The 113,652-nt window shown below is 62.7% G+C and carries 105 protein-coding genes and 2 tRNA genes (2 of these 107 cut by a window edge); 52 read left to right on the plus strand and 55 right to left on the minus strand.

The annotated features are described in order from the left end of the window. Positions 1-1,578 carry the 5' portion of a cobaltochelatase subunit CobT gene (gene cobT, locus HMPREF9696_RS13820; protein WP_002713649.1) on the minus strand. The gene continues 318 nt to the left of window position 1, outside the view, so 1,578 of the gene's 1,896 nt are visible here — the first part of the coding sequence; the start codon lies at positions 1,576-1,578; its stop codon lies beyond the left edge, outside the window. Between the two features lie 173 nt (positions 1,579-1,751). Further along, the gene (cobS, locus tag HMPREF9696_RS13825) at positions 1,752-2,747 is read right to left on the minus strand and encodes a cobaltochelatase subunit CobS (protein WP_002713650.1); all 996 of its coding nucleotides are present in this window, start codon (positions 2,745-2,747) and stop codon (positions 1,752-1,754) included. A 275-nt stretch (positions 2,748-3,022) separates the two neighbouring features. On the opposite strand from cobS, the gene HMPREF9696_RS13830 reads away from it, so the two are divergent. Together HMPREF9696_RS13830 and HMPREF9696_RS13835 are read left to right on the plus strand one after the other, a co-directional pair. Next, complete coding sequence (locus HMPREF9696_RS13830; RefSeq protein WP_002713651.1) at positions 3,023-3,661, plus strand: DedA family protein; 639 nt, start codon at positions 3,023-3,025, stop codon at positions 3,659-3,661. Positions 3,662-3,674: 13 nt separating this feature from the next. Beyond that, a complete protein-coding gene (locus HMPREF9696_RS13835) occupies positions 3,675-4,202 on the plus strand; it encodes a DUF1801 domain-containing protein (RefSeq protein ID WP_002713652.1) in 528 nt (175 codons plus the stop codon). Here HMPREF9696_RS13835 and HMPREF9696_RS13840 read toward each other — a convergent pair. Next, the gene (locus tag HMPREF9696_RS13840; protein ID WP_002713653.1) at positions 4,177-4,827 is read right to left on the minus strand and encodes a J domain-containing protein; all 651 of its coding nucleotides are present in this window, start codon (positions 4,825-4,827) and stop codon (positions 4,177-4,179) included. The two genes, HMPREF9696_RS13835 and HMPREF9696_RS13840, sit on opposite strands and share 26 nt — an antisense overlap. Positions 4,828-4,969: 142 nt before the next feature. Here HMPREF9696_RS13840 and HMPREF9696_RS13845 point away from each other — a divergent pair, with 142 nt between their 5' ends. After that, a complete protein-coding gene (locus tag HMPREF9696_RS13845) occupies positions 4,970-5,275 on the plus strand; it encodes a BolA family protein (RefSeq protein ID WP_002713654.1) in 306 nt (101 codons plus the stop codon). A gap of 3 nt (positions 5,276-5,278) precedes the next feature. Here HMPREF9696_RS13845 and HMPREF9696_RS13850 read toward each other — a convergent pair whose 3' ends face one another. From HMPREF9696_RS13850 to HMPREF9696_RS13860, 3 genes are read right to left on the minus strand one after another with little or no spacing between them, the layout of a single operon-like run. Further along, entirely contained in the window at positions 5,279-6,628 is a 1,350-nt protein-coding gene (locus tag HMPREF9696_RS13850) for a hemolysin family protein (protein WP_002713655.1), read from the minus strand. Positions 6,629-6,670: 42 nt separating this feature from the next. Then, a complete protein-coding gene (gene aroB / locus HMPREF9696_RS13855) occupies positions 6,671-7,828 on the minus strand; it encodes a 3-dehydroquinate synthase (protein ID WP_002713656.1) in 1,158 nt (385 codons plus the stop codon). Beyond that, complete coding sequence (locus HMPREF9696_RS13860; RefSeq protein WP_002713657.1) at positions 7,828-8,442, minus strand: shikimate kinase; 615 nt, start codon at positions 8,440-8,442, stop codon at positions 7,828-7,830. Before HMPREF9696_RS13860 ends, aroB begins: the two co-directional genes overlap by 1 nt. A gap of 186 nt (positions 8,443-8,628) precedes the next feature. Here HMPREF9696_RS13860 and HMPREF9696_RS13865 point away from each other — a divergent pair, with 186 nt between their 5' ends. The 4 genes from HMPREF9696_RS13865 (at position 8,629) to HMPREF9696_RS13880 (ending at position 12,727) form a co-directional block, all read left to right on the plus strand. Beyond that, positions 8,629-8,775: a hypothetical protein gene (locus HMPREF9696_RS13865; RefSeq protein ID WP_002713658.1), complete on the plus strand. Its 147-nt coding sequence runs from the start codon at positions 8,629-8,631 to the stop codon at positions 8,773-8,775. 13 nt (positions 8,776-8,788) lie between these two features. Beyond that, positions 8,789-9,748 (plus strand): site-specific tyrosine recombinase XerD, encoded by a 960-nt coding sequence (gene xerD, locus HMPREF9696_RS13870; RefSeq protein WP_002713659.1) that lies wholly within the window; start codon positions 8,789-8,791, stop codon positions 9,746-9,748. A 136-nt stretch (positions 9,749-9,884) separates the two neighbouring features. Continuing rightward, entirely contained in the window at positions 9,885-10,847 is a 963-nt protein-coding gene (locus HMPREF9696_RS13875) for an acetyl-CoA carboxylase carboxyltransferase subunit alpha (protein ID WP_040301462.1), read from the plus strand. Positions 10,848-11,233: 386 nt separating this feature from the next. Next, entirely contained in the window at positions 11,234-12,727 is a 1,494-nt protein-coding gene (locus HMPREF9696_RS13880) for a L,D-transpeptidase family protein (RefSeq protein ID WP_002713661.1), read from the plus strand. 73 nt (positions 12,728-12,800) lie between these two features. Here the strand turns inward: HMPREF9696_RS13880 and secA are convergent, their stop codons facing one another. Continuing rightward, on the minus strand, positions 12,801-15,629 hold the full coding sequence (gene secA / locus HMPREF9696_RS13885) for a preprotein translocase subunit SecA (protein WP_002713662.1): 2,829 nt from the start codon (positions 15,627-15,629) through the stop codon (positions 12,801-12,803). A 476-nt stretch (positions 15,630-16,105) separates the two neighbouring features. Between secA and HMPREF9696_RS13890 the strand changes: the two genes are divergently transcribed. The 3 genes from HMPREF9696_RS13890 to mutT all read left to right on the plus strand — a co-directional run bounded on the left by HMPREF9696_RS13890 (position 16,106) and on the right by mutT (position 18,814). Continuing rightward, positions 16,106-17,011: a peptidylprolyl isomerase gene (locus HMPREF9696_RS13890; protein WP_009734496.1), complete on the plus strand. Its 906-nt coding sequence runs from the start codon at positions 16,106-16,108 to the stop codon at positions 17,009-17,011. Positions 17,012-17,171: 160 nt separating this feature from the next. After that, positions 17,172-18,413, plus strand: coding sequence for a bifunctional glutamate N-acetyltransferase/amino-acid acetyltransferase ArgJ (argJ, locus tag HMPREF9696_RS13895; RefSeq protein ID WP_002713664.1), 1,242 nt, complete (start codon positions 17,172-17,174; stop codon positions 18,411-18,413). After that, complete coding sequence (mutT, locus tag HMPREF9696_RS13900; protein WP_002713665.1) at positions 18,410-18,814, plus strand: 8-oxo-dGTP diphosphatase MutT; 405 nt, start codon at positions 18,410-18,412, stop codon at positions 18,812-18,814. Before argJ ends, mutT begins: the two co-directional genes overlap by 4 nt. On the opposite strand, the gene HMPREF9696_RS13905 is transcribed toward mutT, so the two are convergent. After that, on the minus strand, positions 18,815-19,675 hold the full coding sequence (locus tag HMPREF9696_RS13905) for a methyltransferase domain-containing protein (protein ID WP_002713666.1): 861 nt from the start codon (positions 19,673-19,675) through the stop codon (positions 18,815-18,817). A 101-nt stretch (positions 19,676-19,776) separates the two neighbouring features. Here HMPREF9696_RS13905 and HMPREF9696_RS13910 point away from each other — a divergent pair, with 101 nt between their 5' ends. The 5 genes from HMPREF9696_RS13910 to HMPREF9696_RS13930 are packed head-to-tail and all read left to right on the plus strand — an operon-like array spanning position 19,777 to position 22,753. After that, entirely contained in the window at positions 19,777-20,598 is an 822-nt protein-coding gene (locus tag HMPREF9696_RS13910) for a ComF family protein (RefSeq protein ID WP_002713667.1), read from the plus strand. A gap of 33 nt (positions 20,599-20,631) precedes the next feature. Beyond that, positions 20,632-20,907: a glutaredoxin 3 gene (gene grxC / locus HMPREF9696_RS13915; protein WP_002713668.1), complete on the plus strand. Its 276-nt coding sequence runs from the start codon at positions 20,632-20,634 to the stop codon at positions 20,905-20,907. After that, complete coding sequence (locus tag HMPREF9696_RS13920; RefSeq protein ID WP_002713669.1) at positions 20,904-21,797, plus strand: carbon-nitrogen hydrolase family protein; 894 nt, start codon at positions 20,904-20,906, stop codon at positions 21,795-21,797. Before grxC ends, HMPREF9696_RS13920 begins: the two co-directional genes overlap by 4 nt. Continuing rightward, complete coding sequence (locus HMPREF9696_RS13925; RefSeq protein ID WP_002713670.1) at positions 21,794-22,261, plus strand: DUF1178 family protein; 468 nt, start codon at positions 21,794-21,796, stop codon at positions 22,259-22,261. The genes HMPREF9696_RS13920 and HMPREF9696_RS13925 overlap by 4 nt, the downstream gene beginning before the upstream one ends. A 30-nt stretch (positions 22,262-22,291) precedes the next feature. Further along, on the plus strand, positions 22,292-22,753 hold the full coding sequence (locus tag HMPREF9696_RS13930; protein ID WP_081602407.1) for an EamA family transporter: 462 nt from the start codon (positions 22,292-22,294) through the stop codon (positions 22,751-22,753). A 1-nt stretch (position 22,754) separates the two neighbouring features. Here HMPREF9696_RS13930 and HMPREF9696_RS13935 read toward each other — a convergent pair whose 3' ends face one another. From HMPREF9696_RS13935 to HMPREF9696_RS13945, 3 genes are all read right to left on the minus strand, one after another. Next, a complete protein-coding gene (locus tag HMPREF9696_RS13935) occupies positions 22,755-23,654 on the minus strand; it encodes a DMT family transporter (RefSeq protein WP_002713672.1) in 900 nt (299 codons plus the stop codon). A gap of 97 nt (positions 23,655-23,751) precedes the next feature. Beyond that, complete coding sequence (gene ubiG / locus HMPREF9696_RS13940) at positions 23,752-24,501, minus strand: bifunctional 2-polyprenyl-6-hydroxyphenol methylase/3-demethylubiquinol 3-O-methyltransferase UbiG (protein ID WP_002713673.1); 750 nt, start codon at positions 24,499-24,501, stop codon at positions 23,752-23,754. Between the two features lie 107 nt (positions 24,502-24,608). Beyond that, on the minus strand, positions 24,609-25,064 hold the full coding sequence (locus HMPREF9696_RS13945; RefSeq protein WP_002713674.1) for a PH domain-containing protein: 456 nt from the start codon (positions 25,062-25,064) through the stop codon (positions 24,609-24,611). Between the two features lie 138 nt (positions 25,065-25,202). On the opposite strand from HMPREF9696_RS13945, the gene HMPREF9696_RS13950 reads away from it, so the two are divergent. The 5 genes from HMPREF9696_RS13950 (at position 25,203) to HMPREF9696_RS13970 (ending at position 32,231) form a co-directional block, all read left to right on the plus strand. After that, positions 25,203-26,456: an aspartate kinase gene (locus tag HMPREF9696_RS13950; protein ID WP_002713675.1), complete on the plus strand. Its 1,254-nt coding sequence runs from the start codon at positions 25,203-25,205 to the stop codon at positions 26,454-26,456. A gap of 296 nt (positions 26,457-26,752) precedes the next feature. Then, positions 26,753-29,020, plus strand: coding sequence for a phosphoenolpyruvate--protein phosphotransferase (ptsP, locus tag HMPREF9696_RS13955; RefSeq protein WP_002713676.1), 2,268 nt, complete (start codon positions 26,753-26,755; stop codon positions 29,018-29,020). 70 nt (positions 29,021-29,090) lie between these two features. Continuing rightward, complete coding sequence (gene prfA, locus HMPREF9696_RS13960) at positions 29,091-30,176, plus strand: peptide chain release factor 1 (RefSeq protein ID WP_002713677.1); 1,086 nt, start codon at positions 29,091-29,093, stop codon at positions 30,174-30,176. Then, entirely contained in the window at positions 30,173-31,063 is an 891-nt protein-coding gene (gene prmC, locus HMPREF9696_RS13965) for a peptide chain release factor N(5)-glutamine methyltransferase (RefSeq protein ID WP_002713678.1), read from the plus strand. The genes prfA and prmC overlap by 4 nt, the downstream gene beginning before the upstream one ends. A gap of 448 nt (positions 31,064-31,511) precedes the next feature. After that, entirely contained in the window at positions 31,512-32,231 is a 720-nt protein-coding gene (locus tag HMPREF9696_RS13970) for a DUF4167 domain-containing protein (RefSeq protein ID WP_002713679.1), read from the plus strand. 72 nt (positions 32,232-32,303) lie between these two features. On the opposite strand, the gene HMPREF9696_RS13975 is transcribed toward HMPREF9696_RS13970, so the two are convergent. Continuing rightward, positions 32,304-33,059 carry a methyltransferase domain-containing protein gene (locus tag HMPREF9696_RS13975; RefSeq protein ID WP_002713680.1) on the minus strand — a complete coding sequence of 252 codons (756 nt, stop codon included), beginning with the start codon at positions 33,057-33,059 and terminating at the stop codon, positions 32,304-32,306. A 128-nt stretch (positions 33,060-33,187) separates the two neighbouring features. Here HMPREF9696_RS13975 and gloB point away from each other — a divergent pair, with 128 nt between their 5' ends. Both gloB and HMPREF9696_RS13985 read left to right on the plus strand, forming a co-directional pair. Beyond that, the gene (gloB, locus tag HMPREF9696_RS13980; protein ID WP_002713681.1) at positions 33,188-33,955 is read left to right on the plus strand and encodes a hydroxyacylglutathione hydrolase; all 768 of its coding nucleotides are present in this window, start codon (positions 33,188-33,190) and stop codon (positions 33,953-33,955) included. Then, complete coding sequence (locus HMPREF9696_RS13985; protein WP_002713682.1) at positions 33,955-34,410, plus strand: cupin domain-containing protein; 456 nt, start codon at positions 33,955-33,957, stop codon at positions 34,408-34,410. Before gloB ends, HMPREF9696_RS13985 begins: the two co-directional genes overlap by 1 nt. Here the strand turns inward: HMPREF9696_RS13985 and yddG are convergent, their stop codons facing one another. From yddG to HMPREF9696_RS14000, 3 genes are all read right to left on the minus strand, one after another. Continuing rightward, complete coding sequence (gene yddG / locus HMPREF9696_RS13990) at positions 34,411-35,286, minus strand: aromatic amino acid exporter YddG (protein ID WP_002713683.1); 876 nt, start codon at positions 35,284-35,286, stop codon at positions 34,411-34,413. A 73-nt stretch (positions 35,287-35,359) separates the two neighbouring features. Then, positions 35,360-36,085: an acetoacetyl-CoA reductase gene (gene phbB, locus HMPREF9696_RS13995; RefSeq protein ID WP_002713684.1), complete on the minus strand. Its 726-nt coding sequence runs from the start codon at positions 36,083-36,085 to the stop codon at positions 35,360-35,362. Between the two features lie 138 nt (positions 36,086-36,223). Further along, positions 36,224-37,399, minus strand: coding sequence for an acetyl-CoA C-acetyltransferase (locus HMPREF9696_RS14000; protein WP_002713685.1), 1,176 nt, complete (start codon positions 37,397-37,399; stop codon positions 36,224-36,226). Positions 37,400-37,690: 291 nt separating this feature from the next. Here HMPREF9696_RS14000 and phaR point away from each other — a divergent pair, with 291 nt between their 5' ends. Next, positions 37,691-38,290, plus strand: coding sequence for a polyhydroxyalkanoate synthesis repressor PhaR (gene phaR, locus HMPREF9696_RS14005; protein WP_002713686.1), 600 nt, complete (start codon positions 37,691-37,693; stop codon positions 38,288-38,290). 110 nt (positions 38,291-38,400) lie between these two features. Here the strand turns inward: phaR and HMPREF9696_RS14010 are convergent, their stop codons facing one another. Continuing rightward, positions 38,401-40,110 carry a bifunctional diguanylate cyclase/phosphodiesterase gene (locus tag HMPREF9696_RS14010; RefSeq protein ID WP_051053252.1) on the minus strand — a complete coding sequence of 570 codons (1,710 nt, stop codon included), beginning with the start codon at positions 40,108-40,110 and terminating at the stop codon, positions 38,401-38,403. A 293-nt stretch (positions 40,111-40,403) separates the two neighbouring features. Between HMPREF9696_RS14010 and HMPREF9696_RS14015 the strand changes: the two genes are divergently transcribed. Further along, positions 40,404-40,718, plus strand: a complete 315-nt coding sequence (locus HMPREF9696_RS14015) for a hypothetical protein (protein ID WP_002713688.1) — start codon at positions 40,404-40,406, stop codon at positions 40,716-40,718. A gap of 5 nt (positions 40,719-40,723) precedes the next feature. Here the strand turns inward: HMPREF9696_RS14015 and HMPREF9696_RS14020 are convergent, their stop codons facing one another. The 4 genes from HMPREF9696_RS14020 to HMPREF9696_RS14035 all read right to left on the minus strand — a co-directional run bounded on the left by HMPREF9696_RS14020 (position 40,724) and on the right by HMPREF9696_RS14035 (position 42,868). Next, positions 40,724-41,431, minus strand: coding sequence for a hypothetical protein (locus HMPREF9696_RS14020; protein WP_002713689.1), 708 nt, complete (start codon positions 41,429-41,431; stop codon positions 40,724-40,726). 148 nt (positions 41,432-41,579) lie between these two features. Further along, on the minus strand, positions 41,580-41,762 hold the full coding sequence (gene rpmF, locus HMPREF9696_RS14025) for a 50S ribosomal protein L32 (RefSeq protein WP_002713690.1): 183 nt from the start codon (positions 41,760-41,762) through the stop codon (positions 41,580-41,582). A 138-nt stretch (positions 41,763-41,900) separates the two neighbouring features. Next, positions 41,901-42,575, minus strand: coding sequence for a monofunctional biosynthetic peptidoglycan transglycosylase (mtgA, locus tag HMPREF9696_RS14030; RefSeq protein ID WP_002713691.1), 675 nt, complete (start codon positions 42,573-42,575; stop codon positions 41,901-41,903). 5 nt (positions 42,576-42,580) lie between these two features. After that, positions 42,581-42,868, minus strand: a complete 288-nt coding sequence (locus tag HMPREF9696_RS14035) for a DUF1330 domain-containing protein (RefSeq protein WP_002713692.1) — start codon at positions 42,866-42,868, stop codon at positions 42,581-42,583. A gap of 166 nt (positions 42,869-43,034) precedes the next feature. Between HMPREF9696_RS14035 and HMPREF9696_RS14040 the strand changes: the two genes are divergently transcribed. The 3 genes from HMPREF9696_RS14040 to HMPREF9696_RS14050 are packed head-to-tail and all read left to right on the plus strand — an operon-like array spanning position 43,035 to position 46,266. Then, positions 43,035-43,961 carry a polyprenyl synthetase family protein gene (locus HMPREF9696_RS14040; RefSeq protein WP_002713693.1) on the plus strand — a complete coding sequence of 309 codons (927 nt, stop codon included), beginning with the start codon at positions 43,035-43,037 and terminating at the stop codon, positions 43,959-43,961. Between the two features lie 12 nt (positions 43,962-43,973). Next, positions 43,974-44,651 (plus strand): DUF1345 domain-containing protein, encoded by a 678-nt coding sequence (locus HMPREF9696_RS14045; protein WP_002713694.1) that lies wholly within the window; start codon positions 43,974-43,976, stop codon positions 44,649-44,651. Between the two features lie 7 nt (positions 44,652-44,658). After that, positions 44,659-46,266, plus strand: coding sequence for a Na+/H+ antiporter (locus HMPREF9696_RS14050; protein WP_002713695.1), 1,608 nt, complete (start codon positions 44,659-44,661; stop codon positions 46,264-46,266). A 35-nt stretch (positions 46,267-46,301) separates the two neighbouring features. Here HMPREF9696_RS14050 and ispG read toward each other — a convergent pair whose 3' ends face one another. The 3 genes from ispG to HMPREF9696_RS14065 form a co-directional block, all read right to left on the minus strand. Continuing rightward, complete coding sequence (gene ispG, locus HMPREF9696_RS14055; protein WP_002713696.1) at positions 46,302-47,591, minus strand: flavodoxin-dependent (E)-4-hydroxy-3-methylbut-2-enyl-diphosphate synthase; 1,290 nt, start codon at positions 47,589-47,591, stop codon at positions 46,302-46,304. Positions 47,592-47,608: 17 nt separating this feature from the next. Then, a complete protein-coding gene (locus tag HMPREF9696_RS14060) occupies positions 47,609-48,562 on the minus strand; it encodes a DMT family transporter (protein ID WP_002713697.1) in 954 nt (317 codons plus the stop codon). A 64-nt stretch (positions 48,563-48,626) separates the two neighbouring features. Next, complete coding sequence (locus tag HMPREF9696_RS14065; RefSeq protein WP_002713698.1) at positions 48,627-49,118, minus strand: Fur family transcriptional regulator; 492 nt, start codon at positions 49,116-49,118, stop codon at positions 48,627-48,629. A 183-nt stretch (positions 49,119-49,301) separates the two neighbouring features. Between HMPREF9696_RS14065 and HMPREF9696_RS14070 the strand changes: the two genes are divergently transcribed. From HMPREF9696_RS14070 to HMPREF9696_RS14085, 4 genes are all read left to right on the plus strand, one after another. Then, the gene (locus tag HMPREF9696_RS14070; protein ID WP_002713699.1) at positions 49,302-50,408 is read left to right on the plus strand and encodes a patatin-like phospholipase family protein; all 1,107 of its coding nucleotides are present in this window, start codon (positions 49,302-49,304) and stop codon (positions 50,406-50,408) included. A 124-nt stretch (positions 50,409-50,532) separates the two neighbouring features. Then, positions 50,533-51,006, plus strand: coding sequence for a MarR family winged helix-turn-helix transcriptional regulator (locus HMPREF9696_RS14075; protein ID WP_002713700.1), 474 nt, complete (start codon positions 50,533-50,535; stop codon positions 51,004-51,006). Continuing rightward, entirely contained in the window at positions 50,999-52,162 is a 1,164-nt protein-coding gene (locus HMPREF9696_RS14080; RefSeq protein ID WP_002713701.1) for an HlyD family secretion protein, read from the plus strand. The genes HMPREF9696_RS14075 and HMPREF9696_RS14080 overlap by 8 nt, the downstream gene beginning before the upstream one ends. 47 nt (positions 52,163-52,209) lie before the next feature. Next, on the plus strand, positions 52,210-53,721 hold the full coding sequence (locus HMPREF9696_RS14085; protein WP_051053320.1) for an MDR family MFS transporter: 1,512 nt from the start codon (positions 52,210-52,212) through the stop codon (positions 53,719-53,721). A 68-nt stretch (positions 53,722-53,789) separates the two neighbouring features. Here the strand turns inward: HMPREF9696_RS14085 and pcaF are convergent, their stop codons facing one another. Next, the gene (pcaF, locus tag HMPREF9696_RS14090; RefSeq protein ID WP_002713703.1) at positions 53,790-54,998 is read right to left on the minus strand and encodes a 3-oxoadipyl-CoA thiolase; all 1,209 of its coding nucleotides are present in this window, start codon (positions 54,996-54,998) and stop codon (positions 53,790-53,792) included. Between the two features lie 207 nt (positions 54,999-55,205). Here pcaF and mutS point away from each other — a divergent pair, with 207 nt between their 5' ends. After that, positions 55,206-57,941 carry a DNA mismatch repair protein MutS gene (gene mutS / locus HMPREF9696_RS14095; RefSeq protein ID WP_040302059.1) on the plus strand — a complete coding sequence of 912 codons (2,736 nt, stop codon included), beginning with the start codon at positions 55,206-55,208 and terminating at the stop codon, positions 57,939-57,941. Here mutS and HMPREF9696_RS14100 read toward each other — a convergent pair whose 3' ends face one another. Continuing rightward, entirely contained in the window at positions 57,942-58,454 is a 513-nt protein-coding gene (locus HMPREF9696_RS14100) for an OsmC family protein (protein WP_002713705.1), read from the minus strand. Positions 58,455-58,750: 296 nt separating this feature from the next. On the opposite strand from HMPREF9696_RS14100, the gene HMPREF9696_RS14110 reads away from it, so the two are divergent. From HMPREF9696_RS14110 to HMPREF9696_RS14130, 6 genes are all read left to right on the plus strand, one after another. Next, positions 58,751-61,546 carry a [protein-PII] uridylyltransferase gene (locus tag HMPREF9696_RS14110; protein ID WP_040301472.1) on the plus strand — a complete coding sequence of 932 codons (2,796 nt, stop codon included), beginning with the start codon at positions 58,751-58,753 and terminating at the stop codon, positions 61,544-61,546. Between the two features lie 158 nt (positions 61,547-61,704). Further along, entirely contained in the window at positions 61,705-63,120 is a 1,416-nt protein-coding gene (locus HMPREF9696_RS14115; protein ID WP_002713707.1) for a cytochrome ubiquinol oxidase subunit I, read from the plus strand. A 5-nt stretch (positions 63,121-63,125) separates the two neighbouring features. Next, a complete protein-coding gene (gene cydB / locus HMPREF9696_RS14120) occupies positions 63,126-64,139 on the plus strand; it encodes a cytochrome d ubiquinol oxidase subunit II (RefSeq protein WP_002713708.1) in 1,014 nt (337 codons plus the stop codon). After that, the gene (locus tag HMPREF9696_RS21505; RefSeq protein WP_002713709.1) at positions 64,139-64,270 is read left to right on the plus strand and encodes a hypothetical protein; all 132 of its coding nucleotides are present in this window, start codon (positions 64,139-64,141) and stop codon (positions 64,268-64,270) included. The genes cydB and HMPREF9696_RS21505 overlap by 1 nt, the downstream gene beginning before the upstream one ends. 139 nt (positions 64,271-64,409) lie before the next feature. After that, a complete protein-coding gene (locus tag HMPREF9696_RS14125) occupies positions 64,410-65,009 on the plus strand; it encodes a L,D-transpeptidase (RefSeq protein WP_002713710.1) in 600 nt (199 codons plus the stop codon). Positions 65,010-65,063: 54 nt separating this feature from the next. Next, positions 65,064-66,113, plus strand: coding sequence for an amino acid ABC transporter substrate-binding protein (locus HMPREF9696_RS14130; protein ID WP_002713711.1), 1,050 nt, complete (start codon positions 65,064-65,066; stop codon positions 66,111-66,113). 63 nt (positions 66,114-66,176) lie between these two features. Here HMPREF9696_RS14130 and HMPREF9696_RS14135 read toward each other — a convergent pair whose 3' ends face one another. Both HMPREF9696_RS14135 and HMPREF9696_RS14140 read right to left on the minus strand, forming a co-directional pair. Further along, positions 66,177-67,316 (minus strand): acyl-CoA dehydrogenase family protein, encoded by a 1,140-nt coding sequence (locus HMPREF9696_RS14135; RefSeq protein ID WP_002713712.1) that lies wholly within the window; start codon positions 67,314-67,316, stop codon positions 66,177-66,179. Positions 67,317-67,444: 128 nt separating this feature from the next. Further along, positions 67,445-68,629, minus strand: coding sequence for an acyl-CoA dehydrogenase family protein (locus HMPREF9696_RS14140; RefSeq protein WP_002713713.1), 1,185 nt, complete (start codon positions 68,627-68,629; stop codon positions 67,445-67,447). Between the two features lie 192 nt (positions 68,630-68,821). Between HMPREF9696_RS14140 and HMPREF9696_RS14145 the strand changes: the two genes are divergently transcribed. Beyond that, positions 68,822-69,370, plus strand: a complete 549-nt coding sequence (locus tag HMPREF9696_RS14145) for a carboxymuconolactone decarboxylase family protein (RefSeq protein ID WP_002713714.1) — start codon at positions 68,822-68,824, stop codon at positions 69,368-69,370. Between the two features lie 50 nt (positions 69,371-69,420). Next, the gene (locus tag HMPREF9696_RS14150; RefSeq protein ID WP_002713715.1) at positions 69,421-69,933 is read left to right on the plus strand and encodes a VOC family protein; all 513 of its coding nucleotides are present in this window, start codon (positions 69,421-69,423) and stop codon (positions 69,931-69,933) included. Here the strand turns inward: HMPREF9696_RS14150 and HMPREF9696_RS14155 are convergent, their stop codons facing one another. From HMPREF9696_RS14155 to HMPREF9696_RS14170, 4 genes are all read right to left on the minus strand, one after another. Next, positions 69,934-71,190: an MFS transporter gene (locus HMPREF9696_RS14155; protein ID WP_002713716.1), complete on the minus strand. Its 1,257-nt coding sequence runs from the start codon at positions 71,188-71,190 to the stop codon at positions 69,934-69,936. A gap of 143 nt (positions 71,191-71,333) precedes the next feature. Continuing rightward, the gene (locus HMPREF9696_RS14160; protein WP_002713717.1) at positions 71,334-71,690 is read right to left on the minus strand and encodes a nuclear transport factor 2 family protein; all 357 of its coding nucleotides are present in this window, start codon (positions 71,688-71,690) and stop codon (positions 71,334-71,336) included. Positions 71,691-71,796: 106 nt separating this feature from the next. Next, entirely contained in the window at positions 71,797-72,936 is a 1,140-nt protein-coding gene (locus tag HMPREF9696_RS14165; RefSeq protein ID WP_002713718.1) for a hypothetical protein, read from the minus strand. Between the two features lie 285 nt (positions 72,937-73,221). Beyond that, entirely contained in the window at positions 73,222-73,875 is a 654-nt protein-coding gene (locus tag HMPREF9696_RS14170; protein WP_002713719.1) for a glutathione S-transferase family protein, read from the minus strand. Between the two features lie 182 nt (positions 73,876-74,057). On the opposite strand from HMPREF9696_RS14170, the gene HMPREF9696_RS14175 reads away from it, so the two are divergent. Further along, positions 74,058-75,281 carry a polyhydroxyalkanoate depolymerase gene (locus HMPREF9696_RS14175; RefSeq protein ID WP_040302061.1) on the plus strand — a complete coding sequence of 408 codons (1,224 nt, stop codon included), beginning with the start codon at positions 74,058-74,060 and terminating at the stop codon, positions 75,279-75,281. 174 nt (positions 75,282-75,455) lie between these two features. On the opposite strand, the gene HMPREF9696_RS14180 is transcribed toward HMPREF9696_RS14175, so the two are convergent. After that, positions 75,456-76,625, minus strand: a complete 1,170-nt coding sequence (locus HMPREF9696_RS14180; protein WP_002713721.1) for a mandelate racemase/muconate lactonizing enzyme family protein — start codon at positions 76,623-76,625, stop codon at positions 75,456-75,458. A gap of 165 nt (positions 76,626-76,790) precedes the next feature. Here HMPREF9696_RS14180 and HMPREF9696_RS14185 point away from each other — a divergent pair, with 165 nt between their 5' ends. Then, complete coding sequence (locus HMPREF9696_RS14185) at positions 76,791-78,218, plus strand: caspase family protein (RefSeq protein ID WP_002713722.1); 1,428 nt, start codon at positions 76,791-76,793, stop codon at positions 78,216-78,218. 46 nt (positions 78,219-78,264) lie between these two features. On the opposite strand, the gene HMPREF9696_RS14190 is transcribed toward HMPREF9696_RS14185, so the two are convergent. From HMPREF9696_RS14190 to HMPREF9696_RS14200, 3 genes are all read right to left on the minus strand, one after another. Further along, positions 78,265-78,651: a DUF1496 domain-containing protein gene (locus HMPREF9696_RS14190; protein ID WP_002713723.1), complete on the minus strand. Its 387-nt coding sequence runs from the start codon at positions 78,649-78,651 to the stop codon at positions 78,265-78,267. 143 nt (positions 78,652-78,794) lie between these two features. Further along, positions 78,795-79,991: an ABC transporter substrate-binding protein gene (locus HMPREF9696_RS14195; protein WP_002713724.1), complete on the minus strand. Its 1,197-nt coding sequence runs from the start codon at positions 79,989-79,991 to the stop codon at positions 78,795-78,797. Between the two features lie 142 nt (positions 79,992-80,133). Further along, positions 80,134-80,406 (minus strand): DUF7662 domain-containing protein, encoded by a 273-nt coding sequence (locus HMPREF9696_RS14200; RefSeq protein ID WP_002713725.1) that lies wholly within the window; start codon positions 80,404-80,406, stop codon positions 80,134-80,136. Positions 80,407-80,481: 75 nt separating this feature from the next. Between HMPREF9696_RS14200 and HMPREF9696_RS14205 the strand changes: the two genes are divergently transcribed. Next, positions 80,482-81,357, plus strand: coding sequence for an SDR family oxidoreductase (locus HMPREF9696_RS14205; RefSeq protein ID WP_002713726.1), 876 nt, complete (start codon positions 80,482-80,484; stop codon positions 81,355-81,357). 6 nt (positions 81,358-81,363) lie between these two features. Here the strand turns inward: HMPREF9696_RS14205 and HMPREF9696_RS14210 are convergent, their stop codons facing one another. Continuing rightward, a complete protein-coding gene (locus HMPREF9696_RS14210; RefSeq protein ID WP_002713727.1) occupies positions 81,364-83,694 on the minus strand; it encodes a xanthine dehydrogenase family protein molybdopterin-binding subunit in 2,331 nt (776 codons plus the stop codon). Positions 83,695-83,895: 201 nt separating this feature from the next. On the opposite strand from HMPREF9696_RS14210, the gene HMPREF9696_RS14215 reads away from it, so the two are divergent. Beyond that, complete coding sequence (locus tag HMPREF9696_RS14215) at positions 83,896-86,016, plus strand: molybdopterin-containing oxidoreductase family protein (RefSeq protein ID WP_002713728.1); 2,121 nt, start codon at positions 83,896-83,898, stop codon at positions 86,014-86,016. Here HMPREF9696_RS14215 and HMPREF9696_RS14220 read toward each other — a convergent pair whose 3' ends face one another. Genes HMPREF9696_RS14220 through HMPREF9696_RS14230 form a run of 3 tightly spaced genes read right to left on the minus strand, consistent with a single transcriptional unit; the run spans position 86,017 to position 87,724 of the window. Beyond that, positions 86,017-86,790: a sulfite exporter TauE/SafE family protein gene (locus HMPREF9696_RS14220; RefSeq protein WP_002713729.1), complete on the minus strand. Its 774-nt coding sequence runs from the start codon at positions 86,788-86,790 to the stop codon at positions 86,017-86,019. It abuts the gene before it with no gap. Positions 86,791-86,829: 39 nt separating this feature from the next. Next, positions 86,830-87,366: a rhodanese-like domain-containing protein gene (locus tag HMPREF9696_RS14225; RefSeq protein ID WP_002713730.1), complete on the minus strand. Its 537-nt coding sequence runs from the start codon at positions 87,364-87,366 to the stop codon at positions 86,830-86,832. A gap of 22 nt (positions 87,367-87,388) precedes the next feature. Then, positions 87,389-87,724 carry an ArsR/SmtB family transcription factor gene (locus tag HMPREF9696_RS14230; RefSeq protein ID WP_002713731.1) on the minus strand — a complete coding sequence of 112 codons (336 nt, stop codon included), beginning with the start codon at positions 87,722-87,724 and terminating at the stop codon, positions 87,389-87,391. Positions 87,725-87,813: 89 nt separating this feature from the next. Here HMPREF9696_RS14230 and HMPREF9696_RS14235 point away from each other — a divergent pair, with 89 nt between their 5' ends. Next, positions 87,814-88,695, plus strand: coding sequence for an MBL fold metallo-hydrolase (locus HMPREF9696_RS14235; RefSeq protein ID WP_002713732.1), 882 nt, complete (start codon positions 87,814-87,816; stop codon positions 88,693-88,695). A gap of 7 nt (positions 88,696-88,702) precedes the next feature. On the opposite strand, the gene HMPREF9696_RS14240 is transcribed toward HMPREF9696_RS14235, so the two are convergent. From HMPREF9696_RS14240 to HMPREF9696_RS14250, 3 genes are all read right to left on the minus strand, one after another. Continuing rightward, positions 88,703-90,223 (minus strand): acyl-CoA synthetase, encoded by a 1,521-nt coding sequence (locus HMPREF9696_RS14240; protein WP_002713733.1) that lies wholly within the window; start codon positions 90,221-90,223, stop codon positions 88,703-88,705. A 75-nt stretch (positions 90,224-90,298) separates the two neighbouring features. Then, positions 90,299-91,492 (minus strand): ABC transporter substrate-binding protein, encoded by a 1,194-nt coding sequence (locus HMPREF9696_RS14245; protein ID WP_002713734.1) that lies wholly within the window; start codon positions 91,490-91,492, stop codon positions 90,299-90,301. A 63-nt stretch (positions 91,493-91,555) separates the two neighbouring features. Then, on the minus strand, positions 91,556-92,530 hold the full coding sequence (locus HMPREF9696_RS14250; protein WP_002713735.1) for an NAD(P)H-dependent flavin oxidoreductase: 975 nt from the start codon (positions 92,528-92,530) through the stop codon (positions 91,556-91,558). 97 nt (positions 92,531-92,627) lie between these two features. On the opposite strand from HMPREF9696_RS14250, the gene HMPREF9696_RS14255 reads away from it, so the two are divergent. Both HMPREF9696_RS14255 and HMPREF9696_RS14260 read left to right on the plus strand, forming a co-directional pair. Next, on the plus strand, positions 92,628-93,527 hold the full coding sequence (locus HMPREF9696_RS14255; RefSeq protein ID WP_002713736.1) for a LysR family transcriptional regulator: 900 nt from the start codon (positions 92,628-92,630) through the stop codon (positions 93,525-93,527). Positions 93,528-93,692: 165 nt separating this feature from the next. Further along, positions 93,693-94,823, plus strand: coding sequence for a zinc-binding dehydrogenase (locus HMPREF9696_RS14260; RefSeq protein WP_002713737.1), 1,131 nt, complete (start codon positions 93,693-93,695; stop codon positions 94,821-94,823). Positions 94,824-94,916: 93 nt separating this feature from the next. On the opposite strand, the gene HMPREF9696_RS14265 is transcribed toward HMPREF9696_RS14260, so the two are convergent. The 8 genes from HMPREF9696_RS14265 to HMPREF9696_RS14300 form a co-directional block, all read right to left on the minus strand. Continuing rightward, positions 94,917-95,636: an outer membrane protein gene (locus tag HMPREF9696_RS14265; RefSeq protein WP_002713738.1), complete on the minus strand. Its 720-nt coding sequence runs from the start codon at positions 95,634-95,636 to the stop codon at positions 94,917-94,919. 258 nt (positions 95,637-95,894) lie between these two features. Beyond that, positions 95,895-95,984 (minus strand) — tRNA-Ser (locus HMPREF9696_RS14270). A gap of 90 nt (positions 95,985-96,074) precedes the next feature. Then, positions 96,075-97,571, minus strand: a complete 1,497-nt coding sequence (locus HMPREF9696_RS14275) for an alpha,alpha-trehalose-phosphate synthase (UDP-forming) (protein WP_002713739.1) — start codon at positions 97,569-97,571, stop codon at positions 96,075-96,077. 251 nt (positions 97,572-97,822) lie between these two features. Next, positions 97,823-99,661 (minus strand): glycoside hydrolase family 15 protein, encoded by a 1,839-nt coding sequence (locus tag HMPREF9696_RS14280; protein ID WP_002713740.1) that lies wholly within the window; start codon positions 99,659-99,661, stop codon positions 97,823-97,825. Continuing rightward, on the minus strand, positions 99,658-100,470 hold the full coding sequence (otsB, locus tag HMPREF9696_RS14285; protein WP_002713741.1) for a trehalose-phosphatase: 813 nt from the start codon (positions 100,468-100,470) through the stop codon (positions 99,658-99,660). The genes HMPREF9696_RS14280 and otsB overlap by 4 nt, the downstream gene beginning before the upstream one ends. 3 nt (positions 100,471-100,473) lie before the next feature. Beyond that, entirely contained in the window at positions 100,474-101,973 is a 1,500-nt protein-coding gene (locus HMPREF9696_RS14290) for an MFS transporter (RefSeq protein ID WP_002713742.1), read from the minus strand. A gap of 293 nt (positions 101,974-102,266) precedes the next feature. Continuing rightward, entirely contained in the window at positions 102,267-102,950 is a 684-nt protein-coding gene (locus HMPREF9696_RS14295; RefSeq protein WP_002713743.1) for a 3-oxoacid CoA-transferase subunit B, read from the minus strand. Positions 102,951-102,953: 3 nt separating this feature from the next. Next, a complete protein-coding gene (locus tag HMPREF9696_RS14300) occupies positions 102,954-103,631 on the minus strand; it encodes a 3-oxoacid CoA-transferase subunit A (RefSeq protein WP_210161315.1) in 678 nt (225 codons plus the stop codon). Positions 103,632-103,953: 322 nt separating this feature from the next. On the opposite strand from HMPREF9696_RS14300, the gene HMPREF9696_RS14305 reads away from it, so the two are divergent. The 4 genes from HMPREF9696_RS14305 to HMPREF9696_RS14320 all read left to right on the plus strand — a co-directional run bounded on the left by HMPREF9696_RS14305 (position 103,954) and on the right by HMPREF9696_RS14320 (position 109,930). After that, on the plus strand, positions 103,954-104,439 hold the full coding sequence (locus tag HMPREF9696_RS14305) for a (2Fe-2S)-binding protein (protein ID WP_002713745.1): 486 nt from the start codon (positions 103,954-103,956) through the stop codon (positions 104,437-104,439). A gap of 85 nt (positions 104,440-104,524) precedes the next feature. Continuing rightward, complete coding sequence (locus tag HMPREF9696_RS14310; RefSeq protein ID WP_002713746.1) at positions 104,525-106,879, plus strand: xanthine dehydrogenase family protein molybdopterin-binding subunit; 2,355 nt, start codon at positions 104,525-104,527, stop codon at positions 106,877-106,879. A 12-nt stretch (positions 106,880-106,891) separates the two neighbouring features. After that, positions 106,892-107,692, plus strand: coding sequence for an FAD binding domain-containing protein (locus tag HMPREF9696_RS14315; RefSeq protein WP_002713747.1), 801 nt, complete (start codon positions 106,892-106,894; stop codon positions 107,690-107,692). Between the two features lie 291 nt (positions 107,693-107,983). Continuing rightward, positions 107,984-109,930: a DEAD/DEAH box helicase gene (locus tag HMPREF9696_RS14320; protein ID WP_002713748.1), complete on the plus strand. Its 1,947-nt coding sequence runs from the start codon at positions 107,984-107,986 to the stop codon at positions 109,928-109,930. A gap of 72 nt (positions 109,931-110,002) precedes the next feature. On the opposite strand, the gene HMPREF9696_RS14325 is transcribed toward HMPREF9696_RS14320, so the two are convergent. From HMPREF9696_RS14325 to HMPREF9696_RS14345, 5 genes are all read right to left on the minus strand, one after another. Next, positions 110,003-110,092, minus strand: a tRNA-Ser gene (locus tag HMPREF9696_RS14325). Between the two features lie 183 nt (positions 110,093-110,275). Further along, the gene (locus HMPREF9696_RS14330) at positions 110,276-110,965 is read right to left on the minus strand and encodes a glycosyltransferase family 2 protein (protein WP_002713749.1); all 690 of its coding nucleotides are present in this window, start codon (positions 110,963-110,965) and stop codon (positions 110,276-110,278) included. Next, positions 110,962-111,648 carry a glycosyltransferase family 2 protein gene (locus HMPREF9696_RS14335; protein ID WP_002713750.1) on the minus strand — a complete coding sequence of 229 codons (687 nt, stop codon included), beginning with the start codon at positions 111,646-111,648 and terminating at the stop codon, positions 110,962-110,964. Before HMPREF9696_RS14335 ends, HMPREF9696_RS14330 begins: the two co-directional genes overlap by 4 nt. Positions 111,649-111,654: 6 nt before the next feature. Continuing rightward, positions 111,655-112,467, minus strand: coding sequence for a hypothetical protein (locus HMPREF9696_RS14340; RefSeq protein WP_157170032.1), 813 nt, complete (start codon positions 112,465-112,467; stop codon positions 111,655-111,657). A gap of 178 nt (positions 112,468-112,645) precedes the next feature. Next, positions 112,646-113,068, minus strand: a complete 423-nt coding sequence (locus HMPREF9696_RS14345; RefSeq protein WP_002713752.1) for a PqqD family protein — start codon at positions 113,066-113,068, stop codon at positions 112,646-112,648. A gap of 471 nt (positions 113,069-113,539) precedes the next feature. On the opposite strand from HMPREF9696_RS14345, the gene HMPREF9696_RS14350 reads away from it, so the two are divergent. Beyond that, positions 113,540-113,652, plus strand: the 5' portion of a protein-coding gene (locus tag HMPREF9696_RS14350; RefSeq protein ID WP_002713753.1) for a nucleotidyltransferase family protein. It continues 1,378 nt past the right edge of the window; the window shows 113 of its 1,491 coding nt (coding positions 1-113); it begins with the start codon at positions 113,540-113,542; the stop codon falls past the right edge of the window.

A 113,652-nucleotide genomic window follows, 5' to 3' on the forward strand; every position in this document is an offset into this window, starting at 1 on the left:
CAGGCGCTTGTGCGCCCAGTCGAGCGCCTCGCCGTCGATGTTTTCCTTGAGCAGGCCCTCGCGCATCATCAGGCCGAGGTTCTTGCGCGCGCGCCGCCATGGCGCGTCCGCCGACTTGTAGATGATGTGGCGCAGATCGTTGAGACGGCCCGGATTGGCGGGCTTGCCCGCCGCCAGCCACGCCTCGCGCGACTGCCCACCCTTCCAGGCGCGCGTGGTGAAGCCGAGAATCTCGACCTTGACGCCGCAACGCTCCAGCGTCCGTGCCAGAATATCGGCGCAGGTCGCTGCCACCGTGATGGGGCGTCCGCGCATCGAGCCCGAATTGTCGAGCAGCAGCGTCACCACCGTATCGCGGAAGGTGGCTTCCTTCTCGTGCATGAAGGACAGCGGATGGAACGGATCGGTCACAACGCGCGACAGCCGCGCCGGATCGAGAATGCCTTCCTCGAGATCGAAATCCCAGGCGCGGTTCTGCTGCGCCATCAACTTGCGCTGCAGCCGATTGGCGAGACGCGCCACGATGTGCTGAAGGTGCGCGAGCTGCTTGTCGAGATAGCTGCGCAGGCGCTCCAGTTCGTCGTGCTCGCACAAATCTTCCGCCGAGACCACCTCGTCGAACTTTGGCGCGAAGGCATGATATTCCGGCCCGCGCGGCTCGTTGCCGCCGCGGCCCGGTGGGCGATGCGCCTCACCCGGCGACTCATCCTCGCCCATCTCGTTGTCGTCGAAGGCGTCGCTGGCGGAGGCCTGCGCGCTTTCCATCGCATTCTCCGACATTTCCTCTGTCGACGACTGCGACTGGTCGGCGCTCATCTCCTCGGCGGCTTCGCTGTCGGGCGAACCATCGGCGCCGGACTGATCCTTCTCGCCTTCGCGGTTCTCGTCCTGATCGTCGTCCTGGTCCTGATCAGCGTTGGTTTCGTCGCCAAGCTCGAGCGCATCCAGCAGATCGTGAACCACATCGCCGAAGCGCGACTGGTCCTCGGTGAACTCCTTCAGACGGTCGAGACGCGCGCCGATCTTGTCTTCCAGAATCGGCCGCCAGAGATCGACCATCTTGCGCGCGGCCTGCGGCGGCGCGAGGCCGGTCAGGCGCTCGCGCACCATCATGGCCAGCGCATCGGACAGCGGTGCATCGGCGCGGTCGGTGATCTCGTCGTACTTGCCGCGATGGAAATGATCGTCGAGCATCGCGGTGAGATTCTTGGCGACGCCGCTCATGCGCTTGGCGCCGATCGCTTCCACGCGGGCCTGCTCGACAGCCTCGAAGACGCCGCGCGCCTGCGGATTGCCCGGAACCAGCTTGCGATGCACCTTCGGATCGTGACAGGCGATGCGGAGCGCAATGGAGTCGGCATGGCCGCGCACGATGGCCGCGTCCTTGCGGGTCAGCTTGCGTGCAGGCTCAGGGAGCCTTGCCTTGCCGGGCGACAGACCCGGACGTTCGGCGGCGAACGTCACTTCGAGTTCAGGCTGCTTGGCAATCGCGCGCAACGCCGACGTCACCGCGCGCTTGAACGGCTCGGTCGGAGATTCCTTCGACCCGGTCCTGAACTTGGTATTGGACGTGCTCATTGCGCCTTCAATCTCGCACTCTTTGCACCCTCTCCCCTTGTGGGAGAGGGTGGATCGCCGAAGCGAAGCGGAGGCGAGCCGGGTGAGGGGTAAGCGTCTGTCCTGAACCCCCCACCCGCCTCGCAGCCTTGGCTGCTCGGCACCCTCTCCCACAAGGGGAGAGGGGAAGTTGTTCAGCTCAACGCGACATTCACCGACGATTCCGGCAGTTCTGCATTGAAGCAGCGCTGATAGAATTCCGCCACCAGCGGGCGCTCAAGCTCATCGCACTTGTTCAGGAAGGTGACGCGGAAGGCGAAGCCGATATCGCCGAAGATCTCGGCGTTCTCAGCCCAGGTGATGACCGTGCGCGGCGACATCACCGTCGAGAGATCGCCATTGGCGAAGGCGTTGCGCGTCAGGTCCGCAAGACGAACCATCTTGTTGACGATGTCGCGACCCGCGTCCGTGCGATAATGCTTGGCCTTCGCTAGCACGATTTCGACTTCCTCATCATGCGGCAGATAGTTCAGCGTGGTGACGATCGACCAGCGGTCCATCTGGCCCTGGTTGATCTGCTGGGTGCCGTGATAGAGGCCCGACGTATCGCCGAGACCGATGGTGTTGGCGGTGGCGAACAGGCGGAACGCCGGATGCGGTTTGATGACCTTGTTTTGGTCGAGCAGCGTCAGTCGGCCCGAGACTTCGAGCACGCGCTGGATCACGAACATCACGTCCGGGCGGCCGGCGTCGTATTCGTCGAACACCAACGCGACATTGTGCTGAAGCGCCCATGGCAGGATGCCGTCGCGGAATTCCGTGACCTGCTTGCCGTCCTTTACGACGATCGAGTCCTTACCGACGAGGTCGATACGGCTGATATGGCTGTCGAGGTTGACGCGCACGCACGGCCAGTTCAGCCGCGCCGCGACCTGCTCGATATGGGTCGACTTACCGGTGCCGTGAAAGCCCGTGACCATGACGCGGCGGTTTTTCGAGAAACCCGCAAGGATCGCAAGCGTGGTGGCGCGGTCGAAACGATAGTCCGAATCGACGTCCGGCACATGGGGATCGCTGTTGGAGTAGGCAGGAACCTCGAGGTCGCTGTCGATACCGAAGACCTGGCGGACCGACACCTTCATGTCGGGGAGGTTCGTGACTTCCTGGGATAGAGTCGTGGCGGCGCTCATCAATCCTCCGTGGTCCCGGATGCTCCCGAAACCAGTCGTGCTTGCTGCGGGTGGGGTGCGTTCTTTAACCTAGCAGACAGATGCGAGCGGCAGAAGCCCACCCCCTGATGAAAGTTCCATCGTATTTTCATCGAGATAGGCAATTTTCACAGCTTTGGTAGGTCTGCCCTGCGATAGACGGGGAACGCGGGATTCCTAAGGGTAGCGGGTGGCGGTTTGCACCGGAATCACCGCTATGCTGGATTCGGAAGCAAACGCGCAGTATCGGACGTCGGGTGGCCTCATACTTTCAGCAACTGATCGGCTTCGTCTCGCTTCATGCGGCGCTGGCCTATGCCGCGATCTTCCTTGCGGCCTTCCTCGAGGCCGTCCCGATCCTTGGATCTCTGATCCCGGGATCGACCCTCATCATCGCGCTCGGCGCTCTCATTCCGTCCGGCAGCCTCGGCTTTATTCCGGTTCTGGGCCTTGCGGTGGTGGGCGCGCTGCTGGGAGACGGCATTGCTTACTGGATCGGCCATGTCAGCCAACGCAAGGTGCTGACATCTTGGCCGATGGTCAATTACCGGCAGCTTGTGGCGAGAAGCGAAGATTTCTTTCGTCGCTACGGGACGCTAGCGGTTTTCCTTGCGCGTTTCGTGCCTCCGGTCCGCGCCGTGATCCCTATCACCGCCGGCGCACTTGGCATGCCGCCGCATCGCTTCTATCCGGTCAATGCCGCGGCTGTGCTGATATGGGCCGCGCTGCATGTCCTGTCCGGCGCACTTGCCGGCTCGGCTGCGGAGCGCTGGGGCATGAAGATCGAACACTACGGAGTTCCGCTGGTCGTCGGTATCGCCGCCGTTGGATGTCTGGCGGTGGCCGCGCAATACTGGCGTCAACGGCGCAAGACTGCGGCGGATTCGAGCCGGTAGCGGAGGACCTCCGGTGAAACGGACAGACATTCCGATTTTTTCAGATCGCAACGTCGCGAAGGTGTTCGACGCCTGTCCAGCGGACATCCGCGCCAGGCTGATGATTCTTCGCGCGATCATCCTCTCCACCGCCGAAGGCCTCGACGGCGTCGGCCCGATCGAAGAAACCCTGAAATGGGGCCAGCCCAGCTACCTCACCACCGAATCCGGCAGCGGCAGCACCATCCGGATCGGCCGCGAAAAGACCGACGGCCGCATCGCGATGTATTTCCACTGCCAGACCGATCTGGTCGCGACATTCCGCGAACTCTATCCGACCCAGATGACCTACGGCGGCAACCGCAGCATCCTGTTCGATATGTCTGACAGAATTCCGGAAAAGGCGCTGCGCCACTGTATCGGGCTGGCGCTGACCTATCACGTTCGCAAGGGCGCGGCGAAAAGCGGAACTGCACCGATGCGGAAGTCAGCATCAAGAACGACGCCTGCTTCCGCCAGATCGAAGACCGCCGCGCTCAAGCCTCGCGCACGACGGTCTTGAGATAGTTGTAGGCCTTGATGATCTCGATCAGGCGATCTTCCGTCGAGCGGTCGCCGCCATTGGCATCGGGATGATGCTGCTTCACCAGCAGCTTGTATTTGGCCTTCACCGTCTCCAGCGTGGCATCGGGACCGAGCCCCATCACCAGAAGCGCCTTTTTCTCGGCATTGAAAATCTTCCGAGTTTCCGCTTTCGGCTCTTCCGCTTTCGCATTGGCGCGCCAGCGGCCGCCACGGCCATTCATCTCGCTGAAGACGCTGAACGGGTCGACGGCGTCTTCGAGATTGACCTGACCCGACTTGCCTTTGCCCTTGGCGCCGTTCTGGCCCATTTTCCAGGTCGGACGATGGCCGGTCTGCGCATCCTTCTGGTAGGTGGCGACGGCTTCGTCGCTCATGCCCTGAAAGAAGTTGTAGCCCTGATTATATTCGCGGACATGATTGAGACAGAAGTGCCAGTAGTCCTTTTCCTGACCACGGCCCTTCGGCGCACGATGCGCGCCCCGGTTCTTGCAGCCGGGAGCCTCGCACATCACTGCCTCCTCGCGCACCGCCTTTTGCTTTGCGGCGGTCTTGGTCGGCTTGACGCGGATGCTGTCAAAGAATTTCGATGAGTCGATAGCCATGGCGGATAATGACGAGCCTGAATGCGAGCTTCGATTCCGAAGCGATTTTTCAAGAGCGCGGAGTATACATCACCGCGCGGGTGAACCGCAATTGAAACGGCTCTATTGACCTTGGCGAATAACGCACGATATTGCGCGGATCATGACGGTCAGGGACACAATCACAAAGAAGTTGAGCGAGGCTTTCGCACCCGAAAGCCTCGACGTTGCGGATGAGTCCCATTTGCATGAAGGCCACGCCGGCCACAGGCCGGGCGGCGAAACGCATTTCAGAGTCTATATCGTGTCGAAAGCCTTCGAGGGGAAGACCCGGGTCGACCGTCACCGCATGATAAATACGTTACTGGCACCGGAACTGTCCGGCTCGGTTCATGCGCTGGCAATCCACGCCCATGCACCCGGCGAGAACAGCCGCCGCCCCGCACCGGCGGAAGCCTGCAAGCACTGAGCTTCAGAACGCCGTTCCAGCCTTCGGTTTCTTTTCCAGCACGTCACTGTCGCGCGGCAGCGGCACGATGCGCAGCGCGGTGATGCGGTTGCGCTCGCGGCGGAGCACGCGGAAGCGAAACCCGTGGAACGTGAAGCTCTGGCCACGATCTGGGATCGAACGCGCCTCGTGAATCACAAGGCCGGCGATGGTGGTCGCTTCTTCATCCGGCAGATGCCAGTCCATCGCACGGTTGAGATCGCGGATCGGAACCGATCCATCGACCACGACCGAACCATCCGGTTGCGCGCGCACGCCCGCCACCGCGACGTCGTGCTCGTCGGAAATATCGCCGACGATCTCTTCCAGAATGTCTTCCAGCGTGACGAGGCCTTCGACCTCGCCATATTCGTCCACCACCAGCGCGAAGTGGGTCTTGCGGCGGCGGAAGGCCTTGAGCTGTTCCGACAGCGGCCGCATTTCCGGAACGAACCACGGCGGCAGGGCAAGCGCCGCCACGTCGATCTTGGACAGGTCGCCATCGTTGGCGCGGATTGCGCGCAACAAATCCTTGGCGTGAAGCACCCCGATGATGTTTTCTGGCTTCTCCCGCCAGAGCGGAATGCGGGTGTATTCCGAATCGAGAATGGCCTCGATCACCGCATCGCGCGGGCCGTCGACATTGACGCTGATCATCTTGGTGCGATGGACCATCACATCCGAAACCGCCAGGTCGCCGAACCGGAACACATTCTGGATGTACTCGGCCTCGCCGCTCTCGATCTTGCCGTGCTCCGCGGATTCTTCCACCAGCCCTTCGATTTCGGAATCGGTGAGAATCTCGCTTTGCGAGGATTCCTTGACGCCGAGAATCCGGAGAATTCCGCGCGAGGCCCCGTTCAACAGCCAGTTCAGCGGATAAAGAACGAGATAGGACACATGGAGAGGATAGGCGATCCATTGCGACACCGGAATCGGCTCCCGGATCGCCAGCGTCTTCGGCACCTGCTCGCCGATCACGATGTGAAGCGAGGAGAACACCAGGAACCCTGTGATGAACGCGGTGAAGTGCAGCGCGGACTCCGGCATGCCCAGCGGTTCGAGTACCGGCTTGAGCAATGCCGCCACCGTCGGCTCGCCTACCCACCCGAGACCGAGCGAGGCCATGGTGATGCCGAGCTGGCAGCAGGCAAGATAGGCCTCGATATTGCTCATCATCTGCAACAGGAGGCGGGCGCCGAAGCGGTTCTGTTCGGCCATCGCCTTGACGCGGAAGCCGCGGCTCTTCACCAACGCGAATTCCGCCGCCACGTAAAATGCGTTGGCGGCTAGCAGAAGAGTGGCGATCAGCAGATTGATGGCGGCCGAATTCATGTCTGTTCCTGTCCCGGCTTCATGGGCCCGGACAACCTTCCATTAACCTGACAGTTTTTCCTGAAGGAAATCGCGCACCTTCATTGGATCGACATCGTTGACGATCACGGCCTTGCCGATCGCTTCCAGCAGGATGAACGTGAGCTTGCCGCGCTTGACCTTCTTGTCCTGTCCCATCAGGGTCAGCAGCGTATCGGCATCGCCAAGACCCTCCTGCTGAAAGCCAGCAATGTCCTGCAGCCGGGTCGGCAAGCCGACCGATGCCAGATGACGTTGCACACGCGCGGCCTCCGCCGCCGGAATCATGTTGAGGCGTGCCGAGAACTCCGCCGCGAGCACCATGCCGACAGCAACGCCCTCACCGTGGAACAGCCGATCCGAGAAACCGGTCGCAGCTTCCAGCGCATGGCCGAAGGTATGTCCAAGGTTAAGCAGCGCGCGGTCGCCGGTCTCGCGCTCGTCGCGGGCCACGATGGCGGCCTTGGCGCGGCAGCTCATCGCAATGGCCTGTTCGCGCGCCGCTCCGCCTGCAAAGATTTCCGTGTGATTGGCGTCCAGCCAGTCGAAGAAGTCCAGATCGCCGAGCACGCCGTATTTGGCGACCTCCGCATAACCCGCGCGAAACTGGCGCGGCGACAGCGTGTCGAGCACGGCGGTATCGGCCACCACCAGCACCGGCTGATGGAACGCGCCCACCAGATTCTTGCCATGCGGCGAATTGATCCCGGTCTTGCCGCCGACCGACGAATCGACCTGCGCCAGCAGCGATGTCGGCACCTGCACGAAATCGACGCCGCGCCGGACAATCGACGCGGCAAAGCCCGCGAGATCGCCGATCACGCCGCCACCGAGCGCGACCACAAGATCGTTGCGCTCGATCTTCGCGGCAATCAGGCCTTCGCACACATCCTGCAGAACGCCGTAGCTTTTCGAGGCCTCGCCCTCACCGACCACGATGCGCGAGGATGCAATGCCCGCCTCCGCCAGCGCCGCTTCGGTCTGGGCCAGCCAGTGTTGCGCGACGGTGCGATCGGTGACGATGGCGACGCGCGCGCCGGGCCGCAGCTTGGCAATGCGATGGCCCAGCGAGGGCAGCACATCGCGGCCGATGACGATGTGATAGGCGCGGTCGCCGAGCGCGACGCCGACAGTGACCGGATTTGCCGTCACCGGATTCGAGGTCTTCACAGAAGTGGCCATCATGTTCCGCTGGAGTGTGACGCGCCGGCAGGCAGCAAATGCGCGGAGAGCGCGTCGATACATTCATCGACGATCTTTTCGTGCGGCACGTCACGCGACGCCACCGCCAGATCGGCGAACTGATAAAAGGGGCTGCGTTCGGCAATCAGCCGCTCGATGGTCGCGGCGGGATCTGGAGTCTGCAGCAGCGGCCTGTCGGCGCGGCGCTTGACGCGCTTGAGGATCACGTCGCCGTCCGCCTTCAGCCAGATCGACACCGCCTTGTCGTGAATCCTGTTGCGCGTTTCCTCGCGCATGAAGGCGCCGCCGCCGGTCGCGATCACGCAGGAGCCGCCCTCCAGCAGACGCGCAATTACCCGCGCCTCGCCATCGCGAAAGTATGGCTCGCCATGCTGCGCGAAGATTTCGCTGACCGACATGCCGGCATGGGCAACTTCGATTTCATGATCGGCATCGAGAAACGGCATGTGCAGCCGAGCGCCCAGACGCCGACCGATGGTCGACTTGCCCGACCCCATCATGCCGACCAGCACCACCGGACGGCCATGCAGGGCCGCGACGATGTCGGCCTCGCGGGTCGTGCTGTCCTGATGTCTGGCCGCGATCTCGGTCATTTCTGGCTCGGTTGGGCCGCGGAGCGGCTAAACGTCACCTATACTACTCCTGCGGTTACCGCCGCTAGAGACTCTTGCCGAACCAGCGCGAACATGTTGGTACTTTGGCACGGCAGAACCGTCGTTCCGCTGGTTAACGCGCCGCCTGACGCGGCTTCCCTGAAGGTTAATGCGAGGCTTTCCGCGATGCCCAGCCTGTTTCGCTTCCTGACGGTCGTCGCCATCATCGGCGGGCTGATCTATGGCGGCATTTTCGCGCTGGCCAATTTCGTCAATCCGAAGCCGCGTGAAATGACGGTTAGCGTTCCGCCCGACAGATTCCTCAAGCGATAAACGACGAGGGATCATGCCCTCCGAGACAGTTTCCGACACCCGTTCGATTTCGCTGTTTCTCGACATGCTCGCCGCCGAGCAGGGCGCGGGCGTCAACACGCTCGATGCCTATCGCGGCGACCTTGAGGATCTCTCCAGCTTTCTCTCCCGGCACAAGTCATCGTTGCAGATCGCCGACACCCAGATGCTGCGCGACTATCTCGATGACCTCGACACGCGCGGGTTCAAGTCGTCGAGCGTGGCGCGCAAGCTGTCATCGACGCGGCATCTGTTCCGCTTTCTCCTGAGCGAGCGCAAGCGCGGCGATGATCCGGCGGCGATCCTGTCCGGACCGAAACGCGGGCGCGCGCTGCCGAAAGTCCTGTCTATCGCCGATGTCGATCGCCTGCTCACACAGGCGAAGACTTCCGCTAGCCTACCGGACCAATCGCCTCTACAGACGTTGCGCGCGCTGCGCCTCTCCTGTCTGCTTGAAGTCCTGTACGCCACTGGCCTGCGCGTCTCCGAACTGGTGGCACTGCCGCTCTCCGCCGCGCAGCGCGATGCGCGCATGATCGTGGTGCGCGGCAAGGGCAACAAGGAACGCCTTGTCCCGCTCAATGACTCCTCCAAGCAGGCGATGGCGGATTATCTCGCCGCGCTCGACACCACGCAGAAGGACTCGCGGAAGCCGGCGGCGGCCTCGAAGTGGCTGTTTCCCTCCTCGGGCGAAAGCGGCCATCTGACGCGGCAGCATTTCGCACGCGACCTCAAGGAGCTGGCGGCGGCGACGGGTATCGCACCTCGCCTCGTCAGCCCCCATGTGCTGCGTCACGCCTTCGCATCTCACCTGTTGCACAACGGAGCGGATCTGCGAATCGTCCAGACATTGCTCGGTCATACCGACATCTCCACGACGCAGATCTACACCCATATCGTCGAAGAACGGCTGAAGAGCCTGGTGCGCGACCTGCATCCGCTGGCCGATAAATGACCCCTTAAATACTCAACAATATCGGGCCTTTCCATCGCGGCGCTTGACTTGGGACCGCTTCTTGACTTGAAAGGCGAGCCGAATTCCGTCCCGGAGGCCCTTCGCCTGACCGGACCAATCCCTATATATTCGCGACATGCCGGACCCGATGCGCAGTTATCTCGACTTTGAAAAGCCTGTCGCCGAACTCGATTCGAAGATCGACGAACTGCGCGCACTTGCCGCCAGCGGCAGCGATATCGGCGAGGAAGTCTCGCGCATCGAGGAGAAGGCCGCGCAGGCGCTCAGGGACCTCTATGCCGAACTGACGCCCTGGCAGAAGACGCAGGTCGCGCGGCATCCGATGCGTCCGCATTGTGTGGACTACATCAAGGAACTCATCACCGAATTCACGCCGCTGGCGGGCGACCGCAAGTTCGGCGACGATGAAGCGCTGGTCGGCGGCTTCGGGCGTTTCCGCGGCGAAAGCATTTGCGTGATCGGCCAGGAAAAGGGCTCGACCACCGAGACCCGGCTCAAGCACAATTTCGGAATGGCCAAGCCGGAAGGCTATCGCAAGGCCGTTCGCCTGATGGAAATGGCAGATCGCTTCGGCATTCCGGTGCTTTCGCTGGTCGATACCGCTGGCGCCTATCCCGGCATCGGCGCGGAAGAACGCGGACAGGCGGAAGCCATCGCACGCTCCACCGATGCCTGCCTCAATCTCGGCGTGCCCAATGTCGCCGTCGTCATCGGCGAGGGCGGGTCGGGCGGCGCGATCGCGATCGCCACTGCCAACCGCGTACTGATGCTCGAACACGCCGTCTACAGCGTCATCTCGCCGGAAGGCGCGGCCTCGATCCTGTGGCGCGATTCGGCCAAGGCGCAGGAAGCGGCGATCAACATGAAGATCACCGCGCAGGATCTGCTGCGCTTCGGCGTGATCGACACCATCCTGAAAGAGCCGCCGGGCGGCGCCCATCGCGACCCTGCCGAAATGATCGCGCGGACAGGCGATGCCATCGCCCAGTCCTTCAACGACCTGCGCAACCTGGATGCGGGCGCGGTGCGGAACCAGCGCCGGCAGAAGTTCCTCGATATCGGGCGCAAGCTCGGCTGATAAAAGCCGTGCCGGATCATGGCCTTTTTGGGGCAGCCCCGTTCGCGGACCAGCCGTTTTTCACCAGTGTTTTGATTTACTTAGCGTTGACCATAACGCGGGCAAAAGCCCCGGGCCGCGGCCCGTTCAGCTTGCGACCGAGGGCGGTTTAAGGATAATAATTGCTCAATTGCCGACGCATGTTTTGAGCCAAAAAGCCAAGCGCGCTTTTACGACGAAAACACATGCGGCCTTTTGAGAAGGCGGCGTTTTCCGGGCCGCCCCTTGCGCGCCACTTTGTCGGAAGATGACTGCCGCTGGTCTTGGACCTGTTTGTCTTGGGTCTCGCCGGAAGTATGGGGATTACCGGTTTGCCGCGAAGCCTTGGCATTGGACGCCTTGCAGTGATGAAACGCCCGCCGGTTCGTGCGCTTGTCACCGCGGCTGCGCTTGCGGCCGGCGTTCTGCTGGCCGGCTGCAATGGCGAACAACTGTCCCCCAGTTCAAAAGCCAATCGCCCGATCCCCGACAAGCTGCTCGCCGAGATCGAAGCGAAGAACATGGACAAGGGCTCGCCGATGCTGGTGCGCCTGTTCAAGCAGGAAGCCGAACTCGAAGTCTGGAAGCAGGACCGCAACGGCAAGTACGCGCTGCTGAAGACCTATCCGATCTGCCGCTGGTCGGGCGACCTCGGACCGAAGGTGAAGGAAGGCGACCGGCAGGCGCCAGAAGGCTTCTACTCGATCACCCCGGCCCAGATGAATCCGAACTCGGGCTACTATCTGTCGTTCAACATGGGCTATCCCAACGCCTATGACCGCGCCTGGGGCCGCACCGGATCGCAACTGATGGTGCATGGCGACTGCTCGTCGCGCGGCTGCTACGCCATGACCGACGAACAGATTTCTGAAATTTATGCCCTCGGCCGCGAATCCTTCTTCGGCGGCCAGAATGCATTTCAGGTGCAGGCCTATCCGTTCCGCATGACGGCGCAGAACATGGCCCGCCATCGCAACAATCCGAACATGCCTTTCTGGAAGATGATCAAGGAAGGCAACGACCATTTCGAGGTCACCAAGCAGGAGCCGAAGGTCGACTTCTGCGAAAAGAAATATGTCTTCGACGCCGAGAAGCCTGCCGGCTCGACCCGTCCGCTCGCCTTCAATGCCTCCGCGCAGTGCCCGGCCTATCAGGTCTCGCCCGAAATCGCCGAGGCCGTTCAGGACAAGCAGCGCCAGGACGAACTCAAGACCGCGCAACTGATCTCGCGCGGCACCGCGATGGCGCGTTCGCGCGCCGGCATCGACGGCGGCATGCATCCGATTTTCGCATCCAAGCTGCCGGAAGGCGACGCGGCGATCGACCGCGACGTCACCGACTATGCGATCGCCTCCAACGGCCCCGCCCCCGGCACCGTGCCCGCCCATGCAACGATCCCACGGGCGCCCGAAGGCGCTCCGTCGTCGTTCAGTTTCACATCGCCCGGCTCGAACAGCGAACCGATGGTCGCCGTCACCAGCACGACGATGCCCGCGGGCACCGCCTCGGCGAATGCCAGCGCCGCCAACTCGTCGGAAGGATTCTTCAGCAAGCTGTCGCGCAGCGTCGGCCTGCGCGGTTCGGAACCCGCTCCTGCCCCGGCGCCCGCGCCGGTCACCACCGCGACGAAAGCGAAGGCAAAGTCGCCCGCACCGAGCAAGACAGCCAGGAGCGCCCCCCCGCGCGTCATCCCGCTTGAGCGCCAGCAGGCGCAGGCTCAACCGCAGCAGGCCAAACCTGCCGGCCCGGCTACAGCCCCTGCCGCCGCAGCCCCCGCGCCTTCGCATCCGCAATCGCTTGCGGGAGCGCAGCCGGCCGTGCCCGCGAACTCGTTCGACAGCCGCTGGTCGACGGTCCGCTAAAGCTGAACGATCTCACGTCACAAAAAAACGCCGGTCTTACGACCGGCGTTTTACGTTTGAATGCCTGAACGTGTCAGGCGAACTTGCCGTGGCAGTGCTTGAACTTCTTGCCGGAGCCACACGGGCAATCCTCGTTGCGGCCCACCTTGCCCCATGTCGCGGGGTTCTGCGGATCGCGATCGGCCGGCGACACCGGCGCGAGCGACGCCTGCGCGAAGGCCATCTCGTCCTCACCGGTGTTCGGATTGAGCTTGTGCGCTTCCATCTGCGGCAGTTCGGGCTGTTCGTCCGGTGGCACGATCTCGACGCGGACCAATTGCGCCGTCACCGCCTCGCGCAGATGCGCGATCAGGCTCTCGAACAGGTTGAACGCCTCGGACTTGTACTCCTGCAGCGGATCGCGCTGGCCGTAGCCGCGCAGGCCGATGACCTGACGCAGGTGATCGAGCATGACGAGATGCTCGCGCCACAGATGATCCAGCGTCTGCAGCAGGATTGATTTCTCGACATAGCGCATGACGTCAGGCCCGAACTGCGCCGACTTCGCCGCCATCACCTCGTCGACACGCTTCTCGATGCGCGCCAGCATCTCTTCGTCGGCGATGCCTTCTTCCTTGGCCCATTCGTCAACCGGCAGATCGAGATCGAGAACGCGCTTCAACTCTTCCTTGAGACCCGCGACGTCCCACTGCTCGGCATAGGCGTGTTCAGGAATGTGCTTGGCGACCAGATCGTCCACCAGCGCATGACGCATGTCCGATACCGTTTCGGCGACATTCTGGTCTCGCATCAGGTCGATGCGCTGATCAAAGATCGCCTTGCGCTGGTCGTTCTGCACGTCGTCGAACTTGAGCAGGTTCTTGCGGATGTCGAAGTTGCGCGCCTCGACCTTCTGCTGCGCCTTCTCGAGCGCCTTGTTGATCCACGGATGGATGATCGCCTCGCCTTCCTTGAGGCCGAGACGCTGCAGCATGGTGTCGAGCCGATCCGATCCGAAGATGCGCATCAGGTCGTCTTCGAGCGACAGATAGAACTTGGTGCGGCCGGGGTCGCCCTGGCGGCCGGCGCGGCCGCGGAGCTGGTTGTCGATGCGCCGCGACTCATGGCGCTCCGAACCGATAATGTAGAGGCCGCCGGGCTTTTGAATCGTCTTGGTGCCGGGCTTGTCCGGGTTGAGATCGACCGTTTCTTCGGCCTTGAGCACGATCTCCTTGAACTTTTCGATATCGACCTTGATGCCGTCGATGATCCGCTGCTTCTCGGCTTCGTCGGTGACGCCTTCGGTCTCGATCTGGCTGCGCATTTCAAGCGAGCCGCCGAGTTTGATGTCGGTGCCGCGGCCGGCCATGTTGGTGGCGATGGTGATCGCCCCGGGCACGCCGGCTTCGGCGACGATGTAGGCTTCCTGCTCGTGAAAGCGCGCGTTCAGCACGGCGAACAGTTTTGCCGGCTTGCCTGCGCGCGCGGCGGCATAGAGCTTTTCCAGCGCCTTCGGATTGCCGAAGTCGATCTGCTTGTAGCCGTTCTTCCGGAGGTACTCGCCCAGCACCTCGGACTTCTCGATCGAGGCCGTGCCGACGAGGACCGGCTGCATGCGCTTGTTGGCCCGCTCGATCTCGTCCAGAATCGCGCGGTGCTTTTCGTCCGCCGTGCGATAGACCTCATCGTCCTCGTCGAGACGCGCGATCGGCACGTTGGTCGGGACTTCGATGACCTCCAGCTTGTAGATATCGAACAGTTCGTCCGCTTCGGTCGCCGCCGTACCGGTCATGCCGGCCAGCTTCTCGTACATGCGGAAATAATTCTGGAAGGTGATCGAGGCCAGCGTCTGGTTTTCCGGCTGGACCGGCTGATGCTCCTTGGCTTCCAGCGCCTGATGCAGGCCTTCCGAATAGCGGCGGCCCGGCATCATGCGGCCGGTGAATTCGTCGATGATCACCACCTCGCCATCGCGGACGATATAGTCCTTGTCGCGCTGGAACAGCGAATGGGCGCGCAGCGCCTGATTGATGTGATGGACGACCGACACGTTCTCGACGTCATAGAGCGAGTCGCCCTTGAGCTGACCGGCCTCCTGCAGAAGATTTTCGATCTTTTCCATACCGGCTTCGGTCAGCGTGACGGTGCGCTGTTTCTCGTCGACCTCGAAGTCCGCCACCTTCTCCAGCTTCGGGATGTAGGTGTCGATGGTGTTGTAGAATTCGGAGCGGTCGTCGAGTGGACCGGAAATGATCAGCGGCGTGCGCGCTTCGTCGATCAGGATCGAGTCGACTTCATCGACGATGGCAAAGAAGTGCCCGCGCTGGACCATGTCCTCGAGCCGGTACTTCATGTTGTCGCGCAGATAGTCGAAGCCGTATTCGTTGTTGGTGCCGTAGGTGATGTCGCAGGCATAGGCGGCCTGACGCTCGGCATCGTCGAGTCCGTGCACGATCACACCGGTGCTCATGCCGAGGAAGGTGTAGATCTGGCCCATCCAGCCGGCGTCGCGCTTGGCGAGATAGTCGTTCACGGTGACGACATGGACGCCCTTGCCGGCGAGCGCATTGAGATAGACCGGCAGGGTCGCAACCAGCGTCTTGCCTTCGCCGGTTTTCATTTCGGCGATGTCGCCCTCATGCAGCACCATGCCGCCGATCAACTGAACGTCGAAGTGACGCTGGCCGAGGGTGCGCTTGGCGGCTTCGCGCACGGTCGCGAAGGCCGGCACCAGAAGATCGTCGAGCGACTTGCCTTCGGCGATCTGCTTGCGGAACTCCTCCGTCCGCGCCTTCAGCGCCTCATCGGAGAGCGCGGCGATTTCCGGCTCCAGCTTGTTGATGGCATCGACGCGGGCTTGGTATCCCTTGATCCGCCGGTCGTTGGCGGAGCCGAAAAACTTGCGGGCGAGCGCGCCGAGCATGAAACATTCCTGTCTTGCAGTTTGGCATTGCAGCCGCGATCCCAGCAGCCCAATCGTCCTGACTAAAGTTCGCAGTGTGGGCCCGATTGAGGCCCGTGTGAGGCATATCTTTCAGAATTACGTGCAGGGACAGACCCTTGGCGCAGTCCTTAAGAATTGGCGCTCAAGAAGATGAGTGCGGGAAACGACGTCCGAGGTTCACCCGCTCGGCCACGGCAAATCCGCGGCAGCCAGGCGAGCCTTGCGGGGCAGAGATATGGGCCGTCCAAAGCCTTGTCAACGCGCGAACCTGTCAAGGATTTCATGATTTTGGCGGCTTTTTCACGTTGCTTCCGGACAGAGGTTGGGCGAGTGTCCGGCCTCCCGAACCGCCCGGTGCTCCGGTCCTCAAGGATTCGCGTCGTGATGACGCGAAGGCCGGCTCGGTAACCAGCTTTGACCCATAAGGATTTTCCATGACCGTCTCTGAGAACCGCATGCCCCTCCCCCGTGGACTGGGCGCGCGACTTGGACTGCTCACATCCGCCGCCGCCATTTGCCTCACGGTCGCACTTGGTGCCGGCCGCCCGGTCTACGCCCAGGACGCCAACCCGGTGATCGCCAAGGTGAACGGCGCCGAAATTCGCCAGAGCGACCTTGCGGTGGCCGAGGAGGAACTGGGTCCAAGCCTGCAGCAGATGGACCCGGCCACCCGCCGCGAAAACCTGATCGCGTTCCTGATCGACATGAAGATCGTCGCCAAGGCCGCTGACGCCAAGAAGGTTGGCGATACGCCGGACTTCAAGCAGAAGCTCGCCTTCGCCCGCGACCGCCTGCTGATGGACAGCCTGCTCGCCACCGAAGGCAAGGCCGCCGTCACCGACGAGGCCATGAAGAAGGTCTACGAGGAAGCCACCAAGCAGGTGGCGGGCGAGAAGGAAGTCCGCGCACGGCACATTCTCGTTCCGACCGAGGAAGAGGCCAAGGCGATCAAGGCCGAACTCGACAAGGGCGCCGACTTCGCCAAGCTCGCGAAGGAAAAGTCGAAGGACCCGGGCGCAGCCGATGGCGGCGATCTCGGCTTCTTCACCAAGGAGCAGATGGTGCCGGAATTCTCGGCCGTCGCCTTCGCGCTCGAGCCGGGCAAGATTTCCGACCCGGTGAAGTCGCAGTTCGGCTGGCATGTCATCAAGGTCGAGGAAAAGCGTGATCGCAAGCCGCCGAGCTTTGACCAGGTGAAGGGGCAGATCCAGGCCTTCGTGCTCCGCAAGGCGCAGGCCGATTACGTCACCAAGCTGCGCAGCGAGGCCAAGGTCGAGCGGCTCGACAAGCCGGCAGAACCCGCTGCTCCGGCGGCGAAGCCAGATGCGAAGGCTGCTCCGGCAGCGCCAGCGAAGAAGTAAATCGACTTCGCCAGCAGACTTGATTAGTTTGACGTTGTGCCCGGGGCTTGCCCCGGGCATTTACGTCTTGGGGCCTTCACAATTATGGGCGTAAGACGTGGAAGACCGGAATCATCCGGTGATCACGACAGACAATCCTCGATCCAGGGCCATCGACCTCATGTCCACCGCCGTCTCCCCGCTCGCCCCGACCAGAGTCCCCGAACTGCCGCCCATCGCCGGCGTGCGGCTTGCGACCGCAGCGGCGGGCATCCGCTACAAGAATCGCACCGACGTTCTGCTGGCGCTGTTCGATAAGGGCACCACCGTTGCGGGCGTTTTCACCAAGTCGAAGTGCCCGAGCGCGGCGGTCGACTGGTGCCGTGACAGGCTCAAGGGCGGGGAAGCGCGCGCGCTGGTGGTCAATTCGGGCAACGCCAACGCCTTCACCGGCAAGACCGGCAAGCAGGCCACCACGCTCACCGCCGCCATCGCGGCGAAGGCGGCGGAGACAACTCCGGCCCGGATCTTTCTCGCCTCCACCGGAGTGATCGGCGAACCGCTCGACGCGACCAAGTTCAACGGCGTGCTCGATGACCTCGCGCAGAAGGCCGCCCCCGGCGGCTGGGACGATGCTGCCCGCGCGATCATGACCACCGACACCTTCCCGAAGGTCGCGACCGCGACCGTGAAACTCGGCAAGGCGAAGGTCACTATCAACGGCATGGCCAAGGGCGCGGGCATGATCGCGCCAGACATGGCGACGATGCTATCTTTCATCTTCACCGATGCGCCGATTTCAGCGTCCGCGTTGCAGTCGCTGCTCAAGACCGGCGTCGATGACACCTTCAATGCGGTGACCATCGACGGTGACACCTCGACCTCGGACACGCTGCTCGCCTTCGCCACGGGTGCGGCTGCGGCAAACGGCGCGCCGAAAATCACGCGCGCCTCCGACCCGCGACTGAAGGCTTTCACGAAAGCGTTTCACGCCATTCTGGCCGATCTCGCCGAGCAGGTCGCCCGCGACGGCGAAGGCGCGCGCAAGCTGGTGGAGATTGTGGTCGAGGGCGCAACGTCCAAGACGTCCGCGCGAAAGATCGCGATGTCGATTGCCAACTCGCCGCTGGTAAAGACCGCGATTGCGGGCGAAGACGCCAACTGGGGCCGCGTGGTGATGGCGGTCGGCAAGGCCGGCGAACCCGCCAATCGCGACAAGCTGTCGATCGCGTTCAACGGCATCCGCGTCGCCAGCAAGGGCGCGCGCGATCCGTCCTATGACGAGAAAGAAGTCTCCGCGCTGATGAAGCAGGACAAGATCCAGATCAAGGTCGGCCTTGGCCTCGGCAAGGGCCGCGACCGCGTGCTGACCTGCGACCTCACCAAGGAATATGTCGCCATTAATGGCGACTACCGCTCGTGATCAAGCTCACCCTTGTCGTCGCTTGCGCGCTGATCGACGCGGACAATCGCGTCCTCATCGCGCAGCGCCCCGAAGGCAAGACGCTGGCGGGCCTGTGGGAATTTCCCGGCGGGAAACTTGAGCCCGGCGAGCGGCCAGAGCCCGCGCTGATCCGCGAGCTTGCGGAAGAACTCGGCATCACGGTGGAAGAGCCGTGTCTCGCGCCTCTGACCTTCGCAAGTCACGGCTATGAGACCTTTCACCTGCTGATGCCGCTCTACATCTGCCGCAAGTGGGAAGGCACCGTGACGGCACGTGAGGGGCAACAGCTCGCATGGGTGCGCGCCAACAAGCTGCGCGACTATCCGATGCCGCCTGCGGACATTCCGCTGATCGCGCATCTGACGGATTTATTGCTATAGTTATTTCGTCTCGCCCGCCTTCTTCACCGCATCCGCCAGCGACATTTTTGCCGAACCCGGCTTCAGCGGCTTCTGCTGGCTCTCATGCGGCGCCCAGCCCGACATCCAGACAATGTCGAAGGTGGCGCGGATGCGTCCGTCCGGATCGGAGAAACGCTCCGCATAAATCTGCGCCATCTTCAGGAACGTGGCGCGGCGTGACGGCGTGCGGCGGCGCTCGTTCAGAGTGTTGGTCGCGCCCATCCGCCGCAAATCCTGCATCAGCGCAAATGCATTGTCGTAACGCACCACAATACGGTCTACATCCGTCACGGGCAGCGAAAAGCCTGCCCGCTGCAACAGGGCGCCGAGATCACGCAGGTCCACGAACGGCGCAACACGCGGCGAGACACCGCCCTCAATTTCGGCTTCCGCCGCCGCAAAGGACTGCCGCAACTCGGTGAGCGTCTCGCCGCCGACCATCGCCGCCAGAAACAGGCCATCCGGCTTCAGCGCGCGGCGGATTTGCGCCAGAACGCCCGGCAGGTCATTGACGAACTGCAGCGCCAACGCGGAGACAACAAGATTGAACGAACCCGGATCGATCGGGAGCGTCTCATCATTCGATGACGGCAGATAAAGATAGGTTTTCGTTCCGTTGAATTTTTCATTCGACGGATTCCTGAGCGCCGCTGCCGGCGACCCGATGTCGGCGACAGCCGCAAAGCTGCGCTTCACAACATCGAGCCGCTCGCTCATGTCCTCCGCGATTCGATCCGCCAGAAATGTTTCAGGACCAAGGGCAAGCGCGCGGTCCTGCCGCCTGCGCAACAGCGCAAGATCGAAAAGACGCGGCGGCAGATCTGGCGAAGACGTGCTCATGGGCGGTAGGTACGCCTTCTAGCACCATTCTGGCAATTCCCGGCACCACCGCGCTTGTTTCCGGCGCGCACCGGAACTAGCCTCGGCACGCGGGGAAGATCATGTCGGAGCTGGATCAGGCATCGTCGCATCCTTCAGGCCGGTGGCGTGGGCGATTCCGCGGCACTCTGAAAGCCTGCGGCGCTGCCCTTGCAGCGCTTCCGCGCGCAGCCCTCGACATCGCGCTCCCCACACTCTGCGTCGCCTGCCATGAACCCGTCGCGGGCGACGGCGTCTGCGCCGCGTGCTGGGGCAAACTGTCGTTCATCGCGCCGCCGTTCTGTGCACGGCTCGGCATTCCCTTTGTCTACGATCCGGGACCGGGTCTGCTGTCGATGCAGGCAATCGCCGATCCGCCGGCCTATCAGCGCGCCCGCGCCGCGGTCCGCTACGACGATGTCGCACGGACCATGGTCCATGCTCTGAAATATCAGGACCGCACCGATCTCATCCCGGCCATGGGGCGCTGGATGGCCCGCGCCGGTCAGGAACTTCTCGCCGGCGCCGATGCCCTTATTCCGGTCCCGCTGCACTGGCGGCGCGGCTGGAGCCGCCGCTACAACCAGTCCGGGGCGCTGGCGGCGGTGATCGGTAAATCCAATCATCTGCCGGTGATCGGGAACGCCCTGCGCCGCGTCCGCCCGACGTTGCAACAGGTCGGCCTTTCCAAGGCCGACCGCGCACTCAACTTACAAGGCGCGTTCAAGGTGCCCCCGGAGGACAAATCTTCCGTGCAGGGCCGCCGGATCGTGCTGGTTGACGATGTTTTGACCTCCGGCGCAACCGTCGATGCCTGCGCACGCGCGCTGCTGCGGGCCAGGGCTGCGTCCGTGGATGTGCTGGTGTTCGCCCGGGTTGTGGACACCGTTCAGACCCCCATATAATTTAGTGTCTTCCCCTGTTCGCAAAGGCAAACCATGGCCGCACTCGTCGAAATCTACACGCGCCCCGGATGCGGCTATTGCAGCGCGGCCAGGTCCCTGTTGACGCGCAAGAACGCGGCCTTCACCGAGTTCGACGTCGCGGTCGATCCCAACTGGCGCGCCGAAATGGTCCAGCGCGCCAATGGCGGCGCCACCTTCCCGCAGATCTTCATCGACAAGCAGCATATCGGCGGTTGCGACGATCTCTATGCGCTTGACCGCGAAGGCAGGCTCGATGGCCTGCTCGCCGGCCAGAAGGTGACGTCATGACCGCGAGCATTCAAGCCGGCGCACCCTTCACCGCGGCGATGGTGCAGATGCGCACCGCGCTGCTGCCCGAGACAAGCCTCGAACAGGGCATCGCGCTGATCCGCGAAGCCAAGGACAAGGGCGCGGATTATGTCCAGACGCCCGAGGTCACCAATATCATTCAGCAGAACCGCAAGGCGCTGTTTGAATTGCTGGCGAACGAGGAAGACGACCGTTCGCTCAAGGCCTATCGCGAGCTGGCGCGCGAGCTGAAAATCTATCTGCATATCGGCTCGATCGCGGTGCGCGCCACGCCGGAGCGCGCGGCCAACCGTTCGTTCCTGATCGCACCGGATGGCAACATCCTCGCGAGCTACGACAAGATTCACATGTTCGACATCGAACTCGACGGCGGCGAAAGCTACCGCGAGTCCGCGAATTATCAGCCGGGCGAAACCGCCGTCATCTCCGACCTGCCATGGGGCCGGATCGGATTGACCATCTGCTACGACGTCCGCTTTCCGGCGCTTTACCGCGCCCTCGCGGAGGCCGGCGCATCCTTCATCGCCGTCCCGTCTGCATTCACGGTGCGGACCGGCGAGGCGCACTGGAGCACGCTGCTGCGCGCGCGCGCCATCGAGAACGGCTGCTTCATCCTTGCCGCCGCGCAGGCGGGCAAGCATGAAAGCGGACGCGAGACTTACGGTCATTCCCTGATTGTCGATCCGTGGGGTGAAATCCTTGCGGAAGGGAACAGCATCGACACCGGTGTCGTGTTGGCGAAGATCGACCCGGCCAAGGTTCAAGCGGTGCGCAAGAGCATCCCGTCGCTGCAGCATGGCCGACGCTTCGGCCTCAAGGACCCCAAGGGCGGGCCGGACTATCTGCATCTCGTGCGAGGATCGGCATGATCCGCTATTCGCTGCGCTGTGAGCGCGGCCACGACTTCGAGAGCTGGTTCCAGAGTTCTTCGGCCTACGACAGCCAGCACAAGCGCGGGCTGGTCGCCTGCCCGACGTGCGACTCCACCAAGGTCGACAAGGCGATCATGGCGCCGCGCATCGCGCGCAAGGGCAAATCGAAATCGGCGCCCGAGCCTGTGGCCGCGCCTGCCGAGGACACAACTTCAACATCGCTGGTGATGGCGCCGCAGGAGCGCGAACTTGTTGCGAAGCTGCGGGAGCTGCGCGACCACGTCCTCAAGAACGCGGATGATGTCGGCAAGAAGTTTCCCGAGGAAGCCCGCAAGATGCATTACGGCGACATCGAACAGCGCGCGATCTATGGCGAAGCGACCACGGAGGAAGCCCGCTCGCTGGTGGACGAAGGCATCGAAGTCGCCGCTCTCCCTGTTCTGCCGGGTGACAGAAACTGATCCAGTCCGCGAGACGCCCATGAGACCGATATGAGCCCAGATTCGATGTCATGGTCCGGCTCACTATCGGGTTCCTGGCAAATGTGGGCGGTGCTGTCGGCGATATTTGCCGCGCTCACCGCGATATTCGCCAAGATCGGCGTTGAGGACATCAATCCCGATCTCGCGACCTTCATCCGCACCGTGATCGTGCTCGCGAGTTTCGCAGTTCTCCTGTTTGCCACCGGACAATTCCGTGCACCTGGCGAGGTATCGGCCAGAACATGGACCTTCCTGGTCCTGTCTGGCCTCGCAACCGGCGCGTCATGGCTTTGTTATTTCCGCGCATTGAAGCTCGGGCCTGCCACACTTGTCGCGCCGATCGACAAGCTGAGCGTGGTGCTGGTCGCGCTGTTCGCTTTCGTGTTTCTCGGCGAGCGGCCTTCCGGAACAGGATGGCTCGGGATCGCCCTCATCGCCGCCGGAGCCGTTCTTCTTGCCGTGAAGAAATAGCTTAACTCGCCACCAGCATCGCCACGCCGATCAGGATCAGTGCGATGCCGGATATCTCCCGCAGCGATATTTTCTGCTTCATCGAGTAATAGGCAACGGCCTGTGCGAACAGAACCTCGACCAGCGCCAGCGTGCGCACATTGGCAGCCGCCGTCAGCGCAAAAGCCAGAAACCAGAAAAGCGACGCGAAAGATCCCATGAAACCCGCGAACATCGACGGCTTCCAGAGCCGGAAGATCGCGCTCATCGTACCCGGCGAGCGCACGATCAGCCATGCCGACAGAACAATGGACTGCATCAGCAGCGTCGCCACCAGCGTGACGCTGGCGGCGGTGACGAAGCTGACGCCGGTCACATTGAGAATAGCGCCGCGATAACCCACCGCCGACAGCGCGAAGAACGCCGCCGCGACAAGGCCGAGCATCGTTGGTTTGAGATCGCCGAATCCCTTCATTCCGTCAGGACGCAGCGCCGTGATCACCACGCCAATCGTGGCGATGACAATAGCCGCAACTTTCAACGCTGTGAGATGATCCGACAGGAACACGAAGCCGAAGATCGCCGCCTGGATCGCCTCGGTTTTGAGATAGGCAGTGGTCACAACGAACGAGCGCTCGTTCATGGCCATCAGCATCAGGGCGGTCGCCAGAATCTGCGCCATGCCGCCCACCACAAGCCACGCCCAGAAACCGGGTTCGGGCCAGGACAGCCGGTCGCCATTCACGGCGAGGATCAGCCCGAGAAAAACCAGCGAAAACGGAAAGCCGAACAGGAAGCGAATATGGGTCGCGCCCAGCGTGCCGAGCTGGGCGGTCAGCCCGCGCTGCATGGCGTTGCGCACGACCTGCCCTGCCGCGGCGAGCAGCGTGAAAGGAATCCAGAGCCAAACGAACTGGGTCATGACGGCGAAGCTCAAAGCAGCGGGAGCGCTATGCTTAAAGGCCTCGTCCTGAAGCTGCCGTCAACCAGCACGATCTCATGCCGGTATTGCGCGCGGCCTAGGTCGCCGCTTCCGCGACCAGCATGTAGTTCACGTCCATGTCGGACGAGATGCTCCAGCGATCCGCCAGCGGATTATAGACCACGCCGGCCTGATCGCTGATCGCGAGCTTGTTGCGCTCGAGATGATGCGTCAGTTCGGCGGGCGTGACGAACTTGTCCCATTGATGCGTGCCGCGCGGCAGCCAGCGCAGCACATATTCAGCGCCGACAATCGCCAGCGCAAAGCTCTTCCAGTTGCGGTTGATGGTCGACACCACCAGCATGCTCGAGGGCTTGAGCAACGCCGCGCAGCGGTCGAGGAACATGCCGACATTGGCGACATGCTCGACCACTTCCATCGCCAGTACAATGTCGAAGCGCTCGCGCGGGTCCATCTCTTCGATGGTCGTGCAGCGATAGTCGATGGAAAGATGCCCGCGCTCGGCATGGAGCTTTGCCACCGAGATATTGGTCGCCGAGGGATCGACGCCGATCACCTGCGCGCCGAGGCGCGTCAGCGGTTCGCAGAGCAGCCCCGCGCCGCATCCGATATCGAGAATGCGCAGGCCGGACAGACAATTCAGGCTCTTCGGATTGCGGTCGAACTTCCGGCACGCCGCATCGCGGATATAGGTCAGCCGCAGCGGATTGATCTTGTGCAGAGGGGCCATCTTGCCCTTCGGATCCCACCACTGCTCCGACAGTTCCGAGAACCGCGCGACTTCGCCGGGATCGACCGTGGACGCGGATGGAGAGTTCGTGGTCATGTCGATGGTCTTGTCCGCTTGGCGCTACCGATCATCAGGCGCCTGATCATTCTTAACCTGTGCGTATTCTGATCGCAAAACCGGTACCCACTTCTGCGGAATACGCACTAGCGCGCCGTGATGTGGTTGCGAAACTCGATCGGCGCGCCAATCATCTTTATCGTCTTGGTGCCTTCGCCGACACCATTAACGGTGACATCTCCCCATCCAAAAATCCGCCCGGCAATGCTCTGGCTGACGTCGACACTTTCGATTTTATCCAAACTCATCTCGAATGTCTGGCGCTTGATAAACCCTTCCTTGTGAACCACCCGCAGGGACGTCACATCGGTCTCCGTGGTCCAGCGCTGGAACCAGGCCCGGAACAGCAGGAAGCCCCCGACCAGCGCCAGGAGGGCGCTCAGTGCCAGAAGCGGCAGGATCACCCCGCCCCCGGAGGCGGCCAGACAGGCCGCCGAAGCCGCCAGACAGGCCAGCCCCGGCACATAAATGACCCCGTGAATCGTGGTCGAATACAGAACCTTTTCACCCGGCTGAAGGATATCGTCGATATAGCGGCCCATTCCCGTCCCGTGTTGCTTGCCCCGAACCCGATGGGTATGTATAGCCGCCTTTTCGGGGTCATGCTGCCGTTTTGCGCGGCGCGGCCGTGATTGCAACCAATTCAACCGGGACAGCGCCATTCGTCGCGAAAAGAGAGCATGGGCCGCCTAGTCATGAAATTCGGCGGCACGTCCGTCGCCAACATCGAGCGCATTCGCAACGTCGCACAGCATGTGAAACGTGAAGTGGATGCGGGCCATGACGTCGCCGTGGTGGTGTCGGCCATGTCCGGCAAGACCAATGAGCTTGTGGCATGGGCCACCGAGACCTCGCCGCTGCATGATGCGCGCGAGTACGATGCCATCGTGGCGTCAGGCGAACAGGTGACGTCCGGCCTGCTGGCGATCGCCCTCCAGGCGCTCGGCATCCAGGCCCGCTCGTGGCAGGGCTGGCAGATTCCGATCCAGACCAGCGATGCGCATGCTTCCGCGCGCATCACCGGCATCGACGGCGCAGAGCTGATCAAGCGCTTCAAGGAGCGCAGGGAAGTCGCCGTCATCGCCGGCTTCCAGGGCATCCACGAAGGAACCGGCCGCATCACCACGCTGGGGCGCGGCGGCTCCGATACGTCCGCCGTTGCGATTGCGGCCGCGATCCATGCCGACCGCTGCGACATCTACACCGATGTCGACGGCGTCTACACCACCGATCCGCGCGTGGTGCCAAAGGCGAAGCGGCTGGAGAAGGTTGCCTTCGAGGAAATGCTGGAAATGGCGTCGCTCGGCGCCAAGGTGCTTCAGGTCCGCTCGGTGGAACTGGGCATGGTTCACAACGTCCCGGTGTTCGTGCGCTCGAGCTTCGACAAGCCGGAAGATATCGATCCCCACGGCACGCCGCCGGGGACGCTGATTTGCAGCGAGGAGGAAATCATGGAAAGCCAGGTCGTCACCGGTATCGCCTTCTCGAAGGACGAAGCGCAGATTTCCGTGCGCCACATCGAGGACAAGCCGGGCATCGCGGCTGCGATCTTCGGGCCGCTGGCGGACGCCAGCATCAATGTCGACATGATCGTGCAGAACGTGTCCGAAGACGGCAAATATACCGACCTCACCTTCACGGTGCCCGCCTCCGAATACACCCGCGCCAAGGACACCATCACCAGGGCGAAGGACAAGATCGGCTACAAGGCGATGGATTCCGCGACCGATGTCGCCAAGGTCTCGGTGATCGGGATCGGCATGCGCAGCCATGCCGGCGTCGCCGCACAGGCCTTCAAGGCGCTGTCCGAGCGCAACATCAACATCCGCGCCATCACCACGTCCGAGATCAAGTTCTCGCTGCTGATCGACGCTGCCTATACCGAGCTGGCGGTCCGGACGCTGCACACGCTTTACGGGCTGGATCAGGCCTGAGGCCCGATCCTGCCTTCACTCCGCCGCGGCATGTTGCCGAGGTCGTTTGCTGGACCGCCTCGCGTCTTTTGCGGGGATTTTTTGGCAAGTGTTTTGCTTGGCAAAACGCGCCTCAATTCGATATAGCCTCAGGACAAGGCACCCGCGCCCGCGCCTTCCGGTTCTGGACCGTCTGCTACGTCCAAAAGCCGGCCTCGCGGTCTCGCGGGTCCTGAAAAGTCGTTATTTTACTGCTAGTTAACGCTATCGCAGCCGGTTGCGGGCCGTGCTGAAATTGCGGGTAAGGATGTCAACGGATGCGGAGCGCGCTGGGAGGCCCCCGCGTCTTGTTGAGACGGCTCCGCGAAGTGATGGCCGAACAGGTCAGCGCTCAGGAACGGCTCGACAAGATCGTGGTGCTGATCGCCGCCAATATGGTGGCGGAGGTCTGCTCGACCTACGTGCTGCGCGTCGACAACACCCTTGAGCTTTACGCCACGGAAGGTCTGAACCGCGACGCCGTCCACCAGACGGTGCTCAACGCCCATGAAGGCCTTGTCGGCCTCGTGGCCTCCGAAGCCACGCCGCTCAACCTGTCGAACGCGCAGTCGCATCCGGCATTCTCGTATCGCCCGGAAACCGGCGAAGAAATCTACCACTCGTTCCTCGGCGTGCCGATCCTGCGCTCCGGCAACACGCTCGGCGTGCTGGTGGTGCAGAACCGTGCGCACCGCACTTACGTCGAAGAAGAAGTCGAGGCGCTGCAGACCACCGCCATGGTGCTCGCGGAAATGATCGCTTCGGGCGAATTGTCGTCCATCGCGCGCCCCGGCGCGGAACCGGCCGCGCGCCATTCGCTGCACAAGAGCGGCGCGATCCTTTCGGACGGCATCGCGCTCGGCCATGTGGTGCTGCACGAACCGCGCGTCGTCATCACCAACTACATCGCCGAAGACCTGCCGAAGGAACTCAAGCGGCTCGATACCGCGATCCTGAAGCTGCGTTCGGACCTCGACCGCATGCTGGAGCGCGGCGATGTTGCCGAGGGCGGCGAGCACCGCGACGTGCTCGAAGCCTACCGGATGTTCGCCAACGATCAGGGCTGGCAGCACAAGCTACACGAAGCTGTCGCGACGGGCCTCACCGCCGAAGCCGCCGTCGAGCGCGTGCAGTCCGACACTCGCGCGCGCATGCTGCGCTCCACCGATCCCTACCTGCGCGACCGCCTGCACGATCTTGAAGACCTCGGCCATCGCCTGATGCGGCAACTGGTCGGACAGGATCACGCGCCGTCACGGGAACAGTTGCCTGACAACGCGATCCTGATCGCGCGCTCGATGGGTCCCGCGGCGCTGCTTGACTACGACCGCAAGCGGCTGCGCGGCCTTGTGCTGGAAGAAGGCACCGCCAATTCGCACGTCTCCATCGTCGCGCGCGCGCTCGGCATTCCCGCGGTCGGCGAAGTGCCGAACGCCGCCGGCATCGCCGATCCCGGCGATGCGATCATCGTCGATGGCACTTCGGGCGCGATCTACATCCGCCCGTCGCATGAAATCCAGTCGGCCTATGCCGAGCGTGTGCGCTTCCGCGCCCGGCGTCAGGAGCAATATCGCGAATTGCGCGACAAACCCTGCGTGACCAGGGACGGCCAGCCGGTCGATCTGATGATCAACGCCGGGCTTGTGATCGACCTGCCGCATATCGACGACACCGGCTCCTCCGGCATCGGCCTGTTCCGCACCGAACTGCAGTTCATGGTCGGACAAAGCCTGCCGCGCACCAGCGAACAGCTATCGCTTTATCGCGCGGTGCTCGATGCCGCCGGCGACAAGCCGGTGACGTTCCGCACCCTCGATATCGGCGGCGACAAGGCGCTGCCGTACATGGACACCATCGTCGAGGAAAATCCGGCGCTCGGCTGGCGCGCGATCCGGCTCGGCCTCGATCGCCCCGGCCTGCTGCGCGGACAGATTCGCGCGCTGCTGCGTGCGGCCTCGGGAAGATATTTGCGCGTCATGTTCCCGATGATCTCGCAGGTCGATGAATTCGATCAGGCCAAGCTCGTGATCGAGCGCGAACTGACTTATCTGCGCCAGCACGGGCACACCCTGCCCGAGCGCGTCGATGTCGGCACCATGGTCGAGGTTCCGGCGCTGCTCTATCAGATGGACGAACTGCTCAAGCGGGTCGATTTCATCTCGGTCGGCTCGAACGACCTGTTCCAGTTCCTCTTCGCCGTGGACCGCGGCAATTCGCGGGTCAGCGAGCGCTTCGACACGCTGTCCGCGCCGATCCTGCGCGCCCTGAGGGACATCGCGCGAAAAGCAAACGCAGCCGGCAAGTCGGTTTCGCTGTGCGGCGAAATGGCGTCGCAGACGCTCGGCGCGCTGGTACTAATCGCGCTCGGCTATCGTTCACTGTCGCTGTCGGCGACCGCGCACGGCCCGGTCAAGGCGCTGATCCTCGATCTCGACGCGAAGAAAGCCGAGGCGATGATCATGCCGCTGCTGGATGCGCCGGCCGGGAGCGTGTCGATCCGCAGCAAGCTGATGGAATTCGCCGAAGCCGAAGGGCTTTCATTGTAGCGACGCTCAGAGCCGAACTGACGTCCGCTTTTGAATCCAGTCCTGCCGAACAAAACCCAAAATCCATATAATGACCGCACTGCCCGAATCCAAACTCGATACCCTGCTGGCGCGTCACGCCGCGCTGGAGGCCGAACTGCTCGGCCAGGTGAATTCGGAAACCTATGTCCGTATCACCCGCGAGTTGAGCGAGCTCGCGCCGGTGGTCGATGCGGTGAAGGCCTATCGCTCGGCGGTGGACGAAATCGGCGGCATCGACGCATTGATCGCGGACGCCGCGACGGACCCCGAAATGCGGTCCATGGCGGAAAGCGAACGTCCGGAGCTGGAAGCGCGCCGTGACGAACTCGCTCAGGACATCCGCATCGCGCTGCTGCCGAAGGATGCGATGGACGAGCGCAACGTGGTGCTCGAAATCCGCGCCGGCACCGGCGGCGATGAGGCCTCGCTGTTTGCAGGCGACCTGTTCCGCATGTACGAGCGCTTCGCCTCGCTGCAGGGCTGGAAGGTGGATCTGATCTCGGCCTCCGAAGGCACCATGGGCGGCTATAAGGAAATCATTGCCGAGGTGCAGGGACGCGGCGCGTTCGCCAAACTGAAGTTTGAATCCGGCGTGCATCGCGTCCAGCGCGTACCCGATACGGAAACGCAGGGCCGCATTCACACCTCGGCGGCGACGGTCGCGGTGCTGCCTGAAGCCGAAGAGGTCGATGTCGCGATCAAGGACACTGATCTGCGGATCGAAACCATGCGCGCGCAGGGCGCAGGCGGACAACACGTCAACAAGACCGAGTCCGCGATCCGCATCACCCATATTCCCACCGGCATCGTGGTGATGATGCAGGACAGCCGCTCGCAGCACAAGAACCGCGCCAGCGCCATGAACATCCTGCGTTCGCGCATCTACGACGCCGAAAGACAACGCCTCGATTCCGAGCGCTCCGCCGAGCGCAAGGGTCAGGTCGGCTCCGGCGACCGTTCCGAGCGCATCCGCACCTACAATTTTCCGCAAGGCCGCGTCACCGATCACCGCATCAATCTGACGCTCTACAAGCTGCCGCAGGTGATCGCCGGCGACGCGCTCGGCGAACTGGTCGATGCGCTGACCACCGAGCATCAGGCCAAGCTGCTCGCCGAACAGGGCGGCGCGTCGTGAGCGCTGGCGCTCCGCTCGCCGGATTGACCGTCGAGGCGGCGCGGCGAGCATTGGCAACGCAGTTCAAGGCCGGCGGCATCGACTCGCCCGAACTCGACGCGCGCCTCCTGATCGGCGCAGCACTCGCTCTCGATCACACCGGCCTTGCGGTTCAGGCGGCGCGGCCGGTCACCGCCGATGAAGCGGATATCATTGCTTCGTTCGCGCAGCGACGTCTTGCGCATGAGCCGGTCGCGCGCATTCTCGGCCATAAGGAATTCTGGGGGCTCGATCTGCGTCTGTCCGACGCGACGCTTGTTCCGCGCCCCGATACCGAAACCATCGTCGCCGCTGCGCTTGAAATGATCAGAGCGGATTCTGCTGAGGCGAAACCGCTGCGCATCGCTGACATCGGCACCGGGTCCGGTGCCATCCTGCTGGCGCTGCTCTCCGAACTGCCCGCCGCAACAGGAATCGGCACCGACATCAGCGAGAGCGCGCTCGCCACCGCCCGTCTCAACGCCCAGCGGTTGGGGCTCACTGACCGGACGTCATTCATTCAATGCAGCTATGCCGCGGCACTAACCGGCCCGTTCGATCTGATCGTGTCGAATCCACCCTACATCCCCTCTGCGGAGATCGCAGGACTTGATCGCGATGTGCGCGATTACGATCCGCGTCTGGCGCTCGACGGCGGCGCCGATGGCCTCGATGCCTATCGCGCGATTACGCCGCAGGCGGCTTCCCTGCTCGCCCCTCAAAGCGTTCTCGTCTTCGAGGTGGGACAGGGCCAGAGCGCCGATGTGAGTGCCCTGATGCGGCAGGCTGGGTTAACCTTGTCACACCCGCCCAGGGCCGATCTTGGCGGTATTCATCGGGCTGTCATGGGGCGAAAAGCGGCCATTTAAAGGGGGCATGGGCCAGAAAAAACCTCTTGGAATATCGGCCCGGAGCGACTACGTTCCGGCCACAACATCGGTTCAGGGCATTGGCCACCGCTCAGAAATGACGGGTGGAAGCCGGAAATCCCGCGAGGGAGGCCCGCCGGATGAAAGGTTCCAAAAAGGCTGGTCATGGCGAGCGCGAAGGCTGAAAGAGCTGCGCTGCTCGGGACCGCGAAGCGAACGAAAGCCTGATATTGCGCTTGTACACTCAACTGCAAAACATCGCGCCTGTTGGCTCAGGCTGATCCGGCCCAATGGCTGATTGCCTTCGGGCATTTGGAGACCGCGTCCTTGTTGAACGCGACTGACGGCACTCACGGACTGACTTTTGACGGTATCGCCACGCGCGCGAATGCTTCGCGCCGTGTCCGTACTTCCTTCACCTCGATTCAGAATCGGTAAAAGGCACCACATGAGAAACGGCCCGAACAACAACAAGCGCATGCGCAGCCGGAACAACAACAACAATAATAACAATAACAACAACCGGCGCGGCCAGAACCCGATGACCCGGGTGTTCGAGTCGAACGGACCGGATATCAAAATCCGCGGAACCGCATCCCACATCGCGGAAAAGTACCTGCAGCTTGCGCGCGACGCGCGTTCGTCGGGCGATCCGGTCGCCGCCGAGAACTACTACCAGCACGCCGAGCACTATTTCCGCCTGATCGCAGCGGCGCAGGAACAGTTCCGCCAGAGCCAGCCGCAGCAACAGCAGCAGCCGATGCAGCGCCCCGAGGGCGATTCGCTCGACGACAACGGCGACGATACCGACGGCTATTCGAGCTTCGGTGCCGAGCCCGGCTTCGTGCCTCAGCAGCAGCCGCAGTTTCAACCGCGCGAGCAGCAGCCCTATCCGCGCGAGCAGCAGCAGCCGCGCGAACAGAACTTCCGCGATCGTGACCGCGACAACCGGCAGCAGCCGCAGCCTCCCGCACAGCCTGCGGAGAACGATCAGGTCGATCGCCTGCCATCATTCATCACCGGCGGCGCACAACCGCAGCCGAACGGCAACAGCGGAGAGGAAGGCAGCCCTCGCGGCGAGCGCTTCGGTCATCGCCGCCGCCGCCGTCCGCCCGGTCCGCGCCCCGAAGGTGCAGCACCGTCTCCGGCGGAAACCGCAGGCGAGTAAGCCGCATCAATAGACATCAAAAAGGCCCGCCCGAGTCATTCTCCGGCGGGCCTTTTTGTTTGCAAGGACCTGTCAGCCTCTCGCCGGACCATCGTCGCGGCGTGATGGCGTCGGCACAAAGACAGGTGGCATCGAGGGAATGAGGCGCGTGCGTTCGCGATGCGCCGGAATTGCGCGATAGACCTGCTTCGACGCCTCGACGATGTGCACACCGGCAAACGGCGACGACACCGCCGCGCTCATCCGCTCCCATGCCATCGCGGAGCGCAGCACCCATCCATTCCGGAATGGCGGCACGAACAGCGCTTCGCCCCATGCGGTCGGCGTAAACCATGTCTGCCGCAGCAACTGCGTGATCTGCGAGCGAGAGTAGGGACGGCCATGACCGAACGGCGTGCTGTCAGTCCGAGTCCAGACGCCGCGGCGATTTGGAATGACCGCCATCATCCGACCCGATGGCGCCAGCACACGCCATACCTCGCGCAGCAGCCCTTCGGGGTCGTCACATATTTCCAGCGCATGAACCAGCAGAATGCGATCGACCGCCGCATCCGCCAGCGGCAGTGAAAACTGATCCACCAAAGTGGAGAGCGTGGGTCGCGCCGTCGGCCATTTCAGCACGCCCTGCGCCGCCGGCATCAGCGCGATGCAGCGCTCGGCATCCTCGCGAAACAGGCCGAGATAGGGTGTCGGGTAGCCAAGCCCCGCCACACGCAGGCCGTCCGCATGAGGCCAGTGCTGCTTGATGCCGCGATTGATCAGCCGCCGCGCCACCGTTCCAAGGCGCTGCGAATAGAAGTTGCGGAGATCAATCACGTCGATGGTCATGGTTTCAATCTAGCACGAACAGGCAGCAGCGTGCAGCGGCTGCAAGGCCATTCCGCGCCAGCGTTAACGCATTTCACTCGTCATCGCAGGCGTGTTACCCTGAACCGCCCTCGATGAATGGAGATGTCATGGCTGCCGAGATTCGCGTATTCCCCTGTCTGTCCGATAATTTCGGCTATCTCATTCACGATCCGGCCACTGGCGCCACTGCTTCAATCGACGCGCCTGAAGCCGCCCCGATCATCGCGGCGCTGGAGCGTGAAGGCTGGAAACTGACCGATATTCTGGTGACGCATCACCATGCCGACCATGTCGGCGGCATCGCCGAACTCAAGGCAAAATACAAATGCCGCGTTGTCGCTCCCTTCGACAAGAAAGCGGCGATTCACGATGTCGACCTGCGGGTCAAGGAAGGCGAGACAGTCAAGGTCGGCAATCTGACGGCGCGCGTGCTGGACACACCGGGCCACACCCTCGACCACATCAGCTACATGTTCGATGACGACCGCGCGCTGTTTTGCGCCGATACGCTGTTCTCGATCGGCTGCGGCCGGGTTTTCGAGGGCACCTATCCGATGATGTGGGAATCGCTGCTCAAGCTGCGCGCGCTGCCGAACGATACGCGGATTTATTGCGGCCACGAATACACCGCATCCAATGTCAAGTTCGCTCTCGGTATCGAGCCGTACAACCCGGCGCTGAAGGCGCGCGCCGAAGAAGTGGCCAAGCTGAGGGCCGCGAACCAGCCGACAATCCCGACGCTGATGCGCGACGAAAAAGAAGCCAACACCTTCCTGCGCGCCGACGTTCCGTCGGTCGCTGCGGCACTCGGCATGACCGGCAAGAGCCCGGCCGATGTGTTCGGCGAAATCCGTGAACGCAAAAACAAATCGTGATGAGCGGCGTCTCCGGTCTCACCGCCGGCGAGATCATCGCGCGCCTCGGGCTGCAGCCGCATCCCGAGGGCGGACATTATCGCGAGACCTTTCGCGACGCGCGCACCGTTGATGGCGGACGCGCCGCCTCGACCGCGATCTGCTTTCTTCTGGCGCGCGGAGAGAGATCGCACTGGCATCGCGTCGATGCGGTCGAGATCTGGCATTACCATGCAGGCGATGCGCTCGAGCTGAAGATTGCGGACGACAGCGGCGAACGAACCATACAACTCGGCGCAAATCTCGCGGCGGGCGAACAGCCCCAGGCGGTCGTGCCCGCGCATGCGTGGCAGGCTGCGGCCAGCACCGGCGACTGGACTCTGGTCAGTTGCACCGTCGCGCCCGGATTCGATTTCAGGACATTCGAGCTTGCACCGCCCGGCTGGTTGCCGCCCCAATCGTCGCCCAAGCGCTGATCAGGACTTTCGTCCGGCGATCATGTCCTTTGCCGCGATCAGTCCGCCGCCTGCAATCAAGGCGGCGGCAATCGCGAGCGTCGCGGTTGGCCTGGCAAAGCCTGCGAGGATGAGAAACGCGGTCGAGAGCACCGGCGTCGCGTAAGATGCGGCGCCCAGCACACGGATGTCGCCGCGCTTCATGCCAATGTCCCAGACAAAGAACGCGATGCCGACCGGGCCGATCCCGAGTGCGAGAATGGCAAGCCATTGCACCGTGGTCTCCGGCCAGATCGTCGGCTCCAGCGCGAGGTGGCAGATCGCCGCGAGCACGGCCGTCGCAAGGCAGAATCCCGCGACCGCGTCGGTCGGCACCGCCGCGAGCTTGCGCGACATGACAGAGTATCCCGCCCAGACAAAGGCCGCGACAAAGGCGGCGATGAATCCGGGAATATGCGCCGGATCGGGCGCGGCGCTGCCATTGCCAACAAACAGCAGGATCGTCCCGGCGAAGCCCAGAACCGCACCGACGATATGATGCGGCGCCAGCCGTTCCCCCGGCAGGAACGACGACAGCAAGACGATTAGAAGCGGCCAGAGATAATTCAGCAATCCGGCCTCAGCCGGCGGCGCAAGGCGGAGCGCCAGAAAATACAGCGCATGATAGCCGAACAGACCGCCGATCCCGACCAGCCATACCAATATTGGTTGCCGCAGCGCGCGCATGGCGGACGGTCGCCACAGCCATGTCAGCGGGCCGACGCAGGCGCCGATCGCGAAAGTCATTGCGAGCAGTTGAAACGGCGGAACGCGGCCCGTCGCAACCGTAAGCGCGGCGAGCAGCGACCACATCACAATGGCGGTGAGGCCGATAAGCGTAGCGGTCGAGGCGGTCATCGCGGATCAATGCCATTCAATCCGCGATGACGCCATATCATTCGGCGGATTCCCACTGTTGAGGGAACGCGCCTTACTGCAGGTATTGTCCGCCGTTGATGGTGAGCGTCGAGCCCGTGACAAAGCCGGCGTCGTCGGAGGCCAGGAACACCACACCGCGCGCGATTTCCTCGGGCTCGCCGAGACGGCTCACCGGAATCTGCGGAATCACATTCTTCTCGAGAACGTCCTTCGGGACCGCCTGCACCATCTCGGTGTTGATATAGCCGGGGCAGATCGCATTCACCGTGATGCCGCCGCGTGCATTTTCAAGCGCCAGCGCCTTGGTGAACCCGATATCGCCGGCCTTCGCCGCCGAGTAGTTGACCTGACCGAACTGTCCCTTCTGGCCGTTGATCGAGGAGATGTTGATGATGCGTCCGAACTTGCGGCCGCGCATGCCCTCAATCACCTGACGGCTCATGTTGAACAGCGAACCGAGATTGGTGTTCATCACCGCATTCCACTGGTCGAGCGACATCTTGTGGAATGGCACGTCACGGGTGATGCCGGCATTGTTGACCAGCACGTCGATCGGGCCGAGTTCGGCCTCGACCTTCTTCACGCCCTCCGCGCAGGCGTCGAATGACGCGACGTCCCATTTGTAAACGGGAATGCCTGTCTCTGCCTTGAACTTCGCCGCGGCTTCGTCGTTGCCGGCATAACTTGCCGCAACCTTGTAGCCCGCAGCTTTCAAAGCCTTGCTGATCGCAGCTCCGATGCCGCGCGTTCCGCCTGTAACCAATGCCACGCGTGCCATATCAGGTATTCCCTCCGAACTTCAGTGACGTGTTTTTGGAGGGCAAGTATTCAGGCCATTTGCGATAACAGCAAGAAAAAATGCCCGGCAAACTGCCGGGCATTTTGTTTTTGTATTGTGCAGTGCGTTCAGACGGTTCTAGCGCTCAACGCAAAGTGCAATGCCCATACCGCCGCCGATGCACAGCGTGGCGAGGCCCTTCTTGGAATCGCGCTTCTGCATTTCATGCAAGAGCGTCACCAGCACGCGCGCGCCCGACGCACCGATCGGATGACCGATGGCGATCGCGCCACCGTTGACGTTGACCTTGGCGGGATCCCAGCCGATTTCCTTGTTCACGGCGGAGGCCTGCGCGGCGAAGGCTTCATTAGCCTCGATCAGATCGAGATCGCTGGCTTTCCAGCCGGCCTTCTTGAGTGCAGCGCGCGACGCCGGGATTGGTCCGGTGCCCATGATCGACGGATCGACACCGGCCTGCGCCCACGAGACGATGCGCGCGAGCGGTGTCTTGCCTTCCTTGGCCGCCTGCTTTGCGGTCATCAGCACCAGCGCCGCGGCACCGTCATTGATGCCCGACGCGTTACCGGCGGTCACCGAACCGTCTTTCTCAAAGGCTGGCTTGAGCTTGGCCATAGCATCCATCGATGCGCCATGACGCGGACCTTCATCCGCTTCCACGACGATGTCGCCCTTGCGGGTCTTCACGGTGAACGGGACGATTTCAGCCTTGAACTTGCCAGCCTTCTGTGCGGCCTCGGCCTTGTTCTGCGAACCGACGGCAAACTCATCCTGCTGCTGCCGGGTGATTTGGAATTGCCGCGCGACGTTTTCGGCGGTGTTGCCCATATGGTAGCCGTTGAAGGCGTCCCACAGGCCGTCCTTGATCATGGTGTCGACGAAATCGAGAGCACCCATTTTCACGCCAGCGCGCAAATGCTGTGCATGGGGCGACATGCTCATGGATTCCTGGCCGCCGGCGACCACGATCTCGGAATCTCCGTTCATCAGCGCCTGATAGCCCAGCGCCACCGTGCGCAATCCCGAACCGCAAAGCATGTTGACGCCCCAGGACGGGCTTTCCACCGGAATGCCGGCCTTCATGGCGGCCTGCCGGGCGGGGTTCTGCCCCTGAGCTGCGGTCAGGATCTGGCCCATGATGACTTCGGAAACGCGCGCCGGCTCGATACCGGCCCGCTCAAGCGCAGCCTTGATCGCGACTGCGCCAAGCTCGTGGGCTGGGATATTGGCGAACGCGCCGTTGAACGTGCCGACCGGGGTGCGGGCAGCGCTGACGATGACGACATCGTCTGACATGGACATCTCCTGATTTTAGAAGTCGAGGGGACCTTATAAGGCCGCGGGGAAGCCGCCGGACGCCCGGCTGGCCTTGGGCGTATCCTGTTAACCTAGCCCCGCCCTGTCAATCGGCCAAAGGGCATTCTGGCTGCCCCATGGGCAGTTCCACCGCTAGGTCCTGCCCCGACATTAACCGTCCTGCACAAAACGGTAGCCGTACCCGCCTGAAAGTGCTTAGTTTATTGCGATGCATTGTTTGCACTGCCCCCGGCGCCGTCCGCTGGCTTCCCTCATCCAGGTAATGAGTCCATGGCAAAATCCGACCAGCCGATTACAATCAAGAAGTACGCCAACCGGCGCCTCTACAACACCGGCACCAGCACCTACGTCACGCTCGAGGATCTGGCGGCCATGGTAAAGGATGGCGAAGACTTCCTTGTCTATGATGCAAAGACCGGTGACGACATCACCCGCTCGGTGCTGGCCCAGATTATTTTCGAGCAGGAAAACAAGGCAGGCCAGAACCTGCTGCCCACCACGTTCCTGCGCCAGTTGATCCGCTTCTACGGCGACAGCATGCAGATGGTGGTGCCGAAGTATCTCGAGCAATCCATCGAGACGCTGACGCGCGAGCAGGAAAAGTTCCGCAAGCAGATGACGAACACGTTCAGCAACACGCCGTTCGCGCCGCTGGAAGAACATGTCCGCCGCAACATGGAAATGTTCGAGCGTACCTTCGCGATGTTCAAGCCGTTCGGCGCGCCGCTGCGCAAGGACACACCGTCATCCGAATCGCCGCCGACGGCGAACGAACCGGCCGAGGCCGACATTGACGATCTCAAGCGTCAGATGAAGGAGATGCAGGATCGTCTCGAGCGGATGTCGCGCGAAACCGAAAGCAAGAGCTAGGCCTTCTTGAAGGCCGTCCTGTCTCGGCGGTCTCATCTGATATTCGATTGTGTGCGGCGGCAGATTTGCCGCCGCATTCATTTTTAGTTCCGCCTAAATATGCGTGCCGTTCAAGTGCCCGCCGCGGCGGCAATCGGCTTCGCGCTCTGCTGCGGCGCGCCTGCACCCGCCGCCCATGGCTTGGTCAGGGACGCAAGTCCCGTCAGCCGGCCCTGGATGTAATCGCATCCCCAGCCCCGCAGCAGCGCGGCGGATTCCTCGTCCTGGACCCATTCGGCCACGGTCTTGATGCCAAGCCGGTGCGCAAGGTCGATCAGCGTCTGCACGAAGGCGCGGTCATCCGCGGAGCGCGCGATGTTCTGCACGAAGGCGCCGTCGATCTTCACAATGTCCACGCCCAGTTTCCGCAGATTGCGGAATGACGTATAGCCCGCGCCGAAATCGTCGATGGCGATGCGGCTGCCGAAATTCTTCAGCCGCGTGACAAAGCCGCGAACGTCGTCCAGATCCTGAATGGCGACCGTCTCGGTGATTTCCACGATCAGCCGTTCGGCAACGCCGGGATGAGTCCGCATCAGGGATTCGATGCTGGCCCACCAGTCCGGATCCATGGTCGTGTCGGGCGAGATGTTGAGACTGAGTTGCGCCTGCGGCGCTTCCGCAAGTTCTGCAACCACAAGCTCGAGTACGCGGTGATCCACCAGACGGATCAGGCCGAGCTTTTCCGCAACCGGAACGATATCCGGTGACAGCGAGTACTCGCCGTCTTCCTGACGCATCCGCACCAGGCATTCATGGAACGCCGGCTGGCGCGAGACCGTGGACACGACCGGCTCATAGGCCATCACGATCCGGCGCTCGTTCAGCGCCGTGACGATCTCGTCGGTGACGCGGATGTTGACGCGGCGCTGCGCCTCGCGCTCGACATTCGGCCGCCACACCATCAGCGAGCCGCGCCGCCGCGCCTTGGCGAGATCGAGCGCCTCCTGCGTCCGGCTCATTGCCTCTTCCGCCGTGCCGGCATGGCGCAGCGCGTTGATCGCACCGATCGACGCGGTCAGCGCCACCGGGCCGGAGCGCGTGGGCACCACGTCATCGCGGATGCCCGCGAGAAACCGTTCCGCGGCAACATGCATATCGTCAACCGAGCAGTTCTTCAGGATCAGCCCGAACTTGTTGCCCGAGAAGCGGCCGATCACGTCCCCGCCGCGCAGCCGCGCACGAATGCGCGTCGCGACTTCGAGAATGACCTGATCGGCGACCTCGTATCCGAATGCGTCGTTGATCTGGGCGAGATGGTCGATTCCGACCAGCATGAACGCGAATGACGAGCGGAAACGGCTGGCCTCCTCGATCGCCTCGGCAAGCGCGGCGATGAGGCGCGTGCGGTTAAGCGTGCCGGTGAGCGGATCGTCCTGCGACAGTTTCAGCAGTTGTTCGTCGCGGGCATGGCGCTCGTTGTTGATGCGGACGATGCCGCGCACCAGCGCCGGCTTTCCATCCGCGCCGGCGAACCAGCGGCCGCACTCGTCGATCCAGAGCACCGGTGCCGACGTGCTGGCGCGTACCCCGTATTCGATCTGGTAGGGCACGCCCTCACCGCTGTCGGCAGCGGTCGCGTTGAGCACCGCATCATTGCGGATGCTGCGCGAGGGCTCGATCAGCTTGGAGAACTCACCCGCTTTCGCCAGAGCCGAGGCCGGAATGTCCCGAAGAACGGCGGCGGCGTTATCGCTCCAGCACAGCGTGTCGCTGGCGATGTCCCATGAAAAGCTCGCCTGACCGAGGGTGGCCAGAAGATCGTTCTCGGCAGGATTCATACCAAGGGAAGCCGGGCGGCTGGATGCGACAGAGCCGGGCAATGACGAGGCCGGGACAGGTGCGATTGTCAAAGGTGCCTCGTTCTGAGACGGCGTGAATGATTCGCTGGACCGAGAGTAGTGGCCCGGCGCCGCATCAGCCTAGGCCAATTTCCTGAACAATCCGCCAAAGCGCTTTGTTTCCAATGTCCGTAAACTGGTAACGTGTTGCCAACGATGTCCGGCACGGCCCTTGCGATGTCTTGTGAAGAAGACGCATAGCGTCCCAAAATGAGACAGGCGAGGCGACCGCAATGATCGTGTCCAGCATCACGTCCCCGGCAGGGATCGGCCAGACAACGCGACCCGCCGCGGATACCGCTCCGCAGGCCGAGGTAGTGATCCCAGGCCGTGCGCTGGTTCCGCTGGAAAATCCTCACCGGGCTACTGAGCGCTATTCGTCCCGGCCGAGCGCACCGTTCGTGGCGCATCTGATCGCGATGGCGGAGCAGGCTCCGCAGACGCGCCCGCTGCGGCGGGAAACGCCTTCGGTCGCCCATGACGTCTATGGCCGCGCCACAGCGAAGGGCGCAGCGTCATTCGGCAAAGTAGTGTCGCAGAGCGTGTAAGCGGCTCAGGGCTTGGGCTGCGGCCCGGCTGCGTTGTCGGGGGCGTGATCCGACACAAGATCGCTGACGGTCCAGTCGGAGAGCTTTCGCTCCGGCGCGGGCGTCATGCTGTCGGACGAACGAACCACCGCAAGCGTCGGAACCGGCTTCGGCGCAACCTCGGGCGCGGGAGTTGACTGCGGCGGCGGAAATACCGGCTCGACAGGCTTTGCATCCTGCGGCATGTGATCGAAGGTCGGCTCGGCAGGCACCGGATTGACCGGCGCAGTGGTCACCGGAGCGGGACTCATTGCTGCGGGAGTCGGCGCAGGAACATCGGCAGCTACCGCAACCGGCACACGGCGGTGACGGTTGCGGAATCCGATCGAGACGCCGGCCAGAAACTCCACCACCATCAGCACGGCCAGCAGGAAGAACGTCGACGTGCCGAACTGCGGCAGCAGCAGGAATTCAGCGACCGCCGCGCCCGAAGCCAGCAGCGACAACAGATGATCGGTCAGGTAGCGCGCGCCGGGACGCGCGGCCTTGATGACCTCGAACATCAACAGAGCAGCCGTCAATGCAAGCAGCGCATCGCCGAATGTCGGCGTCCACTGGACGCCCGACATCAACGACACGGTCGTGACCGGCGCGGTGAACGCCACGCCCGGCATCAGAAAGACGAAGATGTTGTAGATCGCGAACGGAATGAGAAGCAGCGGAAAACCGATCATTGTCGGCAGGCTCTCTCTGAGAAGTATCCTGTGATGCACTCGTCATCACATGCGTCTGTGGCGTTCTTGTGAAGGCGCGCAAACGCGCGCTTGCCACATCGCGACAACAGCGGCGCTGCCGGATCGGCAGCGCGCTGAAATCAGGACCTTAGTCCTTCTTGACCTTGAGGACCTGGCGGCCCTTGTACATGCCGGTCTTGAGATCGAGGTGATGCGGACGGCGCAGTTCGCCCGAATCCTTGTCCTCGACATAAGTCGGCTTCTTGAGCGCGTCCGCCGAGCGGCGCATGCCGCGGCGAGACGGCGAGGTTTTCCTGCGTGGAACGGCCATGGGATCGTCGTCCTATAAAAGGCTCACCCGCCGGGCGGGGGCTCTCCAAAAATCCGGATTGAGGTCGCGCTTATAGAGCAAGGCTGGCGTGAAATCCAGACCGGAAGCGGCGCCAGAATGGGTTAAAATGGCCAAATATCAGCGATTTCGCTCCCAGCAGTCGGAGATTTCGGCGGATCGGGCCCTCACCACATAGGTCCCTGCCATGCGCCGCACCCCCGGCCCCGGATTGCGGGCGCTCCGGGTGACCGGATTGGGCAGGATCGACGCCAACAACGCCGCTTCGCGGGGCGACAGGGCCGAGGCCGGACGGCCAAAGGCGTAATGCGATCCAGCCTCCGCACCGAACTGCCCGCCCGGGCCCAGCTCGGCGACATTCAGATAAAGTTCCAGAATGCGCTTCTTCGGCAGCACAAGGTCGATCCACATCGCCAGCGGAAATTCGAGCGCCTTGCGGATCACGCTGCGGCCCGGCCAAAGGAACAGGTTTTTGGCGACCTGCTGCGTAATCGTCGAACCGCCGCGTACAACGTCCCCGTCCTGCGCGTCCTCGATGACGTCGCGGACCGAATCCCAATCGATGCCGTGATGAAAGCAGAATTTGGCGTCCTCGGCGGCAATCACAGAGCGCGGCAGGGCCTCGGACATGTCGTCAAGATCGACCCATGTCCGGGTCACCGGTTCACCTGTGAGATAGCGCCCGATCATCAAGGTGGAGACGGGATGGCCCAAGCTGTAAAGCGGCGTAAGCGCGTAGGGCAGTAGCACCAGCCCCAGCACAATCAGCACCACCGTACGGATCAATCGCCGCATTCAAGCTACAGCCCTTCGACACTGACGAGCCGGGCCGAACTGCATTCATCCCGAATATGCTTGAGGCTCTGATAAAGCGGGCCATGGTAAAAGGCCTCGAACGCCGCCACCGACGGAAACTCCAGGATAACAATGCGGTGCGGAGTCCAGTCGCCTTCGTAAACCTTGTGCGCACCACCACGGGCGAGATACCGCCCTCCGGCCTCTTCGAGCGCCGGCTTCACCTGGCTCATGAAACTCTGGTATCGCTCGCCATCGCGAATTTCGACATCGAAAATGACATAGGCAGGCATGGGGGCTCCTGTTGGGAGATCGGCCAGACATCCGAGCCCCGCCTAGCTAGCAGAAATCCGCCGCACTGCCCTAGCCAAATCCCGGTCAGAACGGCCTTTGCGGAATTGACGCGGGCGATGCCATGACCGATTGTCCGCCGAAATTTGCGTTGTTTTGGAGCTTTTGATGACCACCGGCACGTCCCCTCTAGATTTTATGAAACGGCTCGACGCCACCGCGGCAGACACCGAAACGCTGCTGACGCAGCTTCTGTCGGATGTTCCGCTGTCTGGCGAGATCCTGCGGCCGCACCGTCTGATGGAAGCGATGCGCTATTCGAGCCTCAATGGCGGCAAGCGGCTGCGGCCGTTCCTGGTTGTTGAAAGCGCCGCCGTGTTCGACGTGCCGCGCGAGAGCGCGCTGATGGTCGGCGCCGCGCTCGAATGCATCCACTGCTATTCGTTGATTCACGACGACCTGCCCTCGATGGACAACAGCGACCTGCGCCGTGGCCGGCCGACCTCGCACAAGAAGTTCGACGACGCGACCGCGATCCTCGCAGGCGACGGCCTGCTCACGCTCGCATTCGACATCGTCACCCGCGACGAAGTGCATAAGGACCCGACGGTTCGCCTGCTGCTGACCCGAGCGCTGGCGCGCGCCGCCGGCGTCGGCGGCATGGTCGGCGGACAGATCATGGATCTCGCCGGCGAAGGCCGCTTCGGTGATCCCGAACCGCCGGATGTCGCCAAGCTGCAGCAGATGAAAACCGGCGCGCTCCTGAAATACGGCTGCATCGCCGGCGCACTGCTCGGGCAGGCCTCGAAAGAGCATTACACTGCACTCGATACCTATGGCCATGCGCTCGGCGAAGCGTTCCAGATCGCCGATGATCTTCTGGACGTCGAAGGCGATGCGGCCGCGCTCGGCAAACCGGCCGGACAGGACGCCGCTGCGGGCAAGACCACATTCGTCACGCTTCTCGGCATCGACGGCGCCAAGGCGCGCGTCCGCGATCTGCTCAAGCAAGCGGATGCCGCGCTCGCACCGTTCGGTGCGAAAGGCGACGTTCTGCGCGCCGCATCACGCTTCGTCGCCGAACGGCAGAACTAGAAAGGCGACAGGATGCCCGGCAAGAAGGACGGCGACCCGTATCTTCTTCGCCTCAAGGGCATGCCGCGGCCGCTGCGTATTGTTATGTCCCGGCCCCGGACGTTCATCGCGCTTGCGATCGGGCTGGCATCCTTGCTGTTTCTGCCGGCATCCTGGCGGCCGGCAAGCCGGCTGCTGGTGGCCTGGGATATTTTCATCGCCATCTACGTCGCCCTCGCTTTCATCACCGTCTTCTCGTGCGGCATCGACGACATCCGCCGTCAGGCCGCCCGGCAGGACGATGGGCGATTCTTCATCCTTGTCATGACCGGTCTCGGAGCTTTCGCGAGCATCGCCGCCATTGTCATGGAACTCGCGATCAAGCCGCAGCAGGCTCCGCAGCTCATTCTTGCCGTGGTGACCATCGTGCTGTCGTGGACCGCGATTCACACCACGTTCGCGTTGCACTACGCGCACGATTATTATCGCGGCGGCAAGCAGAGCGGCCTTGCGTTCCCCGGTGACGATCAACCCGATTATTGGGATTTCGTGTACTTCTCCTTCGTGATCGGCATGACCGCGCAGGTGTCGGATGTCGGCATCACGGACAAGATCATCCGCCGGACGGCCGCGGCCCACGGCGTCGTTTCTTTTATCTTCAACACCGCGTTGCTGGCCCTGATGGTCAACATCGCGGCCAGCGCCATATGATCTCTTCATGATCGCGACGTTTCTCACGTTCCTTCTTGTGCTCACCGCGCTGGGCATTTGCGCGGTTCTTGCCAAACGGCTTTCGGTTGCGCCGGCCATTGTCTTTCTCATGGTCGGAATCGTGCTGGCGTTCCTGCCGGGATTTCCCCGCATCGAGATGAAGCCCGAAGGTGTGCTGCTGCTGGTGCTGCCGCCGCTGATCTACTCATCCGGCGTCGCCATGAGCTGGCGCGAGTTCAAGGCCAACCTGCGCCCGATCGGCTTGCTCGCCATCGGCTGCGTCATCTTCACGACGGTGCTGGTCGCGGCCGCGGCGCATTATGCGCTCGGATTTCCCTGGAGCGTCGGATTCGTGCTGGGCGCCATCGTGTCGCCACCCGATGTCGTTGCTCCGCTTGCCATCGCGCGGCGGTTGAAACTGCCGCATCGCATTCTGGTGATTCTCGAAGGTGAAGGACTCGCCAACGACGCGACCGCGCTGATCCTCTACCGGTTCGCGGTGCTCGCGGTGTCAACCGGCTCGTTTTCGCTCGCGCCTGCCGCCGAGACCTTTGTTGCGATCATCGCCGGCGAAATCGTGTTCGGCGTCGCGGTCGGCTGGCTCAGTCTGCGGCTGCGGCAATGGGCACACGATCCCCGCGTGGAAATTTCGCTCTCGCTGCTCACACCCTATCTCGCCTTCTGGGTGCCGGAGCATTTCCATGGCTCCGGCGTGATCGCCACCGTCGTGACCGGCCTCTATGTGAGCTGGAACGGGCCGCTGCTGATCTCATCCAAGACGCGCCTGCAGGGCATCTTCTTCTGGGATTTCGTGATCTGGCTGATCGAGGGCGTGCTGTTCCTGATGATCGGCTTCCAGTTGCGGCTGCTGATGGAAAAATCCAAGGCGCTGCCGGTGCCCGAAATCCTCACCGCCATTGCGATCATCTCCGCCATCGTCGTCATCGCACGCTTCCTGTGGGTATTCCCGGGCACCTATCTCCCGCGCGTCGTCAGCAAACGATTTGCGGAACGCGAAGCCAAACCGCCGTGGCAGTATATCGTCGTGATCGGCTTCACCGGCATCCGCGGCGTGGTCTCGCTGGCGGTCGCGCTGGCGTTGCCGCTGACGCTGCCGAACGGACAGGATTTCCCGCACCGCGACCTGATCCTGTTGATCACCTTCGGTGTCATTGCTTTCACCCTGATCGGAATCGGGCTGACGCTTCCGATACTGGTCAAGGCTCTCGGCCTGCCGGCGCACGGGCAGCGGGAAGCGGTCCATGAGCGTGAAGCGGAGATCGCCGCACGGCGGGAAATCCTGGAATACGCGCGCGGCTCGCTCGACAAAATCATCAAGGAGCGCGATCTGCCCGAAGGCCTCGCCCGGTTTCTCGAAGCGCGTCACGAGACGCGCATGCGCGCGCTGCCTGAACCGCCGCGGGAGGAAGGTCAATTCACACCCGCGACGCAGGGCGCCTCGCTGGTCCGCGAAATCATCACGATGGAGCGGCTGTGCCTGCACCGTCTGCTGCGCGAAGGAAAAATTACCGACGAAACCCGCCGCCGCATCGAACGCGATCTCGATCTGGAAGAAGCCGTCGTCGACAACCGCGAAAAAAATGGCCCGCTGTGACAGCGGGCCATTCGTAAACATGACTTTCGCAAAAGCTATTCGGCCGCCGTCACGGCCGGAGCCTTGGCGCCGGTCCCGCCGTAGCGCTGCTCGATATAGTCGATCACCAATGCCTTGAAATCGGCCGCGATGGTCGGACCGCGCAGGGTGCGGAACTTCTCGCCATCGACGAACACCGGGGCCGCCGGGGTTTCGCCGGTGCCGGGCAGCGAGATGCCGATATCGGCATGTTTGGATTCGCCGGGACCGTTGACGATGCAGCCCATCACCGCGACGTTAAGCTGCTCGACACCCGGATAGCGCGTCTTCCAGCTCGGCATTTCGTCGTTGATGAACGACTGGATGTCGCGCGCCAGTTCCTGGAACACGGTCGACGTCGTGCGGCCGCAGCCGGGACACGCCGCAACCAGCGGCACGAAGGTGCGGAAACCCATGGTCTGCAAAATTTCCTGGGCGACCTTCACTTCCAGCGTGCGGTCGCCGCCCGGCTCCGGCGTCAGCGAGACACGGATGGTGTCGCCGATGCCGTCCTGCAAGAGAATGCCGAGCGCTGCTGACGAGGCAACGATGCCCTTCGAGCCCATGCCGGCTTCGGTGAGGCCGAGGTGGATGGCGTAATCGGAACGCGCGGCAAGCTCGCGATAAACCGCGATCAGATCCTGCACATTCGAGACCTTGGCCGACAGGATCATCTTGTTCTTGGGCAGGCCGATTTCCTCGGCGCGCGCCGCGGACAGCAGCGCCGACTGCACCATGGCTTCCCGGGTCACCGCGCGCGCGTCGATCGGATCGGGCGACTTCGCGTTCTCTTCCATCAGCTTGGTGAGGAGTTCCTGATCGAGCGAACCCCAGTTGGCGCCGATGCGGATCGCCTTGTTGTTCTTGATCGCGATCTCGACAATATCGGTGAACTGGCTGTCGCGCTTGTTCTTGAAGCCGACATTGCCCGGATTGATGCGGTACTTCGCCAGCGCCGCGGCGCAGTCCGGATATTCGGCGAGCAGTTTGTGGCCTATGTAGTGGAAGTCGCCGATCAGCGGCACGTCCACGCCCATCTTGTCGAGCTTCTCGCGGATATGCGGAACGGCAGCCGCCGCCTCGTCGCGATCGACCGTGATGCGGACCATCTCGGAGCCCTGACGCGCCAGTGCGGCGACCTGCTTGACGGTCCCGTCGATGTCCGCGGTGTCGGTGTTGGTCATGGACTGCACCACGATCGGTGCGCCGCCTCCGACCTTGACGTTTCCGACCGTCACCTGAACCGTCCGATGGCGCCCCTTGGGGCCGGCCTGGATTTCCTTGGTCCGCTCTTTCAGATCGCTCACGTCAAATCTCTTTGGGCTCAGGTGTCGTTTTCGGTGGCTGGAAGCAAAGGGTTCCCCGCCGGTTCGCCGGGGCGGTTTACCAGATATAGGCCCGCCATGACCAGAAGGGCAGCCCCCGCAAAGGCCAATGTCAGGGTGTCATGCATGACGAAATAGCCGCCAATGACGCCAAACAGGGGCGTCATGAAGGTAAATGACGACAATTTGCTCGCCGAGTAGGTTTTCACGAGAAAGACCCAGATCAGGAATGTGGTCCCAACGATCCAGACCGTCTGATAGGCCATCAGGCCAAAGGCGAGTGGCCCGGGCATGTGGGTGATGCTTTCCCCGGAGATCGCGGCTCCCAGCGCCAGGATCGGGACCGAGATTGCGACCTGATAGGCCAGCGTCTTCTCAGCGGGCGCGTGCAAAAGCGGCGTCGCTTTCACCACCAGTGTGGTCACGGCCCACAGAATGCCGCCGCCCATGACCAGCACGTCCCCGAGAATGACTTTGGCATCCACCGACGGCTGCGGCACGCCGATGGCCAGCGCAACACCCGCGAAGGACAGCGCAAGCCCGCCCCATTGCAGTCTGCTCAAGGCCTCGCCGAGAAACCGCTTGGAACCGAGCGCCACGACGAACGGCGCGATGTAGAGAAACACCACCGCGCGCGAGGCGGTGGTGTAGACCAGCCCGCGATAGATCAGGATGAATTCGACACCGAAGAAAACTCCGGCGAGCAGACCTGCCTTCAGCGTGCCGTCGCGCCGGAACAGCGGCACGCCGCGAAACCACGCCACGGCCAGAATGATGATCAATCCGCCCGCCGAGCGGATCGTCGCCTGCAGCATGGGCGGAATATCCGGAAGCGCGAGCTTGACCGTGATCTGGTTGAAGCCCCAGCTCAGGCACAGCATCACCATCAGCGCGACTGCCCTCGTATCGAGGGGGCGGCCTGCCGGCGCAATCTTCAAACCGTTCGAGGGCATAACGCTCCGTGTCCGGCTTGCCGCCGTGTTCTTGTTGGGCCTAGCGGTCCGATTTCAGCATTGCTCAGCCGGCCCGCTGGCAGTGTGCGCAGACGCCGGTGATTTCCACCACCGACAGTTTTGGCGCAAAGCCCGTTCCGCGTGCCGCCTCGCTGAAACTTTTCGCCAGCGGCGCGGCCGGAATTTCGCCGACCGATCCGCAGGTTTCGCAAATCAGAAACGCCACCGCCGAGGTCTCGTCGTGATGATGCGCGCAGGCAAGAAATGCGTTGCGGCTCTCGATGCGATGAACCAGCCCGTTCTCCATCAGGAAATCCAGCGCACGATAAACCGTGATCGGCGCCGGACGCGGCATGGTCTTGGCGAGTTCATCGATCACTTCATAGGCACCGAGCGGCCGATGGCTCGACAGCAGCGCGCCAAGAACCTGCCGGCGGATCGGCGTGAATTTCTGACCGCGGCCGACACAGATTTTTTCGGCATGCGAAAACGCGTCCTCGGCACAGCGTCCGTGGTCATGATCTGGATCGGGAAATGCAGGCTTCGCGGATGTCATCGCTTCAATATGTAGTGCGGATGTCGTGATTCCGCTCATAATTTCATGGGAATGGGACGCCTGAATTTATCGCATTGCAGCAATTTCTATTGCGACGCATCATAAAAGCCCTAAATGACGTGTCTACAAAGGGCTGATGATACCGAAGCAAAGCGTCACACCCGTTCGGAGAGAAAGAAGCTCATGGCGACCGCTCTCAAGACTTACCTCGACACCCTAGCGCCCTGGAACTTTGGCGGTCTGCGCAAACAAAGCGGGGCCAGGAAGATCAATCTGGCGCTTCAGGGCGGCGGCTCGCATGGCGCATTCACATGGGGGGTCCTCGATCATTTCCTTGCGGACGGCCGTCTGGAGATCACCGGTATTTCAGGCGCCTCAGCCGGCGCCATGAACGCCGTGATGCTGGCCGATGGCCTGACCCGCGGCGGACCGGAAGAAGCGCGCAAGCGGCTCGCGGAATTCTGGCGCGCCACCAGCACCGGGGGAGAACTGCCGCCGATCCAGCGCGCGATGACCGACCGCATGATTTCGCTGATGCCCTTCGCAGCCACACCGATGCAGAACTGGTTCGAGGCGATGTCGCGCTATTTCTCACCCTATGAACTCAATCCGCTCAACATCAACCCGTTGAGCCAGCTTGTGGAGCGCCTCGTCGACTTCGACGCCTTGCGCGCCAACACCGAGCTCGCACTCTACATTTCAGCAACCAATGTCCACACCGGGCGCTTGCGCGTCTTCGCGAACGAGAAGATCACCGCCGACGTGGTGATGGCCTCGGCAGCGCTGCCGTTCATGTTTCGCGCGGTTGAAATCGACGGCGTGCCTTACTGGGACGGCGGCTACATGGGCAATCCCGCGATCTTTCCCTTCCTGCACGCGACCGAAGCCGAAGACGTCGTGGTGGTGCAGATCAACCCGGTATCGCGCGACACCACGCCGAAAACATCCGGTGAGATCATCAATCGCCTGAATGAAATCACCTTCAACTCGGCGCTGATTTCCGAATTGCGCACCATGGATTTCGTCAATCGGTTGATCGACGACGGCCGCCTGCCGCGCGGCACCGGCAAGGATCAATATCGCCGGCTCAACATTCACCGGATCGACCTCGGAATCCTCGGCACCCGTCTTGCCGCCTCCAGCAAGATGAAGACCGACTACGAGTTCTTTGAACTGCTGCACCGGGCCGGCAAACGCGCCGCCAAGAAGTTCCTCGACGCCCATTTCGACGACCTCGGCCACCGCAGCACAATCGACCTTGCTGCCGAATCCGGTGTGGAGTGGGCTTAAGTCCAATCATCTGATAAAATTGATGTTTTTGACCCATGCAGACATGCATGGGTCGCATCCGGGCATGCTCTTCCAGAATTAATAAGCTAGCTTATTATAGCGCAGCTTACGGATGGAACAGCGAATGCCCCGGACCAACGCCGATTTTCTGTTCGCCCTGTTCGAGACCCAGCGGATGCTGCGGCTGTATGCCGACAAGCTGGCGGCGCGCTACGGCATCACCCGCGCGCAGTGGGCGGTGCTCGCCAAGCTCGAACGCACCGAGGGACTGAAGCAGTCCGAACTCGCGGACATGATGGAGATGCAGCCGATCACGCTGACACGGCTGATCGACCGGCTCTGCAGCAACGACCTGATCGAACGCCGCGAAGATCCGAAAGACCGCCGCGTCAACCGGCTGTATCTGCGCCCGGCGGCGCGCCCGATGCTGGAACAGCTCGCCAAGCTGCGCGCCGAAATCACGCAGACCGCATTGAGCCATCTCACCGGTCCGGAAGCCGATGCGCTGACCGGCCAGCTCGAATTCATCAAGAACAATGTCCGCGACGCGCTGCAGGCCGTCAGCGAGGCCAAACTCAAGGAGCCACGGTATGGCTGATCAAGTCGTCAAATTTCCCGCTGAACAAAAAGCCCCCGAAACCGCGGCTCCGGCGGCAGAAGCACCGCGAAAGAAAAGCTGGCGCCAGTTTGCCCGCGAAAAGCGGCGCACGTTGCTGCTGGTCGTGGTGCCGCTCATCGCGCTGGTCGCAGGCGTCGCATTCTATCTGTCAGGCGGACGCTATGCCTCGACCGATGACGCCTATGTCGGCGCGCAGAAGGTGCTGATCACGCCGGATATTTCAGGCAAGATTCAAAAAGTGCTCATCAAGGAAGGGCAGAAGGTCAAGGCTGGCGACGAACTGTTCGAGATTGATCCGGTGCCGTTCCGCTTCGCGCTTCAGCAGGCCAAGGCCACCCTCGAAACCGCGAAGACGAACTACACCAATCTGCGCGACAACGTGAAGATTTACGCACAGATGCTCGATCTCGCCAGACAGGGCGTCGAGTTGAAACAGCGCGATGTGGAGCGCAAGGCGTCGCTGGTGAAGTCGCAGTCCGGCTCTCAGCTCGATCTCGATACCGCGACCACCAATCTCGTGCTGGCGCGCGCGCAGCTCGAGATGCTGCAGCAACAGCTCTCGAGCTCGAAAAACCAGTTGCTTGGCAACCCTGACCTGCCGCTGGAAGAATTCCCGCCCTACTTCCAGGCCAAGGCCGCGCTCGACCAGGCGCAGCGCAATCTCGATCACACCGTTCTGCGTGCGCCGATCGACGGCACCGCCACACAAGTCGACAGCATCCAGCTCGGGCGCTTCGTCAACGCAGGGGCGCCGGTGTTCAGCGTGATTGACGATGCGCATCCGTGGGTGGACGCCAATCTGAAGGAGTCCGATCTGACCTACGTCGCCAAGGGACAGCCGGTGACCATGTCGATCGACGCATTCCCGGATCACACCTTCAAGGGCACCGTCGGCTCACTCAGCCCCGGCACCGGCGCGCAGTTCGCGATCCTGCCGCCGCAGAACGCCACCGGCAACTTCGTGAAGGTCGTTCAGCGTGTGCCGGTGCGGATCTATTTCGACGCCCATGACGCCGCCGTCCGGAAGCTCAAGGCCGGCATGAGCACGTTTGTCTGGGTCGATACCGGACATCAGCGCACGCTTGCAGGCCTGCTTGGATTCTCCTCTGCTACGGCGCAGGAGAACGCCCGGTGACCGCCGCCTCCGCCTCCACGGCGGCGGCACCGGGATTTCGCCGCAACATGGTCACCATCTGCGCGATGACCGCGACAATTATGCAGGCGCTCGACACCACAATTGCCAACGTCGCGCTGCCCTACATGCAGGGCACGCTGTCGGCCTCGCAGGACCAGATCAACTGGGTTCTGACGTCCTACATCGTGGCGGCGGCGATCATGACTGCGCCGGTCGGCTGGATCGCCAACCGGTTCGGACGGAAGAAGGTGTTCATCGTTTGCTCCGCAGGCTTCACGGCGGCTTCGGTGATGTGCGGCCTCGCGCAGGACATTACGCAGATGGTGCTGTTCCGTCTGCTGCAGGGCGTATTCGGCGCAGCGTTGGTGCCGCTCTCACAGGCCGTGATGCTCGATTCCTACGCGCTGCATGAGCGCGCCAAGGCGATGTCGATCTGGGGCATGGGCGTGATGCTCGGCCCGATCATGGGTCCGTCGCTCGGCGCCTGGCTGACGGAAACCTACTCCTGGCACTGGGTGTTCTTCGTCAACCTGCCCTTCGGCATCTTCACCGTTCTCGGTCTGATGGCGTTCATGGACGAGACCGAACAGAACCATGATCTGCGCTTCGACTGGTTCGGCTTTACGTCGCTCGCCATCGGCATCGGCGCGATGCAATTGGCGCTGGATCGCGGCGAACAGCTTGGCTGGCTGGAATCGCCGGAGATCGTTGCCGAAGCCGTCATCTCGGCGATCGGCTTCTACTACTTCTTCGCGCACTCCTTCACGACCAAGCGGCCCTTCATCCAGTTCGCGATCTTCAAGGACCGCAACTTCATCAGCGGCTGCATCTTCATGGCGATCATGGGCCTCGTGCTCTACAGCACCATGGCGCTGGCTTCGCCCTATCTGCAGAACGTGATCGGCTATCCGATCATGACCGCAGGGCTGCTGCTCGCGACCCGCGGCGGCGGCACATTCGTCGCCATGATGCTGGTGGGCCGCATGATGAAGTATGTCGAGGCCCGGACTCTGATCGCGAGCGGTATGCTGCTGATGTCAGTGTCGCTTTACTTCATGACCCAGTGGACCGACCAGACCGGCGTACCGACCATCGTGGCCGTCAGCGTCGCGCAAGGCTTCGGTCTCGGGCTGGTGTTCGTGCCACTCAGTACGGTCTCGTTCCTGACACTGCCGAATGAGCTGCGCACCGATGGCACGGCGATGCTGACCCTGATGCGCAATGTCGCCAGTTCGATCGGCATCTCGGTTGTGATCGCAAAATTAACGTCCGGCGGCCGGGAGAGTTACGCAATCCTCAACGAACACGTCACGCCATTCAATCAGGCCATGCAGATGCCCGACGTCGCAGGAATGCTCAACATGACGACGGATTCCGGTCGCGCCATCATGGATGTCATGATCAAGGCACAGGCGCAGATCATCGCGTTCTCGCACGATTACCAGATGGTGATGGTGGTGACGCTGTGCGCCATCCCGCTGGCGATGATGATCGGCTCGACCAAGGCCGCGCTGCGAAAACAGACGCAAAGCCCGGATCATGCCGCGGTGATGGAATAGTCCATCGGATCAACTCAAAGAAAAACGGGGAGCCAAGGCTCCCCGTTTTCGTCTGATGCCAGATAAGCTCAGTTGACCTTTTCAATCGCCGCGGCGGCACCTTGACCCACACCGACGCACATGGTCGCCAGCGCATACTTGCCGCCGCGCTTCTCAAGACCATGCACCGCCGTCAGAACGAGCCGCGCACCGCTCATGCCGAGCGGATGGCCTAGCGCAATCGCACCGCCATGCGGATTGACGAAATCGGAATCTTCCTTGACGCCGAGCTGGCGCAGCACTGCAAGGCCCTGCGAGGCAAACGCCTCGTTAAGCTCGATCAGGTCGATGTCGCTGATCTTGAGGCCGAGCTTCTCGAGCAGCTTGCGCACCGCAGGCACCGGGCCCATGCCCATGACACGCGGCGCGACGCCGGCCGAGGCATGCGCGAGCAGCTTTGCGCGCGGGGTCAGGCCGTGCTTCTTCACCGCCTCTTCGGACGCGAGAATGATCGCCGCCGCGCCATCGTTCACGCCCGAGGCGTTGCCCGCAGTCACCGTGCCGTCCGGGCGGGTCACGGGCTTCAGCTTGGCAAGCTGCTCCAGTGTGGTTTCGGGACGCGGATGCTCGTCCTTGTCGACGATCACCGGACCCGTCTTGCCGCCGGCAACCGTGACCGGGACGATTTCCTCGGCGAAGTAACCCGCCGCAATCGCCTTGCCCGCGCGCTGCTGCGAGCGGATCGCGAAGGCGTCCTGGTCCTCACGCGAAATCTGGTAATCGGTGGCGACATTCTCGCCGGTCTCCGGCATGGAGTCGACGCCGTACATCTTCTTCATCAGCGGATTGACGAAGCGCCAGCCGATCGTGGTGTCATAGGTTTCCACCGCACGCTGATAGGCCTCGTTGGCCTTGCCGGTGACGAACGGCGCGCGGGTCATGGACTCCACACCGCCCGCGATGGCGAAGTCGATTTCACCGGCGCGGATCGCCCGGGCGATGCCGCCGACCGCATCGAGGCCCGACGCGCAGAGGCGGTTGACCGTCATGCCGGGCACCGTCTCGGGCAAGCCCGCCAGCAGCAGCGCCATGCGCGCGACATTGCGGTTGTCTTCGCCGGCCTGATTGGCGCAGCCATAGGACACTTCGTCCAGCGCACCCCAGTCGGCCTTCGCATTGCGCTCCATCAGCGCCTTGATCGGCGCCGCGGCAAGATCGTCCGCGCGAACCTTGGCCAGCGATCCGCCGAACCGTCCGATAGGCGTACGCACCGCATCACAGATGTAAACATCACGCATGGTCACTCTCCCTGAAAATCCTGCGGGCGTTGGCGCGTCCGCTTCCGGCTGGCGAGAGTTTTAGGAAGCGGTCTCCACCGCGTCAAACGATCCATGGCCGGAACAGGCTCCTGACGTGGCAGGGCGGCCATGCACAGAACCGCGCAAGACGTGGAAAACGCCGCCGGCAATTCCACCATGCGGAAGAACTTTGCTAATGTTCGCTCCATGACCATCCATTCCACGCCGCCCGCATCGCCGACTCCCGAAACCGCAGCCCCGGACGCTGCCGGGCGGGTCACGCCGATGATGGAACAATATCTGGAGATCAAGGCCGCCAATCCGGGCCTGCTACTGTTCTACCGGATGGGTGATTTCTACGAACTGTTCTTCGAGGATGCCGAAACCGCCTCGCGCGCGCTGGGCATCACGCTGACCAAGCGCGGGAAGCACATGGGCGAAGACATCCCGATGTGCGGCGTGCCGGTGGAGCGTTCGGACGATTACCTGCACCGGCTGATCGCGCTCGGCCACCGCGTCGCGGTCTGCGAGCAGACCGAGAATCCCGCCGAAGCCAAGAAGCGCGGCAACAAGAGTGTGGTTCGCCGCGACGTGGTACGGCTGGTCACGCCGGGCACGCTGACCGAAGACACGTTGCTGGACGCGAAGGCGAACAATTATCTGCTCGCCATTGCGCGCGCACGCGGGTCATCGGCGGCAAGCGACCGTATCGGCCTCGCATGGATTGATATTTCGACCGCGGAATTCAGCGTCACCGAATGTGGTGCCAACGAACTTGGCGCCACGCTGGCGCGGATCAATCCGAATGAAGTGGTCGTCACGGACGCACTGTATTCAGACCCCGAACTGTCCGCGCTGTTCCGCACGCTCGCCGCGGTCACGCCGGTGACCCGCGACATTTTCGACGCCGCCACCGCCGAGCGGCGGCTGTGTGATTATTTCGCCGTTGCGACCATGGATGGTTTCGGCGCGATGTCGCGGCTGGAAGCCACCGCAGCGGCGGCCGCCGTGACCTATGTCGACCGTACCCAGGTCGGCCAGCACCTGCCGCTGTCGCCGCCGGCGCGTGAAGCGGCGGGCACCACCATGGCGATCGACCCCGCCACCCGCGCCAATCTCGAACTGACGCGGACGCTGGCGGGCGAGCGGCGCGGATCGCTGCTCGACGCCATCGACTGCACGGTAACCGCCGCCGGATCGCGGTTGCTGTCGCAACGCCTCGCGGCGCCGCTCACCGACAGCGCTGCTATTTCGCACCGGCTCGATGCGACGGCGCTGTTCGCGGACGACAGCGCAGCGCGTGACGATCTGCGCAGCATCCTGCGCGCGGCACCTGATATTTCACGCGCGCTGGCGCGGCTCTCGGTCGGGCGCGGCGGCCCGCGCGATCTTGCGGCACTGCGCGACGGCATTCTCGCCGCCGACAGGATTCTCGACCGGCTCGCGAAGATCGAAAAGCTGCCGCGCGACATTTCACTTGCGATAGAGGCTTTGCGCCGCCCGTCACGCGATCTCGCACAAGAATTTGCGCGTGGTCTCGCGGATGAACTGCCGCTGTTCAAGCGCGACGGTGGCTTTGTCCGCTCGGGTTACGAAGCCGCGCTGGACGAAACCCGTAACCTGCGCGACGCCTCGCGCCTCGTGGTCGCGGCGATGCAGGCACGTTACGCAGACGATACCGGCATCAAGGGCCTCAAGATCCGGCACAACAACGTACTCGGCTATTTCGTCGAGGTCACCGCGCAGCACGGCGACAAGCTGATGACCGCGCCGCTGAATGCGACCTTCATCCATCGCCAGACGCTCGCCGGGCAAGTTCGCTTCACCACCACCGAACTCGGCGAGATCGAAGCCAAGATCGCCAATGCCGGCGACCGCGCGCTCGGGCTTGAACTCGAAATCTTCGACAAACTGTGCGCGCAGGCGGTCGCTGCCGGCGATGACTTGCGCGCCGCCGCGCATGCTTTCGCGCTGCTCGATGTCACATCCGCGCTGGCCAAGCTCGCCGTCGACGAGAACTACACGCGGCCTGTGGTCGACAACTCACTGAAGTTCTCGATCGAAGGCGGACGCCACCCGGTGGTCGAGCAATCATTGAAACGGGACGGACAGCCGTTCATCGCCAATGCGTGCGACCTGTCGCCGGGGCCGACGCAGTCCTCGGGGCAGATCTGGCTGATCACCGGTCCGAACATGGCCGGTAAATCGACCTTCCTGCGGCAGAACGCGCTGATCGCGCTGATGGCGCAGATCGGCAGCTTCGTGCCCGCGAAGCTCGCCCATATCGGCATTGTGGACCGGCTGTTCTCCCGCGTCGGCGCGGCGGACGATCTCGCGCGCGGGCGCTCGACCTTCATGGTCGAAATGGTCGAGACCGCGGCGATCCTCAATCAGGCTGGCGAGCGGGCGCTGGTGATCCTCGACGAGATTGGACGCGGGACATCCACCTTCGACGGACTGTCGATTGCATGGGCTTCGATCGAACACCTGCATGAATCGAACAGATGCCGCGCATTGTTCGCCACGCATTATCATGAATTGACGGCGCTCTCGGCCAATCTGCCGCGCCTGTTCAATGCCACCGTTCGCGTGAAAGAGTGGCAGGGCGATGTCGTGTTCCTGCACGAGGTGCTGCCGGGTTCGGCAGACCGCTCCTATGGCATTCAGGTTGCTAAACTCGCAGGGCTCCCCGCCGCCGTGGTCGCACGCGCGAAGTCGGTGCTGGCGAAACTCGAAGCACAGGACCGCAACACCACGGCCCGCGCCTTGGCCGACGACCTGCCACTATTCGCCGTGCCGTCGCGCGCCGCACCCGAACCGCAGCCGCCGAGCATCGCCGACCAGATCGCCGAAGCGCTTGGCGCGCTGCATCCCGACGACATGTCGCCGCGCGAAGCGCTCGATGCTTTGTATGCGCTGAAAGCGAAGCTGCCGAAGCAGTAATCAGACGCGGTTGATCGACACGCTGGTCTTCGGGCCGTTCCTGATAGTCTGATAGACCACACAATAACGCTCGGTGAGTTTCAGAAGCTGATCGAGCTTGTCCTGCGGCGCATCGGTGTCGACATCGAAACGCAGGCGGATTTCGGCAAAGCCGACCGGAGCTTCCTTGTCGATGCCGAGCGTGCCGCGAAAATCGAGATCGCCCTCGGCCGTGACATTCCCGGATTTCAGCGGCGCGTCGATCGCGGTCGCCACCGACTTCAGGGTCACGCCGGCGCAAGCCACCAGCGCTTCCAGCAGCATGTCGCCGGAACACAGTTCAAGACCCGAGCCGCCTGTCCCCGGATGCAAACCGGCAATCGCAGCCGCCGCCTTGCCGGTTTCGACCTTGCAGGACAGGCCCTCGCTGTCGAGCGAACCTCGCGCCTTGAGCGTAATCAGGGCTGCCTTGGGGTCCGCCTTGTAGCGATCCTTGATCGGCGCCTGCATGGCGCGCAGCTCGGTCGAATCCATGATCCTGTCTCCGTTTCTTCCGGGATCAACATCGCCACCGACGGCTTATTCCGCATTATGTCCTCTCACCTGCGGCGCGCAAATCACCTGCTGCAATCCCCTAACGCAGCCTTTTTAACGGGGGAAATGTTGATATATTTCAACAAGTTATCTTGCTTCGCCGACGTGACGAAAACTGCAGACATGCACGTCGCAAAAAAGGCCGCTCTCGCCAACGGACGAGAAAACAGCACAGACGGCGCGTTCTGCCGCAATCGCCTGATGACACCGCTGTTGCTGTCCGTTATCCGAAGAGGATGGACAGCGTGACGGCCTCGATTCCCCCAGCCCCCGAAGTGCAGTTCGATACGGCGCGCATCACCGCCGAGGTGGATGCGCTGGCCGACAGGCACGCCGGCAAGGACGATCAGTTCCGCGCCGCCATCACCCAACTGCTGAAGGGTGAACTGGCGCGCGCCCGCGACGCGGCGCAGGCCCAACTCCTGAAGGATCGCCACGGCCGCCGCTGCGCCGAGCGGCTCTGCGACGTTCAGGACGAGATCATCCGCATCCTGTTCAACGCCGCGACCCGGCACCTCTATCACTCGCCGACGCCGTCGGACTCCGAGCGCATGGCGGTGATCGCCACCGGCGGCTACGGACGCGGCCTGATGGCGCCGGAGTCCGACATCGACCTGCTGTTCATCCTGCCCTACAAGCAGACCGCATGGGGCGAACAGGTCGCCGAGGCGATTCTATATTGCCTCTGGGACATGGGTCTGAAAGTCGGTCACGCCACCCGCTCGATCGACGAGTCCATCCGTCAGGCGCGCGCGGACATGACCATCCGCACCTCGGTGCTGGAAACCCGTTTCCTCACCGGCGACCAAGCGCTCTACGATGAACTGGTGATGCGCTTCGACAAGGAAGTGGTGCAAGGCACCGCCGCCGAATTCGTCGCCGCCAAGCTGGCGGAGCGCGAGGAGCGTCACCGCCGCGCGGGCCAGTCACGCTATCTGGTCGAACCCAACGTGAAAGACGGCAAGGGCGGGCTGCGCGACCTGCACACGCTGTTCTGGATCGCGAAATATGTCTACCGCGTTCATGACGCCGCGGACCTCGTCCAGCAGGGCGTGTTCGATCCGCAGGAATACCGCACCTTCCGCCGCTGCGAAGATTTCCTGTGGTCGGTCCGCTGCAACATGCATTTCTATACCGGCCGGCCCGAAGAGCGGCTGTCGTTTGAAATGCAGCGCGAGATCGCACAACGTCTGGGCTACACTTCGCATCCCGGCATGCAGGATGTCGAACGCTTCATGAAGCACTACTTCCTGATCGCCAAAGACGTCGGCGATCTGACCGCGATCCTCTGCGCCAAACTGGAGGATCAGGAAACCAAGCCTGCGCCGGTCCTGAGCCGCATGATGGCGCGGCTGCGCCCCGGCCGCAAACGCAGCCGCGTTCCCGGCAGCGACGACTTCGTGGTCGACAACAACCGCATCAACCTGGCCGCGCCCGACGTGTTCAAGACCGATCCGGTCAATCTGATCCGCGTCTTCCGTCTCGCGCAAAAGAACAATCTCGCATTCCATCCGGACGCCATGCGCGCAGCCACGCGCTCGCTCGGGCTTATCACGCCGAAGCTGCGCGAGAATCCGGACGCCAACAAGCTGTTCATGGAGATCCTGACATCGAACGACGCGGAGACCGTGCTGCGCCGGATGAACGAGGCCGGCGTGCTCGGCCGTTTCATCCGCGCGTTCGGACGGATCGTGTCGATGATGCAGTTCAACATGTATCACCACTACACCGTGGACGAGCATCTGCTGCGCTGCATCGGCATCCTTCAGGACATCGAGCGCGGCGGGAACGACGAATTCGCCGTTGCCAGCGACTTGATGCGAAAGATTCAGCCCGAACATCGCGCCGTGATCTACATGGCGGTATTCCTCCATGACATCGCCAAGGGCCGGCCCGAGGATCACTCCATTGCTGGTGCCAAGGTCGCGCGGCGGCTGTGCCCGCGCTTCGGCTTCAACACCGCCGACACCGAACTGATCGCCTGGCTGATCGAAGAACACCTCACAATGTCCACGGTGGCGCAGTCGCGCGACCTGTCGGACCGCAAGACCATCGAGAATTTCGCCGCCGTCGTGCAATCGGTGGAGCAGATGAAGCTGCTGACCATCCTGACCACCGCCGACATTCGCGGCGTCGGTCCCGGCGTCTGGAACGGCTGGAAGGCGCAGCTCATCCGCACGCTGTATTATGAAACCGAACCGGTGCTGACCGGCGGCTTCTCCGAGGTCAACCGCGCCCAGCGCATTGAAGTGGCGCAGGCGGAATTCCGCGCCAACTTCAAGGAATGGCCGGAAGCAGAGCTTGAAGCCTATATCTCACGGCACTATCCGGCCTACTGGCTGAAGGTCGAGCTGGCGCGCAAAATCCGTCACGCGCGGTTTGTGAAGGCGAGCGAAGCCGGCGGCCACAAGCTCGCGGTCAATGTCGGCTTCGACGAAGGGCGCGGCGTCACCGAACTTACCATCATGGCGCCGGATCATCCCTGGCTGCTGTCGATCATCGCGGGCGCCTGCGCGTCGGCCGGGGCGAACATCGTTGACGCGCAAATCTACACCACCACCGACGGCATCGCGCTCGACACCATCGCCATCACCCGCGAATACGACCGCGACGATGATGAAGGCCGCCGCGCCACCCGCATCGGCGACACCATCGAGCAGGTGCTGGAAGGCAAACTGCGGCTGCCGGACGTGATGGCGCGCCGCACGGCCTCGAAGACACGGCTGAAGCCGTTCATTGTCGAGCCTGAAGTGACTATCAACAACCAGTGGTCCGACCGCTACACCGTGATCGAGGTCTCGGGCCTCGACCGGCCCGGCCTGCTGTTTCAGCTCACCACCGCGATCTCCAAGCTCAATCTCAACATCGCCTCCGCGCATGTCGCGACCTTCGGCGAGCGCGCCCGCGACGTGTTCTATGTGACCGATCTGCTCGGCGCACAGATTACCGCGCCGACCCGGCAGGCCGCCATCAAGCGCGCCCTGATCCATCTGCTCGCCAACGGCGATGCGTCGGAAAAACCCGCGGCCTGACTTATCTTTCCGCGCGCCGGCCTCCCCTGCACTTTGGATCATGGCCATTTGCCGCAGGCGCAATCGCGGCTGTGCCATGCGCCTTTGCAAGCCGTGGTGATTATCAACCCGGCATTTGCGTGATATAGATCGCGAACTGGACATACCGGAGGTCCGCGATGTTCGAGGGTTTCGACGCCATCACGCTGGCGCGCATGCAGTTTGCCTTTACGGTGTCATTCCACATCGTATTTCCAGCCTTCTCCATCGGCCTTGCGAGCTATCTCGCCGTCCTCGAAGCGCTGTGGCTGAAGACCGGGCGCGAAGTTTTCATCAATCTTTTCAATTACTGGCTGAAAATCTTCGCCGTCGCCTTCGGCATGGGTGTCGTCTCCGGCATTGTGATGTCGTATCAGTTCGGCACCAACTGGTCGGTGTTCTCCGACAAGGCCGGTCCAATCATCGGCCCGTTGATGGCCTACGAGGTGCTGACCGCGTTCTTCCTTGAAGCCGGCTTCCTCGGCGTCATGCTGTTCGGACTGAAGCGCGTCGGGCCCAGGCTGCACTTCTTCGCCACCCTCATGGTTGCCGTCGGCACGCTTGCCTCGGCGTTCTGGATTCTCTCGGCGAACTCCTGGATGCAAACGCCCGCCGGCTTTGCGATGAATTCGCAAGGGCAGTTCGTCGCCGCCGACTGGTGGAAGGTGATCTTCAATCCTTCCTTCCCCTATCGCCTGGTCCACATGGTGCTGGCGGCCTATCTCACCACCGCGTTCGTGGTCGGCGCGGTCGGCGCCTATCACCTGCTGAAGAATACGCAGCTTGAAGGCGCGCGCGTGATGTTCTCGATGGCGATGTGGATGGCCGCGCTGGTCGCGCCGATCCAGATTTTCGCCGGCGACCAGCACGGCCTCAACACGCTGGAGCATCAGCCGGTGAAGGTGATGGCGATGGAAGGCCACTTCCAGAGCCACCCGGACGGCGCGCCGCTGATCCTGTTCGGACTGCCCGATCAGGCCGCGGGGACCGTCAGGTATCCCATCGAAATCCCGAAGGCCTCCTCGCTGATTCTCAAGCACTCGTTCAATGCACCTCTCAAGGGGCTCGACACGGTGCCGCGCGAGAACTGGCCGAACGTGCCGATCGTGTTCTGGTCGTTTCGGGTGATGGTCGGGATCGGCTTCCTGATGCTTGGCATCGGTGTGTTGAGCCTGTGGGCCCGCTGGCGCGGCCAGCTTTATGACCTGAAACTGCTCCATCGGTTCGCGTTGCTGATGGGACCTGCGGGCTTCATCGCCGTCCTCGCAGGCTGGGTGACCACCGAAGTCGGCCGCCAGCCGTTCACCATCTATGGACTGTTGCGCACGGCCGATTCCGCTTCGCCGCTGGCTGCGCCGGCAGTTGCCTCGTCGCTGATCGCTTTCGTGATTGTCTACTTCATCGTGTTCGGCACAGGCGTCTATTACATCCTGCGCCTGATGCACGAACCACCGCATCATGGCGAACAGGGACCGAGCAGGGATGCGCCAACCCGCACAGCCGGCATCACGCCCGCGGCCGCGCAAGCCATTCCCGCCGCCCAGGGACAGGGGTAACGGCCATGGCCGAATTCACGTTCGACATCGCAACGCTCTGGGCCTTCATCATCGCCTTCGCGGTGTTCATGTACATCGTCATGGATGGCTTCGACCTCGGTCTCGGCATGCTGTTTCCGTTCTTTCCGGAGAAGCATGACCGCGACGTGATGATGAACACGGTCGCGCCGGTATGGGACGGCAACGAAACCTGGCTGGTGCTGGGCGGCGGCGGACTGATGGCCGCCTTTCCGCTGGCATTTGCAATCGTGATGCCGGCGATCTACACGCCGATCATTGCCATGCTGATCGGTCTGATCTTCCGCGGCGTCGCGTTTGAATTCCGCTGGCGCACCACGCGAGAACGCAACCTTTGGGATATCGCCTTTGCAGGCGGCTCGCTGATCGCGGCTTTGGCACAGGGCATTGCACTCGGCGCCATCCTGCAGGGCATCCATGTCGAAGGGCGCCATTACGCGGGGGGCTGGTGGGACTGGCTCACCCCCTTCAGCGTTCTGACCGGCTGCGCGGTGGTCGCGGGCTATGGCTTGCTCGGCGCGACCTGGCTGGTCATGAAGACCACGGGTGACCTGCGCGAACATGCCTATCGCCTGAGCTGGTGGTTGCTGATCGCCACCCTGGCTGCGATTGTCGCCGTCAGCCTTGCCACGCCCTTCCTGCAGGCCGAATACTGGCGGCGCTGGTTTGAGTGGCCGAACATTCTGTTCACCGCGCCAATTCCGATCGCGGTGGCGGCGATCACGCTTCTGCTTTTGAAGAGCCTCGCGGACAAGCGAGACTACCGGCCCTTCGTTCTCTCGCTGATCCTGTTCGCGATCACCTATGCCGGCCTCGGCGTCAGCATGTTTCCCTATATCGTCCCCCAGAGCGTCACCATCTGGCAGGCGGCGGCGCCTGCCAACAGCCTCTTCTTCATGATCTTCGGCGTGGCGGTGCTGGTGCCGATCATTCTGGCCTATACAGGATGGGCCTATTGGGTGTTTCGCGGCAAGGTCGACGCCTCGAGCGGATATCACTGATGCCCGCGCCGCGCGACACGCCGCGGCCCCTCGGACAGCGGCTGTTGTGGTTCGCCGCGCTCTGGCTGCTGGGGACCGGCACTGTCGCCGCGGTCGCCTGGCTGCTGCGGCTCTGGATCGCGCCGCACTGATCGTTCGGCCGGTAAATTTCAGAGATATTTTAAGGATTTACGCCACATGGTGCGCTACCCATGAGCCGGTGTCACTTGCCAGCCGGACACGGCTCGGGTTTGATGCAGACGGGGCACGACATAACGCGGGATTCTCGACATGAACCTCCTCCGCTCGCTTGCTTTGGCGGCAGTTGCAGCCGGCATGCTCTTTTCGGCACCTCATGCGTTCGCGCAGGGCCGCGAGATGAACATCGGCGATCAGCCCGGCTATGTTCCGAATGAAGCTGAGGAAGAACTGCCGCCGGAATTCAAGCGCACCGCGGTTTTCTATCGCACCTCCGAGCCGCCGGGCACGATCATCATCAGCACGTCCGAGCGCTTCCTTTATCTGATCCAGGGCAACGGCCGCGCGCTTCGCTACGGCATCGGCGTGGGCCGTGAAGGCTTCCAGTGGCAGGGCCTGCAGAAGATTTCCCGCAAGCAGGAATGGCCGGACTGGACGCCGCCACCGGAAATGATCGCCCGCCAGCCTTATCTCCCGCGCTTCATGGCCGGCGGCCCCGGCAATCCGATGGGCGCGCGCGCGCTTTATCTCGGCGCCACGGTCTATCGCATTCACGGCACCAACCAGCCGCAGACCATTGGCAGCGCCGTGTCGTCCGGATGCTTCCGTCTGGTCAATGCCGATGTGGCCGATCTTTACGAGCGCGTTCCCGTGGGCACCAAGGTCATCATCCGCCAGCGTCCTGAAATCTAGTTCTCCGGCACACCCGTTTTCCTTGCACGCATCCTTTAGAAGCGAGATTGTTTCATGGCCATTTTTTCGCGCACTTTCGGGACCGGTCTGACGATCGGCGCGGTGATTGCCGTCGCCATCGCCGCCGCCGCGATCACCTACGAGCGCTATGACACGCGGACCCTCAAGCGCACCCTGAAGCGCGATGCCGTGCTCTGCGGCGTCAATACCGGCCTGCCCGGCTTCTCGATCCCGGACGACAAGGGCAACTGGTCGGGCTTCGATGTCGATATCTGCCGCGCGGTGGCCGCTGCGATCTTCAACGATCCGACCAAGGTGAAGTTTGTTCCGCTCGACGCCAGCGAGCGTTTCAAGGAGCTGCGCAACCGCAAGGTCGATATCCTGTCGCGCAATTCGACATGGAGCATGTCGCGCGAAACCGAATACGGACTGAACTTCGCCGCGGTCGCCTATTACGATGGCGAAGGTTTCATGGTGCGGCAGTCGCGCAAGATCGACTCGGCGCTTGAACTCGACGGCAGCAAGGTCTGCGTTCAGGCCGGCACCACGACACAGCTCAATCTCGCGGATTATTTCCGCGCCAACAACATCAAGTATCAGGAACTGAATTTCCCGAAGCTCGACGAGGTGCTGCAGGCCTATGACTCGGGCCAGTGCGATGTCCTCACCACCGACGTATCGCAGCTCTATGCGCTGCGGCTGCGGCTGACCAAGCCCGCCGAACATGTGATCCTGCCCGACGTCATCTCGAAGGAGCCGCTGGCGCCGGTCGTGCGCCAGCGCGACGACGAATGGCTGCTGATCGTGAAGTGGACGATCTACGCCATGCTGAACGCCGAAGAACTCGGCGTCACTTCCAAGAATATCGACGAGGCGATGAAGTCGAAGAAGCCGGACATCATGCGGCTGCTCGGCACCGAAGGCGCCTATGGCGAGGAAATGGACCTGACGCGGGACTGGGCCGCGCGCATCATCCGCCATGTCGGCAACTACGGCGAAGTGTATGACCGCAATGTCGGCGAAGGATCGAAGCTCAAGATACCGCGCGGGCTGAACCAGCTCTGGAACGCCGGCGGCATCCAGTACGCGCCGCCGATCCGCTAAAAGATCATCACGATAAAAAATGGCCGGGATGTCCCGGCCATTTTGTTTTCGTGGCGGGATTCTTCAGTAGCCCTTCAGCCGCGCCAACTGGTCGGCATGATAAGCGGCATCGCCGAACAGTTCCTGGCACACCCGCGCGCGCTTCATGAAGAAGCCGATGTCGAAGGCATCGGTCATGCCGACGCCGCCATGCATCTGTACCCCTTCCTGCACGGCGAGCGTGGCGGTCGCGCCCGCCTTCGCCTTGGCCACGGCAACCGCCGCACCGGCGTTGTCGAAATCGGAATCCAGCGTCTGCAGCGCCTTCATCACGGCGGCCTTGGTGATCTCGATCTCCGTATAGAGATGCGCGGCACGGTGCTGCAGCGCCTGGAATTCGCCAATCAGCTTGCCGAACTGCTTGCGCTCCTTCAGATAAGTCACCGTGCGCGAAAAGGCTTCCTCGCTGAGGCCCGCCATCTCGGCGGCCGCCGCCGCGCGGCCGACATTGAGAATGCCTTCGAGCAGGGCACCCCCCTGATCGACCTCGCCGAGCACGCTGTCGGCGGTGACCTCGGCATCGTTGAATACGATCCGTGCCGCGTTGTGTGCGTCCACCATCGCGGTGCGCTCGATCTCGATGCCTTTTGTTTTCGGATCGACCAGAAACAGCGTCAGCCCGTCACGCTCGCCCGGCTTGCCTGCGCTGCGGGCCGCGACAATCAGAAGATCGGCGACATGGCCGTCCACCACAAACGCCTTCGCGCCTTTCAGCTTGAAACCGTTGCCCGAGCGCACCGCCTGCAACGCGGTTTTCAGCGGACGATGCTTCGCGCCTTCATCCACCGCCAGCGCGGCGATCAGGTCGCCCTTGGCAATCTTCGTCAGATATTCCGATTTTTGCGCGGCATTGCCGCCACGCACCAGCGCGCTTACGGCAATCACGCCGGTCGACAGAAACGGCGACGGCATCAGCGTGCGGCCTATCTCTTCCATCACCACGCCGGCTTCGACAGCGCCCAGTCCGCTGCCGCCGAATTCCTCCGGAACGAGCAGGCCGGCGAAGCCCATCTCCGCAAAGGTCTTCCAGAGATCGCGCGAGAAGCCGGTCGCATCCTTGTCGTCGCGCAGCTTGCGCAAGTGCGCCACCGGCGCCTTGTCACTGATGAGGCCGCGCGCGCTGTCGCGCAGCATTGACTGTTCTTCGTTGAGGACGAGAGCCATGGATGTTCCAATCGATTAGACAGATTTCAGTTGAAGCGGCCGTCATTGCGAGGAGCGAAGCGACGAAGCAATCCAGTTCTTTCCGTTAAAGATGGATTGCTTCGCTTCGCTCGCAATGACGAGGTGTTTTAAGCCCCCGGCAGATCGAGAATGCGCTTGGCGACAATGCCGAGCATCACCTCGCTGGTGCCGCCCTCGATCGAATTGGCCTTGGTGCGCAGCCATGAGCGCGCCAGTGCGCCTTCATGCGAACGCGGGCCTTCCCATTCCAGCGCGTCGGCGCCGCCCGCCGACATCAGCAGCTCATAGCGGCGCTTGTTCAACTCGGTGCCGTAGTACTTCAGCGCCGACGAATAGGCCGGATGCCCCTGCCCCGCCTTCGCCAGATCGACCGCCCGCTCCGCCGCGCAGGCAAGCGCCGCTTCGTCGACATCGAACGCGGCGATCTGCCCGCGCAGGACCGCATCGTCCAACTGGCCGCGATCGTCCGCGCCGATCGAATTCGCCGCAACCTGACCCAGCGGCCGTCCGCCGCCGCGCTCGCCCAGGCCGGAGATCATCGAGCGTTCGTGCTGCAACAGATACTTGGCGACATCCCAGCCGCGATTGACGGTGCCGACCACGTGGGAGCGCGGCACGCGCACATTGTCGAAGAAGGTTTCGCAGAACGGCGACTTGCCCGAGATCAGCAGGATCGGCTTGGTCGACACGCCCTTCGAGGCCATGTCGAACAGGATGAAGCTGATGCCGTCATGCTTCTTGGCGCTGAAGTCGGTCCGCACCAGACAGAAAATCCAGTCCGCGAAATTCGCCATCGAGGTCCAGATCTTCTGGCCGTTGATGATGTAATCGTCGCCGTCCACATCGGCGCGCGTCTGCAGCGAGGCCAGATCCGAGCCCGCATTCGGCTCCGAATAGCCCTGACACCAGCGGATCAGACCAGCGGCGATTTTCGGCAGATGCTCGCGCTTCTGCTCTTCATTGCCGTATTTCAACAGTGCCGGCCCAAGCATCCAGATGCCGAAGCTCGACAGCGGCAGCCGCGCGCGGATTGCCGCCATTTCCTGCCGCAAGATCTTCGTCTCTTCGAGATTGAGGCCGCCGCCGCCGTATTCCTTCGGCCAGTCGGGAACGGTCCAGCCCTTGTCGCGCATGCGCTCGAACCAGAGCCGCTGCGGTTCGGACGAGAATTTGGTGTTGCGGCCGCCCCAGAACACATCGCTTTCGTCCGCGACGGGCTTGCGCATTTCCGGCGGACAGTTGGCGTCAAGCCAGGCCCGCGTCTCGCTGCGAAATTTTTCCAGATCGCTCATTCGGCATTCCCTCGGCTGAGAAGCCGCTGCGCGACGCGCGCGGCCCGTGCTGATTTTCCGGGCCGGACTGTACTGCCCGCTTGGCGGATTTCAATATCTCGCTGCCGCGAAATGCCCCGCAAGCTGCGATATGGTAGCCATGCAGAGACGATCGCGGCGGCCATGACCGCGTTTAAAACAGAGGGAACCACCATGCGCCTGAGAGAACTTTCGCCTGGCGAAATGAGCGACGATCAGAAGGGCATCTATGCCGAATCCGTCGCGGGCAAACGCGGCACCGTCGTGCCGCCGCTCAAGGCCTGGATCCATGCGCCCGACATGGCGCGGCATGCCAGCCGCCTGGGCGCGTTCCTGCGCTACGACACCACACTCGGGCCACGGCTGTCCGAACTCGCCATTCTGGTCACCGCGCGGCACTGGAGCGCGCGCTTTGAGTGGTATGCGCACAAGAAGATGGCGCTGGCGGCAGGCCTCGATCCGGCGATCATCGACGCGATCAATCATCGTCATGTGCCGGACTTCGACGATCCGAAAGCGCAACTGGTTTACGAGTTCAGCGAGGCGCTGCACGAGGACCACAGCGTCCCGAAACTGCTTTATGAAAAGGCGATCCAGTTGCTCGGCGAAACCGGTACGGTCGAACTGGTCGGGTTGCTTGGCTACTATTCGCTGGTGTCGATGACGCTTAACACCTTCGATGTCGGAATTCCGGAAGGTGAGACCTGCGACCTTGTGCCCTGACCGTCGGGTTCATACCTCGGCAGACACATGTTGAGATCGGAGAAGCCGGTATGTCCGGAGAAACCACCGCAAGTTCTTTCAAGCCCGTCATCGCCGGAACGCGCATCGGCCACGTTCATCTCAAGGTCGCCGATCTCGACCGCGCGCTCGGTTTCTATCAGGGCGTGCTCGGCTTCGAGCTGATGCAGCGCTACGGCGATCAGGCGGCCTTCATCTCTGCAGGCGGCTATCACCACCATATCGGCCTCAACACCTGGCACAGCAAGGGCGGCAAGCCGCCGCCGGAGGGCACGACAGGCCTGTTTCATACTGCGATCCTGTATCCGACCCGCGCGGCGCTGGCCGATGCACTGCACCGGGTGATCTCCGCCGGCATTGCGCTCGATGGCGCGAGCGACCACGGGGTCAGCGAGGCGCTTTACCTGCGCGATCCTGACGAGAATGGCGTCGAACTGTATCGGGACCGTCCCGAGTCCGAATGGCCGCGCCATCCGGACGGAACGCTGGCGATGTTCACCCGCCGTCTCGATGTGGAGGCGCTGCTGCGCGAACGTGACGCCTGATCAGACCGGCTGCCGCGCCGTGCCTTTCACCAGCACCACGGCAGCGGCAATCAATTCGGCGGCCGCACAGGCATAAAACGGAACGCTGTAGCTTCCGGAAATATCGCGCAGCAGGCCGATGATGCCCGGGCCAAACGCATAGGTGAACTGGCAGATCGCTGTCACCAGACTGACAAGCACGCCGAACGCCGCCGTGCTGAACTCCCGCTGCACAATCAGCGTCGGCAGCGTGATCATGTTGCCGACCGAGAATCCGAACACCGCGCTGGCGGTGAACAGCACTGCCTCGTTTTGCGTATTGACCATGACGATCAATGCGGCGGCCTGACTGACCGCGGAGATCGCCGCCGCCTTGCGCTGGTCCATCCGGTCAATGACAAAGCCGAACAAGACACGCCCGATCACCGCCATCGCGGTCATCAGCGCCACCGCGATGCTGGCGCGCTCGCGGCCCATGACCGGATCGAAGAAGGAAATCTGGTGCACGATGAAGCCGACCTGCGCGACCAGAAGCAGCGCAAACGGAATCGCGATGGTCCAGAACGACAGGCTGCCGAATGCCGCTTTCCGGATAGATGCGGCGGAGTGCGGAACAGAACCGGCCGCCGTCCCGCCCGTGTGCTGTGCCATGCGCTTTGGCGGCGCACCGACCCAGATCAGGATGGCTGGCACGGCAAGCGCGACAATCACCAGCGCCGCTCCGATCAGTGTGGCGGAGAATCCGAACCTGCCGATGGCCGCGACCAGCAGCGGCACGCCGAACACGCCACCGCAACTGGCCCCGTTCAGAGCCAGACTGATCGCCATGCCGCGCCGCTTGTCGAACCAGAATCCCAGTGTGTTGTTGATGGCCGCGATACTGGTGCCGGCCCAGCCGAAAGCAATCAGCACATAGGCGCCGTACAATTGCCAGGGCGACGTCACCTGCCCGACCAGCGCCGTGCCAGCAGCAATGGCGAGAATTCCTCCGATCAGCAGCCGGCGCGGCCCCATCACGCGGATTGCTTCGCTGACAAACACGACCAGAACCGCGCTGAAGAGATAATAGACGGTGGTCGCGGTGGAAATCAGCGAGGCCGGCCAGCCGTGCAACCGCTGCAACTCGGCGAGATAAACACCCTGACCGTAAAACCCCGCACCCCATGCAAAGGTTGCGACCAGAAAGCAGACCCCGACAACCGGCCAGCCTTCATAGCGGAACGACGTTTCGTCGGGTGCTTTCTCCTGCGCGGCGGGAGCCGCGTGAGGCGCATTCATGGTCTGGCGTTTCCTCGAGGAGCTTGATGCTCTTCTTGTCTGCCGGTTCAGGCGCAGCCATCTGTCAGTATGCGGATCGCCCCGTCAAGCGAGGGAATTTCACGCCCCGCATGACACCCGCTCATACGACAAGGACGACATCCTCATCCCTTCGCGGCGTTGTAAAAGAACCGCTCGCGGACAATCCGGTCACCGCGCCATTGCTGCATGGCGATTTCATCCACATGCAAGGTCTTGCCGTCGAGGCCGGTCAGATCGAAGTTCCAGTGGATCATGACATTGTCGCCTTCCACCACCGAGACCAGCGCCTTCGAGCGGACCTCCTTCATGTGGGCGAGGATGCCGCGCTCGTGCGCCACGAGAAGAACTCGCCCCTCGCGCGGCGGCGAGGTGTTCTCCTGCATGCTGGCGTCTTCGGTGTAGTAGCGTTCAATGGCGCCGGCATGGTCGCCGCTCTCGACCACTGCAATGAATTCATCAACGCGCGCGCGTGTCGGCATGTGTCTCCCCCGGTGAAGTCAACCGGGACCCACATAAGCATGCGGTAGCGCAATCGCCACCGCAGCGGCGCGCGATCTGTTGCAGATTCGCAGACGTCGAACTGCCTTACTTGTACAGATAGCCGACCGGCCTGCCTTCGGTACGTAGCGGACGGACATCCTTGTGAGTGATGATCTGACCGGCCAGGCCGTCGATCTCGTCGCGCTGTGTCGGTGTCCAGCCCTTCAGGCTCTCGATGCCCTTGAGCAGGCCGAGCCGGAGGATTTGTGTGTTCTCTCCGACGCTTTCGAGGCTGATCGAGGTCTTGCCTGCCGTCACGACATCGCCGGTCACAAGCTCGAAGGTCTTGCCCGCACTGTCCCTGAATTCGGCGGAGCCGCGAATGATGCGATAGATCACGACCTCGCCCGTTGCGAGGCATGACGTGTCTGCCGCGCCCTGCGCTCTCTTCGGCAGCAGCGAATGGCCGGGCGGATCGGTTGCGATGATGTGGCCGGTGACGAGATGACCGCTCGGCACCTCGATGCCGATATCACGCACATAGACCGGCGAGGAGGATTTGACCGACGCATCCGCAAGCGGCTTGTAGAGCGCATCGAGTTCAAGCGGGTCCTGCAGCCAGAAACCCGCATCGGCCGGGCGGTCATGCAGCGGATGGCTCCAGGCCACGCGCGGGGTCTCGGCCTCGTTGATCTGGTCGGGACCCACAATCGTCGGATTGGGGAACGTGGTCGGGTCGGTGATGAAGGCTTCAAGAAACTTTCCGGAGTACCCCATGGAGATCGCATCGGGCACCACCGTCTGCGGCGTCTTCAGGTTCTCCTCGGTCGACAGGCCCGACCATGTGTAGAACAACTGGCGATGGACGATCGCGCTTTGCAGCATCACCGATCCGGGGCCGACGTAATACAGCCGCCCGTCGTAATCGAAGGTGAACATGCCCGATGTCACCAGCACGAGCTGGAAGCCGCCCGGCGGCAGATGCAGATGGAAATCGGTCGGGCCTGTGTCCTGCCGATAGATCGGCAGGTTCGTCGCCACCTCATGCAGCAGGAAGGTTTCATTGTTGGCGTGAAAGCCTTCATCCGCGCGGCTGTAGAGCGCTTGCGGACGATAGGTCGCCTCGTAGGTCGTATCCTTGTGGCGGTCGATCGCCACGAAATCCTGATTGTTCAGGCGGAGCGGCGCACCATCCGGGCGCGTCAGACCTGAGTATTTTGAATCGACCACAGCATGCACGTTCATCGCATCCTCCCATCGGGGCTCGCCCCGGCGCAGTTGCTTCTGCAATGCATCATGCGAATCCCGCGCCAGCGACCGCATCGAAAGCGAGCTTCGGTGCGGAAGTTTTGCGCAGGACAAAATGTGCCTGTGTCCGTGGGGGATTCGACGCGACGGCGGGGACGGCACGCCAACGGCCGCACACCAAGGCATCATGTCATCGCCCGTCGTCCCGAAAATGAGGCAACACGGGCCGGCCCCGCGAGCCGCGACCGGCCCAGCGATCAGGCAACTGCGCGCAGCCGCTGCCTAATATTCCACCTCAAGCTCCTCGATTTCCGCCGGCTCCTGCCGCGCGGCCTCGATCCACTCCTGCATTTCCGGAAGGGCTATGATGCGTTTGGCGTAGGCCGCCAGCGTCGGCCCGAGTTGCACGTCATAGGTCAGAAAGCGCGTCACCACCGGCGCATACATCGCATCCGCCATGGACCGGTGCCCGAACAGGAACGGTCCGCCGGATTTTTCCAGACAGTCGCTCCAGATCGCGCAGACCCGGTCGATATCCGCCTGCGCGCGGGACCAGATCTTGAAGCCCGGAAAGTGCCCCTTGATGTTCACCGGCAACGACGAGCGCAGGGTGGCGAACCCGGAATGAATTTCCCCGCAGATCGAGCGGCAATGCGCCCGCGGAATGCGCTCGGACGGCAATAAACCCGCATCCGGCATGAGATCGTTGAGATATTCGCCGATTGCCAGGGTGTCCCAGACCGTCGCGCCGTCATGGCGCAGGCATGGCACCAGAATGGAGGACGACAACAACAGGATTTCGGCGCGCGCCGAGGGATCGTCCGGCGCGATAACGATCTCGTCAAAGTCCAAACCAGAGAATTTGGTCAGCAGCCAGCCGCGCAGCGACCATGATGAATAATTCTTGCTGCTGATGGTCAAAGTGGCCTTGGCCATGGTCGCTCTCCTGACGCCTGCACATCAAAGGGGCGGGCCGATTCCCGCCGATTACGCCCGCGCCTGCCTGTTGTTTAAGCGCCTGCTCCTTTTGCACACAGCAAACGACATGCCAGTCCGGATGACCAATTGACGGGACTTTGGCTTCAAGTTTGCATGGCAGAGGCAAAGGAATGCGCCGGATGTCGCCAATGATGTACCAGACCTATCAGAACACCATGGACATGACCGCCCCGTGGCGGAGCGGGGCCGCGACCGCACTATCATATCTGAAGATGTTTCCCGGGGGCTTTTCCGACAAGGTCTTCGGGCGCGTCGCCGCCGCGCTCGAACTGGTATCGCGCAGCTCGCTGACCTACAAGCGGCCGGACTACGACATCAAGCCGGTTGCGGTCGGCAATCGCGAGTGGCCGGTGATCGAGGAAGTCCCGTTCGCGACGCCGTTCGGCTCGCTGCTGCATTTCAGGAAGGAAGGCGCGCCGGAACAGCCGAAGCTGCTGCTGGTCGCGCCGATGTCAGGCCACTTCGCAACACTGCTGCGCGGCACGGTGCAGACGCTGCTGCAGGATCACGACGTCTACATCACCGACTGGCACAATCCGCGCGACATTCCGCTGGATCAGGGCAAGTTCGGCCTCGACGAATATACCGAGCACCTCATCACTTTCATGGATCAGCTCGGCCCGAAATCGCATATGGTCGCGGTCTGCCAGCCATCCGTGTCGGCGCTGGCCGCCTGCGCCATCATGTCGGAAGACAATCACAGCGCGCGGCCTGCGAGCCTCACGCTGATGGCGGGGCCGATCGACACCCGCATCCAGCCCACCAAGGTCAACGAGTTCGCGACCTCGAAGCCGCTGCAATGGTTCGAGGATAATCTCATCAACTACGTGCCGATGCAGTGCAAGGGCGCGTTTCGGAAGGTCTATCCCGGATTCATCCAGGTCACGGCGTTCATGTCGATGAATCTCGAACGTCACGTCAAGTCCCACACCGATCTGCTCGAGCATCTGGCGAAAGGCGAGGTGGAGAAGGCCGACACCATCAAGACCTTCTACGACGAGTATTTCGCGGTGATGGATCTGCCCGCTGATTTCTACATCGACACCATTCGCGATGTGTTTCAGGAACATCTGCTGCCCAAGGGTCAGCTCACCTACAAGGGACGCACGGTCAATCCGGGCTCCATCAAGAAGATGGGCCTGATGACGGTGGAAGGCGAAAAGGACGACATCTGCTCGATCGGCCAGACACTCGCCGCGCAGGATCTCTGCACCGGTGTGCGCGCCTATCGCAAGGTGCATCACATGCAGGCCGGGGTCGGCCATTACGGTGTCTTCAGCGGACGCAAGTGGAATAGCGAAATCTATCCGCTGCTGCGGGATTTCATTCACGTCAATTCGTGATTGTTTTCGCGCTGACAGCAGCCAATAGCGAGGGAATGCTCGCACGATCTCTCTACGTCATGCCCGCATTCGTTGCGGGCATCCACGTCTTTTGCTCCCGATACGAAAGCAAGATGCGGATGGCCGGACAAGCCCGGTCATGACAAAAGATCGAGGCATCAGCGCAGCCACTGATCACGCCGCCAGCGCCTTCATTTCCCTGTAGAGATCGGCCTTGCCTTCAAAGCCGATGCCCGGAAGATCCGGCATGGTGATGTGGCCGTTCTCGACCCGCACGCCGTCCGGGAATCCGCCGTACGGCTGGAACAGGTCCGGATAGCTTTCATTGCCGCCGAGGCCGAGACCGGCTGCGATGTTCAGCGACATCTGATGGCCGCCATGGGGAATGCAGCGTGACGGCGACCAGCCGTGAGTCTTCAGCACATCCAGCGTGCGTAGATATTCGCACAGCCCATACGACAGCGCGCAGTCGAACTGCAGCCAGTCGCGATCCGGACGCATGCCGCCGTAGCGAATGAGGTTGCGCGCGTCGTGATGACTGAACAGGTTTTCGCCGGTCGCCATCGGCCCGGGATAGAACTCGGCGAGCGAGGCCTGCAGATGATAATCGAGCGGATCGCCCGCTTCCTCGTACCAGAACAGCGGATAGTCGCGCAGCATCTTGGCATAGGCGATGGCGGTTTCGAGATCGAAGCGACCGTTGGCGTCCACCGCCAGTTGCGCCTGACTGCCGATCTCCTTCAGCACGGCCTCGATGCGCGCGCGGTCTTCAGCGAGCGACGCGCCGCCGATCTTCATCTTGACCACGTTGTAGCCGCGGTCGAGATAGCCGCGCATTTCCGCGCGCAGCGCCGAATTGTCCTTGCCGGGATAGTAGTAGCCACCCGCCGCATAGACGAACACGCGCGGATCGGCCTTGCGGTTGTGCCGCTCCGCCAGCAGCCGGAACAGCGGCTTGCCCGCGATCTTCGCCACCGCGTCCCAGATCGCCATGTCGATGGTGCCGACCGCGACCGAGCGCTCGCCATGGCCGCCCGGCTTCTCGTTCGACATCAGCGCCGCCCATGCCTTGTCGGGGTCGATGTTGTCGCCGGATGCATCGAGCAGCGTTTTCGGATCGGCCTCCAGAAGGCGCGAGGCGAAACGCTCGCGGATTAGGCCGCCCTGCCCGTAACGGCCGTTGGAATTGAAGCCGTAGCCGACCACGCGCCTGCCGTCGCGCACGACATCGGTCACTACCGCGACGAGGCTGGTCGTCATTTTCGTGAAGTCGATATAGGCGTTCCGGATCGGGGACGAGATCGGCTTGGTGATTTCGCGGATATCGACAATGCGGACGGACATGAATGGCGAGTCCCGTTGGCTGGTGGTGGATGTTTGCGGGGGCGGGCGATGTCTACGCCTCGCCCGAAAAAGTTCAAGCGAAACAGCGATTTTTTGCCACAGCCGGGCTCTTTTCCGCCGTTCCGCGCCTGTGATAGATAACGCGCCGGAAGTCCGGAGGATACCGTGCGCGCCCTGCTGCGTTCCCTGCTGATCCTGTTTGCGTTGCTGACCGCGGCGCAGTTCTCGACGCGCGCCGCGCTGGCCGACAAGCGCGTGGCGCTGGTGCTCGGCATCTCGGCCTATCAGCATGTCGCCAAGCTGCCGAATCCATCGAATGACGCGAACGCGATGGCGAACCTGTTCCGTACCTCCGGCTTTGATGTTGTCGAGGTCAAGCGCGACGTCGGCATTGCCGATCTGCGCCGCGCGGTCGGTGATTTTTCCGACAAGGCGCAGGACGCCGATGTCGCAGTGGTGTTCTTCGCCGGTCATGGCATCGAGGTCGATGGCACCAACTATCTGGTGCCCGCCGATGCGAAGCTCGCGCGCGATTTCGACATCGAGGACGAGGCGCTCTCGCTCGACCGGCTGCTGAAGGCGATCGAGCCGGCGAAGCGCCTGCGTCTGGTGATGTTAGACGCCTGCCGTGACAATCCCTTTGCCAAAACCATGAAGCGCACCGTGGCGTCGCGCTCGGTCGGGCGCGGCCTCGCCAAGATCGAGCCGACGGTGTCGGACACGCTGATCGCGTTCGCCGCCAAAGCGGGCTCGATCGCGCTCGACGGCGACAACAGCAACAGCCCGTTCACGACGGCGCTGCTTCAACATATCGCCACGCCGGGCGTCGATCTGCGAATCGCGTTCGGGCGGGTGCGGGACGCGGTGCTGACCTCCACCGGCCGCAAGCAGGAGCCTTATGTCTACGGCTCGCTCGGCGGCAACACGGTCGCTATTGTCGACGCGAATGTCGCAACCGCCAAAGCCGCACCGGCAGCCGACAGCAAGCCGGCCGCGGCACAGGTTGCTTCGGCCAATCTGGACGGCGCGCCATCGCCGCGCGCACCTGCGGCGTCCGCAGCCGCTCCATCATCCGGCGAGATCGCCGAGGCGTGGCGCGCGGTGTCCACAACCACAAGCCCCGCCGTGCTTGAAGCCTTCGTGCGCCGCTTCGGCGACAGCATCTATGGCGATCTCGCCCGCGCGCGCCTGCAGGATATCAAGGCGGCCGACACGAAAGTCGCCGCCGCGAAGCCGGACGAGCGCTCGCTGCATCCGGCACAAGGCGCCACCGCCTCCGCTCCAGGGTCGGCTGCGGTCAACACAGGTACATCCGGCGCTGCGAAGGGCTATCTCGGCTGCTTCAAGGACGACAGCAAGCGCGATCTCGACGGGCACAATTTCTACGACCGCAACATGACGACAGACCTGTGCGTCTCAACCTGCCGCGCCAAAGGGTTCAGCCACGCAGGCACACAGTATGCGTCGTATTGCTTCTGCGGCAACACTTTCGGCAAGTTCGGAAAGTCCGATGGCTGCAACGCCAGGTGCACCGGCAACCGCGACGAGACCTGCGGCGGCACCTGGGCCAACGCGATCCACAAGGTGAACTGAAGCGTCTCGAACCTGACCGCTGTCGCGCGCTGGCATCAGCGGCGTATCATTCGCAGAGCCGCTTGCCGTTTTCGTAAAGACAGCGCGGAGAACGGTTTGCGGGCGGCGAGATTTGCCGCGCAATGTTCCGGCGATTCCGGATCGCGGCCCGCTGATACTTGTTGAGACGCGGCGCGGGCGCGGTGCAGCGGCGGCTGAGTGTCTCGTCGGTCACCGTGACCCACGCGGCTTTCCCGTTATCCAATGTGCATGTCTGCATCGCAGCCTTCTGCACGCAGACAGTCGCGCCTTCGCTGTAGTTTCTGCTGTTGTAGATGCAGACGACGGCGGCGGGCTTTACGACCTCTGCCGCAGGATTCTGCTCCGCCGGCGTTTGCGCGGCGGCAGGCAAAACGGACAACAGAAGCAGGTACGGCATGAGACGATGGATCATGGCCTGATCCTAGCGCGGCGCGGCCCGTTCAAGAAGATGGCGGCGCCATTCATGCTTAAGAAGCATGGTTTCCGGTCAAGTCAATTGAAGGAAGATGCGGGACATCCGGCCCGGCGAGAACCGGGCCGGATGCAGAAATGAGGTTACTTGGTCAGCGGACAGCCGCTGTCCTTGGCGCTTGGATAGGCCGTGCTGCCGGGCACCTTGGCGAGCAGCTTGTAGTAGTCCCAGTCGCGCTTGCTCTCTTCCGGCTTCTTGACCTCGAAGAGATACAGATCCGCGACCATGCGGCCGTTGGCCTGCACCTTGCCGCCCGAGGTGAAGGAATCGTCGACCGGCAGTTCCTTCAGTTTCTTCACAACGGCATCGCTGTCCTTGGTCCCGGCGGCCTTCACCGCCTTGAGATAAGACAGGGTCGAGGAGTAGGTGCCGGCCTGGATCATGCTCGGCATGCGGCCGGTGCGCTTGTAGAACTTCTCGCTGAAGGCGCGGGTCTTGTCGTTGAGGTCCCAGTAGAAGCTCTCCGTGAGAACCAGACCCTGCGCGGCCTTGAGCCCGAGGCCATGAACCTCCGACGCCGTGAGCAGAAGCCCCGCGAGCTTTTGCCCACCGGCGACGATGCCGAACTCAGCCGCCTGCTTCACCGAGTTGATGGTGTCGGCGCCGGCATTGGCGAGACCGATGACCTTTGCCTTCGACGCCTGCGCCTGCAGCAGGAATGACGAGAAGTCCGACGAGTTCAGCGGATGGCGGACCGCGCCGAGCACCTTGCCGCCGTTGGCCTTGACCACATCGCTGGTATCCTTCTCCAGCGCATGTCCGAAAGCATAGTCCGCCGTGAGGAAGAACCAGCTATCGCCGCCCGCCTTCACCAGCGCGCCGCCGGTGCCGACCGCGAGCGCATGGGTATCGAACGCCCAGTGGAAGCCATAGGGCGAGCAGGATGCACCGGTCAAAGCCGACGACGCCGCGCCGACCACGATATTGATCTTCTTCTTTTCCTTGGTGACTTCCTGAACCGCGAGCGCGACCGACGATGTCGTCAGTTCGGTGATCATGTCGACGCTTTCGGTGTCGTACCACTTGCGCGCGATGCTGACCGCAAGGTCAGGCTTGTTCTGGTGATCGGCCGATACGATCTCGATCTTGCCGCCAAGCACAGTGCCGCCGAACTCCTCAGCCGCGATTTTCGCAGCTTCGATCGAGCTCTTGCCGCCGTAATCCGCGTAGACGCCCGACTGATCGTTGAGAATGCCGATCTTCACGCCTTGCGCTGCAGCCGGCAGCACCGCCGTCAGACTGAATGCCGCAACAGCCGCGGCCACAAACCTCGATGTCATAAGTGCGCTCCCGATTATTCTTGTTTGAGACGCCTGTTATAGCGGGAGCGCGTTTGCACGAGGCATTGAACTTTCGCAGCGGCCCCGTGCAATTTCCGCAAACGTATTGCGGCGCACAAGGAATATCCCGCGCGCTCCGGGGTCAATGCCCGGGCCTGTACCGCCCCGCCGACAACCTGCGAAAACGGACGCCCTTGCCGTCCGCAAGCCGGGTTGCCTCGTAGCCACCGTCACGAATGGCGTCACGCTGCGGTCGTGCATTCTCCGGATTGCGCTCCTTCTCCCACCACGACGCGCGCTGTGACGCGCGCGGCAAGGCGAAGCCGAGGATGTCCTCGATCTCCTCGAAGGTCAGGACCAGTTCCACTCTGGTCTGTTGCGCAAGATAGTCGCGAAGCGGATCGAAATCGCCCAAACCGGCTCCTCACATTGTCATCGGCTTTCCGAGTCGATAGGTACGTGGCATCGGTTCGGTTGAACAGGGCTTTTCGTGAATCTGTTTGTCTTCGGCCTCGGCTACAGCGCCAGGCATTTTGCGCAGCGGCGTCTTGCCCGTCATGATCGGGTCAGCGGAACGGTGCGCACGCCTGAAAAGGCTGCGGCCCTGTCCGCCGCGGGACTCGCCGCGCATGTGTTCGGCCCGGAAGCGCGCGACGGCGCGATTGATGCCGGTGTTGCGGACGCCGATGCGCTGCTGATCTCGGTTCCGCCCGGCATGAGCGGCGATCCCGTCCTTGCAGCCTATGCCGAGCGCATCGCGCGCGCGCCAAAGCTGCGCTGGATCGGCTATCTCTCGACCATCGGCGTCTACGGCGATCATCGAGGGGCATGGGTCGACGAACAGACCCCGGCGACGCCAACCAATGCGCGCTCGGTCGAGCGCGCACAGGCCGAACGGGGATGGCTTGCCTTCGGAGCACGAACGAACAAACCGGTCCACATTTTCCGGCTCGCCGGAATTTATGGCCCGGGCCAGAGCCAGCTTGTGCAACTGGCGCGCGGCACCGCGAAGCGCATCATCAAGCCGGGACAGGTGTTCAACCGCATTCATGTCGAGGACATCGCGCGGACGCTGGACGCCTCGCTCGCGCGGCCGCGCGCCGGCGCGATCTACAACGTGACCGACAACGAACCGGCACCGCCGCAGGAGGTCGTGACGTTTGCCGCATCGCTCTGCGGCGTCACGCCGCCGCCGGAAATCAGCCTCGATGACGCCGGCCTCACCGACATGGGCCGCTCGTTCTATGCCGAGAGCAAGCGCGTGAAGAATGATCTTATACGCGGCGAACTCGGCGTGACGCTGGCCTATCCGACCTACCGCGAGGGCTTGCGCGCGCTGCGCGCGGCCGGCGAAGGGCCGCGCTGAAAGCGTTTATGCCGCCTTCGTGGCTTTCGCCTGCTGGATCGCATCCCAGATTTTTACTGGCGTGAGCGGCGTCTGCAGCGAGGTGATGCCAAACTCGCTCAACGCATCCATCACGCCATTCACGACGCAAGGCGGCCCGCCAATCGCGCCGGATTCGCCGCAGCCCTTGGCGCCGAGCGGATTGGTCTTGCACGGCGCGGAATCGTCAAGCGTGACGTCGATATGCGGCATGTCGCTGGCGCGCGGGATGCAGTAATCCTGATAGCTCGCGGTGAGCAATTGCCCCGACGGATCGTAGACCACGGCTTCGTACAGCGCCTGGCCGATGCCCTGCGCGACACCGCCGTGAACCTGTCCGGTGACCAGCATCGGATTGATCGCGATGCCGACGTCGTCCACCGTGGTGTAACGCACCACGCGCGTGATGCCGGTCTCCGGATCAATTTCGACTTCGCAGATATGCGTGCCGTTCGGCCAGGTAGGCCCGTCGACATCGCCCTGACTATTGACGGTAAGACGCGCGTCCTCCTCGTCCTTCGCTAGGTCGAACAGGCTGACACGGCGGTCGGTGCCAACCACGGTCAGCATCCCGTCGCCATATTCGATATCGCCGACGGACGCTTCAAGCACATGCGAGGCCTTCTCGCGCGCCTTCTGAATGAGGTCGCCCGCCGAGACGACAGCCGCGGTGCCGCCCACGAACAGCGAACGCGAGCCGACGCTGCCGCCGCCAGTCGCCTTGTCGGTGTCGCCCTGAATGACGTCAATGCGGTCCAGCGGAATGCCAAGCGCCCCGGCGACCATCTGCGAATAACTGGTCTGCAATCCCTGCCCCATCGCCTGCGTGCCCGACTGCAGGATGACGCGCCCTTCCGCCGTTGCGTGCAGCGTCACCTTCTCGGTGTGAACGCGTCCGCCGGTCCACTCGATGTAGCTGGTCAGGCCGCGGCCGTAGAGCAGGCCTTTTTTCTTTGCGGCCTTCTTGCGCGCATTGAACCCGTCCCAGTCGGCGAGTTTCGAGGCGCGCTCCAGCATGTGCGCGAAAGCACCGCTGTCATAGGTTTCGCCGACCGCGTTCTTGTAGGGCAGTTGCGACGGCTTGATGTAGTTCACCTTGCGGATCTGGCGCGGGTCCATGCCGATCTGGCGGGCGGCCGCGTCCATCAGCCGCTCGACAATGAACACCGCTTCCGGCCGTCCGGCGCCGCGATAGGGGCCGGTGGGCGCGGTATGAGTCAGCACAGCCTTGATGTCGAAGTGAATCAGCGGCAGGTCGTAGACACCCGTCGCCACGAACGGCCCGAGCACGAGCGGGATGATGACGCCCGCGCCGGTGAGATAGGCGCCCACACCGCCCAGCGAACGGACACGGAATGCCAGCACGCGGCCCTTTTCATCGAGCGCGAATTCACCGGTCGAGGTGAGATCGCGGCCATGATGGCCGCCGACAAAATCGTCGAGGCGGTCGCCGCGCCAGCGCACCGTGCGCTTCAGCTTCTGTGCCGCATAGGCGACGATGCCGTCTTCCGGATAAAGATTGACCTTGTGGCCGAAGCCGCCGCCGATGTCGCCGACCAGCACATGGACGCTGTCCTTCGGGCGCTTGAGCACAACATCGGCCAGAATGTCGCGCGTGGCGGTCGGAGTCTGGCTTTGAACATGCAGTGTCAGACGGCCGGTCTTCTTGTCGATCTCCGCCATGGTGCTGCGCGGCTCCAGTGCGGACGGCACCAGACGCTGGCTGGTCAGATCGAGCGAAACGACGTGTTTGGCCTTCGCAAAGGCGGCTTCCGTTGCAGTTGCATCGCCGTAGCTCATGGAGGCTGCGATGTTGTCCGGCGCATCGGGCCAGACCACCGGCGCACCCGGCGCGAGTGCATCGGCCGGCGCAACCACTGCAGGCAGAATTTCATAGTCGATGGCAATGGCCTCGGCTGCGGTCTGCGCGTCGGCGCGCGACGCCGCCAGCACGGCGGCGACCGGTTCGCCCGCGAAGCGAACAATCTCATGCGCCAGAAGCCGGCGCGGGGGCGCCTGCATCGACGAGCCGTCGGGCCGCTTGAAAATCGGCAGTGTCGGAATGGTGCCGATATTGTCCGCGACCAGATCGGCGCCGGTATAGACGGCGGCTACGCCCTCCATCGCCAACGCTGCACCGGTGTCGATGGCCTTGATCCTCGCGTGCGCGTGCGGCGAACGCAGAACGTAGAGCCAAAGGCCACCGTCCTGCGGCTTGTCGTCGACGAAATGTCCCTGCCCGGTGAGAAGCCGCTGGTCTTCGAGACGCTTGACGGATTGTCCCGCGCCGAAGCGCAGATTGGCAGGCAGAATGTTCATGGATATTCCTTCGCGATGTGCAGCCAGACACCGGGGTCGGCACGCTGACGCGACCCGAATGCTGGTTCCGCATAGCACAAACGTGCTACCGGAGTTGAGTCCGCGATTTGGTTTTCCGCCATGCGCGGGAATCGGGGCTTTCCTGCCCCGAAAGCCGTGCCGCAGCCTTGCATGCCGCTCCACGCCCACTAAGGTCGTGTCATGAACCAGATGCTGCGTCCCAAATCCTCGCCGCCGAAATCTGTGCCTCAACGGGTCGCAGCCACCGCCTGTCCGCACGATTGCCCGTCGACCTGCGCCCTGGAAGTGGATGTGCTGGACGAGCGCACCATCGGCCGCGTGCGCGGAGCGCGGGACAACAGCTACACCGCAGGCGTGATCTGCGCCAAGGTCGCCCGCTATGCCGAACGGATTCATCATCCGGATCGCCTGACCAGGCCGCTGGTCCGCACCGGCGCAAAAGGCTCCGGCACCTTCGCGCCGATTGCGTGGGACGAGGCGCTCGATCTGGCCGCAGAGAAGTTTCGCGTGGCTGAGGCGCGCTACGGTTCCGAGACGGTGTGGCCGTACCAGTATGCCGGCACCATGGGCCTTGTGATGCGCGACGGCATCCATCGCCTGCGCCATGCCAAGAAGTATTCCGGCTTTCACTCCACCATCTGCGTCAATCCGGCATGGACCGGATTTGTCGCAGGCACCGGCCTGCTCGCCGGACCCGATCCGCGCGAGATGGCGAAGTCCGATTGCGTGGTGATCTGGGGCACCAACGCGGTCAGCACCCAGGTCAACGTGATGACCCACGCAACCCGCGCGCGCAAGGAGCGCGGCGCGAAGATCGTCGCGGTCGATGTCTATATGAACGGCACCATGGAACAGGCCGACCTTGCCGTGCTGGTGCGGCCCGGCACCGACGGCGCGCTGGCTTGCGCGGTGATGCATTGCCTGTTCCGCGACGGCAAGGCCGATCGCGATTTCCTCGCGCAACATACCGACGCGCCGGATGAACTCGAGCAACATCTGCGCAGCCGTGGCCCCGAATGGGCCTCGCAAATCACCGGCTGCCCGGTCGAGACCATCGAAGAATTCGCGCGGCTCGTCGGCAACACGCCGCGAACCTATTTCCGGCTGGGCTACGGTTTCGCGCGGTCGCGCAACGGCGCGGCGAACATGCATGCGGCAAGTTGCATCGCGGCGGTGAGCGGCGCATGGCGTTACGAGGGCGGCGGCGCATTCCACAACAACGGCGCAATCTTTCACTGGGACCGCAGCCTGATCGAGGGAACCGATATGGTCGATCCCTCGATCCGCATGCTGGACCAGTCGCAAATTGGCGCGATCCTGTGCGGCGACAAGGATGCGTTGTTCAACGGCCCGCCGGTGACGGCGATGCTGATCCAGAACACCAATCCGGTGACGGTGGCGCCGGACCAGACCCGCGTGAAACAGGGCTTCGCGCGCGACGACCTGTTCGTCTGCGTGCATGAGCAGTTCATGACCGAGACGGCGAAGGCCGCCGATCTCGTGCTGCCCGCGACAATGTTCATGGAGCATGACGACATCTATCAGGGCGGCGGGCAGCAGCACATCCTGCTTGGACCCAAGCTGATCGAGCCTCCGGGAGAATGCCGCTCCAACCATGATGTCATCGTCGGTCTTGCGAAGCGGCTCGGCGCGCAGCATCGCGGCTTCGACATGACGCCGCGCGACATCATCGACTGGACGCTGCAAAAATCCGGCTGGGGCACGCTGGAAAATCTGGAGCGCGAGCGCTGGATCGACTGCCAGCCGGATTTCGACACCGCGCACTACACCAAGGGTTTTGCGTGGCCCGACAAGAAATTCCGCTTCAAGCCGGACTGGCCGACAGTGCCGTTCCGCAGCCCGGGGCTTTCCGGCCCGGTGGACGGCCTTCCGAAACTGCCGGACCACTGGACGGTGATCGAGGAAGCCGATGAGCGCCACGCCTTCCGGCTCGCCACGTCTCCGGCGCGCAACTTCCTCAACACGACCTTCAATGAAACGCCGACATCGCTCGGTCGCGAACAGCGGCCGACGGTGATGATCCACCCCGAAGATGCAGCCACTCTTTCGATTGCCGATGGCGACAAGGTGATCCTCGGCAATCCGCGCGGCGAGGTGCGCCTTCATGCAAAGATCTTCGAGGGCGTGCGCCGCGGCGTGCTGATCGCAGAATCAATCTGGCCGAACAGCGCTTTTGAGGACGGGCGCGGCATCAACACCCTCACCGGCGCGGACCCGGTGGCGCCCTATGGTGGCGCGGCCTTCCACGACAACCGGGTGTGGATCAAGCCGGCGGCGTGATTACATCACGCTGCGGGCCAGCATATAGATCGCCACAACAGTAATGACGCCCACGAAAATATCGTTGAGCAAGGCCCGCCGGTCGGCGAGCAGATGCACCGATTTCACGCCGAGATAGCCGCCCGCAAGTCCCCCGCCGATAAAGACCGCGGTCAGCGGCCAGTTCACAAGGCCGGAGACCGCGTAGCTTGCGGCGGTGGTCAGGCCGAAAGCCAGCACCGCCACCAGCGACGAACTGACCGCGTAGACCAGCGGCATGTCGGTGGCGAACACCAATGCCGGCACGATCAGAAATCCGCCGCCGATTCCAAAGAAGCCCGACAGAATTCCGGTCACCAGTCCGAGGCCGGCCAGCACCGGCGCGTTGGCCTGGCTGAGTTGCACCGACTTGTCGCCGCCATGATCGCGGCGGCGGCGCATCAGAAAGGCAACCACCAGCATCAGCATCGCGAACATCATCAGCAGCCGCTGGCCGTCCACCATCTTGCCGACAACGGAGCCGAGCGCCGCGCCGGCCACCCCGGCCGCGGCCAGCACCGCCGCGCAGCCCCATTTCACCATGCCGGTGCGCGCATGGATCATCAGGTTGAACGCCGCGCTCGCCGCCACCGCCAGCGAACTGGTGCCGATCGCCACATGCGCGTTCGGGACGCCGACCAGATAGACCATCAGCGGCACCGCGAGAATTGACCCTCCGCCGCCCACGAGACCGAGCGAGAAACCAACAAGCGAGCCTGACGCCGCTCCGAGCAACCCTTGCGTCAGGGACATCATGGTTTCATTCTCACTTGCAACGGGGAAGCGTTCGCGCGATCAGGCCGGACCCAGTATGCCGCGATTCCATGGCGCGAACTTTAGCAGCTTGGCCATTCCACAGGTTCCGGTCAGTCCCGCGAACAAAAGGCCCGCGCCGATGAATCCAGGCACCGCATAGAATGCCGGCGAGACGAACGCGCCCAGCAGCACGCCGCCAAGACCAAGGCTGCCAGCCACGATCTGCACCTGCCGCTGCATTTCGATCGGCTGACGGCGATCCGTCACCACCGGCAATCCGGCCTTGCGCCACGCATCGAGACCGCCCTCCACAACGAAGGCCTCGCAACCGTCGCCTGCGCGCGCCTGCAGCCGGGCCGCGTTCATCTGTGTCCGCTGGCCGGAGCGGCAATGGAAGATCACGGGCTTTCCGCGATGAAGCGCGAAATCTGCCTGATCCAGCGTGGAGAGCGGCAGGCTCCGGGCGGCGGCAATGCGCTCGCGCGCATGCTCGTCCGCCTCGCGGATATCGAGCAGAATCGCACCCTCGTTCAGCATCTCGCGGGCTTTCTTGGGACTGACAGTTCGCAGCGTCATGATGGTTCTCCAATCGTGAGGTTCAGCGCCGGGTCCGGCGCGCGGGTGGCGGACAAAAGAGGCCTTGAAGCGTCGACAGAAGCTGTTCGATGCGCGGATCGGCGATCCGGTACCAGAGCACTTGTGACTCCCGCCGGAAGGTCACGAGCTTCTCGTCCCGCATCCTCGCCAGATGTTGCGACAGTGCCGACTGGCTCAAGCCAACGGCCTCCGCCAGCGCCGAGACGTTCGCCTCGCCCCATTCCACCAGCTTGCAAAGGATCATCAGCCGCCGCTCGTTGCCGAGTTCGCGCAGGATCGCCGCGACTTCGGCGGCTTGCGCCTCGAACGCGGCAAGATCGGAAAATCGGACGCTCATCGCCATTCCTTATATTAGCTATTGCTTATTTAGCATTGTCTAATATAATAAGTCAACTCCCGACTGACCGACATTGAAAGGCGCGCACCATGACTGTCACACCGGACATCCAGGCGTTCTTCGACGAACCCACCAACACCATCAGCTATCTGGTCTCAGACCCTTCGACGGGACAAAGCGCGGTGATCGACCCTGTGCTCGATTACGATCCCAAATCGGGCGAGGTAGACACCCGCTCCGTGGAGACGATTCTCAAGGCCGCCGCCGACCGCAAGCTGACCATCGTCTGGGCGCTGGAAACCCATGCCCATGCCGATCACCTTTCGGGCGCTCCTTACATCAAGGCGAAAACCGGCGCGCAGATCGGCATTGGCGAACACATCAAGGATGTGCAGCGGATCTTCCGCCCTATCTTCAATGCAACCGACATGAAGCCCGAAGGCGGCGATTTCGATCACCTGTTCAAGGACGGCGAAGTTTTCAAGATCGGCAATCTCGCGGTGGAATGCATCTATACGCCGGGCCATACACCCGCCGACCTCAGCTACAGGATCGGCGACGCCGTGTTTGTCGGCGACACGATGTTCATGCCGGACTACGGCACCGCGCGCGCGGATTTCCCCGGCGGCGACGCGCACCAGTTGTATCGCTCGATCTGGAAGCTGCTGTCATTGCCGCCGGAGACGCGCCTGTTCATGTGTCACGACTACAAGGCGCCGGGCCGCGATACCTACGCATGGGAAACCACGGTGCGCGAACAGCGCGAGCGGAACGTCCACATCGGCGGCGGCAAGACCGAGGACGAGTTTGTGGCCGCCCGCATGACGCGCGACGCCACGCTGTCCGCACCGACCCTGCTGCTGCCGTCGATTCAGGTCAACATCCGCGCCGGGGCGTTTCCGCCGGCGGAAGATAACGGCGTGCATTACCTGCTGATTCCGGTGACATTCAAGGCATCGGCAGCGCGATAGTCGCCGCTTATGCCCTTGCGGCATTCTCCCAATAAGGATCGCGCAGCTTGCGCTTGAAAATCTTGCCGCTGGCCTCGCGCGGAAGTTCGTCGAGGAACCTGATGTCCTTCGGCACCTTGAAATTCGCGAGCCGCTTGCGGAGATAATCCTGCACGGCTGCGGGCGTCAGTGACACGCCGGCGTCCTGCTCGATGCAGGCCATCAGCCGTTCGCCATACTCGTCATCGGGGATGCCGAACACCGCGCAATCGCGCACGCCGTCCATGCCGATCAGCGTGTTCTCGATCTCGGCGGGATAGATGTTGACGCCACCCGAAATCACCATGTCGCGCTTGCGGTCGCACAGGAACAAGTAGCCATCGTCGTCGAGATAGCCGACGTCCCCGACGCTGATCAGTCCCTCGCGGCCCGCTTCCTCGCGCGCGCCGGCCTTGCGGTGATAGTCGAAATCCGGGATCGCGGTCTGCCGCATGAAAATCTCACCGATCTCGTTGGCCTTGCGTGGCTCTCCGTTCGGACCGAAAATTTTCACGATGCCGCCTTCGATAGCGCGGCCAACGGTGCCGGGTTTCGCCAGCGCTTCCTGCGCAGAGTGCCAGACCGGAATGCCGGTTTCGGTCGAGCCAAAGTATTCATGAACCACCGGTCCCCACCAGTCGATCATCGCCCGCTTCACAGGCACCGGGCACGACGCCGCGCCATGCACGACAAAGCGCAGCGACGACAGGTCGTAGCGGGATTTCACCTCATCCGGCAGCCGCAGCAGGCGCACGAACATGGTCGGCACCATGTGCATGTGCGTGACCTTGTGCCGCTCAATGAGCTGCAGCAGATCCTCGGGATCGAAGCGCGGCTCAAGCACGATGGTGCAGCCGTGACGGAATGCCAGCATGCCGTAGGAATTCGGCGCCGAGTGATACATCGGCCCGTTCATCAGAATGATCTGATCCTCGTTTGGTTTCACGCCATAGGTGATGCCACTGACGCGCTCTGCGGCAGCCATCAGCTCCGGCGGCATCGGCATACGACGCACGCCTTTCGGACGGCCCGTGGTGCCGGAGGTATAGAACATCGGCGAGGCGCGGCCCGGCGCTTCGCGCGACGGCGCGTGACCATCGCGCCAGGTGTCCCAGTTGACATAGCCATCGGGCACGCGCGCGAGTTCGGGCGAAACGCCGAACGCGCCGACGATTTCGGGCGGCGTTTCCACCACCAGCAATGGCAACCGCTTGGGCAGACCGTCCTTGATCTGCGGCAGCAGGTCGGCGTGACAGACCAGCGCCTGCGCGCCGCTGTCGGCGAGAATGTAGGCGACCTCCTCGGACTTCAGGTGCCAGTTGATCGGCACCACCGGCGAGCCGAGCATTGCTGCGGCCGACGAAGCCTCGAAGAACGCGAAATCGTTGCGCAGCATCAGCCCCACGGGCGCGCCATCGCGGACGCCCAGCGCCTTGAAGCCGCTGGCGGCCCGCGCAATGCGTTCCTGGATGTCGGGATAACTGATCCGGCGTTCGCCGCTGATAATCATCGTATCGCTCCGGCTCAAAGAAAACGAAACAGGCACGTCCGGGAGTCCGGACGTGCCTGCCGCTGACGCATGTGTTTACTGGTCGTCGAGCACCTTGCCGAAACCGACCCAGCTCTTGCCGTCGAAGCGGCGGAGCAGAAGCTGCTGGAACGGCAGATAATCGTCCGGCCCTGTATTGACCGTGATCCCGGGCAGCAACAGCGGCAGGTGCACGTCCTTGAGCGAAGCGGCCTGACGCCTGATGTTCTCGCTGCTGAAGTCGTCCTTGCAGGCCTTGAGCACGGCGACCATCAACTGCGCGTAGTGATAGCCGGCGGAATAGTTGGAGTTGTTCAGGTCGGCATTCGGCATGTACTGCTTCATGAACGCGAAGAACTCTTTCACGCCGGGATCGTTCGCCCATTGCACGTCATTGACGTCTTTCTGGTTGCTCGACGAAATCATGCCGACGGCATTCTCCAGTCCGGCCGGGGCGAGGAAGGAAATCGACGCCGCCGAAGTCGGCAGGAACGTCATGTCGGGTTTCCAGCCCAGTTCGGCGATGCCCTTGATGAGCTGCGACGTGAACTTTCCGAGCACCACGCCGAACAGCACGTCGGCGCCGGATGCCTTCAGTGTCGCAAGCTGCGAATTGATGGTGGGCGCAGTCACTTCATAGCTCGCCTCGGCCACGATCATGGTTGCGGCCTTGGCGCCCAGCGCGCGCTTGAAGCCGCCGACATAGTCACGGCCGAAATCATCATTTTGCGCCAGAATGGCAATCTTCGCATCCGGCTTGGTCGCCAGGATATGCTTGGCGTAGATCACGCCTTCGGATGCATAGGCGGCCATGCCCGGCATCGTATAGGGGAAGCCCTTCGGATCGGCCCATTTGGTCGCGCCGCTGAGAACGAACAGTTGCGGAATCTTCTTGCCGTTGAGATAGCGATGCACAGCGTTGTTGGTCGCGGTGCCGAGCGAGGCGAACATCACCTGCACTTCGTCCTGTTCGACCAGCTTGCGGGTGTGCTCGACAGTTTTCGGCGGCGAATAGGCGTCATCCATGCTGATGAACTTGATCTTGCGCCCGTTGATGCCGCCTTCGGCATTGATCTTCTCGAAATACGCCTCCTGCACCCGGCCGATCATGCCGAAGCCCGACAGCGGCCCGCTGTAGGGCAAGGTCTGGCCGATGCGGATCTCCCCCTTTGTATCCGCCTGCACCTGTGTGATCCCGAACGCCACGAGCGTCAGGACCGCAAGCGTCCGTATTGATCCAGCTTTCATCATGCTCTTTCCTCCCGGTTGGTTATTGTTGTGAGGCCGCGCTTTTGCGCGTGCCCTGGACGCCGATCAGGCGCTGATGCGCTTTGCAAAATCTCCGGTGGCGTCGTTGAACTCACCCTTCAGGCGCTCCACCAGTTCGGCCACCGACGGCACGTCTGTGATCTGGCCGATGCCCTGTCCGCAGCCCCAGATGTCGCGCCAGGCTTTGGCTTTCATGTTGCCGCCGGAGCCGAAATTCATTTTGGTCTTGTCCGCCACCGGCAGGTTGGCGGGATCGAGACCCGCGGCCGCGATCGAGGGGCCGAGATAATTGCCGTGAACGCCGGTGAACAGGTTGGTGTAGACCGTGTCATGCGCGGCGTATTCGGTCAGCGCCTTCTTGTAGGCTTCATCGGCATTGGCCTCGACGGTCGCGATAAAGCGCGTGCCCATGTAGGCCATGTCGGCGCCGAGCGCGAGCGCGGAGGCGATGCCCCAGCCATCGGAAATCGCGCCCGAGAGCAGGATCGTGCCCTTGAACCATTGCTTCACTTCACGCACCAGCGCGAAGGGCGACAGCGTTCCCGCATGCCCGCCTGCACCTGCGCAAACCAGAATGAGACCGTCGACGCCCTGCTCCGCCGCCTTGCGCGCGTGCTTCACGTTGATGACATCGTGGAACACCACGCCGCCATAGGAGTGCGCCGCGTCGACGATTTCGGACGGCGGGCGCAGCGAGGTGATGATGACCGGAACCTTGTGCTTCACGCAGGTTTCCATGTCCTTCATCAGGCGATCGTTGGAGGCGTGGCAAATCTGGTTGACCGCGTAGGGCGCGACCTTCTTGTCGGGGTTGTTCGCCTGATACTCGCCAAGCTCATCCTCGATCTGGGTCAGCCATTCGCCGAGCTTTTCCGCAGGCCGCGCGTTGAGCGCCGGGAATGAGCCGACGACACCCGCCTTGCACTGGGCGATGACGAGTTCAGGACCCGAGACAATAAACAGCGGCGATCCGAGAACGGGCAGTTCAAGTTTACCGGCGAGCGAGGCTGGAAGCGGCATCGGAGGGTTCCTGTTCTGAATGTAAGCAACAATAACATCTTGACCGGAGCCTCTGGATGTCCAATCTTGAACAATTGAGACATCAAGATTGAACAGCATGGATTGGGATCTCTGCAGAACGTTCCTCGCCGTCGCCGAATCCGGCAGCTACCTCGCCGCGGCCCGGCGGCTGCGCTCCAGCCATCCGACCGTGAGCCGTGACATCGCCGCGCTGGAAGCCCAGCTCGGGACCAAACTGTTTGTCCGATCCAATGAAGGGCTGACTCTCACCGCGCAGGGCCGTCGCTTCCGCGAACACACGACCGCGATGGAGGCGGCTGCGCTGCGCGCCGAGGCCGCTGTGTCGGCGAAAGGCACTAAGGCGCGCGGGCTGGTGAAATTCTCCATCGGCCCGACGCTCGCGGCCTACTGGCTGATGCCGCACATGGCATCCTTTATCGCGGAGCATCCCGACGTTCAGATCGAGTTCGTCACGCATCCGTTTCCGGTCAGCGTACGCAAGCGCGAGGCCGACATCGTGCTGCGCATCTACCAGAGCGGCGACGAAAATCTCGTCGGCCGCAAGATCGCGCGGCTGGGCGTCGGCTTCTATGCCTCGCGCGATTACGCGGCGCGGCATCCCCTGCCCGCGAGTCGCGACGACTGGAAACATCATAGCGTCATCGGCTTCGCAGACCGCGCCTCCAATGCCGAACTCGGCCGCTGGAGCGATCACGTCGCGCGGCAGGCCTCCGTGGCGATGCGCTGCTCGTCGCAGGCCGACATGCTGGCCGCCGTGCGCGCCGGGGTCGGCATCTGCGCCATGTCCTGCATCGTGGCCGATGCGCATGACGACCTGATCCGCGTTTCGCCGCATAAGCTCGCCGGAATTTCCGATATCTGGCTATTGGCGCATCCCGACCTGATCGACCTTCCGCCGGTGCGCGCGGTGATCAATTTCGTCACCCAGCGCTCGCGCATCGACCGCGAGATTCTCAGCGGCGGCGCTAAAGTTTAGCCCGGCGCCGCGGATCGTTGACTTCGCGAAGCGCGACAGGTCAACAGCTATATATTCCTTCTGCCTCATTGCCTGCGCGCGTGAATCCGGCGCAAAGTGCCCTCCGCCGCCGTTAGAAGTCGGCATGCGTTTCAAACAAGGCGTCACTTGTTACGGGAGAACACCATGGGTTTCGAGGGACTTGAACTGCGCTCCTTGATCAAGAAGAGCGGCGAACTTGAACTGTCGCTGGCCAAGGTCAAGATTCCCGAACCCGCCGCCGACGAAGTCGTGGTCCGAGTCGAAGGCGCGCCGATCAACCCGTCGGATCTCGGCCTGCTGCTCGGCGCCGCCGACATGACCACCGCGAAATCATCCGGCTCCGGCGACAGCATCGTTGTGACAGCCACCGTGCCGCAGCCGCTGATGCGCGCCATGGCAGGTCGCCTCGATGAGTCCATGCCGGTCGGGAATGAAGGCGCGGGCGTCGTGGTCGCCGCCGGAAGCTCCAGCCGCGCGCAGTCGATGATGGGCAAGATGGTCGCGATGATCGGCGGCGCGATGTACGCGCAATATCGCTGCATCAAGGCCGCCGACTGCATGGTGCTGCCCGATGGCACCACTGCGGCCGAAGGCGCGTCGTGCTTTGTCAATCCGCTCACCTCGCTCGGCATGACCGAGACCATGCGCCGCGAGGGACATACCGCGCTGGTTCACACCGCGGCCGCCTCGAACCTCGGTCAGATGCTGAACAAGATCTGCATCAAGGACGGCATCGGCCTCGTGAACATCGTGCGCAGCGCCGAGCAGGCGGAGATTCTGCGCAAACTCGGCGCGACGCATATCTGCGATTCCACCAGCGCAACCTTCATGGAAGATCTGACACAGGCGCTGATCGCCACCGGCGCGACACTGGCGTTCGACGCGATCGGCGGCGGCAAGCTGGCGGGCCAGATTCTCACCTGCATGGAAATCGCGGCCAACAAGACCGCGAAGGTCTACAGCCGCTACGGCTCGACCGTTCACAAGCAGGTCTATATCTACGGCGGTCTCGATACCCGCCCGACCGAACTCAACCGGAATTTCGGCATGACATGGGGTCTCGGCGGCTGGCTGCTGTTTCCGTTCCTGCAGAAGATCGGCCCGGCGGAGGCGCAGAAACTGCGCGAGCGTGTCGCCGCCGAACTCAAGACCACGTTCGCCAGTCACTACACACAGGAGGTGTCGCTTCAGGAAGCGCTGCAATTGCCGAACATCGCAGCTTACGCCAAGCGCGCGACCGGCGAGAAGTTCCTGATCAACCCGAACAAGGGCTAAAACCCGGCTTGCCGTTACAGTGCCGCGCCAAATAAAAAGGCCCCGGGAAACCGGGGCCTTTTGTTGTCTTTCGACGAACTCAGTACTTATCAATCAGTACTTCGCGACGACCGGGCCACCCCAGTTGAAGCGATAGTTCAGGCCAACCTTCACAGTGTGGAGGTCGTCCTTGTAGGACAGAGCGCCAGCCGCCGAAGCAACGTTGGTCGTGTCGAAGTTGTAGTACTGGTACTCAACCTTGGCCGACCAGGCCGGAGCGAACATGTATTCGAGGCCGCCACCGACGGTGTAGCCGGTCGACTGGCGGTCGGTCACAGCCGGCAGGAAGCCAGCGGTTGCAGCAAGGCCGTTGTCGTCACGGAACGCGACACCGCCCTTGGCGTAGATCAGGCCCGGACCCCAGGTGTAGCCGAGGCGGCCGGTGACCGAAGCGAGCCAGTCGGACTTGTCACGGAACGAGTCCACGCCGTTGGTGAAGGTGCGGTTGTTGTCCGAGAGGCCCGAGATCTGACCTTCGATACCGACCAGCCAGTTCGGAGCGAACTGGTAGTCAGCGCCGATCTGACCGCCGCCGAGGAAGGCTGCGTCGCGGTTGTTGCCGGTCAGGCCGGGGATCGTTGTGGCGTAGCCGTTGTCGCCACCGAAGGCTGCGCCGATGTGCACACCGGCGTAAAAGCCGGTCCAGTTGTAGATCGGTGCAGGCGCGTAAACCGGCGCCTTGGTGTAGGTGCGAGGGCCGAGGTCCGCGGCGAGAGCGGCAGTCGAAGCCAGCAGGGTGGCGGACAAGGCCAGGAAAGCAGAACGAATACGCATGGTTTTTCCCCGTGTTGAGTTGGGACGGACCCTATTGGCCCCCCGGTTAATGAAAAATGGAGACGGGGCGTTTCAGTTCCTGCCCGGGGGGATCGCGCGCCTCATTCCCTGCGAGCGTGACAAAAAAGAGACTCTTGGGGCCGGTTTGGAAAGGAGGCGTTAGGCATAACGTGCGTCGCCGCCGCAGGCCCTGCCCGGTGCAAGCCGTCTCTTCCGCCCAACCTGCGGTCGCTATTCTTGATGCTGCGGAGAATTCTCTGGCGGAGAGAGCGGGATTCGAACCCGCGATACGGTTTCCCGTATACACACTTTCCAGGCGTGCGCCTTCAACCACTCGGCCACCTCTCCGTGGCGCCTGTCATGAAGGGACCCGCGCCGATTTGCAAGAGAGCGCGGGCTTCCGGTCGAAATATTCCCTAAATATTTGAGATTTATGCGCTAATTGGCTATCGGGCGGGGCGCAAAGCGGGACGGATCGCGCATCTGGCCGCCGCTCAGGGCCGGTCCGCTGGCCAGCCGGAGCGGCCGAACAACCGATGGCGAAAGGCTGGGGCCTGCCGCCCCGCGCGTCGCCTCCAGCGCGTCGATAAATCCGGCAAACCAGTTATGGATGGTTCCGGCGCGCAGCTTCCTCATCATGGCCTCCCACCGCATCCGCCGTTCAGTCGCGGGCATCGAGAGCGCCGTGGCGATGCCCCGCGCCATGCCGTCGATGTCGTGCGGATTGACCAGCAGCGCGGTGTCCAGTTCGTTCGCGGCACCGGCGAACTTCGACAGCACCAGGACGCCGGGGTCGATCGGATTTTGCGCGGCGACATATTCCTTGGCGACTAGGTTCATTCCGTCATGCAGCGGTGTCACCACACCGACCTGCGCGGCGCGATAGAAGCCGGCCAGTACAGTCTGGCTGAACCCCTTGCTCAGATAGCGGATCGGCGTCCAGTCCACCTCGCCATGACGGCCGTTGACCTCGGTGACCTGCTTCGACAGTTCATCCTGAAGGTTGCTGTAGGCCTCGATGCCGCCGCGCGATGGCGTCGCGATCTGCAGCAGGGAGACCGACCGCTTCAGCGACGGCTGGATTTCAAACAGCCGGTCGAACGCGCTGATGCGATTGACCAGCCCCTTGGAATAATCGACCCGGTCGACGCCGATCGCGAGCCGTTCGCCGTGCAGGCTCTTGCGCAGACGGGATACGTCGGGATGCGAGGCCGCGCGCTGGGCCTGCGCCGCGAACCCATCGACGTCGATACCGATAGGAAAAACTCCGATGCGCGAGGTGCCGAACCGCGACGAGACCAGTTCGCCATCGACATCAAGACCCAGTTCCGCCTGCAGATAGTCAGCGAAATTCTCGCAGTCGTCCTCGGTCTGGAATCCAATCAGATCGTAGGCCAGCATCGCCTCGACCAGATCGCGGTGATGCGGCACGCCCGAAATCACACGCCGCGAAGGCCAGGGCGTATGGAGGAAGAAGCCCAGCGGATTGCCGACGCCGAGATCGCGCATCTCCGCGCCGAGCGTCAGAAAATGATAATCCTGAATCCAGAACGCGGCGGTCGGCTTGTTGAAACGCATCAGCGCACGCGCCATGAATGCGTTCACTTCGCGATAAGACTGATAATCATCCAGGGAAACCTTGATCAGATCGTTGCGCGAATGCAGCGCGGGCCATAACGCGGAATTCGCGAAGCCTTCATAATATCCGCCGTAGTGAGCCGCAGGCAGATCGAGCAAGGCCAGCGCGCCTGCGCCAAGCGATTCGATTTCCGCGAACGAATCCTTCGAGATGTTGTCGCGCACGCGGCCCGAAGAGCCCACCCAGATCGCGCCTGATTTTTCCACCACTGGCAACAGAGCCGCCGCCAGTCCACCGGTCATCGGTTCATTTGCTTTTGCCCGCGCGACACGATTGGAAACGACAACGAGATCCACAGGGTCCCCTCCCTAGTTTTGCGTACGCAAAACCAACACCTGTTCATCAATATGGTTCCTCGCCACCCTCTCGACTGATTCACGTCAAACTTGGGCGCTCAATGCGGAACCGGGTTCCATTAAGACAAAAGGTTGGCCGATTAAAAGCAATCTGCATAGTCTTGACACACCTCGAATTGCGCAACGCGCACCTATGCAGATTACCTCCCGTTTGAGTCGTGAACGTTACAACCCTTGCGATGAAACGCGCACTAGCTGCGCCAGTAACGATCCTCCCAATTGCGCGACAACTTCATGCCGGTGAGAATCAATCCCGCCATTGAATAGGTTTGCGGGAAGTTTCCGAACAACGCACCGGTTTTTGGATCGACGTCTTCCGACAGCAAGCCGTAGCGGTTGCGATGCGCGAGCGCGTCGACAAACGCCTCACGCGCTTCCTCGCGGCGGCCTTGCTGCCACCACGCATCGATCAGCCAGAACCGGCAGATCATGAACGCGGTCGCCGGCAATCCGAAATCGTCCTCGGCTGCATACCGCATCACATGCTTCTCACGCAGCAGATCGCGCTCCATCGCCGCCACCGTCTTGATGAAACGCGGATCGTCGACCTCGCATACGCCCAGATCGGGCAACAACAGAACGCTGGCGTCGAGATCGTCCGACCCGAACGCCGCCGTGAAGGCCTCGCGCTTCGGATTCCAAGCGCGTTCCAGCAATTCCTTGTGAATCGGGTCGGCGACCGAATTCCAATAGGCCGCGCGGTCATGCAGGCCGAGCCGCGTTGCGATCGACGCGAGACGATTGACGCCTGCCCAGCACATCGCGGCGGAGTGGGTGTGGACCCGCTGACGCCCGCGATATTCCCAGATGCCTGCATCGGGCTTTAGCGCAACCTGCGCGGCTTTCTCGCCGAGGTCTTCGAGCAGCCGGAACAGTTTTTCGCCAGCGGGGGTCGGCAATCGCCGGTCGAAGAACAGAGGCAGCGCCGCAAGGATCACACTGCCATAGGTATCGTGCTGGCTTTGCTCGACGGCGGCATTGCCGATGCGCACCGGCCCGTCGCCGCGATAGCCTTTAAGATCGTGCGCGATCCACTCATCGAGGGCAAGATTCGGCACCACGCTGTAGACCGGCTTCAATGGCCCGTCGGAATTGGTCGCCAGCGACAGCGTGAAGCCGATGAAGTCTTCCATCGTCTGCGTGGCGCCGACGCGGTTCAGTGCCTTCACGACGAAGTAGGCGTCGCGGAGCCAGCAGAAGCGGTAGTCCCAGTTGCGGCCCGATCCGGGAGCCTCCGGAATTGACGTGGTATGCGCGGCAATGATGCCGCCGGTCTCCTCGAAATTCGACAGCTTGAGCGTGATCGCGGCGCGAATGATCGCTTCCTGATAATCGTACGAGATGTACAGACGCCGAACCCAATGCAGCCAATAGGCCTTGGTCTGCTCCGCGAACGAGGTCGCCGTCGCGGCAAGGTCGCCCGGATACGGTTCGTCCTGGCCGAACACCATGTGCACCGGGCGCGTCAGCACGAACGGCGTTTCGTGCTCGATCATCGCAATCGGCGCATCGGTGGTGACGCGAACCGTCGATTCCTCCTCGACATAGCGGATATGATTGCTGCCGAGGGAGCTGCGCTTCAACGGCTTGCCGTAGGAGTGCGTCGGCCTCACCCGGATCGTGATCCGCGGCAGCCCTGCGATCGGCTCGATGATACGGAACAACTGCGGCGGCCGGAACATGCGGCCATACTGCCGGAAGCGCGGCGCGAAATCGGTGATGCGGACGGCGTTGCCCTTGGCGTCGGTCAGGATCGTTTCGACCAGCGCGGTGTTGCGGACATAGTCGGACGTGTATTCGACCATTCCGTCGAGCACGACATCGCTGAAGCCCTTTTCCTCGTCGCCCGCGACCAGCCGGGAGAAAACCGGATCGCCGTCGAAGCGCGGGAAACACCACCACACCAGCCGCGAGGTCGGCTCAAGCAGCGCCGCCGTCTTGCAGTTGCCGATCACCGCGAGATCGAGACCATGATCTATCTTCGCACCGGCTTCGGCCTGTGAAGCCGTGACCACCTTGGGAATGTTCATTGCGCCGCTATCGCCTCTTCGTCGAGTAATTGCGCGAGCCACGCGCGAACGTCCTTCGGGGCCTTGAACTGCCCGTTGACGCCGTGCGCGCGGCGGCCCACGGAAAATGAAACACCGCGAAACGCCGGCATGATGGCGAACACGGATTCGTCGGTGACATCGTCACCAATAAATATGGGATTGCGTCCGGAGAACGGCGCATGGTTCATCAGTTCGCGAACGCCGGTCGCCTTGGTGAAGCCGGCGGGCTTGATCTCGCAGACGAACTTGCCGGGAAGCACCTCGATGGGCGCCTGCGGCAGGTCGGCGCGAATCGCGGAGACCGCCTCGTAGATGGCTTTCTCGAACTGTGGCGCCAGACGATAATGCAGCGCGATCGAATAGCCCTTGTCTTCGTACAAGATTCCCGGACTGAGCTGCGAGATGGCGATGAAACGGCGCTTCAGATCGTTGTCCATCGGCGGCGCGCGCGATGCGACCGCCTCGCTTTCGACCGAGAGGCGCATCTCCGCGCCATGACCGCCGACGGCGGGAAACTGCAACGGCGCGAAGATCACATCAATGTCGGTCAGTGAGCGCCCGCTCACGAGCGCGAGCGCGCCATCCAGCCTTTCATGCAGCGTCTGCAGGACCGCGCCAAGATTCGGCGGCACCACGACATCGCGCGGCGTCGGTGCCAGCTCCAGCAACGTGCCGTCGATGTCGAGCAGAAGCGCGGTCTGGCTCAAGTCCGGAACGATTCCGGCCGGGGCGAGCAGTACGTCGCTCCCGGATTTTGCCGACGAATTTTCAATCACACGATGATCCATCCGTTACTCATGCGCCGCCAGCGGCCGCGCAACCTCCTCAAGCGATTTGCACTCGGCGTCGATACAGTAACGCCATGCGATGATTGCCGCGCCGACCATCAGCGCCGATCCGAGCAGATAGCCGGCGAACACGCTATCGCGCGAGCCGGTGTCGATCAGCACCCCGAACAGCGCGGGCCCGGCGATGCCGCCGACGCCGGTGCCGATGGCATAGAACAATGCGATGGCCAGCGCACGAACCTCGAGCGGAAATGTCTCGCTCACGGTGAGATACGCCGCACTCGCCGCCGGAGACGCAAAGAAGAAGATCACCATCCAGGCAATCGTCTGGGTTTGCGCGGTCAGCACGCCAATCGAGAACAGGTAGCCCGACACGGCAAGCAGGATGCCGGACACGCCATAGGTGAATGCGATCATGCTGCGCCGGCCCAGCGTGTCGAACAGCGAACCGAGCAGCAGCGGGCCGAGAAAATTCCCGGCCGCGAAGGGCAAGATGTACCAGCCGACATTTGCCGCCGGGATAGCGAAGAAATCTGTCAAAACCAAAGCATAGGTGAAGAAAATCGCGTTGTAGAAAAATGCCTGCGCGACCATCAGGGACAGCCCGACCAGCGAACGGCTCCGATAGGTCCGGAACAGTGTCGCGATCACCTCACGGATCGGTGTATGCGTCCGCATGGTCAGCCTGATCGTGGGGAACGGCGTGGCATTCTGTTGTCCGCTATGCGCGACCGATTGTTCGATCTCAGCCGCGATCGCCAGCGCCCGCTCCGGCTGACCGTGAATCATCAGCCAGCGCGGACTTTCCGGAATCCAGAACCGCATCACGAACACGATCAGGCCGAGGCCAGCGCCGGTCAGGAAAGCCAGACGCCATCCCTGCTCCGGATCAATGATGGCCGGATCGAGCAGCACGATAGCACTGACCGCACCGATAGCCGCGCCGATCCAGAAACTGCCGTTGACGATCAGATCGGTGCGGCCGCGATAACGCGCAGGCACAAGCTCCTGAATGGTCGAGTTGATCGCGGTGTATTCGCCGCCGATGCCGGCGCCGGTCAGAAACCGGAACAGCGCGAAGCTCGCGAGATTCCAGGACAACGCCGTCGCAGCCGTTGCCGCGAGATAGACGGCTAGCGTGACGAAAAACAGCTTCTTGCGACCGATCCGGTCGGTCAGCCACCCAAAGCCGATGGCGCCCAGGACCGCGCCGGCGAGATAGGCGCTGGTCGCGATTCCGATATCCGTATTCGAGAAGCGCAGGACGGGACTGTCCTTCAGCGCACCGGACAGCGCGCCTGCCAGCGTGACCTCGAGGCCGTCGAGAATCCAGGTGATCCCGAGCGCGGCGATCACCCGGGTGTGAAAGCCGCTCCACGGCAGGGAATCCAGACGCGCAGGGATATCGGTTTCGACAACCACGCCCGCCCGCGCGAAGGAGACCACGCCGCCTTCCGATACCGTTTTTGCAGGGGACATCTGGATGTTTGTCAAAACTGACATCCCGTCGTCCTTCTCGGTTCCACTCTTGCCCCTGCGATGGACGCCGTGACCGGCGAAAACGAATGGAACGCCGCGAGGTCCTGACATCACGGCGAATGACGAAAGGCTCTCCGGTATCTGGGCACTGGAGAGCACGGTAACGCGAGAACGGAATGGCCTGGAACGCCAGTGCCAAGCCGCTTCGCCTGACTGCGGGTACATCCGCCGCCGTCTCAGAAACAACGTCGAGGTGGGGGTTGGGTTCCATAGGGAACCCGGATGGTCTGGATCGCCAACCGGAGTTCCCGCAACGATCAGGCCGCGCGCGCAGGCGGCATCATGTCCTTGTAGCCAGGCGCAAGCTGCAGTTTCGGCTCGGTCATGGACTGCAGCGTTTCGAGCGTCATGCCGGGAATCATCTCGGCGACCATCAGGCCCTGCGGCGTGACGTCGATGACGGCGTAGTTGGTATAGATGCGTTTCACCACACCTGCCGCTGTCAAAGGATAGCTGCACTTGAACTTGATGCGCGGCTGGCCCTTCTTGTCGGTGTGCTCCATCAGCACACGAATTTCCTTGGCCCCGACCGCAAGATCCATCGCACCGCCGACACCGGGCGGAAACTCTGAATCCTCAGTGGTCCAGTTGGCGAGATCGCCTTTCTCGGAAACTTCAAATGCGCCGAGCAGGCTGAAATCGAGATGACCGCCGCGGATCATCAGAAAGGCATCGGCATGATGGACGTAACAGCCGCCGGTCACGAGCGTCGTGAGGTTCTTGCCGGCGTCGGTGAGTTCTTCATCTTCCTCGCCCGGCTTCGGAGGACCACCCATGCCGAGCACGCCGTTCTCGCTGTGAAAGATCACTTCGCGCGTCTTCGGCACATATCCTGATGTGAGTGTCGGAATGCCGATGCCGAGATTGACATAGGCGCCTTCCGGCAAATCCTGCGCGGCGCGCCAGGCGATCTGGTGACGTGTCAAAGGCGTATAGGTCACGATTCAGCTCCCGATCTTGAGCGGTTCGGCAACGACAATCCTGTCGACGAAAATTCCCGGTGTGACGACGGCCTCGGGATCGAGCGTCCCGAGTTCGACCATGGTCTCGACCTCGACCACGGTCAATTCCGCCGCCATGGCGCAGACCGGATTAAAGTTACGCGCGGACTTGCGATAGACAAGATTGCCCCAGCGGTCGGCCTTCGCCGCCTTCACCAGCGCGATGTCGCCTTTCAGCGGTTTCTCGAACACATGCAGACGGCCGTCGATTTCGCGCTGCTCCTTGCCATCGGCGAGCTTGGTCCCCGCCGATACCGGCGAGAAAAATCCGCCAAGACCCGCGGCCGCGCAGCGCATCCGCTCGCTGATGGTGCCCTGCGGCACCAATTCCAGTTCAAGACTCTTGGCGCGATAGGCTTTGAGAAAGGCGCTGTAGTCGCCCGAACGCGGATAGGAGCAGATCACCTTGCGCACACGGCCCGAATTGATCAGCCGCGCCAGTCCGTGATCGCCATTGCCTGAATTGTTGGCGACAATCGTCAGCTCCTTCGCGCCCTGATCGTGCAACGCTTCAAGGAGATTGTCGGCGATCCCGACGGCACCAAAACCGGGCACCAGAACGGTCGCACCATCCTTCACGCCGGCGACCGCGGCCTCCAGCGACTCCACGCGCTTGTCGATCACGCCTTACTCCTTGTTCGTGTTCTATTTTCCGAGCTTTGATCGCGAGAGCCTAAGCAAAAAGACGGGACCGATCAAACGTCACATCCGCATTGAGGGAATGCAGAAAGCGGCATTGCTTGCACCTTCCGCACAATCTGCTTTCGCAACTGCGAAATAACATCATGCGCATCGCGAACACGCACGCTTCACGTCCAGATGATCGCACGATGACACCCGCGACGAAAATCGGCGTTGCAAAGTTTTGCGCGCCGGTTGTTAATTAGAACAATTACAAAAAACGATTTCCAAAAGTCCGTTGGAATCACTTTGGGAGGTGCTTGTGTCGACAATCAAATTAACGGTCAACGGCAAGGCGGTGTCCGCCGATGTCGAGGATCGCACTCTTCTGGTTCACCTGCTGCGCGATCATCTCGGTCTCACCGGCACCCATGTCGGATGCGACACCAGCCAGTGCGGCGCCTGTATCGTCCATATCGACGGGCGCGCGGTCAAATCCTGCACCACACTGGTCGGTCAGGCCAGCGGCGCCAATGTCACCACCATCGAAGGCATCTCGAAGGGCGACGACCTGCATCCGATGCAGGCCGCGTTTCGCGACAATCACGGCCTGCAATGCGGGTATTGCACGCCGGGCATGATCATGTCGGCCATCGACATCGTGCATCGCCATCAGGGCAACCTCGATGAGGCTACCGTGCGCCACGAACTGGAAGGCAACATCTGCCGCTGCACGGGATACCACAACATCGTCAAATCGGTGCTCGACGCCGCCGGACGCATGAAGGTTGCCGCCGCCGCGGAATGATCCGCGACGAGGACTCACTCATCGGATGTGCAGTCGCCCGCGCTGCTCGCGCGACCACGGCGACGATTATGGAAAGGTCGAGATTATGAGTGCTGAAGGTATCGGCGCACGGGTTACGCGCAAGGAAGACAAGCGTTTCATCACCGGCAAGGGCAAATATACCGACGACGTCCGCCTGTTTGGCATGACTTACGCCTCGTTCGTCCGTAGCCCCCACGCCCACGCAAAAATCAAAAGCATCAAGGTCGACGCCGCCAAGGCCATGCCGGGCGTGGTCGATGTGCTCACCGGCCAGCAGATCGTCGACGACAAGGTCGGCAACCTGATCTGCGGATGGATGATCCATTCCAAGGACGGCTCGCCGATGAAAATGGGCGCGTGGCCGGCGATGGCGCCGGAAGTCGTGCGCTTTGTCGGAAACGCCGTGGCCGTTGTCATCGCCGAAACCCGCAATCAGGCGCGCGACGCCGCCGAAGCCGTCGAGGTGGTTTACGAAGAACTCCCCGCCGCCGCCGATATTCGCGCAGCCATCGCCGCCGGCGCGCCGCAGCTTCATCCTGAAGCACCCGGCAATGTCATCTATGACTGGAGCATCGGCGACGAAGCCGCGACCAACGACGCTTTCAAGAAGGCCGCCAATGTGGTGGCGATGGACATCACCAACAACCGGCTGGTGCCGAACGCGATGGAGCCGCGATCTGCCGTGGCGGAATACGATTCCGCCGAGGATCACTTCACGCTCTATACGACATCGCAGAATCCGCATGTCGCACGGCTGGTGCTGTCGGCGTTCTACAACATCGCACCAGAGAACAAGCTGCGCGTGATCGCGCCCGATGTGGGCGGCGGCTTCGGCTCGAAAATCTTCATCTATCCGGAAGAGATGGTGGCGCTGTGGGCCTCCAAGCGCACCGGCCGTCCGGTGAAATGGACCGCAGACCGCACCGAGGCGTTTCTCACCGACGCCCATGGCCGCGATCATCTCACCAAGGCCGAGATGGCCTTCGACAAGGACAACAAGATCATCGGCCTGCGGGTGAAGACCCACGCCAATCTCGGCGCCTACATGTCGCTGTTCTCGTCCTCGGTCCCGACCTATCTCTACGCCACGCTGCTGTCGGGCCAGTACAACATCCCGAATATCTACGCCGAAGTCATCAGCGTCTACACCAATACCACGCCGGTCGACGCCTACCGCGGCGCGGGCCGTCCGGAAGCCTCGTTCGTGATGGAGCGGCTGATGGAAACCGCGGCGCGGCAGCTCAAGGTCGATCCGGCCGAACTGCGGCGCAAGAACTTCATCACCAGCTTCCCGCATCAGACACCGGTGATCATGGCCTACGACGCGGGCGACTTTAACGCCTCGCTGGATGCCGCGCTGAAAGCCATCGACTATGCCGGCTTCCCTGCCCGCAAGGAGAAGGCGAAGAAGGAAGGCAAGCTGCGCGGTATCGGCTTCTCCTGCTACATCGAAGCCTGCGGCATCGCGCCGTCGAAGGCCGTCGGCAGTCTCGGCGCAGGCGTCGGCCTGTGGGAATCCTGCGAGGTGCGGGTCAATCCCGTCGGCACCATCGAAATCCTCACCGGCTCGCACAGCCACGGTCAGGGCCACGAGACGACGTTTGCCCAGGTGGTCGCGGATCGCCTCGGCATTCCGATCGGTCAGGTGTCGATCGTTCACGGCGACACCGACAAGGTGCAGTTCGGCATGGGCACCTACGGCTCGCGCTCCGGCGCGGTCGGCATGTCCGCCATCGTGAAGGCGATGGAAAAAGTCGAGGCCAAGGCAAAGAAGATTGTCGCGCACCAGCTAGAGGCTTCCGAGAACGACATCGTCATCGAGGAAGGCCAGTTCAAGGTGGCCGGCACCGACAAGGCCATCGCGCTGCCGATGGTCGCGCTGGCCGCCTACACCGCGCACAACCTGCCGGACGGCATGGAGCCCGGCCTGAAGGAAACCGCGTTCTACGATCCGACCAACTTCACCTTCCCCGCCGGCGCCTATGTCTGCGAAGTCGACGTCGATCCCGGCACCGGCAAGACCGACATCATCAACTTCGTTGCCGCCGATGACTTCGGACGCCTCATCAATCCGATGATCGTCGAAGGCCAGGTCCATGGCGGCATCGCGCAGGGCGTCGGCCAGGCCCTGCTCGAAGGCGCGGTCTATGACAAGAGCGGCCAGCTCGTAACAGCGTCGTTCATGGATTACGCCATGCCGCGCGCCGACGATCTGCCGTCGTTCAAGATCTCGCACACCATGACGCCGTGCCCGAGCAATCCGCTCGGCATCAAGGGCTGCGGTGAAGCCGGCGCCATCGGCTCGACGCCGGCGGTGATCAACGCCATCACCGACGCCATCGGCACCAACAATCTTGAAATGCCGGCCTCGCCGTCGCGGGTGTGGCACGCGATCCATCAACAGCAGGCCGCAGAGTAAGGAGGCACGACCATGTACGAGACCACCTATCATCGCGCCTCAAGCGTCGAAAACGCGCTCGATCTGTTCAAGAGGGGATCGGACGCAAAGTATCTCGCCGGCGGACAAACTCTGCTGCCGGTGATGAAGCAGCGGCTGGCGCAGCCGTCGGATGTCATTGACCTTGCCCGTATCCCGGGCCTGAGCGGCGTGTCGGCCACCGGCGACGCGCTCGTCATCAAGGCGGCGACGACCTATTACGACATCATGACCAGCGCCGATGCGAAGAAGGCCATCCCCGCCATCGTGCATCTGACCTCGGTGCTCGGCGATCCCGCCGTGCGCTATCGTGGCACCATCGGCGGCTCGATTGCCAACAACGATCCGGCGGCGGATTTCCCCGCAGCCCTCGTGGCGCTCGACGCCACGGTGAAAACCAACAAGCGCAGCATCAAGGCCGATGATTTCTTCCAGGGCCTGTTCACGACCGCGCTGGAAGACGGCGAGATCATCACTGAGGTCTCGTTCCCGATTCCGGCAAAGGCCGCCTACGAGAAGATGCGTCACCCGGCGTCACGCTTCGCGCTCACCGGCGTGTTCGTCGCGAAGACGAAATCGGGAGACGTCCGTGTCGCCGCCACCGGCGCATCGCAAAGCGGCGTGATGCGCGTGCCGGCCATCGAGGCTGCCTTGAAGGCGAACTGGTCCGCCAGCGCCATCGACGGAGTGAAAATCTCCGCCGACGGGCTGATGGAGGATATCCATGGCTCGGCGCCCTACCGCGCCAACCTGATCAAGGTGCTGGCGCAACGCGCGGTTACAGCGGCAGGCTGACACCGCCAAATCGAAACTTAACGGCGCGCAGCGATGCGCGCCGTTTTCGTTGAATCGGCGCTGTTTTGCGAGCTTTCGAGCCGCCGATAGCTGTTTCGGTCCGAAAACCGCCGCAAACGGCCACCAAAAGCCTCGGCATCACAGTATTCGTTGGTGCTTTTGCCGCAACTGCCCTAAAGCACATCCAATTCATCCTCGCGCCGATGCCTCAGTCCGGTCACGCCCTTCGGGAGCGATGACCGCTGCGTCTCGGCTGTTTCTGGCGATCCCGCCAATCAAGGTCTGACGTTCGTGAAATCCCTGCCTGCAAGTCCGCCGCTCGCCCGTGCTCTGGCCGAGCGCAACTATCATGACGCAACGCCGGTCCAGACGGCCGTGCTCGCGCCCGAGGCCATCGGCCGCGATCTTCTGGTGTCGGCGCAAACCGGCTCAGGCAAGACGGTCGCTTACGGGCTCGCAATCGCAAGTGACATGATGGGTGACGCCGAGCGCCTGCCGCGCGCCGCATCGCCGCTCGCGCTGATCGTCGCGCCGACCCGCGAACTCGCCTTGCAGGTTCATCGCGAACTGGAATGGCTGTACGCCCATGCCGGCGCGCGCGTCGTATCCTGTGTCGGTGGCATGGACCCGCAGCGTGAAAAGCGCGAACTCGAAGCCGGAGCGCATATCGTGGTCGGCACGCCGGGCCGGCTGTGCGATCACATCCGCCGCAAGCGTCTCGACGTCACCGAGCTGAAAGCGGTCGTGCTCGACGAAGCCGACGAAATGCTCGATCTCGGCTTCCGCGAGGATATGGAATTCATCCTGGAGACGACGCCCGAGACGCGGCGGACGTTGCTGTTCTCGGCAACCCTGCCGCGCACCATCATTACGATGGCAAAGCAGTATCAGCAGGATGCATTCCGCATCGAGGTCGCCGGTGGTGACGGTGGCCACGCCGACATCGAGTACCGCGCCATCCGCATCGCCCCCGGCGATGTCGAGCATGCGGTCGTCAATGTCCTGCGCTTCTTTGAATCGCCGACCACCATCGTGTTTTGCAACACCCGCAACGCGGTGAATCATCTGCAGGCTGCACTCCTGGAGCGGGGCTTCTCTGTCGTCGCGCTCTCCGGCGAACTGACCCAGAACGAGCGCACCAAGGCACTGCAATCCCTGCGCGACGGCCGCGCGCGGGTCTGCGTGGCCACCGATGTCGCCGCCCGCGGCATCGACCTGCCCAATCTCGGTCTCGTGATTCATGCGGACCTGCCAAACGACCCGGAGGTGCTGCAGCATCGCTCCGGCCGCACCGGACGCGCCGGCAAGAAAGGCGTCAGCGTCCTCTTGGTCGTGCCGGCGCGGCGGAAGCGCGCAGAATTTCTGCTCGATCACGCAGGCGTTGAAGCGGCCTGGGGTGTAGCGCCTACCGTTGAGGAAATCCGCGCGCTGGACCAGCAGCGCATGCTGCAGGATGGACTGTTCGGCGAGGCGGCGACCGAAGACGATCTTGTGCTGGCGCGGACATTGCTCGCAGAGCGGTCGGCGGAAGACATCGCAACGGCATTGGCGCGGCTCTATCGCTCACGCCTTCCCGCGCCCGAAGACATTCTCGATCCGGGACAGGGGCGCTCACGCGACGAGCGCGGCTCAAAGCGCGACAGCCGCGAGCCCCGCAGTGATGATCGTGCGCAGAAGTCAAAAGCGAAGCGGGCCGAGATGCCGGAAGGCAGCATGTGGTTTCGCGCCGCGATCGGCCGCAACAAGAATGCCGAAGCGCGCTGGCTGCTGCCGATGATCTGCCGCCGCGGCGGAATCGGCAAGCAGGACATCGGCGCCATCCGCATTTACGGCAGCAGCACCGAGTTTCAGATTTCCGCCAACGCCGTCGATGGGTTCACTGCAAAGATCAAACGACCCGACAAGGAAGACAATATCCGCATCGAGGCATTGCCGGACGGGCCACAGGGCGAGACCGCGGCTTTCGACAAGCGCCCGCGCAAGCCGGCTCGTGAGGATGGAGACTTCAGTGCAAGGCCGCGCCGCGAGGACAAGCCGCGCTACGACGATAAGCCGCGCTACGACAAGCCGAAGCACGGCGGCAAGCCTCAAGGTGAGGACGCACGCCGTTTCGAGAACGCGCCGGCGCGCGGCAAAAATCTGCCAACCGGCAAAAAGGCAAACCGCAAGGAATGGCCCGATGTCGAGAAGCCGGCTTTCGGCAAGAAGCCGAAGAAGAAGCACCGCAAGGGACACTGACTGCGGACCATCATGCGCGGCGAACCGCCGCTACGGTGTTTTTTACAGGAAAATCAAAAAGCTATTTGTGTTTGGCGGAGAGGGAGGGATTCGAACCCCCGATAGGCTTGCACCTATGCCGCATTTCGAGTGCGGTGCATTCAACCACTCTGCCACCTCTCCAGGCGCCAAGACGGCGTGACCGCCGGGTTGGGCGGAGTTCTATGCGAGGATTCCCGTCCAGACAAGGCGCTGGAGAGGTTTTCCGGTCCCGGAATCGCGGGACCGGGAAGCCAATGCAGCGGACCAGCCGTTAAAGAGGCAAATTCGGCCGTCTTGCCCCGTTCCGCCGCAGGCAGGCCGCCGCTACCGGGGCTTGTTCCTGTGCTGAAGGATGATGCTCCGCAGGGCATTCATGGTTTCCTCATCCCTTTCCCCGGTGCTCGTGCGTCCGTAATTGTTCTGGTGCAGCCTGCGGTGGACGATCACTTGATCCAGCATTCTGGTCGCAAGTCCCATCTGCTTCGCGCGGCCGAGCCATTCCACGAACGAGACGCCGCCGCGATACGAGGGATCGAACGCGCCGATCCTGTCGAACTCGGACCTGCGAATGAGCATGCAGGTGCGAATCTCCCCCGGGGCGATGTCCGCGGCGGGCTGCATCGCGGGTCTGCGCTCCAGCGGAACATCAGGGCTGATGAACTGCTTCATCAGCCCGAAGACGGCGCCCAGTTCCGGAGCCGTCTGAAGAGCCGCGAGTTGTCGCGCCTGCTTCTCTTCGGCCCAGATGTCGTCGGAATCCTGGAATGCAAGCAACTCTCCCCGCGCCATGCCGATCGCACGGTTGAGGGCCGCGGTCTGGCCACGGTTGTCCTGCGTGACAAGCGTCGCGCGCGGCGAGAAACTCTCGACGATGGCCCGGGTGCTGTCGGTCGACCCGTCATCGACAACAATCACCTCGGCTGGAGGCACGCTCTGCCGCAGCACGCTGTCAATGGCTTCGGCGACATACAGTTCGGCGTTGTACGCCGCCATGACCACCGACACCTGCGTCATCGCGGATTGCCCGGCTGTCGGGCCCGCCGCAGTTTCCGGATGAGGGATGCCGAGATTCCTTCCCGAATCTTGAGCAGGTCATTCGAAGCATTCCCGGCATGGCGACGGTAGCAAAGGCTGATGATGTCGACGCGAACTTCCCGCATGCCTGCCTCGGCGAGCCTTATGGAGAAATCAATGTCTTCGCCAAAATGCATGCCCTCATCGAAGTGGCCAACGCGATCAATCAAGTTGCGGCGGTAAAGACCTGTTGCGATATGCGCAGACATATACTGCCCCTCCCACGAGACCGAGTGGGACGAACTGAGGGCGTCTGCTTCAACGATAACGTGCATCCGCCCATAGACAGCGTCGCAGTCCCGCTGGCGCCGCATAACTTCGAGAAAACTTTTATGGCGACCTTCAGGCCATGCATCGTCATGATCGAGAAAGCAGATAAATTCCCCCGATGCATGGTCCAGCCCGATATTGCGCGCGGATGAGACACCCTTCGCAAGGCCGGGAAGAATTCTGATACGCGAATCTCCAATACGCCGGACAATCTCACACGTATTGTCGGTGCTGCCATCATCGACAACCAGGATTTCGTCATCATCCTGCAATTGAGCCGTGACCGACATTATCGCCTGGGCAATAAAGCGCTCTCCGTTTCGCACCGGAACAATGACGCTCGTGACGGTCATCTGGCACTACACTCGATCAAGAAAATCCCGGAACGCGTCCGGAATATAGTTGGGCGTGGTCCCTGTATCCACAAAAAAGGCCGGAGCTTTTTCCACCAAGGCCGCGACCTTGCGGGTCGTCTTGTCGGGCCAGCCGAGAAGACCGACAGATGTGTGCGGCAGCAGCGCCGCGAACGCATCGGAGCGACGCGCCGAAGAAAAAACCGGCCTTTCGGAGCCAAGCCGGCGCGGCAGCAGGATCGCTGCGATCTTCCCGCCTCTCAAACGATGCTGGCCGAATGCGCCGCCAAGGCGCAACTCGTGCCGCGCATCGCCGTCATCGTGAGAGAGTTCGGCGGCGGTGTTGAGCAGGCCCGTAAACTCCGACGCCGCGGTTATGCGAAGCCGCGCGGTCGCAAACAACGGCTCGACCTGTCCGGTGTCCGTATTCGCAAACACGAAATCATCTCCGGCATAATCCCAGCCCGCACGCGCGCAGGCGAGAGACGCGGTGGTCTTCCCGGACTTTCCCTTGCCCGCGAGCAGCAGAAAGCGTCCTTCGCGACCAACGCAACCACCATGCACGGCACTCCACGCAGTATCCTTCGTCAGCGCATGAACGAGAGGAAGCCCGGGGCGGCTTGCATACCATGCGGGAGGAGCATCCTGAGGGAGCCAGATCAGCGCCCGCTTCGATTCAAAATTCAGGAGCGAAAGAACGTCTTTCTCTCCAGGCTGCCAAGCAGCGTAGCCGGCCTCGCCTGCAAATGTACGAGGTCTGTCGCGGGGTACCGGGACGATGCCGGAAAGATCAACATCCTTGGCGCCTGCAACCGCCACCGTCAGATCGGCCCTTTGATCGTCACCCGAAAGAAACGACGGCAGGAAAATATCCGCGAGGTCCGGCGAAGCAAATTTCAGGGAAAGCGTCAGCGATCCGCAGCGAACAAAATGGCATTCTGCGCGGGAAAAAATCTCGCTCTGAAAAATCTCATCGACGGATCGCGATAGTTGTCTGTCAGCGGACATCGTCCGCCTTGACGGGCCAGCCAGCTTCGTCGACATCGTGAACGGGATCGAGAAGCAGCAGTTCCTTCAGGTCATCGAACCGATCGAGCACCGGAGCCTGAAATTCGTGCAGCAGGTCGAGCGACGGACCTGCGTTTTGATCCCCGCTGTCGGCCGGGACGATCAGGCCTTCGCGCACAAGGTGCGCGATGAACGCGCGGACGCTTGCTTCAACGTCCGCCGCCGCGGGAAATTTGCCGGCGAATGCGGTGATGATGCTCTGATCGGACGCTCCGGCTCTTAACGCCAGCCACACCTTGGCGCCGCTGTCGGCAAGACTGTAATAGAGGCCGCTGTCGTAGTTCGCGAGCACCACTTCGTCATCGAATTCCTTGCTGATGATCTTCGGTACTTCTGTTGTGTAGTACTGCACGGTTCTGCTCCGCAGAAATGAGACGTCATCAAATGCCATGGCGGACGAGCGAAAAACATTAAAAAAGGCCGAAATCTTGCCCGCAAATCCATGGTTCAATAGCCTGGCCGCTCCCCGTTTTGCTACGTCAGGCGCTTGCCGGAAACCAAGTGAGCCGACGTGCGGATCAAGAAGGGACCAACCGCATATAATATATTAATACCTTCAATCACTTCGGAGGAAAAGAACTGGCTTCTTCCGGTTATCACAGCGCGCCGCTGACCTGCGCGATCAGGCGCGTCTCGAGCTGTTGCGTCAGGATCTCATCGGTTCCTATGTCGCGAAAGTCTTGTTGATTCCATAACAACGATATTCATTGGCTACGATGAAACAGAGCGACATGGGACGTCGCGACTAGTATAAAGTTTAGTATCGCAAGTCAGTAAGAGCATATCATTCTTCAATGCATTTCTCCCGCCAGTTTTCCGCCTTATGTCCTATCTGAACTCGAGACAGAAACTCATCCTGTCGGCGGCGCTCGATGCCCCGCCCAAAGCGCTGGAGTCGTTCAAGGCCTGGCAGAATGAAGTCAGGCTCGACGATAT

Source organism: Afipia clevelandensis ATCC 49720 (assembly GCF_000336555.1).
GTDB lineage: Bacteria > Pseudomonadota > Alphaproteobacteria > Rhizobiales > Xanthobacteraceae > Afipia > Afipia clevelandensis.

What these genes read in the sequence shown, in the direction of transcription:
- HMPREF9696_RS14225 (WP_002713730.1), bottom strand. Translation starts at nt 87,366, where the DNA reads ATGACGCTGCGAACTGTCAGTCCCAAGAAAGCCCGCGAGATGCTGAAC.
- HMPREF9696_RS14240 (WP_002713733.1), bottom strand. Translation starts at nt 90,223, where the DNA reads ATGATTATCAGCGGCGAACGCCGGATCAGTTATCCCGACATCCAGGAA.
- HMPREF9696_RS14165 (WP_002713718.1), bottom strand. Translation starts at nt 72,936, where the DNA reads ATGAACGTGCATGCTGTGGTCGATTCAAAATACTCAGGTCTGACGCGC.
- HMPREF9696_RS14020 (WP_002713689.1), bottom strand. Translation starts at nt 41,431, where the DNA reads ATGATCGGTTTTCCGCTGCTTCTCATTCCGTTCGCGATCTACAACATC.
- HMPREF9696_RS14230 (WP_002713731.1), bottom strand. Translation starts at nt 87,724, where the DNA reads ATGAGCGTCCGATTTTCCGATCTTGCCGCGTTCGAGGCGCAAGCCGCC.
- HMPREF9696_RS14220 (WP_002713729.1), bottom strand. Translation starts at nt 86,790, where the DNA reads ATGATGTCCCTGACGCAAGGGTTGCTCGGAGCGGCGTCAGGCTCGCTT.
- mtgA (WP_002713691.1), bottom strand. Translation starts at nt 42,575, where the DNA reads ATGCGGCGATTGATCCGTACGGTGGTGCTGATTGTGCTGGGGCTGGTG.
- HMPREF9696_RS14245 (WP_002713734.1), bottom strand. Translation starts at nt 91,492, where the DNA reads ATGATGAAAGCTGGATCAATACGGACGCTTGCGGTCCTGACGCTCGTG.
- HMPREF9696_RS14195 (WP_002713724.1), bottom strand. Translation starts at nt 79,991, where the DNA reads ATGACATCGAGGTTTGTGGCCGCGGCTGTTGCGGCATTCAGTCTGACG.
- HMPREF9696_RS14015 (WP_002713688.1), top strand. Translation starts at nt 40,404, where the DNA reads ATGATCGTGTCCAGCATCACGTCCCCGGCAGGGATCGGCCAGACAACG.
- HMPREF9696_RS13880 (WP_002713661.1), top strand. Translation starts at nt 11,234, where the DNA reads ATGAAACGCCCGCCGGTTCGTGCGCTTGTCACCGCGGCTGCGCTTGCG.
- yddG (WP_002713683.1), bottom strand. Translation starts at nt 35,286, where the DNA reads ATGACCGCCTCGACCGCTACGCTTATCGGCCTCACCGCCATTGTGATG.
- HMPREF9696_RS14135 (WP_002713712.1), bottom strand. Translation starts at nt 67,316, where the DNA reads ATGGCTCTCGTCCTCAACGAAGAACAGTCAATGCTGCGCGACAGCGCG.
- HMPREF9696_RS14160 (WP_002713717.1), bottom strand. Translation starts at nt 71,690, where the DNA reads ATGCCGACACGCGCGCGCGTTGATGAATTCATTGCAGTGGTCGAGAGC.
- HMPREF9696_RS13875 (WP_040301462.1), top strand. Translation starts at nt 9,885, where the DNA reads ATGCCGGACCCGATGCGCAGTTATCTCGACTTTGAAAAGCCTGTCGCC.
- HMPREF9696_RS14100 (WP_002713705.1), bottom strand. Translation starts at nt 58,454, where the DNA reads ATGGATTCGACCGAGCTGCGCGCCATGCAGGCGCCGATCAAGGATCGC.
- HMPREF9696_RS14010 (WP_051053252.1), bottom strand. Translation starts at nt 40,110, where the DNA reads ATGAATCCTGCCGAGAACGATCTTCTGGCCACCCTCGGTCAGGCGAGC.
- HMPREF9696_RS13970 (WP_002713679.1), top strand. Translation starts at nt 31,512, where the DNA reads ATGAGAAACGGCCCGAACAACAACAAGCGCATGCGCAGCCGGAACAAC.
- secA (WP_002713662.1), bottom strand. Translation starts at nt 15,629, where the DNA reads ATGCTCGGCGCGCTCGCCCGCAAGTTTTTCGGCTCCGCCAACGACCGG.
- HMPREF9696_RS14150 (WP_002713715.1), top strand. Translation starts at nt 69,421, where the DNA reads ATGTCCGGAGAAACCACCGCAAGTTCTTTCAAGCCCGTCATCGCCGGA.
- HMPREF9696_RS14140 (WP_002713713.1), bottom strand. Translation starts at nt 68,629, where the DNA reads ATGAGCGATCTGGAAAAATTTCGCAGCGAGACGCGGGCCTGGCTTGAC.
- HMPREF9696_RS14070 (WP_002713699.1), top strand. Translation starts at nt 49,302, where the DNA reads ATGGCGACCGCTCTCAAGACTTACCTCGACACCCTAGCGCCCTGGAAC.
- HMPREF9696_RS13850 (WP_002713655.1), bottom strand. Translation starts at nt 6,628, where the DNA reads ATGAATTCGGCCGCCATCAATCTGCTGATCGCCACTCTTCTGCTAGCC.
- HMPREF9696_RS14310 (WP_002713746.1), top strand. Translation starts at nt 104,525, where the DNA reads ATGAGTGCTGAAGGTATCGGCGCACGGGTTACGCGCAAGGAAGACAAG.
- HMPREF9696_RS14315 (WP_002713747.1), top strand. Translation starts at nt 106,892, where the DNA reads ATGTACGAGACCACCTATCATCGCGCCTCAAGCGTCGAAAACGCGCTC.
- HMPREF9696_RS14045 (WP_002713694.1), top strand. Translation starts at nt 43,974, where the DNA reads ATGCCCGGCAAGAAGGACGGCGACCCGTATCTTCTTCGCCTCAAGGGC.
- HMPREF9696_RS14130 (WP_002713711.1), top strand. Translation starts at nt 65,064, where the DNA reads ATGGCCATTTTTTCGCGCACTTTCGGGACCGGTCTGACGATCGGCGCG.
- HMPREF9696_RS13925 (WP_002713670.1), top strand. Translation starts at nt 21,794, where the DNA reads ATGATCCGCTATTCGCTGCGCTGTGAGCGCGGCCACGACTTCGAGAGC.
- mutS (WP_040302059.1), top strand. Translation starts at nt 55,206, where the DNA reads ATGACCATCCATTCCACGCCGCCCGCATCGCCGACTCCCGAAACCGCA.
- ubiG (WP_002713673.1), bottom strand. Translation starts at nt 24,501, where the DNA reads ATGACCACGAACTCTCCATCCGCGTCCACGGTCGATCCCGGCGAAGTC.
- HMPREF9696_RS14190 (WP_002713723.1), bottom strand. Translation starts at nt 78,651, where the DNA reads ATGATCCATCGTCTCATGCCGTACCTGCTTCTGTTGTCCGTTTTGCCT.
- HMPREF9696_RS14250 (WP_002713735.1), bottom strand. Translation starts at nt 92,530, where the DNA reads ATGCCGCTTCCAGCCTCGCTCGCCGGTAAACTTGAACTGCCCGTTCTC.
- HMPREF9696_RS14050 (WP_002713695.1), top strand. Translation starts at nt 44,659, where the DNA reads ATGATCGCGACGTTTCTCACGTTCCTTCTTGTGCTCACCGCGCTGGGC.
- HMPREF9696_RS14255 (WP_002713736.1), top strand. Translation starts at nt 92,628, where the DNA reads ATGGATTGGGATCTCTGCAGAACGTTCCTCGCCGTCGCCGAATCCGGC.
- HMPREF9696_RS13905 (WP_002713666.1), bottom strand. Translation starts at nt 19,675, where the DNA reads ATGAGCACGTCTTCGCCAGATCTGCCGCCGCGTCTTTTCGATCTTGCG.
- HMPREF9696_RS14000 (WP_002713685.1), bottom strand. Translation starts at nt 37,399, where the DNA reads ATGTCAGACGATGTCGTCATCGTCAGCGCTGCCCGCACCCCGGTCGGC.
- HMPREF9696_RS14080 (WP_002713701.1), top strand. Translation starts at nt 50,999, where the DNA reads ATGGCTGATCAAGTCGTCAAATTTCCCGCTGAACAAAAAGCCCCCGAA.
- HMPREF9696_RS13845 (WP_002713654.1), top strand. Translation starts at nt 4,970, where the DNA reads ATGACGGTCAGGGACACAATCACAAAGAAGTTGAGCGAGGCTTTCGCA.
- HMPREF9696_RS14335 (WP_002713750.1), bottom strand. Translation starts at nt 111,648, where the DNA reads ATGACCGTCACGAGCGTCATTGTTCCGGTGCGAAACGGAGAGCGCTTT.
- HMPREF9696_RS14075 (WP_002713700.1), top strand. Translation starts at nt 50,533, where the DNA reads ATGCCCCGGACCAACGCCGATTTTCTGTTCGCCCTGTTCGAGACCCAG.
- HMPREF9696_RS14040 (WP_002713693.1), top strand. Translation starts at nt 43,035, where the DNA reads ATGACCACCGGCACGTCCCCTCTAGATTTTATGAAACGGCTCGACGCC.
- HMPREF9696_RS14115 (WP_002713707.1), top strand. Translation starts at nt 61,705, where the DNA reads ATGTTCGAGGGTTTCGACGCCATCACGCTGGCGCGCATGCAGTTTGCC.
- HMPREF9696_RS14065 (WP_002713698.1), bottom strand. Translation starts at nt 49,118, where the DNA reads ATGACATCCGCGAAGCCTGCATTTCCCGATCCAGATCATGACCACGGA.
- prfA (WP_002713677.1), top strand. Translation starts at nt 29,091, where the DNA reads ATGACCGCACTGCCCGAATCCAAACTCGATACCCTGCTGGCGCGTCAC.
- pcaF (WP_002713703.1), bottom strand. Translation starts at nt 54,998, where the DNA reads ATGCGTGATGTTTACATCTGTGATGCGGTGCGTACGCCTATCGGACGG.
- HMPREF9696_RS13840 (WP_002713653.1), bottom strand. Translation starts at nt 4,827, where the DNA reads ATGGCTATCGACTCATCGAAATTCTTTGACAGCATCCGCGTCAAGCCG.
- HMPREF9696_RS14035 (WP_002713692.1), bottom strand. Translation starts at nt 42,868, where the DNA reads ATGCCTGCCTATGTCATTTTCGATGTCGAAATTCGCGATGGCGAGCGA.
- HMPREF9696_RS14145 (WP_002713714.1), top strand. Translation starts at nt 68,822, where the DNA reads ATGCGCCTGAGAGAACTTTCGCCTGGCGAAATGAGCGACGATCAGAAG.
- HMPREF9696_RS14260 (WP_002713737.1), top strand. Translation starts at nt 93,693, where the DNA reads ATGGGTTTCGAGGGACTTGAACTGCGCTCCTTGATCAAGAAGAGCGGC.
- xerD (WP_002713659.1), top strand. Translation starts at nt 8,789, where the DNA reads ATGCCCTCCGAGACAGTTTCCGACACCCGTTCGATTTCGCTGTTTCTC.
- HMPREF9696_RS14175 (WP_040302061.1), top strand. Translation starts at nt 74,058, where the DNA reads ATGTCGCCAATGATGTACCAGACCTATCAGAACACCATGGACATGACC.
- HMPREF9696_RS14170 (WP_002713719.1), bottom strand. Translation starts at nt 73,875, where the DNA reads ATGGCCAAGGCCACTTTGACCATCAGCAGCAAGAATTATTCATCATGG.
- cydB (WP_002713708.1), top strand. Translation starts at nt 63,126, where the DNA reads ATGGCCGAATTCACGTTCGACATCGCAACGCTCTGGGCCTTCATCATC.
- HMPREF9696_RS13945 (WP_002713674.1), bottom strand. Translation starts at nt 25,064, where the DNA reads ATGGGCCGCTATATCGACGATATCCTTCAGCCGGGTGAAAAGGTTCTG.
- gloB (WP_002713681.1), top strand. Translation starts at nt 33,188, where the DNA reads ATGGCTGCCGAGATTCGCGTATTCCCCTGTCTGTCCGATAATTTCGGC.
- HMPREF9696_RS13985 (WP_002713682.1), top strand. Translation starts at nt 33,955, where the DNA reads ATGAGCGGCGTCTCCGGTCTCACCGCCGGCGAGATCATCGCGCGCCTC.
- HMPREF9696_RS13950 (WP_002713675.1), top strand. Translation starts at nt 25,203, where the DNA reads ATGGGCCGCCTAGTCATGAAATTCGGCGGCACGTCCGTCGCCAACATC.
- otsB (WP_002713741.1), bottom strand. Translation starts at nt 100,470, where the DNA reads ATGGATCATCGTGTGATTGAAAATTCGTCGGCAAAATCCGGGAGCGAC.
- cobS (WP_002713650.1), bottom strand. Translation starts at nt 2,747, where the DNA reads ATGAGCGCCGCCACGACTCTATCCCAGGAAGTCACGAACCTCCCCGAC.
- HMPREF9696_RS14280 (WP_002713740.1), bottom strand. Translation starts at nt 99,661, where the DNA reads ATGAACATTCCCAAGGTGGTCACGGCTTCACAGGCCGAAGCCGGTGCG.
- argJ (WP_002713664.1), top strand. Translation starts at nt 17,172, where the DNA reads ATGTCCACCGCCGTCTCCCCGCTCGCCCCGACCAGAGTCCCCGAACTG.
- HMPREF9696_RS13920 (WP_002713669.1), top strand. Translation starts at nt 20,904, where the DNA reads ATGACCGCGAGCATTCAAGCCGGCGCACCCTTCACCGCGGCGATGGTG.
- HMPREF9696_RS14125 (WP_002713710.1), top strand. Translation starts at nt 64,410, where the DNA reads ATGAACCTCCTCCGCTCGCTTGCTTTGGCGGCAGTTGCAGCCGGCATG.
- aroB (WP_002713656.1), bottom strand. Translation starts at nt 7,828, where the DNA reads ATGGCCACTTCTGTGAAGACCTCGAATCCGGTGACGGCAAATCCGGTC.
- HMPREF9696_RS13890 (WP_009734496.1), top strand. Translation starts at nt 16,106, where the DNA reads ATGCCCCTCCCCCGTGGACTGGGCGCGCGACTTGGACTGCTCACATCC.
- HMPREF9696_RS14180 (WP_002713721.1), bottom strand. Translation starts at nt 76,625, where the DNA reads ATGTCCGTCCGCATTGTCGATATCCGCGAAATCACCAAGCCGATCTCG.
- HMPREF9696_RS14330 (WP_002713749.1), bottom strand. Translation starts at nt 110,965, where the DNA reads ATGACGCAGGTGTCGGTGGTCATGGCGGCGTACAACGCCGAACTGTAT.
- HMPREF9696_RS13935 (WP_002713672.1), bottom strand. Translation starts at nt 23,654, where the DNA reads ATGACCCAGTTCGTTTGGCTCTGGATTCCTTTCACGCTGCTCGCCGCG.
- grxC (WP_002713668.1), top strand. Translation starts at nt 20,632, where the DNA reads ATGGCCGCACTCGTCGAAATCTACACGCGCCCCGGATGCGGCTATTGC.
- rpmF (WP_002713690.1), bottom strand. Translation starts at nt 41,762, where the DNA reads ATGGCCGTTCCACGCAGGAAAACCTCGCCGTCTCGCCGCGGCATGCGC.
- HMPREF9696_RS13930 (WP_081602407.1), top strand. Translation starts at nt 22,292, where the DNA reads ATGAGCCCAGATTCGATGTCATGGTCCGGCTCACTATCGGGTTCCTGG.
- HMPREF9696_RS14110 (WP_040301472.1), top strand. Translation starts at nt 58,751, where the DNA reads ATGGACAGCGTGACGGCCTCGATTCCCCCAGCCCCCGAAGTGCAGTTC.
- HMPREF9696_RS13910 (WP_002713667.1), top strand. Translation starts at nt 19,777, where the DNA reads ATGTCGGAGCTGGATCAGGCATCGTCGCATCCTTCAGGCCGGTGGCGT.
- phbB (WP_002713684.1), bottom strand. Translation starts at nt 36,085, where the DNA reads ATGGCACGCGTGGCATTGGTTACAGGCGGAACGCGCGGCATCGGAGCT.
- HMPREF9696_RS14215 (WP_002713728.1), top strand. Translation starts at nt 83,896, where the DNA reads ATGAACCAGATGCTGCGTCCCAAATCCTCGCCGCCGAAATCTGTGCCT.
- HMPREF9696_RS14060 (WP_002713697.1), bottom strand. Translation starts at nt 48,562, where the DNA reads ATGCCCTCGAACGGTTTGAAGATTGCGCCGGCAGGCCGCCCCCTCGAT.
- HMPREF9696_RS14155 (WP_002713716.1), bottom strand. Translation starts at nt 71,190, where the DNA reads ATGAATGCGCCTCACGCGGCTCCCGCCGCGCAGGAGAAAGCACCCGAC.
- HMPREF9696_RS14210 (WP_002713727.1), bottom strand. Translation starts at nt 83,694, where the DNA reads ATGAACATTCTGCCTGCCAATCTGCGCTTCGGCGCGGGACAATCCGTC.
- ptsP (WP_002713676.1), top strand. Translation starts at nt 26,753, where the DNA reads ATGCGGAGCGCGCTGGGAGGCCCCCGCGTCTTGTTGAGACGGCTCCGC.
- HMPREF9696_RS13860 (WP_002713657.1), bottom strand. Translation starts at nt 8,442, where the DNA reads ATGACCGAGATCGCGGCCAGACATCAGGACAGCACGACCCGCGAGGCC.
- HMPREF9696_RS13865 (WP_002713658.1), top strand. Translation starts at nt 8,629, where the DNA reads ATGCCCAGCCTGTTTCGCTTCCTGACGGTCGTCGCCATCATCGGCGGG.
- HMPREF9696_RS14265 (WP_002713738.1), bottom strand. Translation starts at nt 95,636, where the DNA reads ATGCGTATTCGTTCTGCTTTCCTGGCCTTGTCCGCCACCCTGCTGGCT.
- phaR (WP_002713686.1), top strand. Translation starts at nt 37,691, where the DNA reads ATGGCAAAATCCGACCAGCCGATTACAATCAAGAAGTACGCCAACCGG.
- HMPREF9696_RS14290 (WP_002713742.1), bottom strand. Translation starts at nt 101,973, where the DNA reads ATGTCAGTTTTGACAAACATCCAGATGTCCCCTGCAAAAACGGTATCG.
- HMPREF9696_RS14235 (WP_002713732.1), top strand. Translation starts at nt 87,814, where the DNA reads ATGACTGTCACACCGGACATCCAGGCGTTCTTCGACGAACCCACCAAC.
- HMPREF9696_RS21505 (WP_002713709.1), top strand. Translation starts at nt 64,139, where the DNA reads ATGCCCGCGCCGCGCGACACGCCGCGGCCCCTCGGACAGCGGCTGTTG.
- HMPREF9696_RS13975 (WP_002713680.1), bottom strand. Translation starts at nt 33,059, where the DNA reads ATGACCATCGACGTGATTGATCTCCGCAACTTCTATTCGCAGCGCCTT.
- HMPREF9696_RS14085 (WP_051053320.1), top strand. Translation starts at nt 52,210, where the DNA reads ATGGTCACCATCTGCGCGATGACCGCGACAATTATGCAGGCGCTCGAC.